The organism is Agaribacillus sp. DX54 (assembly GCF_056858335.1).
Map to the genome: position 1 here is coordinate 1 of NZ_JBXEQE010000011.1, position 115,343 is coordinate 115,343.

Genomic DNA, 115,343 nt, shown 5'->3' on the forward strand with positions numbered 1-115,343 from the left:
GGTCAAAGGAGCCTGTGGAGCTCTTAATCGTTTTTTTCCCTTGCCCGTTACGTTTATTACCCCCCTCGCGCTTCTGCTCATCCAGATGCTCGCTCATCTCCGCTTCAAGGGCTGACTCCAGGAATTGTTTCAACATCGGTGCGAAGGCACCATCTTTACCAAAAAGTGAGTGGCCTGATTTGAATTGCTCTAAAGCTTGCTTCTGTAATTCGTTTAATTCTTCTTGTGTCATTACTCTTCTAAGTTATAAATTTCTAATTATTTTAACTTAGACAGAATTTAATTTACAGTCTCCAGGCACAAAGAACAAACTAAAATTATATTTTAATACCCCAACCTAAAAGGTGTTTTGGCGCCATCATTTGTTAATTTTCTTGGTAACAAAATGATTTTCCCCAGGTTTTTTTCCTACACTTCATCAATCAATATCTTCCAATGCCCGCCCCTATCACCACCTGTTCGCTCTATTACCCCTTTTTCTTTCAATTTCTCTATATGCTTTTGTATTGCCGATTCATTAATTTCCAGACTATCTGCCATTTCCTTCCGGGTTATATCAGGTTTGTCCTGAATAAGATGTAACACTTCAGCCTGCCTGGTAGTTAAGGACACTTTCTGACCACCTTTCTGACCACCTTTCTCCACAGTTTTAACCGCGATCCTCTTGGTATAAAAAGTAATCTTATAAAAATCCAATCCGCCCTCAACTTCAGGTGTATTCTTATAATAACCTTGCCATCCCGAAAACATTTTCTCAAAACCCGATCCGGCGCTCTCTGCCAATTTCAATACCCTGAATGCTCTGGCAATAATTGGATTTCTAGGCTGTGTAAAGTCCTCTTTCATGATAGACGCTAAATCCTTTGGCAATCTCCCTGGATTCATAAATTCAATTCTATCGGTGAAAACCCGTATCCTAGGTTTCATGGAACTGAAATAGTCGGAGTGCATCAACAGATTAACCAATGCCTCCCTGATAGCTACCAGTTGCGGCTGGTTGTCTGTCGCTAGTCCACTGCTGGTCATGGTAAAGGGCAACTCGATCTTTTTAGAAAGCCTGTCCATAATACTGAAAAAATACTGGTACAGGTTTTCTTCTTCACTAATACGGTAAGTGAATCGAACCTCTGCATCAGAATAGGAGGTTCCGGGTATTTCGAAGTAATCTACCCGGAAGTCTATGAGCAGATCCTCAATATTGTCATATTTACCAAAAACCAGCAAACCGCCAATAGTTACCTTTCCACCTTTAATGACTTGCAATTTTTCCAGTAATTCAACATCGCCCAACTTATTGTATCTATGTCCCGGATTAGTGATCCTCAGAAAGGACTTGTAGCTTTCAATGTTGGATTTATGTAAGTCATCAAAGCTATATTTAGTCAGTTCCTTATCCTTGTGCCGAATGCCTGATCCCGGTACATTGAATCTATTTCCGGCTTAGTAGCTCGCTGGTCGCCACTGGCCGTGCGAATGAATGTATTGGCAAGCGCATTGAAATAAACCGGCTTTTTATCAGAAATGGGGATATAAAAAGCGAGTATTGTCCCTTCCGGAAAATCGTATTTCCGGCAATCAGGGGTAATCTTTACGTTGAATTTATCGCTGCGCAGGGTGTTCGTGAAATCTTGTTCAATTTTTTCGGGATTTTTAACACCGTTTATGATAAATCCTTTCCCCTTTTTACTCACACCAAAGACCAGCCAGCCACCAGCAGTATTGGAAAAAGCACTTACCGTCTCCCAAATGCTTTTAGGAACTTCAGAACGAGCCTCTTTTACTTCGAAGTCTTCCCACTCTATGTCATTTAACTTCGCTATGAGTTCTTCTTTTGTCATATTTCCCACTTGGGACCGCAGTTAAAAACTCTCAATCAGTTCTTTTCAGAGATTGATTTCAATAAATCATTTAAACAAGCTTCCAATATTCCAACTGCCTTGCAAAGCACATCTTTAAGAAGGTGTACAATGAAAAAGAGTTTTGTAAAAATATCTTATTTTTTGGGGTGGACATAATTAATCTCATTCCAAAACAGCTATATTCAGAATCATCAATTATGCCTTATGTGGTGGTAAAATGTTCAGAATTTTAATTCGAAAGGTATTTGCAGGATATGGACAAAATCAGGGTACTACCGGACATTCACATTGATTTATTCCAGTCTGTTTTCAAAGGCAGAGAAGATGTTTTTGCCATACATTGGGAAAAGGGTAATAAAAGTGGATACATGACTGCCTATCAATATGACCCGCATATGTATCGTCTTGATAAAATGAAAGGTGGTACCCTTAGAAACTATAAAGACAAGACTTCCCTGACACTAACCGATGAGCAGGTCAACCAACATCTGAATGGTGAACAACTGATTGGTATTTAACTTTTGCGTTGTTTCGCCTTACCTAGTCCTATCTTAAAATCATCCATGTTGCCGTGTATCTTCAGGTTTAGGTAGCGCACTTTCTTATTTGGGTCGAGTTCTATAATCTCATCATCTCGCGTTTGGCCATCTGCGTTTTTTTTATCGCCAAACAGTTTGTAGCGAGCCGCTTGTTTGATAGTCTTCCAGGGGATTCTCAGGAAGTACTCAATATTGTGATCGATATCCTGGGTGCCTGATAATTCCATGTGACCCAGCGTTGACTCAATGGTCATATTAGGTATTGTTATCTGTCCATTAGTGATGTCCAGGTGATTCTTGAGCGTATCAAACCGGATGTTTTTAAGATCCTTATCACCCATATAATCAGATAGCATTAACATAAGCTCGTAATCCTCTAATCTGCCATCCAGCACTTCTACATCCATGTGGACTTCCGACTGATCCAGATCCGGAACTAAGTCGGGATATACCCTAATGTTTCCGGTGATTCGAGTCGAAAGCCGGCCATGCAAGTTCTCAGACACCACATGATCTTGTCCAAAGTTTTCAAATTTGAACATCAACTTATCAATATTCACATCCTTAATAATTAAATCAGGCTTCAAATAGATGTGTTTCGGATCACTACCATTGAAATAGCCCGACATCTTGATGCTACCCCCAGCCGCATTCATATTAAGGGTGTCTATGTAGATGTAATGGTTTTGTGTAGTGCGCAAATGCGCATTGATATGCTGCAGATCGATACGGTGATAAATGAAGTGTTCGACATTCACATCAAATTGCACATCCGTAAAGGGTAGCTTATAGAGGTTAAAAGCTTCAGCGTGTTCCTGCACATCAGCAGTTGTTGTAACAGCTTTTGTTGCTGTTGTTTTAGAAGGAGTCGAAGGGGGCAGATTGAAATTGAAAAGCTGATCGAAATCGATGTAGTTCGCCTTCAGACCAAAATAATTGTCACGCTTTTTAATAGCTTCATCATCCCCAAGATAATAGTTCATGTTTACATCAAAAACCGTTCTACCCATTTTGCCATGAAACTTCTGTATCATGAAATGATCATCCTCATAGTGGAAGTGACCTTCAAAATCCTCAAATTGCATGGGATGTACGTGCATTTTGGCATTGAACTTATCAAGGTCAATATCTATGGAGTGTAATGCCGATTCCTTATAATGCATACTTGAATTCACATGCAAAGCCAGGTTTTCAAACTTCTCGTGGCGATAGTCCTCCGGTACGTAGTTTGCTCCCTGATAGGAAAAGATGTCTTCCAGTCGCAATAAGTCAGATGTGAAAGTAATATCCAGATCCACGTCACCATTAAGATCTTCCTGCATCCAGGATCTGTAATCATGTACCAATCCATTGAAATGAAAATCGGAATCATCGATAAAACCGGTAAAATCTACAATTTTTAAATCCCGATCGTCAATCAGAAAGTCTACATGGAAATCATGCAATTCGTGTGGATAATGTTTAAGTCGGGCATGCAGACTATCAATAAAGAATTCTCCCTCGGGTAGATAACGCGACTCCGTAAAAGCTTTGGCTGAAGATTTAAAGGAGAACCCAACGCTCAAATCCTCAATCCGTTCATTGATGCCGGTACGGTCTTTCTCTGAATAGCCGGTTATTTCTGCGATATCGAATACATCCGACTCAATTCCCAGGTGTGCAACTACCGGTATATTCGTGTGATGCACAATGGCAGGAAGGTCGGATAAGTATCCGGTCATGGATAAATCGGATTTACCCAGTAACATATCAAATTGATCGAGGGTAGCCTGTTTCCCATTCATTATAAGGTGCATATCAAGCTGTTTTAATGGTGTGGGAAGGTGTGCGGAAGACAGGCATAGATTTGTCACTTTCAGCTCACTAAAATACGCCTGGTTAAGGTCATTGAGCGCAAGTTCAGGTTGATCCAGGTCAATAATATCGTGAAACTTCATTTCCAGCGATACATTTCCCGAGGCATTTTCTATGTGGGTGAGATTTAAGAAACCTGCCAGAAATTCCAGGTTAAAGTCTGCATTCAATTGCATATCCACCTCCGGTTCTTCAAAGTTGCTAACGACAACGGAACCCAAAAACTTTCCGGATTCCAGTTTGGCAGTCATGTCGGTCAGCGAGAATTCCATGGTGCGCATATTGCGTTCTTCACCATTGGTGAAGTATCCTTTAAAACCCATGTCATTAATGCGCTTACCCTTATCGGTGTTTTCCAGGAAGGCCTCACTTGCTCCGAACTTCGCGTCAATAAGCGGCATTTGTCCATGGAGTGTAGGGCCTTGAACCACGGCATTGAAATAGATTTTTCCCGCGTTTTTGTAGCGTTCCAGAACTGGTATGAGGTCCTCCGGAGCAAAAGCAATGAGCATATCGAAATTGGGCTTCGTACCCTTCACGGCAAGATCAATGTTCATGTCATTTTTGGTATCCAGCGATCCTTCCAACTCAAATTCACCATGTTCCATTATTATACCGGAAGGTTTAATTGTGAGCAGTCCGGTATTTTCATCAAGTGTAACATCTGTATGAAATTCAAAATGTTTGTGATGGATATAGGTAGTGTCGCCATTATCAATCACATTCAATTCAAATTCAGTATCAATATGGGCCGAAATCAAGCCATTGCCTGTGTTAAATCCACCTTTGGCCCAGTAGATGAAAGTCTCGACATCCGTACCGGTAGCTTCATTCAGCTTGTGAATATCCAACTTACGTAGCGCAATATTCTTGAGATGAATGGCCACTGGTTCTTCCTCACCTGTCTCACCAGAAGCCTCAAGCGCATTTTGAAGATTGGTTGTTCCATGCTCATGCAGCACAATATTAAAGAATCCTTCTTCTATAAGAAGTGTCTGAATATCATAGTTTCCGCCCACAATATCCCATATATCGAAACCGACATAGATATCGGCAACATCGAGGATAACCGATGCATCATCCTCTTTGGTTTCATACACATGTACATCATCCACCTTTATAGAAATGTAGGGGAAGTTCTCAAAGGGTGATAAGTGGGAATTGCCTACCACGATAAGGCCTTTGTGCCGCTTGTTTAACGTAGTAATTTGATCTTGAAGAATATCGTCCTTCTTTACGTATATAAATAGCAACAGGATACCAAAAAACAGTACCGGCAGCAGGATTGTAATGGAAATAAACCACCACCGGAATTTTCGGCTTTTCAAGAATTTGAACTTCATGACCTTTCTTACGCTTAGTGTAGTTAACGTCCAGATATGGCATGTGCCCCTGGAATTTCCTAAATTTCTGCAACTTATCAGATTTGTACTGTAGTTTCAAATGACTATTAGAGTTTTGTACTACATCGTAAGTTAGCGATGAAAAATAAAGTAGTCGATCATGACCTCATACTGAAAAAACGGACTACAAAAAAAGTCGATATCTGATTTAAAAACTACTATTCTGATCGTCCCCGGAACCACTGACTATCAGCCTGGATACTTTCCACCTCTTGCTTAGAGACAGCATTGACGTAAAAAAATTCATATTGGCCAATCGTCTTGCAAACCAATACCCCCATCCATCTCATCAATCTCAAAATCAGTCAGAAGGCACTTGTTCAGGTCAGCAATAATCTTTTCCTTATTCATATCTTGTCCAATAAAGACCAATTCGTTCATTCTGTCACCCCATTTTTTATCCCATTTGGCTTGAATTTGGTCTTGACTTTCCATGTATGACTGACTCATTGCCCGTTGTTTAACGGGTACACTTGCCCACCACCGCCCATACACCTCTGCCTTCAAAGATCCGCCCGCCTGACTCCACAGGATAGCCTTATCAGGCCTTGAAGCAATCCAGAAGATGCCTTTGCTTCGGATGATAGTGGTTGGAAAATCCTGTCCCACATAATCCAGGAATCGTTGAGGGTGGAAGGGTCTGGAATTTTGATAAACAAATGAGCCGATACCGTATTCTTCTGTTTCCGGTCTATGAGAAATGCCCTTTTGTGCTAACTCCAGTTCTTTCTGCCATCCGGCTGACTGCTCTGCAATTTCATAGTTGAACAAGCCTGTATTCAGAATTTCTTTGGGGTTCACTTTGCTGTGGGTGGTTCGAATGATTTTTGCCGTCGGGTTCAGTTTGTGAAGTGTCTCTTCCAACAAGCCTATTTGGTCTCCGGTTACCAGGTCTGACTTATTCAAGATGATCACGTTGGCAAACTCCACCTGATCAGTTAACAGATTAACAATAGAGCGATCGTCTTCCTGATCATCTGTCATTTTACGATCCAGTATAGTTTCTGCGCTTCCAAAATCTTTGAAGAAGTTAAAGGCATCCACCACTGTGACCATCGTGTCCAACCTGCTGATTTGAGTAAGATCATACAGTTCATCTCCGATAGCAAAAGAAAAGGTCTGTGCCACGGGAACAGGCTCAGAAATACCGGTACTTTCAATCAGCAAGTAATCGAACTTATTCATCTTAGCCAATTTTTCTACCGCTATCATGAGGTCTTCACGAAGTGTGCAGCAGATACAGCCGTTACTCATTTCTACCAGCTTTTCATCTGTTCGAGAGAGTTGGGTTCCATTGGCAATTAGCTTTTCGTCAATATTCAATTCACTCATATCATTAACAATAACAGCTACTTTTAAACCTTGTCGGTTATTGAGCACATGATTGAGCAAAGTAGTTTTACCCGCTCCCAGGAAACCACTTAATACGGTTACAGGTAATTTTTTCTCTTTCAAGAAATTCATCTTAGTCATTTATAAGGTCCTCCTAATATTTTGTTCTACTCATTTTATGCTACTCCGGCACATAAATAATCTCACCATTTTCTAACTCATAGGCTATGCCTATTCGCTTGCCTTTATTGCCTTCTCTTTTAGTACTATTGCCGGATTTGTAGCGACTTATCTCGTCGCCTTTCTTGGTAATGATCTCCATGTTGTCTTTGCCCGGGTTTTTCACCATCGTAAAGTCTTCTTGTGTGAACATCTCAGTTATGTTGAAGTGTGCTACCAATGCTACCATCAGTGCCACCGCAAACACCATGGCCACATCGAAGAGATTGGCAACCGATGAAATGGGATCATCGTCTGGCTGATGGTGTAAAAATTTATTTTTTCTCCTGCTCATTTTCTTCTGTAATTAAATCCGCGATGTAATTCAATTGCGAAAGGTCCCTGGCAAACCATCGTTGCTTTACCTCTGTCAAAAGATAGCCGATCGCCCCCACAATCAGCCCTACAACCGTGGTGGAGAAAGCTACTTGCATATTTTCAGCCATCGAGGCAATATTACCGGATGCCAAACTTACCAAAGCCGGCCCCATAGGTATTAAAGTTCCCATCAATCCCAAAACAGGCCCAAGCTTTGACATACTCTTGGTAGTGGCCAACTGACGAGACATAGCTATTTCAAAATCGGCCAGAGTTTTTTCCCTGTTAACGGGTGATTGAATCGCTTTGAGCAGGTGTCCCATATAGATCATTACATCGCCTTTACCTGTGGGAATTCCCTGATTACCCAACCCGCTCTTGGCAACAACGCCGAGGTAGGCATCCAAAGCTTTGGAAGTTTTCAGGCGGGTGATATAGGCTCCATAAAAGGTACCCAAAGCCACAAGTGCCCGAAGAAACAACAAAATCAAAATCACCACTACCGGCAACATCAAACCGGTAGATATCCAATACAATACTTTGTTTAATATTTCCATTTAAATTTTATTCGATTCTTAAAAATTGACCAGCCCCAACCGATCAAAAACATAAGGATAGCGAGGCCAAAAACTACCAACAATGGATTGAATTCTATTTCAGTATCAGTGGGGCGATAAGGCAACACCTGACAAAAAACCGTGATCATCACAGCGCCCAAAATCTGCCCGAAGCATAGAATATAGCGCAATTCCATTCTCAAATGGTTTTCCGGAATAATCCATTTTATTCCTAATGGAAAAAGGAATATGATTACACCAACGCCAACTGAGAAATATAGCCCGAGCGCATCAAATTCCATTTTTGTAAAGGAATAGAAGGTCATCATTTGTGCATAAAGCAACACCACAAACAATATAATACCCGGGAAAAAGCTTGCATACCGCTTGTACTTGCTGACCGGCTTTCCAAAATAGCCTTTCAACATAGCCAGGTCAATGCCGATGAAAATGAGGGCCTCCACCACCTGGATGACCGCCAAATTTTGCATCATGACCACATCACCGAGCCATAGATCCAACTGATCCCTGCTTTGCTCAATCATCCAGGGGTACAACAGGTATGAAATAAAGGACAGCAGCAGTCCGGCTGTTAATCTTGGCAATAGCCTCCAGTGGCTCATTTGAAAAAATGAACTCAAGGATGCCAATACCAACAACAACCGGACTACCAATTCCATTTATTCCTGTCTTCTTCGCTTGATAATCAAAAACACAGACAACAGCATGATCAAACCAATGACCATGTAAACTATCATTGATTTGTTGTCACTCTCTATCTGGCTTTCTTCGCCCGCTGCCATGATGGTTTCTTTCTCAAGTACCATCCCTTCCTCAGAAGCCTCCGGCTCCTTCACTGTTTTTAATGCTGCTTCGTAGTTCACCAATAACTCTTCGGAAAGATTTTCTGAAATAAAATCCTTTAGCTTTGCATTGTCACACACAAAACCGCTGCATCCGGCTTTATGCTCCTTTATTAATTCAGTGTGCAAAGCGGCGAGTTCTTTTATCTGCTTTTCGGAAGCTTTCCAATAACCTTTGCGAATGGTTTCCAACATGACAGCGGTCATCTCTTGTAAGGCATAAGGGTTTTCCCTTTCGAAGAAGTCATGAACATTCAAGCTCAGTTCATCTCTCACATAAACGTCATGCAGATTATTCCAGAGTGCGTCATCTATTTCTGCCGGTTTCATCACATTCCACCCGTATGTATTACGGAACGTTTCGGCAAAGGTCTCCGCAGAAGTAGCTCCACCCTTCATGTATTCTTTAATGTATTTCGGGTTAAGTAAGGTGGTTCTTGCCTCTATCCAAAGCGCTTCTTTCAGCCCTTGAACTTTAGCCTTGGAAGGATTTCTAAAATCGTTGAAATAAGCATCCGGATCATTGCCTGTCACCGATCTAACAGCCATACTCAAACCACCCATGAATTCATATACGTGATCCAGGCTTAAGCCGCCCCAAGTATTGCTTTCGCGAGGTTGGACCACTATTTCAGTATGCTGCAATGCTGCTTCAAATACACCTGCCTTAAATGCCCCCCAATTTTCTCCTTCATCATAGATAGCTCCCATGTTATTAATGTAGGTCTTAGCCACTTCCTCTTCATTTTCCCAACGATCTCCTTTTTCCACCATCTCCATGATCTTGGTTCCATAGTTACCATTCAATCCTCCAAAAACCCGCTGTGTGGACCATGCTCTGGCTTGTTTTGGCGATAGCCCTTTTTCTTTCATAAAGACCTCGGCAGCCAATACACCGGCTTTCACATAGTTATCTTCGGAATCATCAGCTTCAGCCGCCATTTTCACTGCTTTGTTAATCAGGAACATCCTGGATGCTGCCAAATCACGGAACTGACCTGCTGTTTGTAAGACCACATCGATTCTTGGTCTACCCAATGCTTCTATCGGAATGAGCTTAACATCTGTCACCCGGCTGAAAGGATCACGTACCGGCTCAACACCAAGTAAGTTGAAAATCTGGGCAATCATGGCCCCTTCCGTATCTATAAAATCGCCAGGCCATAGTGTGAAACTCACTTTCTTAGGGTAAGCTCCATGTTTTTCGTAATGCGTTAACAGTAAAGTTTTAGCCAATGATTTCCCAACATTCCAAGCCTCAGGGGAAGGTGTCTTTTCAGCGTCAATGGAAAACAAATTGCGTCCGGTAGGGACGGTGGCCGGATTGGTTATCGGATCACCCCCTGAGGAGGGAGTGATATAGCCGCCGTTTAATCCTGTAAGCACCGCTTGTAGCTCGGCCTGCGTGCTGGAGACGAGGTTTGTTCGATATTCACCGACTGACCGAACGGCCCGCTCAATACGCAATACGGCCGTGCCAAATTCTTCTTCTTTTCTTTCCGCAGCTAATAGCGCCAATTCTACTTTATCCACTGCCCCTTTCATATCAGTCTCAAAACTGTCTTCTGACCAATAGGGAGATAATACATCCGGCTGTTGCTGATCAATGAGCTTCCATTGGCTTAGGTACATTTTCAATCGCGACAGGTGTGCCTCGAGCTGGGTACGGGAGGCCGTTTCAATTTTTTTCGGGTCAGTCACTAACTGTAATGAACCGATGTACCCGGGCGCGGTAAGTTGAGCGATGGTTTCTTTTTCCGCGCGCGCGCTTTCCAATGCCACCTGCTCAGACAGGCGCTCATCCTCCAGCAATTCAAAAGTCATTCGCCTCAGCGACTCTTTTTGCATCATTTTGAGTAAGGCAAACACATCCGGTTGCTGGCCTATTTCCAAGGCTTTTGCCATCGCGGGTATGGCTTTAGCCACTTTTTTAGCTTTTTCCAGCGTTTGAGGATCTAAAATTCCCGAACGCTGCTTAAATTGTTTGTCAGACTTCAGATTCTCGATGAAATCAACCCGTTCAGGAAAGGGCGAAATGGCGATGACCAAGCGCTTGAGTTCAGCGATTTCCTGATCCGTGGGTCCACCGGGCTTTTTCTTTCCATGCCCATGGGGACGGCCTTTTTTGGCATTTGCATCTCCCATACCAATGAATCCTCTCACAATATCCGCATCGGACATGCCTCTGGTACGCTTCTTCCAGGCCCTGGCAACCTCCAGTTCGCTTGGGTCTACCAAATCCGCCAAGACATCTTCCGGAGCACTCCCTTTGACCGTCATCCTGGCTATGGCGGTTTTTGCTCGGTTACGGTAATGTCGGTCGAAGTAAACCTGGTTATCCAATTGCTTTTGTGAGACTTTCCCTTTGAGCTTGTCCAGGGAAGCCAGGCTGTAGGCGATCGGGTCGAGTGCCATTAGTGTGGCGGTATTGTCTTTCTGTTCATCCGGGTATGCCTCGCCAATGGTGTAAAGTCCCCCTGTCACCTTGGCATTCCTCACTTCTTCTACATGGTTGGAGAGATTGAAGATGGTCTCATCGTTATAATGGCCTGTACTGTCCAGTTGCAAGTCGGTATGTAAGTCAAGTTGCAAGACCAATTGGCCAATACTCTTTCGGTATTGCTCTCGCACGGCCCCTTTGGCCCCGACAAATGCGGTAAGCTTGTCGCTCAGCTTCTTTAAGTCTCCCGTAACTTCAGATTCCATAAATGGTGGTGTGAGGTAACTCAAAGTTGTCGCGTAGCTTCTTCGCTTGGCGATAATGCCTTCACCAACATTGCTGATTGTGTAGATGTAAAAATGAGGGATAATGCCTATGAGTGCATCTGACCAGTCATAACCGGATAAGGCTACCTGTTTGCCGGGGGTAAACTCTAAACTTCCATGCGTGCCCCAGTGAATGACGGCATCTGCCTGAAACTTGTTACGCGTCCAGAGGTAGGAGGCGATGTAGGGATGAGGTGGCGCAGCTTTGGTACCATGAACGATTTGGAAGGTATTCTCACCCAACCCGGCCAGGGGCTGAGGCAGCAACACTACATTACCAAACTGCAACCGGGCCACTGCGATGTAGTCTTTGCCGTCTTTGCTTGTGGAAAGATACTCCCCCGGTGCATCCCCAAATTTGTCTTTTACCAGTTGATAACTATCCTCTTTAAGGTCTTTCGCCACCCATTGTTCATAAAGCGAGGTCTCCACCAAAGCAGGATTTCCGTTTTGCAGAAAGTCGTCAAAGGCGCCTTTGGCATAGGGACCCAATACCGAACCTTGTATCTTGATCATTTCCCATAGTTCATCGGCAGAAGCCGGAAGATTCTCCACGGTGTACCCTTCCTCTTTCAATTTAACCAATGTGTTGTATATAGAGGGCACTACTTCCATGTTAGCCGCTACCATGGCATTGAGGCCAGGGCCCTTGAAGTAGTAAATGGCCACTTTTTTATCCTTATTGGACTTGGCTTTTAGCGTGAGCCATTTTTCGACCATATCACCGAACTTTTCGAGCCTGTCGAGAATGGTTTGGAAGGATAGATAACCTTGGTCATCTTCGTATTGAGCGATGATAGCATATGGGTTGATCCCACCGTCTATTTCGGGTAGGACCACACTCATGGAGAGCAATGGGCCTGCAAATCCTTGCGGATCATCCACCCAATCATTAAATGGTTGAAATACGCTGAGAGGCGTGAGCAGTGGGATATTCTTTTCTTTGAGCCAGCCAATAGCTTCATTCTCCTGTCCAAGAGTAAGCCTGCCGTGAGGCATTAAGATCACCAGGTCAGGGTTAACCTGCTTTAAAAACTCCAGTCGTTTGGTCGCTGCGCTGATCGTGTAGACATTGAATTGGCGGCTTTCCAACATGCTGATTAAATCGTCAACATGGTCACGATTAGCATTGAACGGACCGGGGACACTGGTTAGCAAAGCTACTTTTGGTTGTCCTGACTTATGAATCCCCTCCACAGTCAAATAGTTATTGTAGGCATCAAAGTCTTCAAAAATGGCGCTCTCTTCCAGGTGAATAAAAACATCTCTGGGTATGGATTTGGGCGCTTCGGGCGTATCGACAAACCAGGTTTTCCCATCCATTTCCTTACGGACATAGGTCAAAAGGTTCGTGTAATTGGCCGTACCTCCGTATCTGAAATAATCAGTGACATTGTCTAAAGTCTCTCCTTTGAGATTAGTCACGTCAACATTAGGATTGGTAGCTGCTTCCACGAAAAGGTTGACTCCCGCATAGCCGGCATGCCGGAGGGTCTGCATTTGTTCAGGTGACATTTGAAAGCCACGACCAAAGATGAAAACCGCAGAATAGTCACGAACTTTATTCAACTGATCCAATTCCAACGCATCAATCTGTATCCAACTGTTTTGGTTGGACTTGCTGATGCGAGAGAGCTGAAACTCACGGTAATTAATGAAGGCGATCTTGGTGGTGCTGACATGTTTGCGGTAAAACCTGGACGATACAACCACCAGGATTATGAATATCAGCATAAATCCAATCCGCTTAAACAATATTTTCCTGGAACGCTTCATGGTCTCGATACAAAGAGATGCACCTCACTACAACGGCAACAAGGTTTGTCAACGATCAATTTTTATTCAGTGATAAGTTCGTATTCGAAAGTAGGGTTACCGTTTTCCGCATTATCACCACCTTTATAGGCCAGAAAACGTACTTTGTAATGGTTTCCATCCTGGTCTTTTACCAAATAGGTGATGAAATCATAAACTTTGTATATTCCCGCGCTGTGCGGTTGAAGGATCTGCAGCCAGGACCGGCCAATGGCATCACCTGCAGTCGAACCGCCAATTGTGCTGAAGTCTTGCAGCGCCAATTCCTCGTAGTTACCGTCCTCGATGGCCTTTTGATTTTTTTCAGCATTTGGATCATCATTTTGCTCCAAATCGTCAAATGGGTCATCTTTTGCTACTTCCACACCACTGTAGTAATTGGTAATGGCAGAAGCTGTCAATCTGTATATATCACAGTTAATACCTGGCTGAGCCCCAGTACCCAATGCTGCACATGGAGCGCCAGTACGTACGGAAACACCCGTTAAGACAAAGTCCCAATTCAGAGGTTCTACTGTTACTGTTTGATTATCAATCAGTGAAAAGAAGGTAAAGTTGCCAGTGTTATGGCTGATGGTATTGGTTACTGCATTGGTGCCATCCAGATTGGCATACTGAATAGTAACATCCGATGAGGTGCTCTCTGTGATCATGATTTTTTTCTTGCCGAGCGCATTGCCATTTTCATCCACACCCAGGTCGACAATGTATGGCGTGTTGGTCTGCCAACCGGCCAAGGCCGCAGCGCTCAGGTCGCCATCTTCAGAATCATAAGCATATACCAGCCCATCATCACCAGTTACATCATCGAAGTTGCTCTCGGTTGGCGTAGCTACGGCAACCCTTTTTGCAGTATTGGTTCGAATAGCATTGCCATTATTTTCAAAAGCCAGTTCCCAGGTATTCACATTTACAGATGTCATGATGCTTTCACTTAGATTTACATACACCTGCTTAGATAGATCGGCACCCATTTCAGCCGTGAGGGTTGCACCTGGCTGCGTACTATCGCCCGGAGCAGGATCGTCATCACTGCAGCCCATAAAGAATAAAGCAGCTAATAAGCTAAAATAGAATCGATTGCGTGTGTTCATATTTATTTGTTTATTGAATAGTTGACTTTTATAAAAAATGCCCGTCCCCAACTAATAGGGTAAAAAGCTTCTCGTCCGGTCTGAAGTACCAAACCTTTACTTCCTTCTCCTGTCAAGCTTATATCGGTAATATCAAAAATATTTTTTGCCCCCACGGTGGTAAATAATCGTCCCTTGAGTAGTGGTTTGGAAACGCTTACGTCAAGCGTGTGATAGTCTTCGAGTGTTAGCACGCCAATGCTTCCATCCTGATTCCTTGAAAATTCCGAGATACGTCCATTGTATTTGTAGAATAAGTTAAACCGGGTATTCAGCTTTTTAAGAAAGTGGCTGGCATTCAGGTTGGCTTCATAGCTATTGTAAAAGCGGTCATCAGCCTCACTCCCCGAGCGAGCCAACATACCAAACCCGGGACTCAGGCGTATTCCGTTTGGCCAGGCGAATTCTGCCGTAAGGTTAAAGCCATAAGATTTGAAATTGGGGATGTTTTCGTAAATACGGGCTACAGGGACATTTTTAGGGACTTCATCGGGTAGGGTTTCTCTATCGATGATTTGCAAAAGGTCAATTTTATTATCGATCCTTGAAAAGAATAATGAGGAGGTAAGTGCGGCAGCAACGCTGCCAATGGCAGGCCTCCAGGTGGTGGAGGCATTGAGATTGTTTCCGACCTCAGGCTGCAATTCCCTGTTCCCTACAATGTAATGGTTTGCATCAATGAATTCATAGTATAGCTCACGTACGGATGGGGTTCGATAACCTTTACCATAAGAAAGGCGAAGATCAAATTTTCTACTATTGGCAAACATGACGTTCAGAGAAGGTAGCAGCGGTAAATCGGCATTCAAAAAATCAATGTCCTTCGTATCGTAGCTGTTGCTATAGGTGTAACGCAACGCCGGTTGTACTTTTATTTTTGAGCCTATTGGTATTTCTATGGCAGTAAACAGGCCGTATTCATTTACATTCCCATCAGCATCAGCGGTAATCCTGCCTCCACTGGCAGAATTGAGTGATGCTTCATACCCGGCAGTCAAATAAATACCCTGATCTTTTCTGGTATCTCCATAGACATAAGTACCTCTGAACGTCCAGGTCTTGAAACTGGTAGTGTCATGATCTTCCGCATCCGAGCTTAACCAACGAATGTCATCGATAACATCTTGTAAATATCTCCGGCTTCCTTGCTCAAACCTGGAAACCCCGTTTACCAGATTGAGATAATGCTTATCAGAAAACTTTCCATCCAATATGAAAGAGCCGTTCAGTCTGTTGGTGTTTATATCACCGTCATTGGCGATTTCAGAGAGCTTGCCTGTCCTGTTGTTAAAGGCGCTGGCGGCATTGCCATGACTGGTCGAATTTTGCCGCAGCATGTCAACAGAGCCGGTAACATTAAGTGCTTCGATCCTGGTTTTCACTTTGGCATTGGCCAGATACTGAGTTCTTGGGATCCAGTTTTCCTTGCGCTCTCCGGTTGAAGAAAAACCGTCAAACCGATTTCTGGCTCCACCTATACTTATTGATGTGTTTTCCCAGCCTTTCGCCCATGAAATATCCAGGTTGTACTGGCCGACCGACTCATAATAAGCGCCGGTATTGACCATAGACTCCCCGGCTCCATAGCTTTTGGTAATGATATTAATAGTACCGGCAAGTGCATTCGTACCGTATTGCACAGACAGTGGCCCTTCTACAATTTCCACACGCTCCACATTATTCATATTGATCTGGCTAAGGTCAAATTCACCTCCCGATCCATTGACCAGCGGAATTCCATCCACCAGCATTTTTACATTAGGCCCTGAAATTCCCTGCATCACCACGCGGGTTCCCAACACATCATCCTGAATGGTTTTCAAATTAAGCTGTGTTTGCAATACATCGGCCAAATTCACCGATCCGCGTGCTTCAATAAAGGAGACATCCAGCTTCTTTACTGTATAAAGCGATCGAGCACTTGTGGTCGGTACGAAAGATCCTGTTACAACCACTTCATCTAATCCAAAAACATCCTCTTTCAAGTAGATTTTAACAGATTCTCCCGGTTTAATTAACTGTTCAACGGTCAAGAATCCAACACTGGCGATTTTTATTAAAGTAGGTACATCAATATTTAAATGCGCTTTGCCTTCGAGATCCGTAACCCAGCCGGCGCTACTTGCGCCGTTTCCAGTCACTTGCAAGGTTGCTCCTATCAATGGAGAGCTGTCAGTTATTGAAAGAACCGTGACCGTAGTTTTTTCCTGACACAACAGTAAGTCTGTACAAAATGACATTAACACAAATAGCCATACATATTTGCTACCCGCATTAATCAATAGATTATTGTAATTCATTTTTCAATGAAAGTGCATTAACATCAGCCAACAGAGAGATGCTTAACCGCTCACAAATTACTTTGGTTATCTATGCTGATTTTCAGTTGTATTGATTTGATATGAACTTATAAGTCAGTGATTCTCCGGTTGACTTATTCATTCTAAATGGCGTGCTCAGCCTACCGATGGAGGAGCTCTCAGGCTTAAGAAGTTCTCAAAAACTAAGTTCAATGACTCTCGATACGGTGGAACATAATCAATAAAAAGGGTGTATTTCGAATTAGCAATACTCACCTCTAAACAAGAGGTCCATTCGTGATATATTTCACAAAGGGAACATTCCGATGCTTCTTGTAAAGAGACTAATTCAACAAAATTCTCTTCACTGCTATTGTGATTATGATCGCAAGAATTATGATGGTTTTGTTGAAATGCATGCCATCCAAAAAGGCCTGGAAGCACAATATAATATGCTGCCAAGCTACCGGCCATTATTTTAGACATACATTTCATCCGCATGAAAATCGGAAAAAGACTTTAAAAACGCAACAATGTTGCATTTAATTTTCTTGTTTTTTCTCAAATATTTGGGGATGGGTTTTAAGAGCAGGTTATGGTTGTAACCCATACGAACCTTTTTTCAGGATTCAATTATCCTGTTTTGATAGTGAAATTATTCCGGAATAACCTTTTTGCCGATCAACTTCAGCGAATCATTGTTAATGGCAAACAGATAAGCTATCTGTCCTCCTTTTCCGAGTTCGATAGACTTGATAGCCCTTACTTCGCCTTTAATCATTAACCCATTTTCACCAGGCGATTGTGCCATAAACCCTCCTGATCCCGAGTTCTCCAATACTAAACCCCAACTCGCATCATTTCTGGGTGTCTCCACCTCAGAACCATACAAATTACCGCCTAACAGCAAGTCAGGAAAACGATCATTATTTACATCGATTATTTCTATAGCATTGACAGATGAAAATTGTGATTTACCCGGAAGTCGGTGCATAACATATTTGCCGGTACCATCATTTTCTATCCAGTAATGGGCAAATGTCTCAGCTTCATAACTCAGCGAATTGTTAAGCTGGTATTCCCCATAAATATCCAAAAGGTCAGCATCAGCAAAAGATTCATAAGTTTTAAACCTACGACTAATGGCAGGCACTTGCTGTGAAGAACATTCTCTTCCCCTAACGGGAAGCTGCTTTCCTTTTTTGGTATAACTGAGTACAATGTCGGATTTACCATTTTCATCAAAATCATTGGCGTATATTCTGAATGGGTCCTTTTCACTTGCCTGATATTTATAGTTGAGTCCCAAATTTCCGGCTATGATATCCTTATCGCCGTCTCCATTTACATCAACTGACTTGAGTGAATACCACCAGCCACTGGTTTCACCCATCCCAATGTTTTTCACTTCTTCAAAAACATCCGGTTTATTTTCAAAAAAACGTATACCCATCCACTCACCGGCAATGATTAGATCCGGTTTACCATCATTATTAAAATCCTCCCATATAGCGCTGGTAACAAGACCTAAATCAATAAAACCGGGGGCAATTGTTTTTGTTACATCCGTGAAACGGAGATCTTCATCCCTTCCTCCGTCATTTCTCAAAATATAACTGGTAGCCGGGTATGGATAACGACCCGGGACTATTCTTCCTCCTATAAACAGGTCTTTATCCCCATCTAAATCAAAATCTGCCGATATTATCACCTGCCCGCTATTTCTTATAGCGGGTAAAACATCAGCGCCTTTTATATACTTTCCCTGTTTATTAATGTATAACCTATCCTGATAATAGGAAGCCGGTTTACTGGCATCATTTCCACCGCTGACAATGTACAAATCCAGGTCGCCGTCATTATCCGGATCGAACAGTAAAGCGCCGGTGTCCTCATACTCAATATCATCCTGCCAGGGGCCGTCTGTTTTCAGAAAGGTCGTGTCCTGCTGCTGTAGGAACATTTCCGCAGCACTCATGGAGGCATTTCCAATAAAAAAATCTTCCAGCCCGTCATTATCGATATCTCCAACTGCTAGTCCCGGTCCCATTTGAGAGTTCTTATGAGGTAACAATGGCTCGTAGGCAAAATCATCATATTGATCCTCATGGTGTTTGAAGTTTATCCCTGTCTTTTGGGTAATATCAAGGAATTGAGGCTTTGCACCGGAGCGACGTTCTGCAATTTCCTGAGAATGATTATTTTCTTTTTTCTCAATCGTTAAATACTGATTACTCTTGACATTTTTCATGGTTTGAACACCACCGTCCGGCCACCTGATCCTGACCTGTTCTATCACGTCATGTTTACCCAGTCCAAAATGAATAACAGGTTCCACACTTGATTGAAAGCCTCTTGACAGGGTAAGTTCCTGCATTTGCACGTGATTGCCATCTTGTATGGTAACCCGTGTACCTATTCCAAATGGATTTTCTTCAGATCCTTTGATTCTCAAGCTTATAAAATTATTCGATCCGTCATTTTTATTTGCAAAAACCAGCGCTTTTGCATCTAAATTGCTAACTACCACATCCAGATCACCATCATTATCCAGATCACCATAGGCAATACCATTAGAATACCCCTCCTTATGAAATCCTGAAAAATCACTTACATCTTTAAATTTGAAATCTCCCAGGTTTTGAAAAATGTAATTGTTTAAAGGTTGACTGGGCACCTCTTCCATTTTTATTGGTTGGGGGGTTAATGAATTTTTGTTGGCGTTAAGTACGTCGTTGTTGTTGATATCCCTCAGAATGCCATTTGTAATTAATAAGTCTTTATGACCGTCATTATCCAGGTCTGCCAATAAAACACCCCAGCTCCAGTCAGTTGTGGCAAGGCCCGATAACCTGGATATCTCACTAAAAACAGGTATACCATTCCTATTCATTCCATTGTTGACTTGCACGCAATTCTGCATATACTGATAATGCCCCCCTAAATCTACCATCTCCCAAAAGCTCTTCGGATCCATGCTGGCCATATTTACTTTGGCTCTTTTATAGTCTTCGGGTGCCATATCTAGCTGGATTAAATCTATCAACCCATCATTTGTGAAATCCGATGCATCTATCCCCATACCGAACATGGAAGTGTGTTGAAAGGAATCCATGAGTACATCAGAGAATGTGCCATCGGTATTGTTCATGTATAAATGGTCAGGCACCTGAAAATCATTTGAAACATAAATATCCTGCCATCCGTCGTTGTTAAAATCAGCGGCTATAACGCCCAGGGTCAATCCAAAATTCTGAACACCCGATTGTTTTGTAACATCGGAAAAGGAACCATCTCCGTTGTTTTTAAACAAATGGCCCGAGGATTCATGTTGATTCATCACCATCTTTTCAAAATAAAACCTGTTCCCCATACTTAAAGGCAAAAGGGGGTAGTTGCCGACAAAAAGGTCCAAATCTCCATCTTTATCATAATCCAAAAAAGTGGCCTGAATAGAGGGGCTTTCATCATTGATACCGAATGTTTCGGCTTTTTCAGAAAATGTCAGGTCTTTATTATTAATGAATAGTTGATTTTCCGAATTAGTTTTGCCGGAAGCACAAACGTATATATCCAGCCAGCCATCGGCATTTATATCCACCATGGTCACACCGGTGTACCATCGGTTATCTCCCTGAGTGCCAGACGCTGTGCTGATGTCTTCAAAAGTCAAATTGCCCTTGTTCAGGTATAATTTATTTTCGACCATGTTTCCGGTAAAGAATATATCTGAAAGCCCATCATTGTTGATATCTCCTATAGCTATGCCCCCACCCATGTAGATGTACGGAAAATTGAAATAATTTAAACTATCGGATTCAATGATGTTATTGGAAAAATGGATTCCCGATGATTGCGGAGATAGTTCAACCAGAGAAATTCCGGACTCACGGGTGCCGCAACTTCCCATGAGTACCCACACACTAAGTGGGGCCAAAAAGAACCGGCATATTTTAACTGTTAGGGGTCTCATACAAATTTTGATAGTTATTCAGTTATTCATATTCATAAAGTTGCAGGGTCGACTGTTCATACAACCGTGAGAACATAATATCAAAAACACCAACCGGAAGAGACGCTGTAAGTATCTGTTGTCAAACCCGGAAATTATATCGACTAAAGGGTGAAGCAACAAAGACACCGCCGTATGCAATGCCTTTGTTTTCTACTATTTACTATAAAGCTGTTTTCTTTTTAATAGCCAGGGTTCTGCTTCAGACTGGGATTACTTAATATTTCATCTATTGGAATGGGTACCCTTGTATGAATTTCTGCAAAAGGAAAGCCATATTCGGGATGTCCTTCTGCCCTTATTTGATCCGTAGAAGGCCCTATATTCCCCACCATATCCGCATTACCATTCATTCGGTCTATGACAACACCCCATCTTTTCAGGTCAAAAAATCTGTCATTTTCAAGAGACAATTCAAGTATTCTCTCTTTTCTGATTTTATCCCTCAGTTCATCTTTGGTGAGCCCGGTGGGGATGTTTGGCATATTCGCCCTCGCCCTTACCCTGTTTATCGAGGCCAGTATATCAGCTTCCGGGCCATCCGCTTCATTGGCCGCCTCGGCATGCATGAGCAGTACATCGGCAAACCTGATCAACTTAAAATTCTGACCTGAGCTAATACCGAGATCACCGTCATCAGGACGATCTTCCGTCAGCATCCCTGTATTCTTTTTCGGATAAACTTTGTTTTGATCCAGAACTGATTCTGAAAACGGTTGATTAAGATAAATTGTTGATTCAGGATGATCCCATGCCAGTGTAGTCAGTGCCCTTTCGTCTACTCCACCGTCAAGATTATTTTCCGAAAGGAATGCATCCAGAATCCAGGGATTAACCTGATCTACCCATTCCCCGCCAAAAGCCTCCGGAGCCCTGAGTTGAAGAAATACGGACGATCTGCTTGAATTAGGTTCGTCTGAGGACCATCCGATTTCAATCTCGGAGGTATGTTGTACCTCAAACACTGACTCAATATTATTATCACCATTTTCAGTAAAGTTATTGGCAAAATCCGGATCCAGATCATAAATACCGGAATCAATTACTTCCTTGAATTCGGCCGCCGCCAAACTCCATTCCTGAGTATACAAATAGGCTTTCCCGAGCAGGGCTGTGGCAGCTCCCCACGTAGCCCGGCCGCTCTCATCTCCAAAGCTGGTTGGCAACAGTCTTTTAGCCTCCCTGGCATCGCTGATTATCTGCTCATATATGGCGGTTGGGTTACTATTTGGCGCGGCAAATTCTTCCGTATTATTACCAACTGCTGCTTGGGTTATCAATGGTATGTTATCCCAGGTATTGACAAGATAAAAATAATACAAGGCCCTCAGAAAGTATGCCTGACCCATTGCATGATTTTTTACAGTCTCATCGAGATCCGGCACACGATCAATGTTGTCGAGGATATCATTCGCCCTGAAGATAAGTCTCCATGCTTCCGGCCATTGGTTAGGCAAAAATATGTCATTCGGATCAATTATAATGCCTCGGATTCTTACATTTTCGAATGACGGCGTGTACTCGTCTGCCCTTCTAAACCACGTAAAAGGAAGGTATCTGCCCCACCCGAAAATTGTACTCATAGGACTGTAAGCCCCGACAACTGCCTGTTGCACATCTTCTTCATCCTGCCAAAAACTATCTGTAGAAAGCGCATTAGGGTTTTGCTGATCAAGCAAATCCCCACATGAGATAGCAGAGCCCATGAATACCAATGCTAAGAAACTAAATTTTATTTTTATGTTTTTCATGGCATAAATCGTTTTAATTGATGGTGAATTGTACTCCTCCCATGATCATAACACTCTGTGGATAGGCGGAAAGATCCACTCCACGGGTCAGCAGGGCAGGACCGGTTGCACTGGGTCTTCCGGAATTTCCGGGAACCCCTAATTCAGGATCATATCCGGAATAACCGGTCAATGTCAATAAGTTTTGACCACTTATAAAAGCTTTTGCATTCGTTGACCCTTTAAACAAGTTTTGAAAGTTGTAGGCAATGCGCAATTGTTTCAATCTCATGTAACTTCCGTCTTCAATGTAAAAATCCGAGACATCAAAGCGCGTGGTTCCCAGGACGGGAAAATCGGTATTCCTATTTGTCTCGGTCCATGCATTCAACACATCGGTAGAATAGTTACTTCGGGATTCAAAAGAAAGATTGTATTTATTGGCATTCAGTATCTCGTTGCCAACTTGTCCCTGAATAAATAAGGTAATCTCGAAGTTCTTGTAGTTTCCGTTAAAATTCATGCCAAATTCAAAGTCGGGATATGGGTTCCCAATATTTACTTTATCGTCATTATTGACTAAGCCATCACCATTTTGATCCACATAAATTAAATCGCCCGGTCTTAATAAGGACTTAGCCGCCGGATTGTTGCTCAGGTTCGGATCATTGTCAATTTCGGCCTGGGATTGATACAATCCTGCTGTTTCAAACCCCCAAAATACACCTAACTGTTCTCCTACATCAGCCCTGGTACCTCTTAGCCCTTCGGATGAGAATATCCCTCCTGCAATGGGTGATTGAAGTGCCCCTAATGAAGTTATTTCGTTACTGGCAGAAGTCAGGTTCAGGTTTATATCATAGGTGAATTCACCTTCAATTTCCTTATAATTCAAATTTAATTCAACACCCTTATTTTCAATTGCTGCGGCGTTAGTAACCACCGGCTGCTGGGAGCCTGATGTTTGTGGGATCGCCAGTGACAGCAAAATGTCATCAGTTTTACGGATGTAATAATCCACAGCAAACTGCAATTTACCATCCAGGAATCCTGCATCGATGCCAAAATTGGTTGTCCTGGATTTTTCCCAAACCAGGTTTTGCAACCTGAACTGCGTTCGCGCAACGCCAAAAAACCTTTGATCACCGAAATCATAATTCGAATTCAGGTTAATTACCGGTGTAAAGGCATAATCTTCCACATTCTGAGAACCCAATTCTCCGTAGCTCACACGCAGTTTCAAATCTGTCAAAAAGTCACTGGCTGGAAAAAAATCTTCATTTGTAAGTCTCCAACCTGCTGATACAGATGGGAAATAACCCGTACGAAATTCCTCTGCAAACCTCGAAGATTTATCTTGCCTCAAAGTCGCCGTCAGCAAATATTTATCATCATAGTCATAAATCACCCTACCATACAGCGATGCAAGTCCGGTAACTATTTCATCTCCTGAAAATAAAACCACCTCCTCTGCGGCAGATACCACCCTGAGATCATTTGAGGGGAATGTACTTGCCGTAAGCGAAGTGCCTCTGGTGACTATCTTTTGAAAAGTACTTCCAAGAACAGCATTAATCGAATGTTTGTTAATTTCGGTGTTAAAACTTAAAATATTGTCAATCAGTCCGTCAAAGCGAGTGGTACGGCTTTCAGTCAGGTCAGCGTCGAGGTTTTGATTGGCCCCCGGATTAGACTCACTCCAAAAGAAAGTCGGCGTAAAAAGATAGTCTACCTCAGACGAATAATTCAGCCCTAAATTCAGTTGGTATTTTAATCCCGGAAGAAATTCAAATTCTCCCCCGATATTTCCAAAAACCTCATCAATCCGGTTCTCATCATCAAGTGTTACGGCCCTGGCATACCTGTTTTGACTGAAGGCCACGCCATGATCAGCATTGCTGGGCGCCACAAAATTACCTGCTTCATCTTTAAAAGGTAGTGTTGGAAAGTTATATCCACTAGCGCCGTAATCATCATTTTGGTTCAGATTTTTCTGAGTTAAACCCAAAGATTGTGACAACCGGAGTTTTTTGTTCGTCGACCAATACTCTGAATTGAGCCTAAGGTTAATCCGGTTATAATCTGAAGAAATCAGGACACCCCGTTCATTGAAATAATTGGCTGAAAAGTAGACAGAAGAATTATTTCCGCCACCGGCAAGACTAAAACCATAATCCTGAATAACCCCGGTCCTCAGGGACAAATCCTGCCAGTCAGTATCTACATTCGGATCAAAGTCTGTTGAATTGACAGGCGACCTCGGTGAATTGCCCGCATCATCAATGGCATTCCGGACATCAGCATATTGCCTTGCATTTAAAAAGTCAATTTTATTGGTCGGGTTAGATATACCCACCGTTGCATGAGCACTCAGTACAAGTCCGCCGTCACTACCTCGTGAAGTGGTGACAATTACGACGCCATTGGCGGCCCTGGAACCATAAATGGCGGCGGCCGATGCGTCTTTAAGGACTTCTACAGATTCAATATCGTTTGGGTTAACAGAACTCAGTGATTCAAGAAATACACCATCAACAACATAGAGTGGGTCGAGGCTGCCGTTAATGGTTCCTGCTCCTCTAATCACTACGCTCACACCTGCCCCCGGCGCTCCGCCATTTGACTGAACATTCACCCCGGCAACACGCCCCTGCAGCGCCATGGTGGGATTGGATATTGTTAAAGCTTTGACTTCTTCGGAAGTTACAGAGGCAACAGCCCCTGTCAAATCGCTTTTCTTTTGCGTACCATAACCTACAACAACGACTTCATGCAAAGCCAAAAGGTCAGGTAGCAAGGAAATATTAATGACACGCTGGTCGCCCACCACGATTTCTTCCTTAATATAGCCTATTGAGCTAAATACCAGTACGGCACCTTCTCCTGGCACTTCGATTTCATAATTTCCATCCGGATCGGTAACTGCGCCCGTAGTAGTTCCTTTTAATATCACATTCACGCCCGGTATTCCCTCCGCTTTTTCATTCGTCACTTTGCCGCTGATGATAATATCCGGTACTTCCGGAACATGAATGCTTTCCCGGACCGCAGGTTCCCTCCGGTCTTTCAATCGAAGGACATGTATGTTTTGATCAATCCTTTTAAACCCAAGTTTGGTTTGTTTGGAAATGGCCCTTAATACATTGGCCAATGATTGGTTTTGGACATCTAATGTAATTTTTCCGGCTTGCAGATCATCGACATAATATGAGAAATAAAAAGGCGTTTTTGCTTCTATGTGGCGCAGCACCTCTTTTAATGATTTTTCTTTTGTTTCCAAAGAAATGGTTATTTCCTCAAGGCTCTTTGTCTGTCCGCTCGAGTTGTTGGCCACCAACGTACCTGCCAGACAGCAGTTGACAAGGATAAGATTAAAAACCGTCCTTGACATCATAATTAATTGTCTTGTAAATTTTGAATTCATATCTTTATCTAAGATTAAATTTAAATAGGTGGTACCCATGTCATTGCGAATTTCCCAAGTCTTTGACAGGGTACTCCTTTCATTTGTATACACGGAACATGTTCCTTATGTGTGAATTGAGGACATTCATCCCGGGTCGAAGTGTTTCATAAATTTTATTTTTTAAAGTTTAGAAAAACAGATTTGTTCTTTATCTCGTAATCAAAGGCTGAGGAGAAGCCAAGGCCTTCAAGCACCAGCGCCAGGGATTTATTTTCAAACCTGCCGCTGTATTTCCTATCAGCCAGCGGCGCCCCGCTGATCTCAAACTCAACGCCATACCATTGTTCGAGCTTTGCAATGATTTCCCGGAAGGGGATTTCATCAAAAATCAACAGGTTATCCCTCCATCCGGTTATCGTTTCGATATCAAAGTCTCTTTTTGAAAGCTTCTCCACGGAAGACTGCACGGTAGTCATTTCAGCGGAGTCAAGCATTATCTCATCTCTTACATTAGCCACCTTTACTTTTCCTTCCACCAGGGCCACACTTACCCGATCCTCGCCCAATTGCGCCTTTACATTGAACGAAGTACCCATAACTGTAGTGGTAACTTCTCCCGTGATCACCTTAAAAAGTCTTTTTTCAAATTTTGCCACTTCAAAAAATGCCTCTCCCTGCAGGTAAACCACTCTTTCACTATTTGTATGATAGTTCGCAGGAATGCTTAGCTTAGTAGAAGCATTCAATTTGATGAAACTTCCATCTGGCAACGAGATGTTGAGCTTTTCACCTTTTGCTGTTTGCTTTTGAATGTATTCCGTCTCAGCGATCATAGGCTCATTTGAATTGCCATCAGACCATCGCTGAAAAAACAGGGTGCCCAGGATTACAGCTAAAACCACAGAAGCAGAAGCCGCTATTTTTTGCCACCGGATTTCAGATGGTTTGCTGTTACCTGACAGGGCTTTTTCAACCTCCGGCCAGGCCGCATTAATATCCAGCGGCAACTCCTTCTTTGCCGGGGTTTTTTGCCACTCCTTAAATAACCATTGTTTTAATGCATCATCTTCATCATTTTGAACCAGCAGATCCCGTACAATAAGGTTTTCTTCCGGAGAGGTATTTCCCTCCAGATACTTTTTTAACAATTTAAAATCCTCTTGCTTCATTAATTTCCGAGAAATAGTGACTACGTTAACTATTAATTCGTAGAAAAACTTGCCTGCCCTTAAAGGGATTAAAAAAAATCAGATGGCTTTGGCTGGGGGTATGATCACTTTTTACCTGGAGCAGGCCGGTAAGGGTATGTGGATGAACTAATTGAAAAAATTGATTACGAGCGCCAGTATCATGGTATTTGAATAATCCCTGAGGTATTTGCGGATTTGTTGAAGGGCAAGCCTTATCTGAGCTTCTACTGTCTTGATCGAAATTTGTAGTTTGGCAGCAATTTCTTTGTGAGAAAGATTTTCGTCCCTGCTCATCTGAAAAATCCGTCTTCTCTTTTCGGGTAATCTGTCAAGGACCTTGAGGTATTCAGCATACAATTCCCGCCCATTTAAGTCGTTGTCAATCGTACAATCTTCAAATAAAGGCGCATCTCCGTAATGAACCGTTCTTACAATGGATTGTTGCTTTCGTATCAAATCGATCGATGTAAATTTCGTTATTTTGTATATCAGGCCGGATATTGATTTATTTGGCTCCAGTTGCTTTCTCATGTGCCAAAGCTTGATAAACACATCCTGGGCTACCTCTCGTGCATCTTCTTCCGAGTGAAGCAGTTTAAACGCATAATTGGCTACTTTATGAAAATAAAGTCCATACAAGCTACGAAAAGCCTTTTCATTTCCTTTCCTTATGGACTTAATTAAATCTTTTTCCTGCATCAGCGATTAATGTGTTCTTTAACATGAGTTGGCATGCCCGATAGTGTTCAAAAAGCTCACAAATAGTCATTGCTATTTAGAAGGGTTTAAATTAGAAATTAAAATACAAAATTAAAATTCCAGCCTTATCAATACCCATTTTATAAACCTGCAGCTCTTTGGCATCCCCACATCGCATCTAACCTACTGGTAAAAAAAATTTGGATATCCGGAAGTAATGGAAAAGATAGTACTTAAAATAAAAGATATCAACTAATATCTCCCAATACCCTCTTTTATCGGGGTCAACCCACTTTAACTTTCCCTCTTTTTTTATTCATCGAGCTTCCATTCCACTCCCCGCCCGGACAAACCCGTTTCTTTTTCCAATTGATTGATGGTCATCTTTGGATGGTCTCGTAACAACGCCATGATTTTCTCCACAACGTGTATTTTTTATGCGTCTTTTAATGGTCATCGTTGATGATCAAACCTCCAAGGTTTTACCTGCCCGGTGGCGCATTGGAAGACCTTGGAGGTTATTAGTTGATAAGGGATGATTAAAACCTAAGCGTCAGGTTGGCCATGAAATTAGTTGGGGCTTGAGGTACCCCTGTGATTGACCAATATTTTTGATCGGTGATATTATTTACTTTCAATCCTATTCTCCATTTCGGTTGATTGTAGAATACAGAGGTATTCAATATTGTGTATGCCGGAATGGTAAATACGTTATCACTAAACTGAAAATTATCACTCACATAGTTTCCTCCGAAACCTATACCCAACCCTTTTAACTTGTTATGAAAAACATACGACGCCCAAAAGTTAACGACATTTTCCGGTGAACCGGTTGCTTTATTACCTTCTATCGATTCATCAGAGGCCTTTATCATTCTATTATCATTGTAAGCATATCCGGCTATCAGGTTTAACCCTTCGACAGGGTTTGTGATTACTTCTATGTCAAAACCTTTACTGACCTGCTTGCCGTCCTGTATGACGAAACCATCCGGATCCCTCCTTATCGCATTATCAATAGTGATGTTATAATAACTTATAGTTGTGCTCAGTTTTTTGTCGAAAGCCTCTATTTTTATCCCTCCTTCTGATTGTACGGCATAGATAGGGTCTAAAATCAGTAGAGAACCATCGGGTTGGGTTGTCGGGGCCTGGTTTTGAAAACCGCTCATATAATTTCCAAATACAGATATTTGATCTTGTATAACCTGATAAACCAAACCTAATTTTGGGGCCAGGGCTGTTTGATGGTATCCTTCCACTGTTCCCGACCTTCCTCTGTTAAAATGATCTATACGTAAGCTTAACATCGTGGATAATCTATCTGTGAATTGAACTACGTCGGTTACATACGCACTTAACGTTTGGTCATCAGCGCTGTGCCAACCGGCCCAATGTCTGGAAACTATATGTGCATCCAATTCATCTTTTCGTAAAACATCGAATTCTGTTGTAACATCGACAGTATCGATAGAACGGGCAGTTCCTGCTTCACTTCTTGCCTTGTGGTATCTGAAGTTAGCACCAATAAGAATTTTATGTTTGATACTTCCGGTGGTCAATTCGCCATTGATGTTTTGTTGTATGTTGGTAAAGTTATTGTAAATCGGCCCCCAATTTCCAATACCTCTGGATGCTGTAGTGGGTGATAGCCACGTGGGGTAATATTGATAACTGCGGTCGACATCTTCTCCCACAAAGGAGAAAAGTGTCGTGGATGTCCAGTTTTTGGAAATTCGATACGTTGCCTGTGTAAACATTTTGGTTGATGAAGATTTCGCGTTGGCATCCTCGTGATATAATGCCTTTCTATAATCTAATTTGATGTCCTCAGGACTTGTGATTCCCGAATTTGCATCGTATCTGGAATACCTGTTTCTGGTGCTGTTGGCATTAAAAACTTCAAAGTCTACCATAAAAGTCAATCTATCTGAAACTTTATAAAGTAAGCTTGGGGCAATCAGAAGCGTATTGTTGAAGCCATAATTTAAAAAGCTTTTTTCTCTGTTCAAGGCAGTGTTTAAACGAAACAATGCCGTTTTTTCTTTGTTCAAAGGTGCATTTATGTCCGTGGTTATGCGGTGTAAATCATAACTTCCGGTCGTGTAGGATATTTCTGTTTTGTTATCTTTAAAAGGTCTCTTTGTCACCAGATTGATAACACCGCCAAATGAAGAAACATTACTGCCGAACAAAGTTCCGGAAGGCCCTTTCAATATTTCAATGCGTTCTACATTGGCGATATCGGAACTCGAACGAAAAGCTGCGGTTTCCATACCATTTCGGGCATTAATTCCTGCGTCAAAGCCCCGGAAGGTAGTACCGAAACCCCCTGAAACATAAACAACCGGTATTGTTCCCGGTGAGTTTCGCAAGGCATCATCAATATCGGTAATTACTTGTTCTTGCATCAATTCTTTAGGTACTATACTGTAAACCTGCGGGTTTTCCAAATTATCCAATGGCATGCGAGCCACATAGCCAGTTTCTTTTTGGGCAAACTTGTTGGTTTTCTCCGATGCATTGACGACAACCGTCTCTAATTTATTGATGCTTTCTTCCAGTATAATATCAGGAATTGTGGTGGTTTCATTTGCTTTTACCACGATCTGTTTTTGGGTATTTTTATAACCGACCATCCTGATCAATAGCACTCTATTTCCTTCAGGCACCTTCTTAATTGTGAAGTTTCCCCTTGAATCTGTAATTGCTCCCTGGCCTGTCGTAAAACTAAGCGTGGCATATTCCACAGACTTTCTTTCCTGGTCCATTAGCCTTCCGGTTACCGTGCCATAGCCTAGCTGTTTTACAACTACCTGATTTCCATTGGGAATGAAATTCAATGCCGTTAAAGTCTCGATCTGTTCGAGTATTTCACTAACAGCAGCGGAAGGATTATTCAACGTTATCTTTGCTTTCACCGAAACCTGTGAGCTGCTGTACACAAAACTCAGACCGGTTTGTTCCTCGATTTGTACAAGTATATTTTTTACCGTACGTGGCGAAGGAGAGATAGCTACTTTTTTATCAAGGCCTGTCTGTGCGAATGTTTTAGTTGATAACAGCCCTGAGCATATAATCAGGGTTAAGTAAAAGATGCCGTTTCTATATGAAATCGTATGTAAAATTTGCATATTTAAAAATGGTTTTAGTTAATTAATTTGTTGGAAAATTGATTGAATTAAAACTTGTATGCCGGATGTGGTGGGCACATCCGGTTTTATTCTTTTAAGGAGTGGGGCCTCTTACTATGTTCATGTGTTCTTTCTTTTCTGATTTAATGCACTATAATGTGCTCTTTATCTTTTTTGAATTGTAAACCTGTACTTAGCCCGATCAGTTGGAGAATTCTGTCTAAGGATTCGTGCTTAAACTTGGCCGTAAACGGAATGTCTGCTTCTTTTTCAATCTTAAACGGTATACCATACCGTTGTTCAAGGGCTTTGAATACTTCCGGCATCGGTGTATCCTCAAACCACAAAATCCCTTTGGTCCAAGCCATGACCCTGTTCGTGTTCACATCATTATTCAACTTAATATCCCTGGTTTCTTTGTTATAGATAAGTTGCTGACCGGGTTGCAGTGTATGTTCTTTTTGGTCAGAAGAAAACCTTATTTTTCCTTCTACAAGAATAATTTCTATTTCTGCCCCCTGGAAATCATTTCTGATATTAAACTTCGTGCCCAGTACCTCTACCTCTACCTTATCCGTGTATATAATAAATGGATGATCCTCATCTTTGGCGACATCAAAAAAAGCTTCTCCTTTCGTCAGTATGACTTCCCTGGTGTTTCCTGCAAAAAATGAGGGATATTGTAAAGTAGCTCCCGAATTGAGATGTACCGTACTCTTGTCATCTAATATGACCTTCCCATATTCACCATTTGTGTACGATATCGTTTTTTGTTCTGCAAAGCGTTGCTCAATTTGTCCGTAAAAAACCAAACCTAAAGCCAGGAGAAGGGCTACACTAGCTACAATACCAAGTGGCCATGCATATAATCTTCTCGACTTAGCCTGCCCGCTACCCATATGTGCAGACAGTTCCTGCCAGGCTCCGGCCAGATGCTCATCTTCTTTTTCTACTTTGCCGAAAGTAGTGTTTGCAGTACCGTTTGTCAGCCATTCTTCTATTTCCCGAGTTTCTTTATCTGTACATTCCCCCCGGTGATATCTGTCTAAAAGTTCTCGCGTAATCTTCATTTTGTTAGGACAGAAGGCGTTTTACCATGCCTTCCTATTTAGTAGTTCCACAGGTTAATTGTATCCCTACCCCGGTGGTGAAGAATTTTAAAAAAAGGAATGGAGCAATTTTAAAACTGGTATTCTTTCAGATTATGTCGTAAAAATTTCAGGGCCTTTGAAAGGTGCTTTTCCACTGCCTTTTCGGAAATGAGTAAGGCCGAAGCTATTTGTTTATTGGTCATGCCTTTTTCACGACTAAGCTCATAGACTTGTTTACACCGGCAGGGAAGTTTATTGATCAATCTATTTACACACTCAGAAAGGTTGTTGTAAAAAACCTGGTTCTCTGTACAATTAATTGGCTCAAATGCTTCTTCAAACACACACTCCAGATGTTTAGCATGGTTCACCCGATCCCGGGTATATTGAAATACTTTGAGTTTAGCTGCCCGCATCAGATAGCTTTCTATATCACTTTCAATGATCAATTTATTTCTTCTTTCCCATACGGATTTAAAAATATCCTGGATCATTTCTTTGGAAATCTCTGCATCCCGGGTATAATAATAGCAAAGCCTGTACATGTGTCTCGAATACGCATGGTACAGGGACTCAAAGTCTTTGGGATCTGCCAGATTAACAGGTGTCTTCTTATTTTTAAGCATTCGCAGCAATTTGGTGGTAAAGCCCTAAGCAGTACCCAGTAAAAATACAAATGATGTCAAATACCACCAATACTTATTTAGAATAAGTTTAAATAAAGATATGGGGAAAATAGCACACCGGGTGTGTCACAAAATTGTAATGAAGGATTATAGCAAAAGGACTGAAATAATAGTCCTATTGAATTTTTCAAATTATTCCTCTATAGAAAATCTATAGCTGCCTGCGGTGAGATTTATTTTATAACCTTCCTCATCTGTTTGGACAACTGCCTGATCATTCAATCTTATATTTTTCCCTTTGAGATATAGGACAGCCGTGCTATTCGAGGGCACCTTGCAATGATATGCTATATGGTTGTCTTTTCTTTCCCAGCCAGAGAAAATCATTCCAAACCTACTTTGATACTCGGCCTCGAAATGGTTCAAATCCTTAACAAAGTTGGGTCTTAAAAAGAAGTTTTTAAACCCGGGCGATTCCTCATCAATCAAAATGCCTCCAAGACCTTTGTAAAACCATGCACTGATGGCGCCAAACATGATATGGTTTCTGGAAAGGTCCGAGGATGCATCTATGTCCCAATTTTCAAATAAAGTGGTAGCGCCATTTTTAATCCACCATCCCCATGAAGGATATGTATCGCGGGAAGCCAATGAAAAAGCGAGATCAGCATATCCGTTTTGGCTCAGCGCACCGAGGATGGTCCGGGTGCCAAGTAAACCTACATCAATCCGGTTACCGGCTTTTCTGACTTCTTCAGCCAGGTTGTCTGCCACCTTCTGCTTCAGCGAATCGGGTACGACGCCCCAGTACAGGGGTGCGCTCAACGCTGTTTGAAAACCCTCCGCGTATATGCCGGTTTGCGCATTTAAATACTTTTTGTTGATAGCATTTTTAATGTTGCCAGCTAACCGTGAATATTCCTGATGATCCTTTTCTTTGCCGAAGTGTTTAGCCGCTTTTGCTAAAATTGTGGCATCAACATAGTAGTAAATGGATGACGTTAATTCTTTGGGGGTTACGGATTTCACCGGCGCCCAATCACCGAGGCCCCAATCGGTAAGCCCGCCGTCATAGCTAATCGAAGTGATATAATCTATATATTTTTTTAAAGGATCATACATTTTTCTCAAGGCGCGATCATCACCGTAAAACTGGTACAGCTCCCAGGGAATGATCGCAATGGTGCTGGTCCAGTCAGGGCCATTTCCCCAATCATAGCCCCACCCTCCCCAAGTGGGGATAATGGATGGCAGCACACCGTTTTCTTGCTGTTCATCGCGGTGGTCATCCATCCATTTTTCATAGACGGTAATAGCATCGAAATTATATAGCCCGGTTTCAATATTGATATGGGCATCACCTGTCCATCCATTCTTTTCTCTTTGGGGGCAATCGGTGGGATAACCGAAGAGATTGGAGAGGTAACTGGCGTTGGTGGCTTCCCAAATCTTGTTAATAAGCGCATTGGAGGTATGGATTCTGCCAACCGGTTTTACATCGCTGTACATAAAATATGCATTGATGTTTTCGAGAGACAGGTCAATGGGTTTATTACCGGAAACTTCCACATACTGAAACCCTTTGTAATTAAACCTGGGCCTGAAGACTTCCTCGGCTTCCCCTTTAAGGGTATAAATGTCTGTTTGAAAAGGATCTAAAGTATCTTTTGGACGGTAATGGACAATGATGTTGGACATATCCAGGTTACCGGCACTGTCCAATTGTTCAGCATGAGTCACCTTAATTCTGGTATCTTTTTCGCCTTTAATTCTCAATTCCGTGACCCCTGAAATATTTCTGCCCAAATCAAAAATATATTGCCGGTCACTTCGCTTATCCATGGCCGCAAATGCCATTTTCTCACCGGTAATCGGAGGCATAGCCTGGGCGGTGATAAGGCCGGATGGAGGCACTGTCTCTAAGGCGGTTTTCCATTCGGATTCATCATAGCCAACCTGACTCCACCCGGGAAGTTCCAGACGCGCATCGTAGTGCTCTGCGGTATAGATGCTGTTGAACACCACGGGACTCAGCGTAGTTTTCCACGATTTATCGGTGCTGATTACTTCGGTAGAACCATCGGCATAGACTACACGTATGTTTAGACAGAAACGGGGCCTTGCCCGCCATCCGGCCTCATGAAAATTCCAGACAGCGGTCGATTGGTGGTTATACCAGCCATTACCCAGCAATACCCCAATGGCAATTTCTTCCTGTTGAAATTCCTTTGTTACATCATGCGTTACATACAGGTTTCTCCTGTCAAAACGCGTATAGACAGGATCGAGCCAATGGTCACCTATGCGCTCCCCGTTGATATAAAGTTCATACAATCCTGCCGCCGTGATATAGGACCTGGCTTTTTCTACTTTTTTCTGTGGCTTGAATTCCTTGCGAAAATAGGGAGCAGGCTTAAGATTTACATCTTGTACATCAGTGATCCATTTTCCCTGCCAGTTAGATGTTTTCATCATTCCGGTTTCAAAAGAGGATAGTGCAATTTTACTCTTTTGGCCATCACTGCTTGTCACCTGAGCACCCCAGAAATATTTGGTATAGGGTTGAAGCGGTTTCCCGCGATATGTAATCAATGCGCTGTCAGATTCATGCTGCACCTCCCAAAAGGCTCCCTTGCCATTGGCAACTTCTGTTGAGTCGGTGTCGACAAAGATGCGATAGGCGCTTTGGATCTCTACCGGGGCATCAGCGTCAATTTTCCAGGAAAACCTTGGCTCCTGCGTATCAATGCCTATTGGGACATTCATGTGTTCGGTTCGTAAATCAATTAAAATGATGGAATTTTTCCGGTTGTTACAGGCCATCAAAAGTATGGTCCAAATCAGAATCAGCCACTTTACTTTATTCATAGATGTAGTTTTAATAAAGTTAAAATTACCCTAACCTACCCATGGCATCATGGTGTTTTTCCATTTCTACAACAGGGCACCCTGGCGATTTCCCGTCATCATCGGTGCCTAAAACTTCAAAAGTGCCGTCAATATAAGTAATTTTAAGCTGAAGCCATCGTGTTAGAACCCATGATAATTTTGGTTCAAGATCATCGACACCCAAAGGTTTTTCTCGATTCTCGCATAGCATTTTATCAATGCTAACCTGTGTAAAAACGCAAGTACTGCACAAGACAAAACCCTTGGGTGATCAACAATCTGATGATATTAATACTTTGCACAAAAAAGCATTTAATTGATTAGATTGAAGTAAATTATCAAAATGTTCCCAACCATATCTATTGCGGGTTCTGCTCTAAATTGTCAATAGTAACTTCTCTTTGGGGAATCGGCAGCAAAAGTTTGTTTTCAGTAACCTGAAAAGCCCCTGCCGGTATAATGTTAGCTCTAAGCCGGATCTCTTCCCGGCCATGGGCATTCATAATGGACACTGCTTCACCGGAACGCAGCAGATCATACCAGCGATGATTTTCAAAAGCAAGCTCCACCCTTCTTTCTTGAAATATGGCATCCCTGAAGTCCTGTTGGTTGGGAGCTTCCGCCGGGGTCAGACCGGCTAGTCCTGCCCGGTTTCGTATTTGGTTCACCAGGTCAAATGCTTCTCCACCTGCTACATACCCCTGTTCATTCAGGCATTCTGCCCGCATCAGGAGTACATCTGCGTATCTGAAAACGGGAAAATTAACATTGGTGCTTCCACTTAATTCAAATCCGAAGTTATATTTACTTACATAGGGTTGGTCAACACCCCCCCCCTCATTATCCGTAAAACCTGGCTGCATTGAAATGTCCATGCGCAAATCTCCGGGCTCATAAGCCCTCATCATGTCCTGGGTTGGGGTATTCCAACCCGATCCACCCCCAAGATTGAGTAATTGTGGGTCGCCGGTTACAATATTCCCAGAATTGTTCGGAGCAAACTGATACATGAAATTGCTTCCCAGCCCTTCTTCGGAACCCAGGTATTGAACGTCAAAAATAATTTCGGAATTTCCTTTGTTGGCAGGGTCAAATACATCGCGATAGCTTGTCGGGCTGCCTGTTAGTAAACTGTATCCTGTGATCGTATTCAGGACATTCAACGCCTCCGCATAGTTTCGTTGCACCATATATACTTTTGCCAGTAAGGTTTTGGCAGCGCCCGATGTTGCCCTGCCATTCTCAAAAGCATCATAGCTGTCCGGAAGCAGGTCAACAGCTTCGAGTAAGTCATCTAAGACGCTTTGGAGAACAGCATCCCTTGAAGCGCGGCCTTCACTGGACGCATCCTCGGGACTTGGAGTAGTACTCAACTCCAAAGGAACCCCACCGAATTGAAGCGCAAGGTTGTAATAATACAAGGCCCTTAAAAATTTCACTTCGCCAACAAATTGATCTCTTTTGGCATCGTCCAAACCCTCAATGTTATCTACGTTTTCAATGACAATATTGCATGTCGCGATGCCATCGTATGATTTATTCCATAATCCCCCCATGGATCTGTCATGGGATGCATCAATCAGGAAATAATCCACCAATCCCCTGTTCTCCTCACCCCTGTCTGCTTCAAAAAATTGAAAGGTTGTATTGTCCGAACGCATCTCCAGAAACACCCAGTATTCGAGATCTGTCAAATTTCTGAGCGACCTGTATGACGCATTCACCGTTTGCTCTATCTGGGTGGGTGTATTAAAAAATGACTGCTCATTCAAAAATGTTTCCGGCTCCAACTCCAGGAAACTATCGCTGCAACTACAAGTTGCTGACAGTAATACGGCAGTCAACACCTTATTAAACATTTTCCAATTGATTTTGTATTTAGTAGCTTCCATCATTTGCTTTTTTAGAATGAAAAATTTACCCCGAGAATATAAGTTTTTGCGAGTGGGTAGGAAGTGAAGTCCAACCCCGGTGACAATGATAAAGAGCCACCCCCACGGTTGAACCTGCTGGTTGCCTGAGGGTTTCCGCCGCTATAATTCGTAATCGTTAGAATATTGTTGGTGGAAGCATAAATTCTGGCCCTTTTGACAAAACCAATTTGGTTGAGTATTTTGCGTGGCAGGGTATAGCCCAAAGTTATGTTGCGAAATCTGAGAAAAGACGAATTCTCTACCCAGCTCGAGTTTACATCCCTGTAGATGACCCGGGCACCGTTTGTGGTTGGGGTCATCCCATCTCCCGGATTCTCGGGCGACCGCCATCTGTTTAAAACATCGGTCGTTACATTGAATATGCCATCTATATTATCGATAAATTGTTTAGCGCCAATTAACAATTCACCGCCATATTGACCATCTATTACCACATTGAGGTCAAAGTCCTTGTAAGTAACGGTGTTGGTCAGCCCAAAAATAAAATCGGGATACGGATTTCCGATAACATCAAAATCGTTGACAGCTTCTATGACACCGTCTCCATTCACATCTCTGTATTTGATAGACCCCACAACAGAAGACGAATGCTTCGGGGAATTGTCAAAATCTTCCTGGTCCATATAAACCCCTTCTATGATGTATCCATAGAATTCTCCGATCGGACGACCTACTCTGGTAATATGAGTAGGACTTCCTTCTCCACTTCTACCTGAGAGGATAAAATCGCTGCCACCCTGAAGCGCCAATACCTCGTTCCTGTTAAAGGCAATATTGAAGTTGGTGGTCCAGTTAAAATCTTCTTTGACAAGATTTCTGGAATTTATGGCAATTTCTAAGCCTTGGTTCAGAATTTCACCACCATTGATTGTAGCAGCATCAAACCCCGATGAAAATGGAATAGGTATATCAATCAGCATATTTTCCGTATTTCTGCGATAGTAATCAATGGTGAGATTTAATCTGTTGTCAAAGACACCGATATCCAGGCCAACATCCAGTTGTCTGGACTCTTCCCAGGTCAGATTAGGATTTCCAAGGGCAGTAGGTCTCCGGCCGTTTGCGATCCTATCACCGAAAACATAATTTGTAGTACCAATTGTAGCTATGTAGGAGTAGTTGCCGATATTAAAATTACCCGAAAGACCATAGCTTGCTCTCAGTTTTAAATTGTCGAAAAATGACTCTCTCAAAAACCATTCTTCATCGATCCTCCATCCCACTCCTATTGAGGGAAATGTGCCATACCTGTTTTCACTACCAAAGCGTGAGGAACCGTCGCTACGTATGGTGGCAGTCAGGAGATATCGGTCTTTAAAGTCGTAGTTGACCCTTGCGAAATATGATACAAGCGCCCATTCCTGTATATCCTCCTCATTTCTGGTGATTCTACCTGCGGCATTTAGTGTTTGGATATCATCATCCGGAAAATCAGTGGCGTTTACTTCTATGACCTGAAGTCTTTCTTTCTGCGATGAAAACCCTGCTGTAAGGTTCAATGAATGATCCTCGTTGATTTCAGTTCTGTAATCAAGCAGTACCTCGGATTGCCAGTTTAAAAAATTCCCCCGGTCCACGGAATATGACGGAACGTTAGGAGGAGGATTGTTTGTTGTACCTAAAAAGCTGGGGTAAAAACGAGAGCGCCTGCCATTGTTGTAGTCGACCGTGAAGCTATATTTGGCGGTAAAACCATCGGTGATCTCCAATTCGGCAAAAGCGCTGGCCAATCCCCTGAATTCATAGATGTCGGTGCCTGCAAACTCCAGCTCGTTCAGAGGGTTGGGGGCGCTGAAAAGGCCAGGCCCTCCAATATGTGGCGTTCTTTCCCCATTTTCATCCGTTACGGGAATTATCGGATTAAACCATTGTGATTTAGCGACGATATCCAAAAAATCCCTTTCAAGGTCATTGGTGATCTGGTTGCTGAAAGTAGGAGCTAAACTAAGACCTACTCTTACTCTATTCCCCAAATCTGCCTCAAGGTTTGTTCTCAGGGTATATCGTTCAAAACCTGTATATCTCACCACACCCTCCTGGTTAAAATACCCAAGCGAAAAAATACCTCTCAGGTTTTCCGAACCTCCGCGAACCGTTAAATTTAAGTTTTGCTGAACAGCGCTTTGCAGCACCGTATCGAACCAGTCGGTACCTTTACCGTATTGTTCGGGATTTTGATACATTTCGGGAATATCGGCATCTTCTGCCGTACCACCCGCTGCAATGGCTGCATCTTCCCTGATTTCCTTTTGGAATTGGGCAAATTCCCTGGCATTGAGCATATCACGTCTGCCCTTTTGGGGAACTTGTTGAAAGCCGGTATAGGTGCTAAGATCGACTTGCAACTTGCCCGAACTCCCTTGCTTTGTCTTAATAATAAGCACTCCGTTAGCGCCTCGGGATCCGTATATGGCGGTCGCGCTTGCGTCTTTCAATACGGATATAGACTCAATGTCATCGGGATTCAGTAAATTCAGCGGATTACTGGTTTGGTCAAAAGTGTTTCCTACCGGAAAACCATCGATTACCACCAAAGGATCTGAATTAGCGCCAATCGACCCGACGCCCCTGATACTTATCCTGGCGGCCCCTCCCGGGGTTCCGGTAACGGTGCTCACCTGAACCCCCGCAACCTGTCCGGCCAGTTTTTGATCTATTGACGCTACGGGTATATCATCTATATCCTCAGAGCTGATAGTGGCTACCGAACCTGTCAAATCTTTTCTTTCCTGGGTTCCATAACCCACTACAACGATCTCTGAAAGGGTTTCGATATCAGGAGTTAGTTGCAGATCAATAACCGCTCTATCCAAAATTTCAATTTCTTCACTTAAGTAACCTACATAAGAAAATACCAAAACAGTAATATCATCAGAAACCTCCAGCACATAATTTCCATTAGCATCTGTAATGGTTCCAAAGTTGGTGCCCTTTGCAAAAACATTTACTCCTGGCAAATCCTCACCATTTTCATCGGTTACTTTTCCAGTAATCGTTTTATTAGCTGAGGGTTGCATTTCAAGTTCCTGAACAGGTCTGTTATTTTTTTCTTTCAGAACTATATGAATATTTTCATCAATTCTTTTAAAGTTAACATCAGCTTTTTTCGCAATTTCTTCCAGTATCAAGCCCAAGGATCTGTTTTGAGCTCTGATGGATATTATTTGATCCTTTGAGAAGAAGTCGGTGTTGTAAGTGAATTTGAATTTTGTTTTTTTCTCAATCTTCTTAAAGGCTTCAATAATTGTTTTGTTAGTCACATTTAAGTTAAGCCTGATATCGTAAATGCTTTTACTTTGTGCTGAAATGTCTTTCGCATTCAACAAAGTGATGAATAAGGTTTGGAGAAAAATTCCGAAGAAGAACAGTTTTGACATGAGAAGAATTTTTCTTGGTATATCATATTTCATATATTTAATAGTTTTTAGTGAGAGAATAATTTTTGCTAAAAACCCCCCTTCAAAGCATACGCTGTCGTCAAACTGAAGTACGCTTTGGCTAAAGGGGCTGTTTTACAGTCAGCCGGAATTCATTAGTTCCGGCTGATCTAACTTGAGTTAAATTGGTTAATCATACTTATTTGTTTTGTTTTGTAATCAATACCTCGTCTGCGTTGATTGTATAGCTAAATTTGGAGGTATAACTAATCCCATCCAGTACCCGCTCCAGGGAAGCATTTTGGTATTCACCGGTATATCTTCCAGTAATTTTCATATCCTTATCGATCCTTATTTTAACCCCATACCATTTTTCAAGAATCGAAAATATTGTCCTGATTTCCAGGTCTTTAAATACTAAAATACCATCTTTCCACCCAAACACACGCTTGCCGTCAAAATTTGTTTTTGTTATGACCTTATTATCTTTATTATACACCCCCATATCTTCCGGAAACAAAATATCAGACTTACCATCTTCATTTTCTATTTCGACTTTTCCCGTCAGCACCGATACACTTATCGTTTTTTCATCTTGATAGGAGCGAACATTAAAGGAGGTTCCCAATACCTTTGTCCTTAGTTGTCCTGATTGAATTACAAATGGCCTTTCTACCTCTTTTGCCACCTCAAAAAAGGCCTCTCCCTCAAATTCAACACTTCTTTGATTTTCACTGAAGGGTTGTTTATATATTAATTTACTACCTGCATTCAGCTTGACAATAGTCCCATCGGGCAAGCCGATTGTCTTTTTTTGCCCTGGCGAGGTTATTTTAGTAATGATTTGAACCGGCAGATCACGATGATCTACCGCATTTGAGCGGTTAAAAAAATGGATACCCGACAGTAGCAGTATTACGAATGAAGCTGCCAAGCCTGCTACCCAATTTGGCGACCAGAAACCTGAGGTTTGGGTTGGTTTGGTGATTCTGTTATGTTCAAGAATATTTTCCAACACCTGATGATAGCGATGGTCTGAAAGTTTATGCTCATGTCCATATTCAATGGCTTGTATAAGTTGTCGGGCTGATTCAATGATTGGTCTTTTTTCAGGATTCAACCGTATCCATTCTCTCCAGAAGTGATCAGACTCTGAGTCAGGTGCTATTACCCAATTAACAAAATATTCATCCTTTAAAAACTGTTCTAATACATATTCCTTATATCCCATGTGAATCAATTGATACTATTTTTTAGAATAGCCCTTATTTCTTTAGCATTCATATACATGTGACAATAAGCTTTGAAATGCCTATAGGTTTAGAAAAATTTTATATTTAAATCATTATTTAAATCGATTTATTGCTGTTTTTTCAAAAATAATATCTAATTATTGCCATATTTACATCAATATGAAGGCAGTTTTTCCCAGTCAGGCGGCTTTCCGAAGCACGCGACAACGATAAGTGCATTTTATGCTTTTGTAAAAGCATAAAATGGAAGTTTAAAGAATGTTACGTATGAAAAAAATGGTTATCAGCTTGTCTTTATGAGATTCTAAAAAATTTGAAAGAGAGGAAATGGCCCTATACACCAAAGCCCTGGTCGACTTTACCTTTCCTGTTTGCATCATATCGGCAATTTGCCGATAGCTCAGCCCTTCATAAAAATACAACAAAAGCGCTTCTCGTTGGAAGGGTGGCAGTTGATTGAGATATTTTTTAATCAGTTTTTTTTGATCTCTGGAGAATTGTTCATTGATAAGCTTAATTTCGTGAGAAACATTTATTAAAAAATCCTGATCACTATCAAAACTTTCTTTAAATGCTAATTTTCGCTGCTTTTTCAATTCTCTGAGTAACATGTACCTCAGTGACTTGAATAAATAAAATTTTATGGACGCAACTTTCCCCAAACTTTTTTTTCTGTTGATTAAATCAATAAAAAGGTCCTGGATACAATCTTCTACAATTTCCCGTTTAGTGGTGAATTGACATCCGTAATTAAAAAGTTTATTAGAATAGGTACGGTAGACGAAGATAATAGCTTGTTCGCTACCATTTCTAAATTGTTCCCAAATTTCCGATTCATTTTTCCATGCAACTAAATAAGGATGCGTACTTTTATCCTCAAAAGAATCTAACTGCCCCCAATTTAAGCCTTTGTCCGGATTTTTATTATCATCGTGAGACATTGTATATAAAGTAAGCGTGCGATGTTAATTTCCCTTAATTTAACCCCTAAAACATCAAGTCTTCAAATCTAAACATCTCAAAAGTATTGCAATAATCAAAATTCATTGCCGGTAATTTTGTAATCCGTCTGATTGCCCCCTGAAAGATCGAGTTTGTGCGGTCAAAGGGTTTTAACGCATCTGAATTAAAGAAAATATGTATAATGGTGGAATAAAATGTAGCACTTTTTAAAGAAAAATGGCATGAGTATTTCAATAATTCATCGATCGAAAAACGCTGTAGCAGTAAGCTTTACCGCCGCTAAAATGACTGTCTTTTTCGAGGACTAAAGAGAATTATCCATTTCACCAGCGTGGTTTCCCAAATCAAGAAATGCCAGCATGGCACAATTGAAGAAAGTAAATTTCTTTTAGCATAGATGAAGCTGTATGAGATAAGAAAGACTTTAAGTATATCAAGGGCTTAAAACTTTATGAGGCAGGATAATCTGCTTGCCAGGCCATTCGCTATTTTGATGATCGTCTCATGTTTTAATGGCGATTGTATTTTAGCTTACCCGGAGAATATCCCGTCTTTTTCTTAAATATATTAGAAAAATAAAATGCCGATTGAAATCCACATTTTTCTGATATCTCTTCTACCGTTAAGTCGGTTGATGACAGCAGCCGCTTGGCATAACTCAATCGCTCGTTAATTAAAAATTGTTGGGGAGAAAACCCTGTCTTTTTTTTAAATAATTTTCGAAAATGACTGTAGCTAAGTCCACAGTTTTCGGCTATTTTTTGAAAGTCTACTCCGTCTTTGATATGCTGTCGTATGATGCTTACGGATTCTTCATAAATGTAGTCTGATTTTTTACCGGCCGATGCCTGATAACTGGGGTAGATTATATAGGCAACAAGTTGGAATACAATACCCGTGATTATCTGGGTAAAACCCGGCGAGTTTTTTCTGGTGATATTTAACGCCTGGTTGAATAGATATATTACTTCATCGTGATGCCCGATATTGCTCACTTCGGATCTATTTTCCGGAAACAAACTTTTTAAAAGAAAATCTTCCAAGGCCGGACCTTCAAAACCAATCCAATACTCTTCCCAACCTACCTTCACATCCGGGCGGTAACGATGCCAGTCTTCCGGATACAATTTGATCACATCACCGGGAAGAATATTTACTTTTGAATTTTCAGTCTCAAATTCTCCCCTACCCGTGGGAATATAAACCAGGTAACACCCCTTTAATTTCCTGCCTTTTCCCCATGTAAGCGCATGACTTTCAGGATGGCCTTCCGAAGGATATTTGTCTCCACTGCTTCCATGGTAATACCCACATGTAATGATTCTTAATCCCCAGGATTTATTATTAAAATACTTAAAGTATTTAAAGTAATTCTCCAATAGTCAAAATTTATATATTATTAAGCAAAATGATTATGGCGAAATATAGTATGAAATAATACATTTGAAAAGATAATTTTCAAAAAAATCATCTTATTGACTTTTACTTTCAAATGAATACTATTTTAACCGAAGATAAAATAAAGTTTTTTCAGGAAAACGGCTTCGTCATTCAGGAAAATTTCCTGAATGACGAAGAATTAACTGAGTGGCGTGAGGCGGTAACCGAGGCCGTCAGTGAAAGAAACGGCCTTAAAATACCAGGTCAAATGATTAAAGCAGAGGAGGATGACGGCAACAATGAAGATCCGGAATATTTCAGTAATGTATTTGATCAATTATTAAATCTTTGGCAAACCAATGACCGCATCCGAAAGCTCATGCTCGATGAAAGACTCGGTAAAATGGCAGCGACGTTAGCAGGTGTAACCGGCATCAGAATCTGGCATGATCAGGCGCTGATTAAAAGGCCGTGGGCCAATCCGACAGCCTGGCACCTGGACACCCCATTTTGGTCTTTCAGCGACAGAAATGCACTCTCCATATGGGTCGCATTGGATGATGCTACGGTAGAAAACGGATGTCTGTATTTTATACCCGGATCACATAAAAAAACCGGTTTTCAAAATCCCGGCATTACAAAAAATATGAACGCTGTTTTCAAATTTTATCCTGAATTTGCCAATATCAATCCTTTCTCTGCAACCATGAAAGCGGGCGCCGCTTCCTTTCATAACGGCTTGTGTATTCACGGCGCCGGGGCCAATATGACGCCGGGCTTTAGAAGGGCCATGACTTGCGCATATATGCCCGATGGAGCTATTTTTAATGGTATACAAAATATACTTACCGAAGAAAAAGTAAGTCAAATGAATGTGGGTGATCTGTTGAATGATGATGAGCAAAACCCGTTGATTTACACCGCAGACCAAATTACATCCTAACCTTTTATGACCAGGTTAATATGTGGCTGTACATGGTGGGGATTAGCGTCTTACGGATTGGATGAAATGCTCAAAAAGATCAGTCGAAGCGGCTATGATGCGGTTGAAATTGGCATTCCAAATTCGGCCAGAGAACAGCACCTGCTACGTTCAGGTCTGGATAAATACAATTTGGATTTGATTGTACATCAATATAGTGCCAGTGGAAATAATTTTCATGAATACTGCAATGCGCTGCAAAAATCTCTTGAACTTGCAGCTTCATTTCAACCGCTTTTGATTAATTCTCATACAGGAAAAGACTACTGGTCTTTTGAAGAAGGATGCCACGTTTTTGAATTGGCGGAAGAAATAAGCCAGAAATACAGTGTAACCATTGCCCATGAAACGCATCGGGGAAGACTTTTATACAGCGCTCCCGTAGCCCGTCAATTTTTTCTTAATTTAGATTTTCTAAAAATCAATGCAGATTTTTCACATTGGGTAAATGTATCGGAAAGTTTGCTTGAAGAACAGGAAAATACTATGCTTATGGCAATCTCGAGGGCGGAACACATCCATGCGAGAATCGGTTATTCACAAGGCCCGCAGGTAAATGATCCACGATCAGGTGAATGGGAAGATGAAATGAAGGCATTTTCAGGTTGGTGGAAAAAAATAATGAAAAGACATATTGATGAACAAAGACCCTATACTACTGTAACACCTGAATTCGGTCCCATACCTTATACAGTAAGCATGCCATTCACACACACCCCGCTGAGTGACCCCTGGGAACTCAATCTATATATGAAGGACTATATTAAACAATTGTTTCAAGAAGTTCTCAATGAGTTATGAATCCTGTTTTAGGAATACTTTTCCATGCAGTGGGAGGTTTAGCTGCCGGCAGTTTTTACCTCCCTTATAAAAAAGTGTCTAAATGGCCATGGGAAGTTTACTGGTTAACAGGAGGGATTTTTGCGTGGTTCATCGTGCCCATATCAGCCATTTGTTTGATCTACAAAAGCCCTTTAAACCTACTGGAAGCAATACCTCCAAATCTGATGAAATGGCCATACTTTTTTGGAATGCTTTGGGGAATTGGGGGGTTATCATTTGGCCTTAGCATTCGATACTTAGGGTTATCGTTGGGCATGGCGGTTGCCTTAAGTTTGACCGCTATATTTGGAACGCTCATTCCCCCTATTGCAGAAGGCATTTTTCTCGATTTGATGTATACCTTATCCGGCCGGGTTATTCTGATGGGCGTAGTGGGCGGTGTTGGCGCTGCTTTTATCATTGGATATGCCGGCATGATGAAAGAAAAAGAATTGGCCCGACAAGCTGCGGGGGGTACCATTGTTGAATTTGATTACACGAAAGGTATGATCGTCGCAACAATATCAGGTATACTTTCCGCATGTTTTGCTTTTGGGTTGGCATCCGGAAAGGAGATTACGGAAATAGTTACCCCTTTATCATCAAACGAACTTTTCGCCAACAGCTTTTTATTTGCCGTCATCATGATCGGAGGATTAACAACCAATTTGATTTGGTGTATTTATCAGATTATACGAAAAAAGTCAATTGATTCATTGTTGTCAGTAACGTGGACCAAATCTGTCCGGAATTTTATGCTCTGCATAGTGGCCGGCACAACCTGGTATTTCCAATTTTTCTTTTACGGTATGGGATCGACTCAATTAGATAAATTTGATTTTGCAAGCTGGAGTTTGCATATCAGCTTTATTATACTGTTCTCAAATATTTGGGGATGGATTTTAAAAGAATGGGATGGCAGTTCTTTAAAAACCAAAAGATTTTTACTATTTGGATTGTTGATGTTGATTTTATCTACAGTAGTCATTGGTTATGGAAATTCCATTGAATAATTTGTTAATTTGAAATACCCGGTCTTAACGCATTGCTCCTCATTGTCATAATGCCGTACAAAATCCTTCTCATCAGCTAAATTTTACCAATAATTTTGACGATTGTTGTTATGATTCGAATGGCAACTAAGCGATGTTTTCAGGCTTTGAGTAATATAGTATTTTCCTGTTTGCCAAATATATGACCCTATAATTCTTGAAAAGGGATTTCAGACGATATCTTTCAATCTTTTTTACCGTGCCTGTTGCTTCATACAGCTTGTAATCAAATAGTATATATTATTAGACAAATTGATTATGGACAATAACAAATTTTATAAATAGTTTTAATGAAATCTAATTACTAAAAATATGAGAAAATCTAAAAGATGAACGAAATAATTACATGATCACTATGCAAAGTCATTGCATAACAAATGGGGTAGAAAGAATCCGTTTATTGCCTTTTTTATTCATTTTTTGTGGGATCAAAGCCCGTTGAATGATCGTCTGCCCCTGAATATTTATGGTAACTACCAGGCAACTCAATCCTTACATATAAGAATTATCCTGCCCGTTCAAAAATCCGGCCATCGAAGGTGGGAGTTAATTCTTGAATAAGGTCTGGCATCCGTTGAAATCCGGTTGTTGAAGCAGCAATCACAATGCTTTAAAAATAAATCTAATGCAAATGTAGACCGTAACTACCAGGCAAAAAAAACAACACGTCATCCACAGACCATTAATTTATTGGGGAACTGTGGCTGCTTAAGCCACAGCTAACCAACCACCAAAATAAAAATCTTTATGAAAACAAACATTTACAATGATTTATCGATCGTACTTAAAATCTGTATTTATGGCATAATTATACTATGCTGTTCGAGTTCCCATATTGTTTTAGCGGACAGGAATGAACAGCCTAAAGGTAACCTTGCTGAGCCTAGCGAACAAATCAATATCAGCGGAAGGGTACTTGACGAAACCGGCCAACCCTTGCCCGGCGCTACGGTGTTGGAAAAAGGTACGGACAATGGAACAATCACAGATTCTGACGGCAGATTTACGTTGTCTGCCGCTGAAGACGCAACGCTTTTAATATCATTTGTGGGTTATCTGCAAAAAGAAGTGAAAGTTAACGGAGCAACTGATTTAATCATCAGGCTAGCGGCTGATCTGACTAGTTTGGATGAAATCGTTGTTATGGGTTATGGCAATCAGCGTAAAAGCGATATTACCTCCGCTGTCTCGGAGGTCGATGTGGATCTGGTTGAGAATATCGGTATTTCTAACGCCTCCAGGTTATTGCAAGGTCAGGCCCCCGGCGTACAGGTTAAACAAACAACGGGCAGCCCTGGTCAGGAGTTTGAAGTAAGAATTCGAGGAATTAGCTCTTTAGGGGCAACTAGCGACCCTCTGTATGTAGTGGACGGATTTCCCTTGGCCAACAACGTAGGTCAATATGTTGATGCAAATGACATAGAATCGATTACAATTTTAAAAGACGCCGCCTCTACCTCAATTTATGGTGCCCGCGGCTCAAATGGCGTTGTCTTGATAACAACCAAGTCAGGAAAAAATGGTGTCTCAAAACTCGATATCAATATAGATCAGGGTTTTCATACTGTTCCTGATTCGAGAAGGGTAGAAGTACTGAACGCTCAACAATTCGTTCAATTTCAGAACGAAAGGGTTACAGATGATTTTAGAAGAATTCAAGGCAGGGATCCGATGCCGGAAGAAATTCCCGAAGCATGGAGATTTCCCGATCAAGTACAGCATTCGACAAACTGGCAGGACGAAATTCTCAGAACGGCCTTGGTGCAAGACCTCAATTTAAGTATGTCAAATGGAAATGAAAAACTAAAATCATACCTGTCATTAGGATATTTAAATCAGGAAGGTGTAATTAGGAAAACGGATTTTCAAGTTTTTAATGGCAGAGTCAACCTTAGCAATAAATTCAATGACTACCTCAAGGTAGACTGGAACTTGTCCGGAAGGTATTCTACACGAAATGACCCAGGAAATACGATAGGTGGAAATTTCACAACGTCTGTTATCAGCGCTGCCTATCTTGCCGATCCCAGGGATCCTGTTTATAATGAGGATGGAAGTTTTAACGACTATATAGGCGGTCGGGACGGCGTTTTTGGCTATCAGAATCCTGTTCAGGTATTACATGAGATTACCAATTATACAGCCGTCTCTTATCTACTCTCGAATGGGTCTATTGAGCTGACTCCGCTCAAGGGGCTATCCCTGAAGACCTCTGTGAATGTATCCATGGAAAATGGGCGTGGTCGTTTTTTTAAACCATCGACCATAGCTGATTGGAATAATCCTCCTCCAACCATAGCAAATTCCGGAGAAAGGGCATACAGAGCCTCAAACTATACTTTTGACAATATCTTATCCTATGTGACTTCATTGGATAAAAATGAATTCGATTTTACCGCTGGTTACGTTGTACAGAAAGCGCGTTTAGATAATTTATCAGGTAATGGGGAGCAATTTCCGGATGACCTAATACCCTATCTTTCTGCTGCCAGTGAGACTTCCTCTTCTTCTAATATCGATGGATGGGGGCTAGTGGCATTTTTGGGAAGAGTCAACTACGCCTATGATAATAAGTATTTACTCTCTGCCTCTTACAGGAGAGAAGGCAGTTCCAGGTTTGGCAAGAACAATAAATGGGGCGATTTTCCTGCTTTTTCATTAGGCTGGAGAGTTTCTGAAGAGGTTTTTTTTCCCAAGAACGCTTTTGTCTCTGACCTCAAGTTAAGAGGTAGTTGGGGTGTAACAGGAAACAACAATATAGGTGATTTCACACACTTGGCTCGCTTATCGGCTAATAATTATGTATTGGGCGGCCAATTGGTAGGAGGAAGAGTAATTTCCAATTTCGGAAACCCCGATTTAAAATGGGAGACATCGAAGCAATTGGATATAGGATTAGATATAGGGCTTTTTGACGACAAAATCATGGTGGTGACGGAGTTTTACCAAAGAACAACCGAAGATATGTTGTTGCCACTGCAGGTTCCCGCCACTACCGGATTCGGTACCGCGCTTTCCAATATTGGAAAAGTAGAAAATAAAGGTTTTGAACTTGGTATCGATTACAGGGAAACCTTCGGTGATTTCAGGGTTAGAACAAATTTTAATATCGCATTCAATAGAAATGAAATTTTAGCCTTGGACGGTGATTTGGAAGAGATCTTTGTAAGTAACGATTTCTACGGCGGAAATAATATTTTCAGGGTTGGACAACCGATAGGTATGCTTTATGGTTTTAAAAAATTGAAAATATTTGAAACAGAAGAAGAAATCTCCAACGCTCCGTCACATCCGGGAAATACGGTAGGCACCTATCAATATGAAGATGTAAATGGTGACGGTCAAATCACTTACGATCGACAGGACTGGACCATTATCGGTAATCCGAATCCGGATTTTACCTGGGGACTCAATATATATCTGGAATACAAAAATTTTGATTTAAGTATGAACTTCACCGGTGCACAAAATTATGATTTATTCAGGAATATAGAACCTTTTACGATGAATGTAGACGGCGTGTTCAATGTGGATTCCAGAATGATAAATAGATGGCGGTCTCCTGATAACCCTGGTATTGGGGAATGGGCCAGTACAGGAAATTTTCAATTTACACGGGAAGCCAGTTCAAGGTTTGTATACGATGCCAGTCACCTGTGGTTTAGGACGCTTACCTTAGGATACAATTTCCCTAAAATCAGCAAAGCATTCGATTTAAGGTTTTACAGTACCATCGATAATTTTCTTTTATTTACCGATTATCCTGGTAACAACCCGGAATCCAATTCCGGTAATCCTTTTAATCCTCAAACAGTTACTATTGGGGTGGACAATGATCACTATCCTGTACCAAGGACATTCTCATTAGGATTAAATATTAACTTTTAAAAAGTGAATGATGAAAAAGTATTTAAGAACATATTTTGTGTTTATGATGTCAATAGTATCCTTTTCATGTACTGAGGATTTTTTGGAAATTGACGATCCGAATAGTGTTATAGTGGGCAACTTTTATAGTAATGAAACGGAAGTTGAACAAGCCTTAAACGGTATCTACGGACAACTACAAGGAATCATTGGAAGTCAGTTTATTTTTAATGAATTGATGACAGATAATACAACGATTCATTTGAATGCGCAGGATAGAGGACAGGTAGACCGTATCGAAGCATTTGAAACATGGACCATTGCTTCAGCAAATGTAAATATTGATCAGATGTATGCCGGATATTATAACAGCCTCCATAACATCAATACAACACTAGCCCGAATTAAGGAGTCCGACTTACAAGGCACGGGTAAGGTTAATCAATATACAGGGGAATTATTATTTTTAAGAGCTTATTATTACTATAATTTAGCACACTATTTCGGCCCTGTTATCTTACTTACCGAACCACTGGAATCCGTTGAAGGTTCTCAAACTTTAACACGATCTGCTGAAGAAGACATTTATAACCAAATCATAGCCGATTTAACAGAAGCCAGTACACTTTTACCTGAAAAACAAGCATATTCAGGCAATGATATCGGAAGGGTTCCCAAGGGGGCAGCATTGACGCTTTTGGGTAAAGTCTTTCTAACGCTAGGGAGATACGGTGAAGCTATCACTGAATTGGATAAAGTTTTGGGGAACTATAGTTTGCTGCCTGATTATGAGGATATTTTTGATCCGGATAATAAAAATCATGCAGAATCTATATTTGAAGTTCAGTTTTTGGGAGGCAATAATTTGGGAGAACATAGTGGTTTTGCCTATACTTTTGCCCCATTATTTTCCAATGGAATTATCACTGGTTTTGCAGCTGTGGGTACTGGCGGGTTTAATATGCCAACCAATGATCTGATCAACGATTACGAACCGGGTGATCTTAGAAAGGATGCTTCTCTTAGAGAAGGATATACCGATAATGGTACATTTGTAAACATCCCTTACATTATAAAGTATACACATGAGCATGCGCTTCCGGGAAGAACAGATGATAATTGGCCTGTTTTAAGATATGCAGATGTTCTATTAATGCTTGCCGAGGCCATTAACGAACAATCCGGGCCCACTGGACAAGCCTATGAATACTTGAATGAAGTAAGAAACAGAGCCGGTCTAAGTAGTTTAAGCGGATTGAATACGGCGTCTTTTAGGGAAGCTGTCTTTCATGAAAGAAGAATTGAACTTGCTTTTGAAAACCATAGATGGTTTGATGTAAGAAGACAATATTCCAATGCCGAGTTGGTAAGTTTATTAAACAGTCACGGTCAAGATGAATTAGATAGCCCTACAATTAATAGATCAGGGGTTCCATTTGGTGGCAATGATTATGATTTTGAGGAATATGAAATTCTGTTCCCAATTCCCGATAGTCAAATTTCATTGCAAAAGGAATCATTGCAGCAAAATCCTGGCTACTAAAACGATCGTTTATTTATTCCACCATTTAACGCTACTTTAATAAAAAAACTGAAATTACTTACTCAATTCATGAAATGTATGAAGACGATTATTTGTACGCTTTTTTCTTTGGTGCTACTTTTTCTCACCAAAGCTTTTCCACAAGAAAAAGTACCTGTTAAAACCTGGAAGTCAGACTTTCAAAATCCCCCCACATCAAGCTGGCCGGGAGTTTATTGGTACTTTATGGACGGCAATATGTCTGCGAAAGGTATGACAGAAGATTTGGAATCAATGAAAAACTCAGGGATATCCAGCGTTATATTTTTGGAAGTAAATGTGGGAGTGCCGAGAGGTAAAGTGGAATTTTTGAGTGAGGAATGGCAAAATCTGTTTGTTCACGCGGTCAATGAATGCAAGAGGCTGGGGATCGAAATGATTCTGGGTGTCGGTCCCGGGTGGACAGGTAGCGGAGGGCCATGGGTACAGACAAAAGAGTCCATGCAACATCTCGTAGCCAGTAGTTTGGAGGTCGATCACACCACCATGTTTCCTTTGCGCCTTCCGGTACCACAACCTAAAAAACCATATTTTGGAGAGCATAGCCTCACCCCGAAGCTGGCAAAGAAAAGATCGGCATATTACAAGGACGTCGCTGTTTTGGCTTTTCCGAAATCTTTGAAGGAAATTGACCCTATAAAAGATATAGACGAGAAGGCACTTTATTACCGGGCACCTTATACTTCCGTACCGGGTACAAGTCAATTCATCCCCTTTAAAAGGAATTTTAAGGAACCCTCCGATAATTCCGTCATTCAATTTGATGAAATAGTAGATTTATCAGATCGACTCAACCAGGAAGGCGTTCTAAACTGGCGTCCTCCGGATGATCGTATATGGACCATCATGCGATTTGGCGCCCGAAACAACGGGGCAATTACAAGACCCGCGCCCGTTCCTGGCTTAGGTTTTGAATCGGACAAATTCGATACTGTTGCCATTAAAAATCATTTGGATAACTATGTAGGAAAATTATTCAAAAAGTTAGGGTTCACTGCAGCCGAAGGAAATGGAGGACTAAAGCGACTCCACATGGATAGCTGGGAGATGGGAGCGCAGAATTGGAGCGGAAGTTTCAGGGAAGAGTTCAGCAATCGCAGAGGATACGATCCGCTGCTTTATTTTCCGGTTTATGCCGGACATGTCGTTGGCAACGAAGAGATGAGTGAACGGTTTTTATGGGATCTTCGCCAGACATCACAAGCGTTAATTTTGGAAAGGCATGCTCAATATATCAAGGATTACGCGCATAGTTACGGTTTAAAGCTTTCAATCGAGCCCTATGATATGAATCCCACAGCGGATTTGGAATTAGGTAACATGGCCGATGTCATCATGGCAGAATTTTGGAGTGATGGCTTTGGATTCAACAGTGCCTTTTCAGTAATAGAAGCAGCTTCGATAGCCCATATAAAAGGGCAAGCTATCTTACCGGCCGAGTCTTTTACTTCGGAAGCGGAAGGATTCAGGCAATTTCCCGGTTCCATGAAAAATCAAACGGATTGGGCCTTTGCGCAAGGAATAAATAAGTTAATGTTTCACACCTTCCAACACCAGTCTTTAAATAACAAGTTAAAGCCAGGCATGACAATGGGTCCGTATGGTGTGCACTGGAACCGGAACCAGACCTGGTGGTCAATGGTCGGCGCCTATCATACCTATGTTTCAAGAATTCAGTATATGTTAAGCAAAGGCCGTACTTCAGCGGATATTTTATATTTAACCCCTGAGGGTTCGCCTCATGTTTTCAAAGCCCCTCCATCTGCTCTCATTGCCGCAAATTCTGTTTTGCCCGATCGCAAAGGTTACAATTTCGATGGTTGTGCGCCGTCACAATTAACTTCAGCACAGGTGAAAGATCATAAAATAGTATTTCCTGGTGGTGCAACCTACCGCGCACTGATATTACCCTATACGCCATCTATGACACCGGCGCTTCTCAACAAAATCTATACGCTCTTACTTAATGGAGCCACCGTCATCGGACTCCCACCGGAAAGATCTCCTTCCCTGACCAACTACCCAAATTGCGATAACGATATTAAGATGTTGGTAAGTAAGATCTGGGGTAACACACCGAATCCTTCCCAAATTGTATCTAAAACCGTAGGAAAAGGAAAAATTATTTGGGGCGGTGAAATCAGAACGCCTGAAAATGATACTATTATGTACCCCGGTTATGACATCACCGGTAACATTCTCAAGAAAATGAACCTCCCGCTCGATTTTGAGGCAGACGGAGATTTGCGGTATACACATAGAACTTCAGAGAATTACGATATTTACTTTGTGTCCAACCGGACGTCAGATAGCCTCTCTGCTAATTGTGTTTTCAGATCCACCAAAGGTAACCCGGAATTATGGGACCCTATCACCGGTGACATTCGGCCGTTGCCTGCATTCCAGAAAAACGAGCACACTACCACTATCCCCATGATATTTGGGCCACATACCAGTTATCTCATAGTGTTTGGCATAAGTTCTTCCATGGATCCACAGGTTTCAAGAAATTTTCCAGTACTATCAGCGTCAGTGAACATAGAAGGCCCCTGGATGGTTTCGTTTGACACTTTATGGGGAGGACCCGATAATATTGAATTTGAAAATCTATTGGATTGGACCAGCAGCTCCGACCCTGGCATAAAATATTACTCAGGAAAGGCTGTCTACAAAAAAACATTCCATATTTCCAAACGACAGTTGGCTAATAAGGAACAGGATTTTTACCTGGACTTGGGAAAACTGGAAAATATGGCCAGGGTATACCTCAATGGCCAGGAAGTTGGCATTGTATGGACGAATCATCTATTAAATATCACACGCTATTTGAAAAAAGGCAAAAATAACCTTGAAATAGAAGTGGCAAATCTTTGGGTAAATAGATTAATAGGTGATGAAAATTATGAAAATGACCAATCTGAAAATGGCGATTGGCCTTCCTGGTTAGAAAATGGTGAAAAAAGACCTACCAAGCGATATACGTTTGTTACCCACAATTTTTATCGAAGGAATGACCCATTGCTGGCGTCGGGGTTAATCGGACCTGTTAGAATACTTATTGGCCGATAAAAAGGATGCGCAAGGTGCCTTAAACAGGTACAAATGTGAGGCAAGTAACCATTTTTGTGGATAATCAAAGATATGTCAACCTGATGGCGCGCGTCCGTGGGTGTTGCGCCACCTCTTTTACGCAAATGCTTTGTGCCTTTGCGCCTTCGTGGCCTAAAATGGGCAACCGCCAAGACACGAAGTTTAGTCATAGTATGACTTCGATTCATACTATGACTGGACATTTTTGGTGTTTCATCAAACAAGGGGGTTGTGCAACACCCACGGACCCGCGTGCCAGGTTGAGAATGAAGTTATATCGTAGTTTTCTAACAGCGTTGCTCCCATCAGCGGAAAATAACAGACCCTTTAGTTATATGAAAGTATGTAAAGTAATGCTCCAATAGTCAAAATTTATATATTATTAGACAAAATGATTATGGACAATAACAAATTTTATAGATAGTTTTATATAAATATAATTACTAGAAATATGAGAAAATCTAAAAGATGAACGAAATAATTACATGATCACTATGCAAAGTCATTGCATAACAAATGGGGTAGAAAGAATCCGTTTATTGCCTTTTTTATTCATTTTTTGTGGGATCAAAGCCCGTTGAATGATCGTCTGCCCCTGAATATTTATGGTAACTACCAGGCAACTCAATCCTTACATATAAGAATTATCCTGCCCGTTCAAAAATCCGGCCATCGAAGGTGGGAGTTAATTCTTGAATAAGGTTTGGCATCCGTTGAAATCCGGTTGTTGAAGCAGCAATCACAATGCTTTAAAAATAAATCCGATGCAAATCAGACCGTAACTACTAGGCAAAAAAAACAACACGTCATCCACAGACCATTAATTTATGGGAGAATTGTGGCTGCTTAAGCCACAGATAACCGATCACCAAAATAAAAATCTTTATGAAAACAAACATTTACAAGGAGTCATCGCTGGTATCTAAAATCTGTATTTATGGCATAATTATGCTATGCTGTTCGGGCCCACGCATTGTTTTAGCGGGTGGAAATGAACAGCCTAAAGATAACCTTGCTGAGCATAGCGAACAAATAAATATCAGCGGAAGAGTGCTTGACGAAACGGACCAACCCTTGCCCGGCGCTACGGTGCTGGAAAAAGGTACGGACAATGGAACAATCACAGATTATGAAGGCAGGTTTACGTTGTCTGTCGCTGACGACGCGACGCTTGTAATATCATTTGTGGGATATGTGCAACAAGAAGTGAAAGTTAACGGAGCAACTGATTTAATCATCAGGCTAGAGGCTGATATGACTAATTTGGAAGAAATCGTTGTGGTGGGTTATGGAACCCAAATCAAACGGGATGTAACGGGTTCTTTGGCACAGATCGATGCACAAGAATTGGCAGAAATACCCGTACCTAGTGTTGCTCAGCAGTTACAGGGAAGATTGGTGGGCGTGCAAATCAATGAGAATAGTGGTGAACCGGGCGCTGCCCTTTCATTCCGTGTAAGAGGTGCTGCGTCAATAAATGCGGGAAACTCACCCTTGATAGTCATTGACGGATTTCCAACCACCAGCGGACTCGAGACATTGAGTCCTAACGAAATCGAATCAATATCGGTATTGAAAGATGCTTCGGCTTCCTCCTTATATGGCTCGAGGGCTGCTAATGGGGTTATTCTTGTTACCACCAAACAGGCTAAGCCAGGTCAAAAATCAATTGAATTTAACGCATACACAGGGATACAGGTGGTGCCTGAAAGAGGCAGACCCGATTTAATGAATGCACGGGAATTTGCGCAATTTAAAAAAGAATATTATGAAGATGCTGCGATTTACGAAGGTTATACCGGTGGCGTACCACAAGAATATGCCAATCCCGAACAATATGGACCAAATGACGGCACAGATTGGTTTGACATTCTTCTAAGGGATGCCTTGACCCAGAGATATGATTTAACCATATATACCGGGACAAAGGATTTAAAATCGGTTATAAACCTGGGCTACAACAATGAGGAAGGTGTAGTATTAAATTCATATTCAAACAGATTCAATGCAAGAGCCAATAATATTTATAATGCTTCGGACAAGTTAACGTTAGGGGTTAATCTTTCGATTTCTCACATTAGAAGTCAGGTAATACCAGGTATCGGTAATGGGCGCAATATTTTGGCTAATGCCTTTAATATGGACCCTACGATCGAATATCGAAATGAGGATGGTACATACCCCATTTCGTTCTCCAGACCGGGTATGTTTCCTAATCCAAACTATTATCTGGTGGTAACGCAAAGAAAAAATCCACGAAAAGAAACTGCGTTGCTGGCTAATCTATTCGGGCAATATGAGATTACGGACGGCCTTAAATACAAACTCAGTATCAATGCCAATACGGGCAATACAATAACCAGGTCGTTCACCCCATCCACAGCCCGGGGAGGCCTGGGCAACCCACCACCTCAGCCTCCGATAGGTAGCTATGGAACGGGTAATTTTCAGAATTGGTTGGTCGAAAATACGTTGAACTACAATAAGACCTTCAATGAGAAACACAATGTTGAGGCGTTGATTGGTTATACCTCACAATATTTTTCCAATGAATACAGCGGAATAAATGCAAGTGAGTTCCCTGATGATGAAATTGAATGGATCAATGTAGCGACCATTAGGATTGGTGAAACCACTGGCCCGGACGGAGTACCACTATTTAGCGAATCATCCTTATTATCGTATCTCGGTCGTCTAAATTATAATTATGATGGTAAATATTTACTCTCTTTGGCGTTTCGAAGAGATGGTTCATCAAGGTTCGGATCCGATACCAAATGGGGGAACTTTCCTTCCGTATCCCTGGGGTGGGTGTTGTCTGATGAGGGTTTTATGAGTGGTATCGAAAATATTGATCTTCTCAAGCTCAGGGCTAGCTATGGAAAGGTGGGTAACAATAACATTGGTGATTATACCTACCTGGCATCTCTCAGTACCGATAATTATGTATTTGGCGGACAGGTAGTGGCGGGCAGGTCGCTAAATGGCATAGGTAATGCCAATTTGACCTGGGAAACAACAACCAGTTACAACCTGGGATTAGACCTCGACCTTTTTGGTGGCAGAGTGTCATTCACCTATGATTACTATTGGAAAAAGACAGACGGACTTTTATATGGAGTCGATATACCGATTCAGTCAGGTTTTAACAACATTACCTCAAATATCGGTGAATTCAATTTTTGGGGGCATGAGTTCTCGGTGTTCTCCAGAAATTTAACTGGCAAATTAAAGTGGAATACAAACTTTAATATTTCTTTTGATAGAAACAAAGTCATAAAACTTGGTACAAATGATGCGCCTATCGGTGGTTATAGTTTGTTCTGGGATGATAATAGAACTGCGGTAGGAAACCCTATCGGCCTGTTTTACGGCTTTATAAATACAGGTGTTTATATGACGCAGGAAGAGTTCGATACGCAGCCGGTTGGCGCCACTTCAATGGTTGGAACGGCAAGATTTGCCGATATCAGTGGCCCGGATGGAGTACCCGATGGTATCATCGATGCCCATGACAGAACTTTTATAGGCGATCCGAATCCCGATTTTATTTATGGAATAACCAACAATTTTAGTTTCGGAGATATAGATTTAAGTATTGTAATGGCTGGAACCGTCGGGAATGATATTTCGGATAACCATTTTCAGTCGTCCGAAAACTTTGACGGTGTATTTAATATTAGAAGAGGATACGCGGATAGATGGAGGTCTCTTGAAAATCCAGGAAGCGGTCATTATCCAAGAACGCGAGCTGGTACTACAGCCGATTATCGCAATTTTACCGACAGGCAGGTTTTTAAAGGTACTTACCTTGCAGTAAAAAACATTACCCTTGCCTACAATATCCCACTACAGGGGCATAAGTTTATAAAAACAGCCAGGGTAAACATTAGCACCCGGAACCCATTTATATTCACTAAATATCCGGGCATGAACCCGGAAGTTGGAATTGCCGGTTTAAATGGCTTGAACCAGGGTCGTGATTTTACATCTTATCCTATTGCAAGGATTTACACATTGGGATTAAATGTGGGTTTCTAATAAATCTATGTTAAAAATTAAAAAAATAATATAATGAAAAATAGGTTTACATACATATTCTTGGTTTTGATGACCTTAGGCGCCTGTAGTGATGACTTTTTGGAGTTGGTTCCGGAAACCACCATAAGTTCGGCTTCGTTTTTTGAAAACGAAGATCAGTTTAATCAAGCGCTCATTGGAGCCTATTCCAACTTGCGTGGGGTTGCTTTCATGGGCATTTACATGGATGAAATGCGGTCTGACAATACTTTTTTTACGAGATATGCAGCCGATAGGGGTTCTGAATTAAGTATTGAGGCCATGGCTTCATTTTTAGATGATAGTTTTACAAGTTCGCGATCAAATAACCCTGGAAACAGATATGGTAATGCCTATCAGGGAATTGCAAAAACCAATACAATTCTCAGCCGGTTGCAAACTAATGATGCAGAAATTAGTCAAGAATCTATCGACGCCATAACAGGGGAGGCCTCATTTCTTAGGGCTTTTTATTATTTTGACTTAGTACAACATTTTGGAGGCGTCCCCCTGCAACTCGAGGAGATAAGATCCGAGGAGGATGCTTTTCTTCTAAAAAGTTCTGTAGATGAGGTTTACGCCCAGATTATATCGGACTTAGGAAATGCCATACCCAAACTTTCAGTTCCAACATCATTTCCACAATCTGGTCGGGCAACAAGGGGGGCAGCAAAAATGCTTTTAGCATATGCGTATATGTCCAAACCTTCACCGGATTATGCCAATGCTGAAGCCGAGCTTATTGATATAACGAATATGAATTACGCGCTGCTAGATGATTATGCTGATGTATTTGATCCGGCCATGAAAAACAATCAGGAATCTATTTTTGAGGTACAATATCAGTCGGGAAACGAAGGCCAACAGAGTGATTTCATTTGGAGGTTTATTCCAAAGACTACCAATACAGAAGCCATACTGGGGTTAAGAGGTACTAATTTGAGGGGAGGTATTACTAGTGGAGGATGGAATGTGCCCACCCAGGAATTGGTAGATTCCTATGAAGCGGGTGATCTTAGGCTGCCAGCCTCCATAGCGATTGCAGAAGGAACCCAGGAAGGTGAGAATTTTACAACTGAAAGGGTTGTTAATCCAGTGGGATATACGCCGGATCCTGACAAAACTTATTATTATTTTATCAATAAATATCTTCATCCACCTTATACCGTAGAATGGAATACAGATGACAACTGGCCAGTCTACCGGTATTCGGGCGCCTTACTTTTATTAGCTGAATGCCTGGTACAGCAAGGCAAGCATGGGGCAGCCCTTCCATATATAAATCAGGTGCGGGCAAGAGCGGGTCTGTCTTCTCTTTCCAGCGTAACATTGGAGGACGTTGCTTCGGAAATGCGCCATGAATTAGCTTTCGAGAATCATCGTTGGATGGATTTGATACGATATGGCACGGCTGTAGAAACAATGAATGCGGAAGGTAACAGATTAAAAAAACTATATGGATGGTTATTACCTGCGTCTTTTAATGTCACGGAGAACAGACTGATCTATGCCATACCCGATCGCGAGATTCTGATCAATAACAATTTGGTACAGAACGCTGGTTATTAGTTGAAATTTTAAGCACAGACTAATGTACAAAATCACAACGTCATTTATTGTATTACTTGTTTTTTCCGGTAACCTGTTGGCTCAACCCGATAGTAAGAAAGACTGGAAAGCAAATTGGATTACGTACGATAAGACTAATAATAAGGGCAATAGCTGGACCATTTATCGAAAGTCTTTTTACCTCAGTAAAGCACCCGAGCTTTCTGTGATGGCCAATATTGCAACCGATAGTAAATACTGGCTTTACATCAATGATCAACTGGTGGTCTTTGAGGGAGGGCTCAAACGTGGCCCTACCCCAAAAGATACCTATTATGATGAAGTTGAAATTTCCGGGCACCTCCAACAAGGCAAAAATACCATCGCCCTATTAGTTTGGTTCTGGAATCGCGATGGATTCTGCCATAAAAACAGCGGTAAATCAGGTTTGTTATTTGAAGCTCATCCTGATCATGGGCCCATTTTAAGCGATGAAAGCTGGAAAGTGGCAGAACACACGGCTTTTGGAGAAACGAAAGAACCTTTTCCAAATTACCGCTTGCCCGAATATAATATTCATTTTGATGCCCGGCAAGATATCTTCGGTTGGTACAAAAATGATTTTGACGATGCGAAATTTGAAAGCGCAACAGTTTGTGGAAAAGCCGGTGACCCACCCTGGAATGCACTATGGAAAAGACCGATACCGCTCTGGAGAGATAGTGGCATTATCGCCTATGAGAATGATAAGGATTGGCCCAATGAAGGGGTCGGCGAAATAGTCGCTATGAAATTGCCCAAGAACATCACCATAACACCCTACATGGAAATCGATGCTCCTGCCGGTCTGTCGATAGATATTCGAACCGATAATTATAAAGGGGGAAGCGAGTACAACGTCCGCACGGAATATATCACTAAAGATGGGGTTCAAAGTTTTGAAACCCCTGGTTATCTGAATGGGCATGAGGTGCACTACCGTATACCTGAAGGGGTTAAAATCCTTGATTTGAAATACCGTGAAACACGATATGACAGCGATTACAATGGCTTTTTTGAATCTGATCATGAAGATTTAAATACACTATGGGTCAAATCAAGCAATACAATGAACATTAACCTGCGGGATGCGATACAAGACCCTGACCGTGAAAGGTCACAATGGTGGGGGGATGCGGTAATCATATTGGGAGAAATTATGTACAGTGCTGATGACAAGGGGATGAAAATCATTAAAAAAGCCATGAGTAACCTCGTTGAATGGCAAAAACCGGATGGTGTTTTATTTTCACCGATTCCGGCCGGAAAATGGGAAAAAGAGTTGCCTTCTCAAATGTTGGCGGCGGTCGGTAAGTATGGTTTTTATAAATACTTCGAATATACAAACGACAGTGCGTTCGTCAAGTATGTATATCCGCACGTACGCCGTTATATGCGCCTTTGGAGCATGGATCAAAACCATCTGGTGGTTCATCGCAAAGGTGGATGGGACTGGTACGATTGGGGCCATAAAATAGATACTGCCTTATTGGACAACGCCTGGTACTATATGGCATTAGACGGCGCAGCGAAAATGGCCGATGTAGCTGGGTTTGAAAAAGAAGCCGGGGCTTATCGCCATAAAATGAAATTGTTGAAAGCTGCGTTTACCGATCATTTTTGGAAAGGGAATTTTTTCAGGAGTGATGCCTACCGATTTGCGGCTGATGACAGAGGAAATGGTTTAGCGGTAGTGGCCGGGCTTGTCAACCCGGAACAGTGGAAAAAAATGCGTCCAATTTTAGACAAGACATTTAACAGTGGGCCGTATTTAGAGAAATATGTTTTGGAAGCTTATTTTATAATGAACGATGGCAAGCCGGGAATAGCAAGAATGCTGCATAGATACGATCATATGATCGAGAGTCCTCTGACCACCTTATGGGAAGGTTGGGAAATTAATAGTCATACGTATGGTGGTGGAAGCTACAATCACGGATGGAGCGGGGGGCCACTGACGTTGATGAGCCAATATATAGCAGGACTTTCACCGGGTGAGGCGGGCTTCCAAAGTGTGCATGTTTTCCCGCAACCCTCCGGGTTGAAGCGCGCTTCCATGGGAACTGAAACCATTGCCGGCTATATGGAGACCTCATTTTACAAAAAAGAAGACATGTTTACGTTGACTATTGCGGTGCCCAAAGACAGTGATGTAAAGGTTGGCATCCCAAAGTTTGGAAAAGTCTATCAAAAAATACTACTCGATGGCACATTGATATGGGATAGGGGAAAACCTGTTAGTTCACCTATCGCCCATTATAACAATGAAAATACCCGATATATTATATTCAATGTTGCCAGCGGTAATTTAAAATTTGAAGCGATATTTTGATTGATTGCGATGATGATAAAACTAGTAAAAGTTTCTCATCTTGAATCAAGATTAAGTGCTTTCAAAAACGAAAAAGTCCGGAATGTTAACGGATTTTTCAGTTTAAGTGAATTGAGTTAGTTTTCTATTTGGGCGGAACTGAGCAGTTCACCCATTTAGTTTCGACTTACTGCTAAAAATTTAAAGTGGAATGCTCAGAAGATTTAAATATAAAGTTCATACCAAATGTTATTGGTTACCTGATCCGGAGCTATTTTTATAAAACAGATGTATAACCGATTAAATCCCCATGAAAAGAAGAGAATTTGTTAAAAATGGCTTACTAGCTACCTCGGGCGCAGTAATGATCCATTCAGTTTCCGGATGTGTCAACACTGAAAAACCGCTATCAGGTCTCGAGGAAATATACCGTAAATTCCAAAACCCTCCCGTTGATTCCCATGTGTACGTGCGATGGTGGTGGAACGGAAACCGGCTTGCCAAAGAGGAAATTTTAAGGGAGCTCGATGTGATGAAAACTGCCGGGATCGGAGGTGTGGAAATTAATCCCATTGCATTTCCGGGAGATACCGATCCTGTTGGCTATAAGGCATTGACCATTTTTGAAGATGATTGGTTGGAGATGTTGGAAACGGCGCTAAATGGCGCCAAGAGCCGTGGTTTGGTCTGTGATATGATTGTTGGGTCAGGTTGGCCTTTTGGGGGTGAGTTTCTGAAAAAAGAGGAGCAATCGCAAATGGTAACAATTGAGACGATAGATTTACAGGGAGGTAAGCAGTATCAATTTAAAATAGATGAATTGTTAAACCGGGTGGATCCCGATCTCCATTCCAAACATAAAAATGTCTACAAAGATTTGGTCATGGTGCGACTCCTTCCAAAAAATTCCAATGAATTTACGGAAGGAAAAGATTTAATGGGCAATATACACGACGGCCTTCTGAAAGTGGATGTCTCCGAAGATGATGTTGTATTACATTATGTGGTAAAACTTACGGGTTACATGGCGGTTATTAATGGTGCTCCGGGAGCTGCAGGCCCTGTATTGAATCATTACAGCAAACCGGCGACAGAAGCGTATCTCAATAGGATCTCCGGACTTATTACCGGCAAAATTGGGAATATGGGTGATCATATAAGAGCCATGTTCTGTGATAGCATGGAACTGGAAGGTGCCAATTGGAACGATGATTTGCCCGATGAATTTGAAAAAAGAAGGGGTTATTCATTATTGCCGTACCTTCCATTTGTGCTGAAAAAAGTGGGACATATGGGAAACCCATTGGATGAAGCTTATGGAACCGTATTTCCCGATGATGTTGTGGATGTGCTAAAACGTGTTGAACTCGATTTTTATCTGACCCGTATAGAACTGTTTAAAGAGCGTTTTATAGACACTTTCAACCATTGGTGCCATCAAAATGGGGTAAAATCAAGAATGCAGGCCTATGGCCGTGGTATGCATCCTTTGGAGGCGAGTAGGGAGATTGATATTCCCGAGTGCGAAACCTGGTTGTTCAAAGATGTCGGAAGGGAATATCCCGACACGGGATTAAAAGGCCGGGCGCCTAGAATGTGTAATAAATATGTTTCATCGGGAGCGGTACTTGCAGGAAAAAAAATAGTGAGTTGTGAAGAAATTACCAATACCGCAATGGCGTTTATGGCAACCCTTGAAAATATTAAGGTAGCCGGTGATCAAAGTAATATTTCAGGGGTCAATCACTCGATATTGCATGGTTTTAACTATTCACCTCCCGAAGCTAATTTTCCGGGTTGGATCCGTTACGGCGCCTATTTTAATGAACGGAATACCTGGTGGCCCTATTTCAAAAAGTGGACGGACTATAAGGCCCGTATTTCTTTTCTTTTGCAGAACGCTACGCCCCAAGCCAATATCGCTATACTTCAACCACTCACCGATTTGTGGTTAAAAATGGGGCCACAGCGCGATCCTTTTCCACAAAAGTGGTATCCCGATTATCAGAACAACCTTTGGGAAGCCATCAATCAAAATGGCGGTGGATGCGATTATGTGAGTGAAAATATAATTAAGAAATCGACCTTCGAAGATGGTAAAATGAATTTTGGTAAACGCTCATATTCCACGCTTCTTTTGCCGGAAATTGAAACTTTGGATGTGGAAACGGCCAAAGCTTTGGTCGCTTTTGCGGACGCAGGAGGAAAAATTGTATTTATTGGGAAAGTACCCTTTAAATCAGCTTCCTATCATGATGCAAAAAGCGAGGATGAAAAGGTCGATCAATTAACTAAGAAACTATTGAACAGCCAAAAAGGGAGTGTATTGAAATACCCCGTTCCAAATGGCGATGTGATCGGATGGTTTGGAAAGCTGCAAGATGATTTAGGGCTCAAACCCTATGTGAGGTTTGACAAAACACATAAATATTTGAGTCAAGCCAGTTATCTGGTACAGGGTCATCGGGTTTTTTTCATAGCCAATAGCAGCTTATCGGAACATATATCCGTGGAGGCTGAATTTGAAGCGGACGCCAATCTTTATCCTTGGGTCTGGCACCTTGAATCGGGAGAAAGAATGCGTTATCCCCACAGCAAAAATAAACGAAGCATTCGTTTGGAGCTTCCCAGAGCCACCTCAATCATGATTGTATTCGAAAAAGACGCCAGGGGAAATGTGTTCCAAACCTTCGACTTTCGTAAAAATGGTAAAGCAATAACAGGGCAGTGGGAATTGCAGTTATTTCATATGAATGGAGATGAGCGAAGGCTGAAATTGGAAACGCTAACTGATTTAATCGAAATGGATGAGACGAAAAATTTCGCAGGTGATGTGATCTATGAAAAGACAATCATCCTTGACGATGATAACTATCGGCACCTCGATCTGGGTGATGTTCAGGGAATTTCCGAGCTATCCGTTAACGGTGAATCGATGGGAACACGTTGGTATGGGGCCCACATTTATGACATAGGCGGTTCTTTAAAGAAAGGTGAAAACAAATTGACGGTTAAATTGACCACTGTTGTCGGGAATTATCTTAAAGGTTTGAAAGACAACCGGGTTGCCCAAAATTGGACCAGACACCAGGATTATTATCCTATGGGTATTTTAGGGCCTGTCAGACTGGTTTGATGACGGGGTATGCAAAGGTTTTATGGCTTCATTGGGAGATAAATAAGTAAATGGCTTCTTGTAGTTGGTTTCTACCGGTGGAATTACCCCCGTATTGCTATCGTCTACTTCCGAAGAGGTAGTTTTGCCACGGAGCATATCCCATATCTTCCGGTCTCTGTTGGCGACCATTTTATGGAGCTTTTCAAACTCAGGGGGAAATGATACTACGCCAAATGGTTTTTTCCGTTCACCATAAATATGCACACCGTTGACAGCACGAAATTCATGAAGGAATTGATAGGATTTTTCATTTACCACACTTCGTAGTACCTCATAATCTACATGGCTTTCCGGTTGTTTCCCAAACAATGAATATTGAATGAGATTTGAGAGTTCTCTATAGCCCTTATCATTCAGATGGCAACCATTGATGGTGTAAGGTCCTCCTGCTTTTCTGAACAACTCAAGCGTAGGATCAAACAGGTTGACGAATAAAATTCCAGCCTGTGTTGCTACTTCATTCATTTTAGCAGTATAAAGCGCGAGGTTTTTGTTTTCTTTTATGCCGTCAGGCAACATATGATGATCTGACAAGTTTTCGAAAGCAATTGGGGAGAACAACACGATCTTACCGGCATTAACAGATAATTCAGGGTTATTGATCAGGCTGTCGCTGATAAATACACGTAGGGACTCACCAAACTTATCAATACCCTTTGGTCCATCAAACGATTCATTGTAGCCAAAAAACAGCAACAAGAATGTTGGGTTTTCATCTTTTAAGGCTTTCCCCGGATTCCGCCCCTGGCTCCTGGGCCTCAAATCCGGTGTATCCCCTGGCCAGCACATGTTGCGCACGGTCAGTTGCCTGTCAGGATATTGTAGATGCAGCCGCGTTTCGAAATGTCCAAAATATTGCATCCTGGATCCCAGGGTATTGCCCAACATCACAATTTTCTCTTTAGGGCCAAGCTTGAGGTCAACTGGCTTGATTCCATAGTTCCCGGACCCGCAGGACCACAACCCTATGGTTAACAAAAGAACCGTAACAAAGTGTGTATATCTCATCCGTATTAAATTTCTGTCAAGTTTATTAATGGATATCAATCAGAAAGATTCCGGTTTTCTTCCTTTCTTAAACTTCTGCCCGAAACCTGAGTTATTAGGATTGTATGCATCCACAAAATCCACATTAACTCCCTTCTTTGGAATTTTCTTTTCCATACCCAACGCCCAGTAGATACCATTCAAGGCAAGCTTCCGCATGGATTCGTCTTTGAAATCATAAGGGTGGCCTAGCGTAGTAAAGAACACCCTGGCTGCTTTCCCCGAAGAACCGGTATAAGTTCTTGTCCATGCCACGGGATTGGTTAATGGGAATATGTCCAAATCTCCGTTTTGTTCGTGATTTGATCGCAAGGACCTTCCGGTAAGTAAATGGTTACTGTCAGCGGGTAGGGCATGTTCACCTCCGTGTACATGATATAGCCAGGAATAGGCTTTAAAAGGCGCTACTCCCCTTAATATCTTATGGTTTTGTTTTCCATCAATGATGGTTACATCTGTCAAAAAGCCATGCCCATCGCTGAAGTGCCCATGATGCGTGATCCATTTCTGTCCAAAAACTTTAATCGGCCATTCATCATTCCTGTATTCTCTTTCCGGATCGCCTTCATACTTGAATGCATGCGTGGCTGTTCTGAAGCCTGCCATAGGCTTGCCCGACTCAGCAAAATCCAGGATATATCCGGCCTGTTCGTCCGGCAAAGCCCTAAAGCGGGTAAAAATCACCATCATATCGGCCTCTTCCAGTACTTCCAACCCGGGTATATTGGTGGTATTGTTGGGGTCTATATATCCATTGTCATCCAGTGCATAGCGCACGGTTACCTTACATCCCAATTCCCGCTTTAAGATTTTTGCCAGCATGGGCATGGATTCTTCCGAACGGTATTCTTCGTCTCCGGTTACGAAAACAACGTGTACTTGCTTACCGGATTGAGCAGGGGTTGTCCGGATGGAAATTCCAAGCAGAAACCATGCGGCTGTGAATAGTTTTAAGTGTTTCATAGATACTTGAGTTTTAGTTTTTTTCCCATTTTATTTTTGCCGGGTAAGGATCTTTTTTGTCCCATCCGGTATCAGAAAGAAACAACTATAGTCCAGGCTGTCCAAGCTATTCCAATGCATTTCTCTATACTTTTATGTTTCATACCTTGCTAAATAATTACCCAAACTATTCTTGATCGTCTTAAACTTTAAAGCTAACTTTCAAGCGAATGAGATAAAGTGTCAAGTCCCATCAATTTTGTGTACATTTTAACATGCTTTTTTATAAAGTTATCAACTTTATAGTCATCGACTTTTGTAATTTTTATGGCAATCGTGCTTCTTTAAAATCTTAAATTATATGATAAAGCACATATTCGAGGCTAATCAGATTATAGAGTGGTGATAATTGTTCTCCCATTTTAGGCATTTATCTGATAAGGGGAGGGACCAAACATGTGTATATTATGAAAGCCATCTTGACAGTTAATGATCCGGAACTCTCTGTTTCACGCTATCCGAAAAAGTAGAAGTACAAGCTGAAGCCCTCTCAATCATAGTAATAAAAAGGGCCGGATCTTCCGAAACGGCCCTTATTCGGGCTTTTCTGGGAAAAGCGCTAATTTAAAACTATCGACGATACCAATACTACCGCGACCAAAAAGTAAACTCACTTAGGTTGGCAACCGTTTCGTTTCCGTCAATAGGGCGAGTCGGTACTATTCTAATGTACCTGTAATTGGCGGTATTGGCTTTATTAAATTCCACTTCGATGGTTTTATCATCGGCATTGTTGGTTACCTGTTGTAGTTTCACCCAGCCTTTCGCTACAGCATCCGCTTCCCACTCAGCGATGGTTCCATCTTTGATATTAGCAGTTATAGCTGTCATAATCGCTCCATTGAATCCCCAAATTTGCAAATCGGCAGGTTGTCTGCCCGTATAACACCCTGGTCTTCCATCCAACCTGAATTTTCCGGGTCTGGCATTGTCCGCATCAAAAAAGGCGCTTGAGAGGTCTTCGTATTTTTTATCTTGATCCCAAGGCCCCTCCAATGTTTTGAAACCTCCCGAAGCCTGTTGTATATATACGGTACCCGACTGTCCGTGGGCACCACCAATATAAAAATCCTCTAATTTATCTCAATTGACATCTCCCACACTTATCCCTGGACCGAATTGTGAATATTTATGAGGTAACAATATCTGTGACTCATAATCATCATATTCATTTTCCCGATGTCGAAAATCAATGGTCAAACCATGATGAAAGCTTGTAAAAATGGGTTTATCATTATTATCCCTGGATTCCAGGAACACGGCCTGATTGTAATTAAGTTCTATTTGTTGGTTGCAATTTAGACCGGTCAAGATTTGTTGCCTGCCGTCAAACCAGGTCACAATAAGGTTATCTATAATCTGACTTTCACCCAGACCAAAATGAATTTGTTCCATTGAAGATTGAAAACCTCTGGTAACATAATATTCTATGAATTGTTTTTTACCATCATATCTTAATTCAATGCTCGAACCAATACCATTTCGATTTTCTTTTGGACCACTAAGTTCTATTTTCAAATAATTTTGATGTTGTCTTTCCAGATTATTTCGGTAAAGAAAGGGAGGCTGATCTACATTATTAATCACAAGATCCAAGTCTCCATCATTGTCAAAATCGGCATAGGCACAGGCATTGGAGAATGAAGGTTGTGAAAGTCCCCATTCTGTGGTTACTTTTTCAAAAGTTAACAACCCATTATTTCGAAACATGTAATTTGGTATTTGCTTAACTGGCATCCTTTCTATGAGTTCTTTCATGAGATAGGGAATATTTTCCCTATCACTCGAGTTTGGCTATTTACTAGATAAAATTACTGATAAATAAAAAATAGTGATAATACTGGGATTATTGCTATTTTTTTAGGATTTTTATATCTAGTTATATAACTAGATTTTACAATTATGGGATACCCTACTAAAATTCAACTGATCAAAAGAGCTAAAAGCGAACAATGGTACATCAATTTCCCGGCTGCTATTGCACAGGCCATGGAGTTTCAGCGCGGAGAGGTGGTCGAATGGTTCATTGAAGACAATCAAAAAATGGTCCTTAAAAGAAGTGATCAAGCGGTGGCTTCTCTGAAAAAAAAACTCAAGAGCAAACCCTCTGCAAAGAATTCGACAGACTCTTAGCCCTTGGCGCGGGGGCCTTCAAGCAGACAAGAATAGCGGCAAGGGCCAGGCAACTGGCTTATGGTGCACTTACTTGTTTGGGCAGACATACTTTAACGGGAATGCTGACCGCCAGTGGGCGTCAATTTGTGGATTGGTCAGCAGCCTATAGACTATTTGCCAACCAGCGCGTTGACATCGGGGAGCTATTCAAAGTAGCTTGTGGCGAGGTTTTACAACAATTATCCCCCCAGCAAATGATCATCGCCCATATGGATGACACCTTAGTGAAAAAGACCGGTAAGCAGGTAGCCGGTACAGCCTGGCGCAGAGATCCCCTGGGCCCTCCTTTTCACACTAACTTGCTTTGGGGACAGCGATTCCTACAAATATCTATGGCCCTTGCTGACCAGCCGGGCCCCTGCCAGTCCAGGGCCATTCCTATAGACTTCCACCACTGTCCTTCGGTCAAAAAACCTGGCAAGTCAGCCACTGAACAGGATTGGGCCTGCTACAAGCAAGCACAAAAACAAGTCAATTTGAGTAAACAGGCCACTGCGCGTATGCAAGTACTCAGGGCAAGGCTTAATGAGCAAGGCGCAGCAGCCAAACAAATCCTGCTAAGTGTAGATGGGAGCTACACCAATACAACGATCTTAAAATCTTTACCTGCAAGGACCACCTTAATCGGCCGTATCAGAAAAGATACTGCCCTTTATCAGTTGCCCGATCCCAACACCCGGCCAGGCAGAAAGCGCCTTTACGGACAACCACTCCCCAGCCCCGAGCAAATCAGGCAATCCGATGAATATCCCAGCCAAAAAGTGCAGGCCTGGGCTGCCGGAAAGGTACATGGCTTTAATGTTAAACGACTAGGGCCGGTAAGGTGGCGAAAAGCCGGAGGTCAGCATGATTTACAGTTAGTGATTATAAAACCCCTGGGTTACAGGCTTACCAAAAAATCCAGAGTGCTCTATCGAAGGCCTGCCTATCTGATCTGCACCGATACTGAACTTGCTATTGATAAACTCCTGCAGGCTTACCTGTACCGCTGGGAAATAGAAGGCAACTTTCGCGATGAAAAAACTTTACTTGGATGTGGGCAGGCACAGGTCAGAACGCCCCAGGCTGTGGAAAAAGTACCTGCCTTCATCGTTGCCCTCTATGCCCTGCTAAAGATGGCTGCCCACAACACTTACAGAAAACAAACCAAAAGGGTATTGACCAGGCCCCGATGGTACCCAAATAAAAAAACAAAACGCCTGACCAGTAGTGAAATTATTAATCTATTACGTACCGAAATGTGGGCTAAAGCACTAGGAGGCAATTTCTCCGGCTTCGTGAAACAGCAACAACGGCTCAAAAGCCACAGAAACACCGCTAATCCACTACCTGCCGCTCTTTTTTATGTGAGAAAATAGCCAAACTCGAGTAGCAGGGAAAAGGGCATGCCCTTTTCCTTGCTAAACTGTGCATTCCTTGTTGCCAATTTCTGTGCACGCTTAATTGCCAAAAACGGTGCAGTTTTATTTACCGATTAGACCCCCCTGGTGTAAAATGTAACCTTATAAAAACTCAATCCGCCTTCAACTTCAGGCATGCTCTTGTAATGACTTTGCCATCCTGAAAACATTTTTTCAAAACCCGAACCAGCAAGCACGCTCCGCCGGTTTCAATACCCTGAATGGCCTGGCAATAATCGGATTTCCCGGCTGTGTAAAGTCTTCTTTCATGAGGGACTCTGATCCTTTGGCAACCTGCCAGGGTTCATACATTCGATTCTGTCAGTGACTACTCGTTGGCTGGGTTTCGAGAAATCTCCCTGCAAGGTTTATGTGCGTTATTCTTCGATATTTTAACCTGATAACTTTAATGTCTTATCGAACTTTTTAACGAATAGGAGGAATCCATTAATTTTGAGTCCAAGCTATACGATCAATAGCAGCAGCCAAACGTTTGTATGGCCCGATTGTTCAATTATCTGTTTGTTTCGCTAAATAGAAAAAAGATTTATTATGCAACATGCTACAATAACTGAGTTCTTACAATACTACGCTAAGGTTAAAGGCAGAACCAAGAAAGTGGTTTCCCTGATTACGGAAAACAATATCGATTACTCCCTTAATGATAAGCAGTTCTCTATCGGTGATCTCGCAAGGCACATCCCCTTGGTGGAACTTTATTTTTACTTACCGATTATAAAAGGTCTTGAACCAAACTATTCCGGCTGTGATTCTTCATTTGCTCCTGATAGAGCATCCATTTTGGCGCTTTATGAACAAGCTGAGTTAGCATTGAGACATATACTAAAAGATAAGCCTCCGGAGTTTCTAAGAGAAAAGATAAGGATGCCGAAAGGAGAAATTAGCCTGCATAAGTGGCTAAGAATCATCTTAGAGCACGAAATACATCACCGTGGACAAATCTATCAGCTATTATCTGCGCGTGGCGTCAGCGTGCCTGACATTTTTGGCATGAGTAATGAAGAGCTGATCAGCCTTTCTGCTAAAAACAAAAATTGACGATACCCTAAGCTCTTCCTGCAATTTTGAGTATTTTTGATGTTTCATCGACCTCTTACTGATACATGTACCCCATTTGTGCCACCATCATCATAACTCACTGATAATCAAAATATAAAATATTCTGTATCTGGAAGTGATTTTGAGAAATTAATCACATTCAATAGACGAAAGCATAATACTTTCCTTACGAATTTTAATTTTATTACCTTGTTTGATATCTTCTTTGGCCTTGCAAAAGGTAGTAAGATTGACTATCCCTATCCTTGTCTCAAATTTTTCGACCTCTGATTTGAAGGCTTCAAGCGACTCTTCCAACTGCTGTTTTGAATATCCATCATCCTTAATAATAATATAGCTCTTTTTCGATTCTTTAAAGACATAGAGGTTTGAGAGGCCTTGCAATGGTTCATAAGCTTCCCATAATTCCTGTACATTAATCTTTGGTCTTCCAATTTGACAAACCCAATTCGGTTGTTTATTTGCTATCCTTACACTGTCATTTCTTTTCTTTTGTTCTATGACCTTTTTCACCTCCCCTGCTACTGCCATTCCAGTCTCCACATATATTTCTTCCTTGCTTTTCTCATAACTAATGGGAACTTCCTCTTCAACATTTTCCTCTCTTTCAAAGGATGGAAAATAGTTGAAAGAAAAAGGAATTATAACTATGATTATCAAAATTATGTAAAATAGTTTATCAAGTTTTTTTTGGCTGATCTTTGAAAAATATCTTTTGATAATTTGCTTTATTGATTGCTGAAAGATCAGGCTAACAGTAAAGAGAATTGCAGATATTGCCAATCCTAAAAATCCATTTATTTCCATTTTCCAATATTAAAAATGTAATTTAACTGACGCTGGTTGCCAGAATGTACAATATTGATCCCGGAAGACAAAATAAAAAATTAATACTTGACAGTTTTCTTACCTATCTAAGAATATGGACAATTAGCAATTACCGATCACCAAAATATTAATTGACCTAGGGTAACTTCAGGTAAATATTCTTATCTTTAAATTAAAGTAAAACATCAAAAAATGCCGACAGTTATTGTCATCAAAGGTTATAGATTTTTCTTTTATAGTAATGACCATGATCCGATACACATACATGTTGAAAAAGATGCAAAGACTGCTAAAGTTAACTTAATACCCATTGAGTTTGTGCGGTCAAAAGGTCTTAACGCATCTGAATTGAAGAAAATACGTATAATGGTGGAAGAAAATGTAGAACTTTTTATAGAAAAATGGCATGAGTATTTCAATAATTAATAAATCGAAAAACGCGATCGAAGTAACCTTTACCACTGCTAAAATGACTGTCTTTTTCGAAGATGGAAGGGAATTATCCATTCCACTGGAGTGGTTTCCCAAATTAAGAAATGCCAGCATAGCGCAATTGAAGAAATGGCGGTTTATTGGTAATGGGGAAGGAATTCATTGGGAGGAGTTGGATGAAGATATATCCTTTGAAAAATTATTGGAATAAGTTTTTCGGTGACTTGGAAAATTACATAGGATAACTAAGTCCAAATTTTCTTTGGTTTGATTTTTTCTGTTATTGGTTGTAGATAGGTTTATTTTCTTAGAATAATACAATTTGTTTTTTCGATTGCGCTCATTTTTCTTCATAAGATGTTGATTGTCAATAATTTTGTATAGAAAAGGGCATACCTCTCCCTTTGGTTCAACGTGTAAGTATCGTCAGTTATAGGCAGCCAGCCTGGTGCTGATCTGCTTGGCATTGGCAGCCATAATGCCCACATAAACCACCAATAGCTGAGTTTGAGGACTTCTCACCCTGATCCTGCCCAGTTTGTAATGGTTTTTGTGGTTACCAAAGGCGCCCTTTGCCCCTGACAATGGGCCGCAGGTGTGGTTGGCTGAAGGATACAATGCGGTTGTTCAAACAATGGAATAATTATTTTGTATCTGGATTATGCTCTTATTTCTATAATACAAGCTGCTTGCCAGATCATGAAGAAAAAGCATGATCGGGAGATCACCAATAAGTGATAAGTTGAAGGTAATCGTCATTTTTTGCCACTAACAAACCAATTTTCTTGTTGGCCAACTTTATTTCTTCCATTTTTCTTACTTCCCCTCTGATGATCAATCCGCTTTCGTAAGGCATTTGGGCTTTAAACGCTCCTTTGCCGTTACCGGTCATAAACAACCCATAGGATGCATCATTTCTCGGGGTTTCTATCTCAGAACCATACAAGTTGCCTGCCAGCACAATATCCTGGTTTCCGTCCCCATCAATATCGTCAGCATATATTGCATTGACCGAACTGATCTGGGCCATGTCTGCTAACCTGTGTATCAAAAAATTGTTTCCCTTGTTTTCAAAATAACTTGTTGAAAAATTAACCGCCTGGTAGCGCGTCGATTCTTTCAGTGACTGTGTCGAGTACACATCTGCCAGGGTTGCTTTTGCAAAGGAATTGTAATCCTTAAATTTCATGGAAATGGCTGGGATTTGTTGTGACGAACATTGTTTTCCTCTGAGAGGATATTCCTCCCCTTCCTGCATATAGGCAAGCACTATATCCATTTTATCATTCTTGTCATAATCGTTTATATATAGACTAAAAGGTTCTTCTTCGGTAGCTTTGTATTTATAATTTTCACCCAGGTTACCTGCTATCAAATCGATGTCTCCATCACTATCAAAATCCCTGGCCATAATGCTACCCCACCAACCAGTCTGGTTTCCAATTCCCCAGGAATCAGTTGAATTGACAAATTGTCCGCTTTGATTAATGAAAATAGTCACCGGCATCCATTCACCTGTCAGTATAAGATCTATCTGTTCGTCATGATTAATATCCATGAAAACAGCATCGGTTACCATTCCTATGGTTGATAATTCTTTTGCTGTTTCGTTGGTAACATCGGTGAATTTCACTTCGTCCTGCGTACTTTCATTTTTAAGCAGAAAGGACTTACCCGACTTAGGGTAATTTCTTGGTAAAAACCTGCTACCTACGAACAGATCCTGGTCCCCATCCTTATCGTAATCGGCGACCCTGACAACCGATCCGCTTTCAAAAATATCCGGCAAAGCGTTGTCTGTTTTCTCAAATTGGCCTTTACCTAAATTAAGATAAAGGCGATCCTGATAGAATCTATCCCCTGCTTTTGCTTCATTGCCTCCACTTACTACATACAGATCCTTAAATCCATCATTATTGGCGTCAAAAAAAATGGCATCTACATCTTCATGGATCTTATCCTCGATAAACTGGTCAACCACCGGGCTGTCAAACTTGCCTGTTTCATGCTGGATGTAAATTTTACCAGGTTGATTTTTGGCTCCTCCTACAAAAAAATCATCGAGACCATCGTTGTTTACATCGCCCACCGCTAAGGCCGGGCCATATTGAGATAATTTGTGTGGCATCAATACCTGGTAGCTGAAGTCATCAAAACTGTTTTCCGTATGTCTATAAGATAACCCAAGCTCACCAGTAATATTTTTAAATACTTTTTGAGGTGGCGTGGCAGCAACAGTATGTGGATTAGCTGAAGCATTTTTGTAATCTATAACCAGTTTTTGATTGGTTTTTACATGCTCCAGGATCTGTTGCCTATTGTCCGGCCATTGAACAATAACCTTTTCAACCAGATGCTGATCTCCAACGCCAAAATGTAGAATAGGCTCAACGGACGACTGAAAACCTCTTGTCAAGGTAAGCTCCTGAAACTGCTTTTGTGGTCCCCGGATCAAAGTTACCTTTACACCCAGGCCAAATTTATTTCCCGATGGGCCCTTCATTTCCAGTCGTAAGTAATTGCTTTTTTCTTTTCTTACAGCGTTATTTTCATATACCGCGGTATAATCGTCAATATTATTGACAACCAGGTCCAGGTCACCATCATTGTCCAGGTCTGCATAAGCGGCTCCATTGGACCAGCCGTTCAAATTTAGTCCCCAATCCCCTGCTACCTTCTCAAACTTCAGGCCGCCAAAGTTTTTTAGTGCATAATTTTCAACTTTTGCTTCAGGCATCTTATTAACCCAATCGACATAATGTGATGCCATTTGCTTGTCTTTGTTCATTTCAACAAAAAAATCTTTGTTGTTAATCTCGCGCCTGGTGCCGTTGGTCACAAAAAGATCTTTCCAGCCATCGTTGTCAAAATCTGCAATCAACGGAGCCCAGCTCCAGTCAGTAAGGGAAATATTGGCCAATTGAGAGATCTCTCCGAACAGCGGTACACCATTATCGTTTAGCCCCATATTTATTTGCAGGGAGTTTATCATATATTGATAATGCATCCCGTTGTTTACCATAGCCCGGAATGCATCAGTGTCCATACTGGCCATATTGGCTTTAGACCTGAAATTATCCTCCGGGGACATGTCGACCTGCAGTATGTCTAACAAGCCGTTATTGGTGACATCTGCAGCGTCAATGCCCATGCCAAAAAAACTTGTATGGTTGGTCGCTTCTTCGATCTTGTTGGTAAAAGTCCCGTCTCCATTGTTAAAGAAAAAATAATCCGGCGTGGCAAAATCATTGGACACATAAAAATCCGGCCAGCCATCACCATCGAAATCTGCGACTGATACTCCTAATGACAAGCCGAATCGCATGACACCGGCTTTTACCGTAACATCCTTAAATTTCCCGTCTTCGAACTCGTATAAGTGATTGCTTACACCCGGATGGACAAATCGCATTAATTCACTGTAATTCATAATGCCTGTTTTAATATCTACGATAGGATAATTTGCCACATACAAATCCAGGTCATTATCCAAATCATAATCAAAAAATACCGCTTGCTTACTATTTCCCGGATCGGCAATACCATAAATCCCGGCTGATTCCGTAAATGTTGGTTGATCACCTGGTTTTCCGTCATTGATGTATAATAAATTTCTTCTGGTGGCCCATGGCCATGGACCAGCTGCACAAACATAAATATCCAGCCACCCGTCCTGATTAATATCGGCCATCGTGACACCTGTTATCCAGCGATTGTCACCGCCTACCCGCGCCTGACTGGTAATATCTGTAAACTTTAAGTCTCCATTGTTGAGATAAAGCTTATTTTCCACCATGTTACCGGTCAGGTAAATATCCTGAAGCCCATCATTGTTAACATCGCCGATAGCGACACCTCCGCCCATATAAAAGCCTTGATATAAAAAGTAGTTCGCCGAGTCAGTTTCTGTGAGGTCATTAGAAAACTTCACGCCGCTTTGAGAAGGAGTAAGCAGGGTAAATAGTTTTTTACCCTTATCTAACTCACAACTTGTTATTAAAAGCTGAAAAAATACAAGTATTATTATGTTTTCTTTAATTAATCTCATCTCGTGTCATTTTTGCAGGATGCACAAAAATAGGCTTTCCATTGTTTACAGCTATTATTACCAGGGTTCTCCCATCCGCAAGTTCGAGTTTTGCCATATGCCTGGCTTCTCCTTCAATGCACAAACCTGTTTCATACATTGGCTTGGGATGAAAATTTCCATGCCCGTCGCCTTGTAGAAACAGGCCTATCCCGGCGTCATTTCTGGGTGTTTCTACCTCGGCGCCATAAAGATTACCTGCCAACACAAGATCTAAATTACCATCCTGATCAAAGTCGTCTACAACTATAGCATTCACTGAGGTGATCTGAGCCAGGTTTGGCAATATGCGTGATTGAAAAGAGCCGTTACCTTGGTTCTCAAAATAAGTGGAAGCGAAGGTATGAGCGCTGTATTGTATCGCATTACCCAGTTTGTCTTCCCCATACACATCTTCGAGTGTCGCTTTTGCAAATGCATCGTAGGTGGGAAACTTCTTTTTGATAAAAGGCATCTGCTCCGATGAACATTGTCGGCCTCTTAATGGATAAAGATCAATCCCTTCATAATATCCCAGAACTATATCAAATGTCCCGGTTTGATCGAAATCTGTTCCGTAAACCTTAAATGGTTTTTCATAGGATGCTTTGTATTTATAATTTAAGCCCAGATTGCCTGCTACTAAATCCAGGTCCCCATCGGAATCGAAATCTGCGGCGCTTATGACATTCCACCATCCTGAAGTATTCGAAAATCCAGCTTCCTCCGTCATTTCCCGGAAACCGCCATCAGCATTATAAAAAATACGAGGCTGCATCCATTCACCTACCAGTACCAAATCCTGTTTATTGTCCTGATTGAGATCAACACAAATGGCATCTGTAACCATGCCCATTTCATGGAGCTGTGGCAGGGCTTGGGCCGTAATATCTGTAAACCGGATTTTATTCTTCTCACTGTCATTTCGCAGGAGATAGCTACTGACTGGTGTAGGATACCTTCCCGGGTGCTGTCTTCCTCCAACAAACAGGTCAAGGTCACCGTCGTCATCAAAATCAAAAGTGAGAACACAAGAACCACTTACTTTGAAAGATGGTAAGAAGTCCGGGTCGTATATGAATTTGCCATTATTATTTTCATAAATCCTATCCTGATAATAGGGCGAACCATGTATTTCTTCGTTTCCGCCACTGACTACATACAGATCCAGATCACCGTCTGTATCCGCATCAAAAAATACGGCATCGACATCTTCATATTTTTTACTATCTTCGAAACCTTCCTGAACCACAACCTCGAAAGCACTGTTAGCTTTTTGTTTATACAACACAGGTTTTTGATTTTTTGCACCACCCAGGAAGAAGTCCTCCAATCCATCACCATCAAAATCGCCTATGGCCAATGCCGGCCCGAAAGCAGACATCTTATGAGGTAAAAGACTTTCTCTTTCAAAATCATTAAAAAAGTTTTCTTCGTGACGCCAATCTACGCCGGTTTCAGTGGCAGTTATTGTGGCAAAAAGCGGCTTTCGCTCTTCTTTCCTCTCCGGGTTGACTATGGCCGCCTTATCATAACTTAAAGTTATGGCCTGATTGGCCGCAGTATTGGTTAATTGCTGCTGCTTACCATCGGGCCAGGTGACTATGATCGTGTCGACCTTATTGATTTTTCCAAGTCCAAAATGAAGCCCTGTACCCATGGAAGATTGAAACCCCCTGGTAAGGTAGTGTTCCTGTATTTGTTGGTTATCACCATACCTGACTTTTATCCTGGCGCCAATACCAAATATATTTTTTTCAGGGCCTGAGAAGTCAAACCGTAAATAATTGCCTAACCCCAATTCGATAGTATTATTCTTATAGATCATCGAAACGTCATCCGAGTTATTGACGATGATCTCCAGGTCTCCGTCATTATCCAGATCGGCGTAAGCTGCCCCATTAGAACTGGTTTGGATATCTAAAACCCATTTACCGGTTTTGCTCTCAAATGACAGATCTCCATTATTTTTGAAAAAGTAGTTGAGCTTTTTTCTCGTGGGCATTTCATGAAGCACACTATTGATAAACGAATCCCTGTCTTCTCTGTCTTCCAGTTTTGCAGTATCAGTCATTATTTTTCGCCTTATCGCAAAGTCATTGTTCCTGAAATCTTTTTTGATGCCGTTGGGGACAAAAATATCCTTAAAACCATCGTTGTTCATGTCAAAAAAGAGCGGCCCCCAGCTCCAGTCAGTGCTGGCTACTCCGGCAATTTGTGCCACATCCGAAAATTTAGGGATTCCTTTTGGGTCAGGCCCATTGTTTATTTGAAGGGCGTTGTACATGTATTGGTGATGAAGGCCCCTGTCCACAACGCCGAAAAACTTAGCCGGATCCATGCCACTCATGCTGGTTTTCATGGTGTAGTTATCCTCTGCCATCATGTCCAGGGACATAATATCGATCCAACCATCATTATTGACATCCGCCATGTCCGTGCCCATGGAATAAAAAGAGGTATGTCCCATAGCTTCATTCGATACTTCCCGAAAAGTGCCATCTCCATTATTCAGGTATAAGTAATCTTTTCCTTCATAATCGTTGCTTACATAAACATCGGGCCATCGATCGTTATTCAAATCGCCTACGGAAATACCCAAGCCGTAACTCAATCTGGAGGTATTGGTAATGCCTGAGCTTGTAGTGACATCCACAAATTTACCGTGTCTGTTTTCGTAAAGCCTGTCCCCTGTCAGTATTCCTTTCTTTTTGCTTAGTTTATCCATTTCCCGGTAATCAAAAGGAGCGGTATAATGGTTGATAAGGAACATGTCAAGGTCGCCATCCAGGTCATAATCAAAAAATACTGCCTGTGTTGAACACATCTCAATGTCTAGGTTATGTCCGGATGCCTGCTCTTTGAAAACCGGGATCCCGTGCTCGTTCAATCCCTGATTTATCCATAGTTCATTTTTCCTCCTGGAAGGATCGTCATACCTGCCGGACTTGGAAATGTAATAATCCATCCAACCATCATTATTAATATCCACATTAGTAACTCCGGTTCGAAAACCTGTGGACTGGGCCAGGCCTGACGGTATGGTTATATTTGTAAACTTTAGCCCACCCTGGTTAAGGTAAAGATGATTCTCCCTCAGACTGGAGATAAACAGAATGTCCTGCAAGCCATCATTATTAATATCGGAAATTGAAACTCCTGCGCCATTATAATAGTATTCATAAAAAAAGCCGTTCATGTCGGGAGTCTCTGTCAAATGATTGATAAATTTGATTCCTGTGCGAAGCGGGCTCATCATTGAAAACAAAATATCTTCCGTCTCTTTATAAGACATTGATGCACCGGATGGCAGCGATTCATCAGGAAGGGTTTCAATACTGGTCTTTTCCTGGCAGGAAAGACAAAATGTAAGTATTAGTATCGCAATTAGCCTTTTATTCATATCAACATAAGAAATATAGCAAAGCAATAACCTTGCTATAATTTCAATTATTTGAATAAATTAAACTATCAAAAATCAGTAGCCCGGATTCTGTTCGAGTGCATTGTTGCTCGCTTTCACTTCTCTATCAGGGATCGGTAGCCAGTATAATCTATCATCCCAAGCCCTTAATTCGGTAGCCTGGGCAATTTTGGTTCCATAACTATAGACAATATCCCCTGTACTCAATTTTTCAACATTGATACCATACATCGGTTTACCCATGACTTCTCCGGCAATTTTCCACCTTCTTATATCAAAAAAACGATGTCCTTCCAACGATAATTCTATCGCTCTCTCCCTGCGATATGCTTCAATAAGGTCGTTTCCGGATGCAGTAACAGGCGGCATATTGACACTTGCCCTTGCCCTAACGGCATTAATAGCCTCTCTGGCAGCTTGCTCATTGCCCAAGGCAATCTGTGTTTCGGCATAGTTTAAATAAAATTCCGTTTTCCTGAATTTTATGTCGGGAGTAAATTCTTCCGTAGGCGCTCCACTTAAGGCCGGAAGTTCAGTAGGATCTGTAAATTTTCGGAAGCCATAATTGGTGAAAGAAGGCTCCCAAAAATAAATGGGTGACAAATGGGTATCCAGCCCTCCCGCTACTTCTATACGATCTACGGGATTACCGTCACCGTCATCTTCATATTCAATCCAGTACTGAACATCCCTGTCTTTAAACATCACACCATTGTACAATACAATATCGGATAATCTCGGATCCCTGTTTACATACGGATTTTGAGGATCGTATCCCGATGCCGGATTAACAGTAACACCGTCAGATAAATAGGGCGTTTCCCCATTGGTCATTTCAAATAAATCTACAAATTTCTGAGTAGGGCTAACAGAATGCCAACCTTGGTACCCATTAGGCCAGAACATGGTGTTGGCCCCTGACCAGGTACCCTGGTTTACTTCCAGGTTGTATTCTCTCGTAAAGATCACCTCGTCTGCTATCGATGGCCTACTTAAAAAGATGCTGCGATAATCAGCCGTCATTGGATAAGTCTCCAAATCCATCACCGCTTTATTGGCTTCCGCTGCTGCTGTCCATCTGGACATATCTCCCGAAGGATTAAAAAGCTCGCTCGCCGCATAAAGAAGTACCCTCCCTTTAAGTGCCATGGCAGCGGCTTTACCAGCTCTTGCCTTAGGCGCACTTTCATCAAGAAGCGGTATAGCTATATCCAATTCTGACACGATAAAGTCTACAACTTCTTCAATTGAGTTCCTGGGGACATCAAAATTTTCCTCATTGATCTCAAATCTTTTGGTAATGATAGGAATGCCACCGTAGTAGGACAATAATTCAAAATGAAAATAAGCACGTAAAAAATGCATCTGACCTGTCATAGGGTCAAGATCATTTTGTGCAATAGCGCTATTTTCAATACCGGAAAAATAAGAATTAATATGTCTTATGCCAGCATAGTTTGTGCTCCATGAATTCCTGGTTACTCCTTCAACATTTAAAGCGTCGACCCTGTTCTCCCCATATTCAGGCACACCCTCACCCCGGTCATTTTTCAAATAAGCAAGATCTGCGAGAGGCTCCGTACCCATACGCTGATTCCCGCTAAAATTGTTAGGTATACTGGCATAGGTAGCATCCACATATGCTTGTAATAAGTTAACATCATTGAAGACATCCACTTGGGATATGGCATCTAATGGCTTGAGGTCCAGTGCATCTTCTGAACAAGATGTAAACAACACCAGTATGCCGATAATAAAATTTAGTTTTACAATTTTCTTCATGATACCTTTTTTAGAATGATACATTTACTCCAAAATTGACGGTTTTCAAAGTGGGATAGTCCCTGGCTAATGCGTTTAATTGTTCCGGGTCTGTAAAACCAATATCGGATAATACTTTACTGAATGTCAGCAAGTTAAATCCACTAGTGTATACCCTGACACTCCTTAAACCCACAGAACTCACCAGGTCTTCGGGAAGGGTATAACCTATTTCTAAAGTTTTTAACCGTAAATAGTTAGCTTTAACCCTGTAGAAATCGGTATCTGCTCCCTGATTCGGTGCCGGCCATCTACCGTCAGGGTTATCCGGCCCCCACGATTCATTAGCTATATAGGCCAATCCGTTATTTCCCGGAGAAAAAAATGGATTTATTCTTTTTAGTCCTCCGGAAGCTCCCTGCCAAAGCATGCTCATATCGAAGTTTTTGAATGACACCTGCGTAGTGATACCATAGTAGAAGTCATGGACTCCCGGATTTGTTCGGACCCTGTCAGCCAAAGTAATTTCGCCATCTCCGTTTGCATCCTGAATAATCACCATGCCCAATCTGTCTCCCGGCCGGGTTGGAAGGTTATCTAATTGATCTTGTGTTCTGAATATCCCTATGGCATGGTATTCAAGCGGAGATCCCCAGGGTCTGCCCGTTTGACTTTGATAGTCTTCATCAAAAGGAGGTTCATCAAAGAATTTTACTTCATTAAGCGTATAGGATGCATTACCTCCGATAGTGAAGTTAAATTCTCCTATTTGTTGTCTGTACGAGGTTGCGACCTCGATTCCCCTGTTCTGGTGTTGACCAATATTTTGTCGGGGAGGTTCAATCCCTGTATATTCCGGTAGTGTTAATTGCGGTGATGTTAATATCCCTTTGGTCTGCATGTCAAATACATCCACCTCCAAAGTTAACCTGTTACCGAAAAACGCTGCTTCGAGTCCCAGGTTGATAGTTTCGGTAGTTTCCCAAGTCACGTCAGGATTGGCGCTGCCGGTTTCTACGATCCCGGGTACGGTAATTCCATCTACTACCGTATTTCCGCCAATGACAAACCTTGACAAATAATTAAAAGCGCCAATCCTGTCATTACCCAATTGCCCCCACGAGGCCCTTAATTTCAAATTACTAACCAATTCACTATTATTCAGAAAACCCTCATCCGATATCAACCAGGCCAATGATGCCCCGGGGAAAAAACCAAAACGCTGTCCTTTGGCGAAGCGCTCAGACCCATCGTACCTAAACAAAAATTGAGCAATATATTTTCCTTCGTAATTATAATTTAGTCTTCCCGAATATCCAATCCGGGCAAGTTCGGATGCTGCGCCATTAACATATGAATCTTCACGGGCATTACTTCCCGAACCCAGGAAATCGGAAGCTGTAGACAAAAAATTATCATTTCCCGCGCTGAACCAATCGGTTCTTATTTCCTGTTTTTCTACCTGTAGCAAAGCATCCAGATTATGCTTTTCGCCTATAGTTTTATTGTAAGTGGTACGAAAGTTAGAAGTTAAAATTCTGGTTCTGTCATGACGTTGATCTAATTGTGTGATCCCCGCTGTACGGGCTTCCGGAATATCATTGGGATCTGAATTATTTTCTACATAATATGTCCAGGGTACCAGAAAATTTTTTCGCATATCGGTATCCAAACCGACGGAAAAAAATCCTCCAATAGCCAAACCTTCTACTTTGGGGATCTCGTAATTGAATTTGAGCATTGCACTTTGATTTCTTCTTTCGTTCCTTTCATATCCTCCGGCCCGGAACATGGCCGTTGGGTTTTGAAAAGCTCTACCTTGCGCCGGATACCGGGTATCTCCATTTACAAATCTCTCTAATAATGGGCTGGTTAACAGGGCATTTACTAAAACGCCTGGTCCACGGGCCGCAGAATTTTCAACATCCTGCTGCCGTAACGCTATATTCAATCCTATGTCCAGCCCTTTGCCAAATGTGAAATCAGTATTACTCCTTATGTTATATTGTTTATTTTCTCCATTGTTATCACCGACAAATATGGTGCCTTGCTGGAAATACCTGGCCGACAAGAAGTACCTGATATTTTCACTTCCTCCTCTCACAGAAAAATTATGAGAGGATTGTGAAAAAAAATCTTTGTAAGAAGACTCAACCCACTCTGTTGTAGGAGTTGTACCGTTTCTAATGTTTTCTATTTCTGCATCGCTAAATAAAGGCGTATAATCAGTATCCCAACCAGAATTAAAAAATGCCTGCCGGTTGAGAAATGTGGCATACTCTAATCCATTAGATGGTCTAACCAGGCTCACAGGGGAATTGAACCCTGCATTGAAACTATAGTTAAAACGGGGTTTTCCAGTTTCTCCCCTTTTTGTGGTAACCAGGATTACACCACTGGCAGCTTGCGCTCCATAAATCGCTGCTGAAGCATCTTTCAGAACCGTTACACTTTCAATATCATTAGGGTCCAGCCTGTCCAGGCCATCTACATTGGCTACCCCGTCGATTACAACCAAAGCCCCATTCGGGTTAATCCCATCATCCTCGTCAATATCTATGGTACCTAACCCCCGAACAAGAATGGCGGAGCTTTCCCTTCCAGGCTCAGAAGACTGCTGGTCTATGGTAAGGCCTGGCAAACGCCCGGTAAGTGAATTAGTTAATGTGGAAATGGGCGCCTGGGTCAAATCCTTACCATCTACCTGGGCTACCGCTCCTGACACCTCTTTTCTCTTTTGCGTACCATATCCTATTACAACCACTTCAGAAAGTGTCTCGATGTCGGGAGTAAGTACAAAATCAACGGTTGTTCTGCCAGCTATATCGACTTCTTCAGTTATATAACCAACATAGGAGAAAACCAACATAGTGGCACCATCAGGTACATTTAAAGAATAATTCCCCTCCAGATCTGTGATGGTTCCAATGCTTGTGTCTTTAACCAGTACATTTACGCCTGGCAATTCATTGCCCGAATCGTCTGTTACCTTTCCGGTGATTGTCCTTTCTTCAACAACCGGATCTTCCAAGACTGCCAGGATTCCCTTTCTCTCTCTTTTGTTTACGTAAATGATCTCATTTACCCGCTTAAATCCCAAATTAGCTTCTTTTGAAATATTCCGGAGCAGCTCAGCAAGTGAAGTATGTCGCTTATCAAACTTCAGCCTTTGTCCGGGATCGACAATTCTTTGTTTATAGGCAAATTCAAACCCTGTTAACCACTCTAATTTTTCAAAGGCTTCCGTTATACTGAAGTTATCCAGTTCAACGGTAATGTAGATGTCTTCAATACTCTTTTTTTGTGCTTTGCTGGAATTGGCAAAAACAAAAGCGTAAAGTATGCATTGTATCAATATGCCAAAAATTACGTATTTGGACATAATCAAAATTTTTTTTAGTAATTTTAATGCCATAGTTAAAATGTTTTTGGTAAGAATTAATTATCAGAAACATGTACCTCATGCACACTTGCAGGACATTCCCCAATGAACTTGAAGGCGCATGGGGTACTTTGTTTAAATTCCGATGGGATTGGTTAGCTTGTATTATTGTATCTCATAGACCATTAATTTAGCGTGACAACTTTATCATTTATTTCAAATTCAAAGTCGAATGTAAAGCTTAGCCCTTCAAGTATTTCCTGAAGTGGTTTATTCTCATAGGTGATGGTAAAATCTTTTTCCTGATTCAGCGGGCGATTTACGACAAAAGTGACCCCATACCATCTTTCAAGTGTCCTGATAATTTCGGTGATACCCGCAGCTTTGAAATGAATAATCCCTTTTGTCCATGCAAAGACCTGATCAGGGTCAAACGCCTGTTTTACTGCCAATTGACTGTCGATGTAGAAAGATGTCATTTGATTTCGGGTAATGGTATGTTGGAAAGGGGTCGGCAGGGCATTTTCATTTTCTACCTTCACCATACCTTCCATTACCGCCACATCGATTTTACTTTCATCGGGATAGGCTTTGACAATGAATGTGGTTCCCAATACGGTAGTTTTAACTTTTCCTGTTTTGACGATAAAAGGCCTGAGCGTGTCTCTTGTCACCTCAAAATATGCTTCGCCTTTCAGGTAAACCACACGAGCCGAATCCGAAAATTTTTCATGATAGCCAATACCTGACCCTGCATTGAGATGAACTTTGGTTCCATCATCCAGCCAGGTTATAATTTTCTGCCCAACCGGACTTGTCTTATTAACCAAAACTGGTAAGTAAGCTTGTTCATTACCAATCTGCTGAAGTCTGATTACCATAAAAACCGACCCAAGAACAATGGCGACGACAGCAGCCACTTTAAGGGGCCATGATAAAATCGATAAATTAGGTGGTTGTTTCTCCTGAGAATTCGGGCGACCTTTTTTAAGTATACCTTCAAACATCTCCAGGTAATCGTCCTTGGTAAGCTCAGGATCATATTTATATCCAAAATCAGCAATAATATTTCTGGCGTGCATGATATCTTCCCTTTTGCCGGGGTGCTTCGCAAGCCACATCTTCCAGAATTTTTCCGATTGCTCATCCGGATCCTTCACCCAACGGATAAAATATTCATCCTGGATGAAATCTATCATGTCATAGTCCTCATACTTCATCGTATCTCTTAAGGGTATGTTTAATTTGATTCGACCCTCTGTTAATAAAGAGGGAAGCTAAAATCAAATCATCCCATTTTCATTTTTTTAAAAAAGAAAAGGTGGTAAAATAAGAGATGAAAAGTTATGACAGGACTTCAGCCGATAATATTAAATAATGGCAATAACGAAATAATAATATTTCGACGAATAGAATCCAGTCCTCTGCGGACAAGCTTGGTCACTGAATTCCGGTTTTTCAGGTTCATAATTTCCGCAATTTCTTCTTGCGAAAACCCGTCATAATAAAAAAGTAAAATAGCTTGTTTCTGCTTCCCGGACAAATGTTTTAATTGCTCGTTTAATTGGGTGACTTTGAAACGATAGGTCTCCTCATCGATGATTCTCGACTCGCTTGAAATCTCAATTTCAAAGCCCTCGAAATTATCAAATACGGGATGGTCCAACAAATACTTGCGCTCTCTTTTTATTTTTTCGAGGATGGCCCGGTAGAGTGATTTATAAAGATAGGATTTGATGGAATTGAGCTTATTTACCTGTATGTTGCGTCGTAGTAATGTAACAAAAACATCCTGAATGCAGTCCTTCACTATCTCCTTATCGCGTGAAATCTGGCTTCCGAACCTAAAAAGGTCATGAACATATTGATTATAAACAATACCTAATACCGACTCATCGCCTAGCTCGAGGGCACTCACAATTTCCTCATGAGACAATTCCTTCGAAAGTCCGGCAGCCTTTTTTAACGCTCCTTTAACAGGAGCAACTGATTTCGAAAATGCCTTCATCGTAGTTTTGTGACTATTGCTTATGTATAATCCGACCTGCACAAATCTGGTTAAGGGCCAGAAGGAAACAGCAAAGAACCAGATGATTATTCTTCCTGAATTTTTAAAATGAAAATCAAATTAACCATTTTTTACAAATATCACGCGAGAAAGATCGATAATTTGTCTTCTACAGGACTTAGAATTTCTGTCAATTTGAGCATACAGGGACGGAAACATTAACCATTTTCCGCCACAAAGCATCCTTGGTCAAGCGTTGACCAAATGTCAAATAAAAATAACTAATTCCCTACAGCGAGAGTGGCTGTTGCACAACGCAAACATTTGCCTGTATTTTTATTTTATCAGCGAAAACCTCTGTGTCTCTTTGTGTCTTGGTGCCTTTGTGGTTAACCATTTTTCAACACGGAGGCACCAAGACACAAAGAATTTTGGCGAAAACGTTGTGCAACGGCCACGGAGCGCTTGCGCTATTTAAGGCACAAAAAGTTTCAGTTTTCACTAATTAATAGGTCACAATCAGTATGATACAGACCTCAGCGATTATCTAACTTCCAAGTCGTCTTTTGATGGCAGCTCAGGGAACTTGGCATGTGGTTCCATCATGAGTTAAAGGCCCTGCCGGGATTTACACAGATCGCAAGAGAATTCAGATGTGCGTATTCACCCCATCCCATACCAAAAAAATCACCCAAAGGTACTTCTACGGAAGGTTCTGTCTCGTCGTCCCAATAAAAACGCAAAATATAAAAACGCCAGTTACCGGTAGGTGTCATCCAGATATGCTGAATACTTCCCGGTCCTTCGATTTCTGCCAGGGTAAAAGTTTCACCGGGCTGAATGTTAATGTAAGGGCTTACTTTCCAGCCTTGCCCCAAATCACGGGCTTCTTCCGAAGCCGCACCTTCCCCAAGCTTGGCCATTCCTCCTTTACCCTTTTCCCCGGTGAAATTTTCGGGGCTGATTGACTTCGTTTTTGCCTTAGAAGTGCGAAACAAGTTTCCCAGGTTACTATTTAATCCAGTGAAAGGGGTTTCCTGAGCTTTAACTTGAAAGCCACAAATTACCATGCTGATAACAAATACAATATTTTTCATTTTGTCAGATTTTAAATTATATTAACTATATTCATCTAGTTGCAGGAGATCTTAATTGAATGCTTTTTCTGTCGAACCAATGGAAAACTTTAAAACCCCTTCTGCTATTGGGTTCAAAGTGGTTTCTTCACCTTCAAAATGACAGGTGATTTGGATATGCGTACCGCCTTCCCCCTTTATGTAGTCCGGTACTCCTCCCCGAGTAACAACCAGGATGGCGCTAATCAAGGAATTAAATGGCAAAGATCAAAGTTTGCATGAACAGTTCTGAATTGTCTAAAATAACAAAGCTAGCCTTTAAGTGAGTGAGATAAAATGTCAGGTCTAGCCAATTTTGTGTATATTTTTGACATCTTGTTTATGAACTCACGTACTTTACAATCATCAGTTTTGATAGTTTCCCGAATGAAGCTGTGTTTTGCCTGCGCCATGGCACTCAGCAATGATATATAGGGTCTTTTGGCCCGTAGCCAAAGATTAGATAAATTTCTGAATTCCGCTGGTTTGCGGTACTTATGATAGAAAGCTTATCAGGTCTTCGGGTTAAACCCCTTAAAAGTATTGGTATAATCAAAATCCATTGTCGGCAAATTCGCGAAAACCTTTGGCAGGTATTTTTAGTTAATTCCCATTTTTTATCGATCTTTAAAGATATCAAGGTTACAAATCCGCGATTTATTCAATGACCCCCACAAATAGAATACTCGATGGACTCAGTGAGAGACAGCAGGAAGCTGTTTTAACAGACGATAAAAGGGTGTTAGTGCTGGCCGGAGCCGGTGCAGGCAAGACTTCCACCATTATTAAAAAGATAATTTATTTCGTTTTTGAAAAGCATGTTAAGCCAAGTAAAATTCTGGCAGTTACTTTCACCAAGGATGCCGCGAATGAAATGATCGACAGACTGATTTTGGAAGCTGATGGGCCTAAAGGGAATGCTGACGGTTCTGTTTTTGTATGGATGGCTGATAGCTCCTGTGCAGCATAACCATCAGCCATCGCCTGGAGTCGGGCTGCTTGTTTGGCCTGCGGGCTGTGGTCTGCCATGTTTTGTAACGCACTTGCCCGGAGGGTTTTCGAATGGTTACCCACAAACGACCAGTTAGCCAGTGTGTTGTTGCGACTTCCGGTACTGCCTGCTACCGGTTTATAACGGGTGGTTTGTGCATGTATTTGCATATGCTACCTGGTCACAAAATCGATTTTTTAAATCTTCTCCCTCAGAATTTAATTTATTCCGATAATATTTTACAGGCTGTAAGTACTGAATTTTCGGGTCAACGCTACTCTGTGATCAATGCCATTAAGTCCCCCGTTTATTCTTCTGGTCAACTTTTTTATCGTTTGCCTGGAAAAACCCTCTTCACAAATACGCCAAAGGTTGTTTTTATCAAAAAAGAACTTTGCACTGGTAAAGGCATATTTTTCAGCGACAATTGCAGGGTTATCCAATACCTCCGGGTCATTAACAGCCCGTGCAAATGCGCTGTAATTATCTTTCCCGGTAAGTTGGAGTGCCCCGCGGCCGCGGAATCTCCAGCCATCGCCTGATTCCGGGCTACCGTTGCCCATCCGGTTGGCATATACCCGGTTAGCGATCATTTCAGGCCGGCGAGCATATTTTTCGGCAGTTTCGGCATCAGGGAAGTACTTACCAAAGGTCTTGCGCAGCGCTTGCGCTGAATAATTAAGATTTTCTGTAAAAGTTCGAAAATTGCCGGTTTCATGGCCTACCTGGGCAAAAAAGTGTACGCCATGGGTATGTTCCGTTATGCCAAGATAGGCAGAACCGGCTTTGAATGTTTGTTCACCAAATAAACCATCGGGTGCGATGCCAGATAATTCCTGTAATTTTTTGATACTCATGGGTTTTAATTTCTAATTATTTAGTTTAAATATGCGATCGACATTTATTGTTCATGTCTGTTACTACGGAATTGTATAGGGATAAATCCACGGATTATAAGGAACTCCGTACAAGCTTGCCACAGACATCACTTCATGGAAACGGTGCGTACCTGAGTGATTCAAATGGAGTCCCTGGTTGAAAAAAGAAAAAACACCCCATGCCAGTGCTTGCATTTCAAGAGGATCTGCTATATAAAACCTTCCAAGTGTCATAACCAGCGCAGTACTCGCGGAAGGTCCAGAGCCTAAGGGCACAAAATTACTTCTGGCTTGCTTCGTCCATTCCCTGGATTCGTTAGGATTCCAATGATTCAACCGGGCTTCTCTTAGATTATCCGGAAATTCTACACGCCAAAAAGGATCTCCTGTCGCCCAATGTCGTGCATAACGTGCATAATCTAATAAAAAAGCAATTCTTGCATTCAGATTCAGGGGAGGATCCCTGAGTACCTGACTTATTGTTTTGCCCCGATTCAAACCGAATGCCAATCGACTTGTTCCATAGTAAATCCTGTAGTGCCCACGGTAAGTATCAGCACCCGCTCTTGCCTCGTCTGTAAAAAAATTACTATGCAACCTTATTACTCTATCCAGGAATCCTCCGATTCTATCATTAATCTCCTGACTGTTCTGAACCATACCTGCCAAACTTGTTTCATGTGCCAGATTATATTGACTCCTAAGCGCTCCCGGCAATCCCCGCTGCCAGTTCTTGCCAGTTCGCGTATTTCCTGTCTTCTGAAACGACATTTTCACGGATTCCGTATATTGGGGCATGTATCCATCTGCGGAGAATCTTGTAGGCTTGGAGCTTTTGGTCGAAATCTAAAACTCGAATGGGTTCAAGATGCACTATTTGATCCCAGACCGGCTCTGCCTGTTGGCGTGCCTGACCTGCTACCTCTAACTTTCTCTGCAAAATACCCTTATCACCACTTAATTGAAAGGGTGCTTCTTTTGTAGTATTATTGAAATTTCCAAGATGATCGCCGGATGTTCCGGCTTTACGCTGAAATTGTTCCGCCCTGGCCCCCATCACATCCGCCTCTTTCTCCAAAGCTGCGTCATCGTTGATATCGACCCCCTTCATCTGCATGGTAGGCTTCACCCTCCCCTTCCGCTGTTGCACGACATGCCAGGCTTCATGGGGAATATGTTTTTCCTGGCCGGGTGCTACATGTATACTATTCCCCTGTGTGAGGGCATGGGCGTTGAAGCCGGCGGGTATGGAAGAGTTTAAATTTAACGCCACATTGTGCAGGGAATGACCGGATAACGCCCGAATACCCGCTACCAGGTTTTCAGAAAGCCGGTTGTTAGCCGGTTGTGATCCGGTAAATGACGGCTGTTTTGTCTGAGTGACTGGCTGTTGTTGTTCAGTGTAAGTATTAGCCATGCGCTGTAGCCGGGCCGCTCGACTGACCTGTGGACTGTTATTTGTTATGGTTTGCATTGCCATTAAATCCTGCATCCGGGCACTATTATCGGCCAGTGTTTGTGACGCTTTCGCATCAATAGCTTCGGGGCGGTTATCGACCCAATGGTAAGTTGGTGGCCGGTCATTCCGGCTTTTATGATTTCGGGCGGTTCCTGAACTTCGGTTTGTCAGGTAATGGCTTGTGTATTTGCTCATAGCCTGTTGCTTTCCTTTCACGATGTCCTCCCTTCCTTCATCAATTCTCTCCTGATACCCTTTTCCAGGTCTGCCAGCAGGATTTTGCTGGCATGGCGTTTTAGCGCTTCTAAGGAGCAGTAGCGGACCACGTTGATGAGTGCACCTCCGGCAAGGGCGTAGGCCTCCGCGACACGGGCCAGGTCGATGTCCTCACTAAGTGTGCAATGTTTGGAAAAACTTTTTTCCCATAGCAGCCGCCTTTCCTCCGGGCCAGGCATAGGAAATTGAATAATGGCCTGGAAACGGCGGTTAAAAGCCTTATCGAGGTTGCCGAGCAGGTTGCTGGCGAGCACCACCACGCCCGGGAAGTCTTCGATACGCTGTAACAGGTAGGCCACCTCCTGGTTAGCATGCCGGTCGTTGGCGTTGTTTACCTGAGTGCGTTTGCCAAAAAGTGCATCGGCTTCATCGAAAAACAGGATCCAGTCTTTGTTTCCGGCTTCATCAAATACCCTGGCCAGGTTTTTCTCTGTTTCACCAATATACTTAGAGGTAATCTTGTCCAGGTCTATCCGGTACACTTCCTTGCCGGTGGTTTTGCCTAGCAACGTGGCAGTGAGTGTCTTTCCGGTTCCCGGCGGGCCGTGAAATATTACCCGGCAGCCAGGTTTGATGCGCGTCCTCAATTCCCACGCATGGAGCAAGGTTTCGCCATGTTCCATCCAGGTCAGGATCTCCATCACCTCTTCTTTCGTGTGAGCGGGGAGTACAAGGTCTTCCCAGTTCAAGCCCGTAGAAATCGGATGGGCAGGAAAATCTACATGATAATGATGAGCCGGTCTCGGTAAGCCGGTAAACCGGTCCAGATAGCGTTCGTTGAGCTGAAGCAGACCGCTGAAATAAGGTGCCCGGGTATTGGTATGGGTCAGACTTAAAATATTTTTGGTGGCAAACAAGTGGTTTTTACCAAACAGGTAACCGCACGCGAGGCGTTTGTGGATGTCTTTCCCGGCCAACAAAAAAAGGGCTGTCTCGCCGGTTGGTAAAAAACCTTTGTGCGGCGCTTCCAGCACACCTCCGAATTCAGTGAATTCCCTGTCATAATTGGTGTTTTTTACAAGAAAAAAGTCCAATAACTGTGGTCGTAAATGAGGTACGAGGCTTAACACCAGCAGCAATCGCTCTTCAAAGTTGAGGGAATGCTGTTTTAAAAATTCCGCATAGGGTGATGTTCCTTCAGGTAAGGCAGGCGGTAAATGGGTAATGTCCTGATAAACACATTCCTGCCCGAGATAAAGTTTTAACCGCATCAAAACAATATCCGCACACCACTCCAGGTCTGATGCCAAAAGATCGGCAAAACTGTCTGTGGTATGGTCATTTGGCTTTTTTTGGCGTGGTATAGCTACTTCTGTGCTCATGATGATTGGTTCAATTTGTTTTCCATGCTACATGGATCATTTGCTTCATCCAGGGCAGGTGTACCAACCCAATACCCCATGGCAGGCTATCCAGCAGAATATCCCAGGTTTGATACTCAATTTCCAGCAGCCAGCCATTGTCCCTTTCAAACGCATGGCCGGGACGCTTAAAATAAGCTTCCCTGATACTGGTTATATCTGTGTCACCCACGGCAGGCCAGTTTTTAATCAATGCCCGGATCAAACCGTCGGAGAATTCTTTTTCATAGTCAGTAAGGTGTATTGTTATTGGTAAAGGCTCGTCTGCCGGTATGCCGCACAATAACTTATACATCACCAATTCATATTCTTCTGCCTTGTCATAGGCAGTAGCCAGGTAGTGCAGCAGGTGGGTGGCTTTTATCCTGGCGTTCTCATCCTGAAAACTGCCGTTTACGGTAAGTGCTAATTTTTCAAAAAATCCTTCCAAAAATGGCCAGGTCAAAAGAATGCCGGCGTTTTGGACAAGTATTGATTCGGGTAATGAGGCGTGGGCCTCAACAGGGTCGACACCTTCCAAAAAATCTTCATACCGGGAGGGTTCATCCTCTATCTGAGCCGGGACAGAAGATGCTGCCCGGCTGTTGTCTTTAGCCGGGGGGGTAACAATGTTTGTTTTTTGCCCCTCCGGATTCATCGCACGCACCAGCTTATCCGATTCACTGGGGGTCACTGCTTTCTTTACCACTTCCAAAAGCTCATCAACCGGTATTTCCCATCGTTTTGCCAATGTATCCAGGGTATTCCATACGGCTATGGAGGGGTTCGGGCTGGTATCGGTGGCAAACAGTTGCGTTAATACCACCTCTCCCACCACAGTGTCATCAGCTATATGCCTGCCTCCCGAACCGAGCAGCCTGGGGATGATCAATAAAACCTCCACCACACGGGCCATTTCCGGGCCTGAGCAATGCGATACGAGTCGAGCCAGTTGAAAACGGGAAAGGTGATGAGCCAACCTTTTACGGGGCTTTCGCTTTCGTACCAATGGTTGAACAAGTTGTGTAAATTCCTTCAAATGGTTGTCAAGCAATTCATCCACCAATGTTGTGATCCGGACAGACTGTCTGACCGATGCAGGGAGCGCGCCGGTTTGTAAAAAAAACCGGATGATCCCGAAAGCATCCGGAGGCACCTCGTAATAGCTCACGTTTGTGGAAACAGGGCCGTCAGTAGCCTCCGAGGATGCGTTTTGTCCGGCAGGAACGGTTGCTGCATTCCCGGTGCCGGCGGGTAGTGTGCCTATTTGCGCCTCAAATTCCTGTAGCAAAGCCCGGGTCAGTTTTTCCTGAAAAGTGTCAGGCAACTCCTCGATATGAATTGGTCCCAGGTCGACCATGACCCTCTCCAGAACGACTTTACGATGCATTAAATCATAGCCTGCACAAATACGGTCTACCACGGGGGGTACCACCTCGCGACCGAGGTCATACAATTTTTTTGGCGTTTCCAAGCCCAGTGATAGGGAGGAAAACGAGGGTTTTATAATCAATCTTCCGATGATGTGATCAGTTGAAATCATCACTTTTACTTTTCGTTTTTGGGTTGCCCGGGTTGGGTATTTGCTGTCAAACCACCGGTACCCTTCAAAGGTATGATCAGGTTTTCTTCATGGTCGATTAGCCGCATACGCATGAACCTTGTATGGTTGCTGTAGCGCGTGTACAGGCCAAACAGGGTATTGACAATGCTATCTTCTCGAACATTCAGCAAAAATTCACTACCCAATGTATTCGGGCTGCTTTGGCTAAGCCGGATTCTGCCCCTGTTTTTGTCCAATCTAAAACCAATGGACTGCCCCTTAAGGTCTGCAATGGGGTTTTCTATAACGATTTGCGCTTTGCCTTTTATCACATGAGCTACCACCACGGTACGGTGAAAGTTTCGATAGAACAGCAACCAATAGTCCTCACGGGAAACCCACAAAAATACCAGGCCCGCTTCACTGTACAGATGATTATCCGCGGTCAGCATCATCTCCAGGACTTCCGACTGTTTATCCAAGGGCTGATGATATAATGCCACGGTACCTTCTCCAACACTGGCCATGTTGCAATGACCTGCATAACCATTTTGAAGGATCGTATTGTCTTTATAGATGATCCAGCAATGATCATCGATGTCCAGCGCAGGCACCTCCCAGTCCGGATGGACTCCGAGGTGGGCGTACCGATCTGCGTCCTTAATGGGGTTTACAGGTGTGGCCACAGTTTGCTGCCGGTACATCGTGTTCAAAACATCGATCAGGGTATTGCGTGTATCACCAAGCTGCTCCGGGCTCGCAGCCGGATCTGCCAGTGCCCGGACCCAGGCTTCATAGGCTGCTTCAAAAATGGCCATTCTGCTCGTGTCTAACCAGAAGAAACGAACACTGATGTGGGCGGGGCTCTCCAGCTGGGCGGCCCGTTCAAAATAACTGCGAAATGGCTGTTTGGTAAAGCGTCCAATCCAGTCGGGCAGAACCAACGTGACAATTGCCGAATAAGGGTCTTCCTCCCAGGGAATGTCCGGACACCTCCCATCTGTAAATACCTCAGGGAATAATAAAGGTAAAGGTTGATTCTGTCGCCCCAACCGGTGCCGTGGCGCCAGCAATATATGCTCCAGCAGATGGAAACCTTCATGCTTCTGTTCTTTGCTTAAGTTGGCAAGACTCCTTCGCTTACAGTGCTCTATACCCAGAAAAGCGCACAAACGCTTTTTATAACCAGACACATTTTCAGTATCCCAAACTGCCTTATTATCTGTATAATTATAAGCAGTGGCCCGGTTGGCATTCATCGAAGACCCCTGTCCCAGGATGTGGAATTTATCTTTGAGCTTATCTTCTTCATTCTTGTCTCCGTGCATGCCGCTGGTTAACATGACATGATCCTCTACCTCCAGCCCCAGCCGGGCCAGCAAGTGATTGACAAAACGGTTTTTTCTCCTGTAATACACCCGGGAGTCTTCTTGCATCTGCCCCTCTATATCGTCTTTATCGTAGAGGTCTGCCATACCTGGCACCTGATCGAGTAATTGATAGAAAAGGCTTTTTCCACTCCCCTCACCCATGCGCAGCAGTTCCTTCACATGTTCCAGTTGGCTGAGAAAGTTAGCCATCAGTTGTTCGAAAAAAATCAGATAGGCTTTCAACTGATTGGCCTGGGCCTTGCGCAGCGTGGTAGCACCGGATGGCAGTCCTTCATATCCAATGCCGTAGTTTAACGGGAAATCGTTTTGCAGGGTGGCATAAGCTGAAAGTGATCTCTTCCGGCCTTCGGGGTAGGGAATAGTCGTGGCTTCCTCTGTAGAATGTGCCCACTTACGATGGGCAGCCCGGCGTGCCAGGTAGGTCGACCCGATGCTTTCCAGTGGTATGGTAAAAGGAAAGCCATTTTTGTAGAAATTCACACGGCATTTGTCCCGGGAGAGCCTGGGGATGTAGTGCTCGTCAACGTTGAGCCGCACACACCAACGGTTTCCACCACTTACCAGGGCTCCATGGCGATAGTTGGCCATGACAAGGCGCTTAACCGCCTTCACCCCTTCGCATTCCATAATGATGTGTATGATGTCCGAAATATAGATCGCTTCACGGTGGACAGGCAAATCCCGGTCAAGTAAAACCCCATGTTTTAAAAAAGGGCCCTGGAATATCCGGTCAATGGGCATGCCTTGCTCAAGCAAATCAAGGGCTTTGTGAAATACCACCGGTGGTGAAAGAAAACGGTCGACTTGATAGAAGATCTCTCCCAGCAAAGCCTGCATATTCGTCTCACCGCTAACCTCTATGTCGACTGACAGTCCGATTTCTTCAATCCGGACGGCTTCGATCGCTGCGAAGTCTTCACAAAGACTTCTGCAGGCATGCAGCTTCTCAGCTACCTTACGCCTGATTTTGTGGCATTTTATGACTTTTTCCTGATAAGCGGCCACCATCGTCAGACCATTCTCCTTTTCCGTTAAAATCGAATCACGGTACAATACGGGAATTTCTTCCCATGTTTTGTGTGTTTTAGCATCCTCTTCCAGGTAAATAGTCGCTGCATCGATGTGGGTCAGGATGCTTTGGCCGTCTGTCCAATCTACAGCAGCGTTGTCCCAATGCGGAAATTCAACTTCTATTGTCAGGTTTTCCCGGATCTTCCTGGTGATTTTATTGTCATTGAGATCCCCCAATTCCTTATCACTTTCCATTCCAAGTAAGACTTTGTAGCGTCCACGGATGGATAACCTGTCTTGCTCACGGTCTTCATGGTGTGGGGGGGTGTGAGTTAGCGTATTCCGCTTACGGTTTATGTAGATATGGGGCGCTACGCTGTTTGCGGGAACTACCAATACATTTTTGACTTCTTCGATATCCAACACCACTTTGCGCAGGTCACTTCCGGTGACAGGGTTACAATGCAGCGCCTCGCCAGGCGATGGTAACTTACCGAGAGGATCGGTAGTGACATCTTCAACCGGAAGGGTCGTCCGGTAGTTGAGGTCAACCAGACTGAAACAAAGATACTCCAGGATGGTGATACCGGGATCGTGTGTATTGTAATCGGTCCATAACTGGCCGGCCAAACGTTCCAGGTGTTGGATACCTTGCTGCCTCAGGTAGTTGAAATCCAGCGTATTTGGGTTGATCGATGTACCGATAGGTTTTTCTTTCTCAGACATGATAACGTTTAATAAAAGCGTGTAATCATTCGGTGTAGCAGGCCTCTGGCTCTACCAGTGTATGAGCAGTCTCACTATGAAGGTAATTTCATAATGTATGCCAAAACAAGGTAGGGCGGACGGTTTTCATGGTGTTGATCGCCCAGGCCATCCGCGGCTCCGTTACCTACATTTCCCGAAAAATCACGGTTACCGTGAGTATGGGAAGACGACCCACTGTTGACAGATCGCACATCCGTATGAGCAGTGCGCATCATCCTTATACCATCTCCTCTTCTTTTGGTTCGTTTGTTCTTTTCATACGAATGCCTATGGGCTCCGCTGCTTCCTATTTGAATGGATGCCCCATTATTTTTCATGCTACGGGCAGCATGATGGTGTCTGGGTAATTCAGCTTTAGTGAGTCGATGGGTATTGCTTCCCCCTGTGTTGCCCAAGTTTCCATAGTTTTCTTGTTTGTTCTCAGCACTTACGGGTTTTTTAGCCTTGCCAGGGTCATAACCTACCACAAACCTCCCTCTTAAATCAGGTGTGCCATTGTTGCCATCGCAAAGCGCCCATTGCTTCATTCGTTTATCTTCTTTCCCTTTACCGGTTTCATCGAACAGCTTTAAATCACCGCTCCACATTAAGATTACCCCTGAGGGGATCAGCTCGTCAGGCATATTAATAATGTTGTTCCAATCTACCTTGCCTTTAAATGCTTCCGCTTTAATGTTGCCCGTTACTTCCAGCTTTTCTTTGGGATTAGGGGTGCCTATACCCACGTACTTTTCCTGCCCGGATTCATCCTCGATAACCTTAACATAGATCTCGTCATCGACAATGTTAAGATGGGAATCCATGATGTCGGCAAAATTTCGCGCAGTAGGTGTTTTACCTGATCCGAAATATTCTTTGAGTGTAACTCTTGATTTTCTAGCCATGCTATTATGTTTAATTTATGTGAATACTGTTCCAAAAATCATATTGCTTGCCCTGTTTGTAGTAGTTTGTCTGTTTAAGCCCGGTCATATGTTTCCATAATCTATCGCCGTACCCCATATTTACTCGATGTGCATGAAGGTTTTTCCAATAATCATAGAGCCGATGCCATCGCCACAAACCGTCGCTTGATCCGGCGCTACTCTAATGTCATGTGATTGAGCCGATACAAGCACCGATACCGGTGTGGTAGTGGCAGCTTCTTCTACATTGAGCCTGAGGTTGCCCTGGGCATCGGCATGGTTCATGGCAAAATAAGTGACAAAGTCCACATAAGGTTGTTGTACAACAAAGTTCAACAGGGAGGATTTGTAGATGGTGCCTCCAAAAACAATGGCTTTGTCTTCTGCAAATGCCCAGGGCGAAAGATAGCGCTGGATGTCCTTATTGAGTTTTTGCTGATAATACCCGGAGTTGGCTTTCTCCCTGAACCTTACCAGGAAGCTTACCCGGATCTCTTCGAACACGGGATTCTTCACCGCGATGTCCACATAAGGCGGGCATAGCTCCTTAAGATAGCGCTTCACGCGGTCCAGCACGTCCAAACTGGTAGTGGGCTTGAAAGGGTGACGCCGGGTATGGCTGCGAATATCGGCGATGACCACCATCAGGATGCTACCCGGCGCATAGGCTGCTTCCTGGTTGCTGTGTTTAAAACATTTCGCCTCGTAGAGTTCGGGGAAGGCTTCTAATACCAACCGCTCATAATCCCACAAAGTAACCGCCCGTTCTTTGTGCCTTAACCGTTCGCAAACCCTCAGGTAAAAGTGCTTGTCTTCCTCCCGTTGCTTGCCATCAAATGAAGGATAGGGTTGGTTGACAGATTTGACCTGCACATCGGCTTGAGTCATTCCTGTGATGCGATGGGCACGGGGGCCTGAAACATTACCGGTATTGGTAAAGACCAGCGTAGCTGCCTGGGTGCGAATATCCAGTATCTCACAGGCTCCGTTCGCGTGGGCTAACGTTTTAGCTTGAATCCAGTATAAGTCAGGTGGAAAGATTCCAGTGGTTTCAGGCATTATGTCAGGTAGCCTCAAAGTCACCACTCCCGACCGGTTGAACCGGTTGGTCGAATCATTTAAAATCTCAGTATCTTTGAAAGGCACCCATTCATTACCATAAAGATAAGACCATTCGATCTCTGGCAAAGGCACATTCGGGTAAGCGCTACCTTCAACAATTTGGAAAAGAATGCTCAACGCCTGAGGCACCTTCACATCTTTTAATCCGAGGTACAGCATGCCTTCTCCTTTGTACTGAGGCAGCAGGTAGAAACTGTCGCTGAAATACTTGTAGGGGGTCCATCCGAAAGGGTGGATATGCAGAATTCGGTCGATGGTCTCACTGGTGTATATCACGTGTTCCGATTTATACCCTAAACGGATGCCGGCAAGGGTCGGTGTATAAGGTTCATGGGGCAGTGTGGATAACTCGCCACCTTCTTGATTGTTTTTTGACATGGCGGCGCTTTGTAACCTCGGGAATGTTTTGTGTCCAAAGTCGCTGCCATTCAAAACAAGTTTGATGAATCCGTTTTGGGAAGTAATATTGAAGTCTTCTATTTTTTACAGATCAATGTCCCTTTTTTGCTTCAGATGACTGGTTTCGATCGTGGCTGTTTTATGATTAATTTCGTTTTTAACGGGTGAATGCGTAATGATGGTTTTTCTGGTCGTGGTGGCATCGGTGTTGAAGAGGCCAACGCCCTCCCCAATGGGGGTAAGTGGTTTCCAGATACCTTCATGCAACAGGTGGATGGCAGTGGTGAACTGCCCGTTGCCCTCCCCTGCCGCCGGAGAATCTTCTCTGAAGATTTCCGGATATTGCCTGTAATGGGCATTCAAATCAGAGGCGGGCAGGTTATGCCAATCCAAATCTATGGACAGTTTTTCAAGCGGCTTTTGAAAGACCTCAGCGTTGCCGATATAAAAGTTGGCGCCTTTAAAAGCCTCCCTTCAGAAAGGCGTGAAAGGTCGATTGGGCGCAAGGGCTGCCTGGTCGTTATGCAAGACCAGTTCTCTAATGCCCTCCACCTTCAATTTCAGGCTTACGGATTTTAACCTGATCTGCTTTAGCACCGTGTACGGAAAATCCGGTTGATCCTGGTTTAGAATGAATTTTACCATGGGCCATGGGCTGGAAAATTCCGCTTCCTCAAACACGCAGATGGCTGGCGCAGTAAGCGGAATCGTGCAACGAAAGCCAAGTTCGATATCCTGATTTCCCATGCCGCCATTAACCGCAACTTTATCGGGGTCAATGTCAGCCTCCAGCCAGCCATTTTCGGTGCTGAATGCCAGTTTAAAACTATCTGCCGACAATGAGAAATCTGTTAACAGGGCATCTTCACCGGTGTAATCGCCAATGATGGTAAAGTCAATATTACGTACACCTTCTTTTAAGATCAGCATAGGCGATGAGATGGCCCAGCCAATTTCCACCGCAGGCAGACCGGGGTGGCCAAAAGGATTCCAGGGGGTCTTCTGTGTCAAATCTTCGCTGGCGTTATCACTCACGGTTTTCCCACTGAACCTTTTTACTACTTCGAGCTGCACAGTTTCGCTACGGTTAGTGTTCGATTTGCGAAAGCTCCCGGTATCACTTTGAAGATAAAGTTGCTTGAGGGCTACCAATTTGGCCTGGTTAAAAACAGTATCGTGCAACAATTCATATTCCAGCGCCCGGCCTGTGGCATCCTGGCCCGCATAGAACCGCGTACCTTTCAGCAAATTGTGTTTTTCAATGTTTTTTGCCAATCCTAACACCACATGTACCTTGTCAGCTATTTCAGGTTCTTTATCAAACCGCAGCACTTTTTGGTAAAAGAAGTCAAGGTGCCGTTTGGTAAATGTATTAAGGTTGTCTATGCTCAATTGGAACAATTCCAAAAAAGCCAGAAACAAAGCGTAATGCGGCTGGTGTGCCTGGCCTTTTCCCAATTCACCTGAAAAGAAATCTTTCCAGGTCTGATCTCCGGCTTTATTGTTAGGATCATCGAAGCGAATGCCTTGGGCCATCTTTCTCGCCAGGTCGAGGAAATCGGCTGGCTTGCGATCGTCGATTTTCACCAAACCAGGATCCAGGAAAGTCAATGGCCGGTTGTGCCGGTTGGTGCCGGTCCGGTTGATTGGCACCTGTTTGTTATAACCTGAACTCATAGCGTAATGTTGGTTCCTTCATTAATGTAAAACGGATAAACATAGTTGTACCTGGTGTTTGTGGACACTACGGTGTACTCAATGGATATTTCCATCAGGCCCTGACCGGGTTTAGCCGTTATGAAAATATCATCGAGTTCGATGCGGGGTTCATGAAAGATGATCGCATCATTGATCAAATCTTTGATATAGGCTTCAGAGGCATTGAGTGCCTCAAAAGCAAAGTTACCCAAAGCGCATCCGAATCCGGGCTGCAAATAGCGCTCGCCAATATGGGTGTTTAATAAAATTTCCAGGCTTTTTTCTATGTCCTCTTCGTTACTGGTCATGACAACACCCCTGATTTCCTTGTCAAATGTCGGGGGGAATGACCACCCTCTGCCTAAAAACGATTTATCTTTTTCCATTTTCAAATAATTTGCCATGCCTGTTTCCCGGCAATAGCCGGGCTGATTCAAGCAGATTTACATTTTTAATTGGGCGGTGGTATTATGGTTACCGAACCTCCCGTAAGCGCCACGGAGGCATTACCGTTCATCATGACGTTTGAGGCCTGACAATTGAAGTCGGCACCTGTAATCTGAACACTCGGAGCTTTAATGCTCAAACTACCCGCGCAATTGATATCCAGATTACCTGTGGCGTTGAGCTTCATACCTTCTTTGGCCATAATCAGTTGATTGTTGTTTTCATCTTTGATAATCACCTGGCCTTCCAGGTCATTAATAGCCATCGATTTGCCGCCGGGCGACTCGATATTCACACTTTTGCGCTGCTCGTCAAAGAGTATTTTCATCCCCGCCCTCGTGATAATGCCTTTTTGCTCATTTTGCCCATTGGCATCCGAAATAGGAGCCGTACGCTTGCTGCTATGTAACCTTCCAAGAATAATTGCCTGCCTCGGATCGCCCTGCAAGAAACCCAGTATCACCTCATTGCCTATTTCCGGCCGGAAGACCATACCTCGTTCACTACCCGCATATTCCACGGCGAGCCTTGCCCATATGCCCTCTTTTTCTCCATCGAGCACTGGCACCCGGACCTGAATTCTTTGCTCAGCCAAGGGATCGCCGGTCAGTCCGGTTACCACACCGATATGCAACCCTTCAATGGGGGGGATTAACCGATAACCCCGGTTGGATGTGTCAGATGGTCTGATCTGGCTGATCCACTCTTCTGACATACCGATCTGAATATCCGTTTCCCAATTACTTTGGTCGATGGTATGCCTGATGCCGGATACAAAGGCCTTTCCATCAAAGCGCTTACTGATTTTCTCCAGTTTAACCATATCACTTGGCTTGACCTGAAAGGTGCCCTGGTGCCTGATCCTTCCGCGAATTTTAGATAAACGGCTTTGAAGCATCCGGGCGGTAGTTATCGCTTTAAGCTCGGCTGACGGGTAATTACCCGATAATCGCATGACCTCACCATGCTGCTTGCCAAGCGCAGCTAATTTCATGGATGTGATGTTTCCACCTTCATCTTTTTCCCTTTTTCGATCCTCTCCTTTTTGATCTTCTCCCGGTTGCGCGGTTGCGGGGACCTGCGCCCCGGCCTCCACCAACTGTTGCTCTCCCGGATCCCAAAAGGTGCCAGAGGACCGAGGAAGTTGATACCGGCTTTCCAGTGCTGCTTCAAATTCAATCATGTTGTGATCAGGCCGTAAGGTCAGCTTTTCTTTTGCACGGGTATCCGGTGAGGCCACCACCAGTGTCCCATCATCCGTATAAAGGTATTTACCACTACACATGGCCCTGTTCAAGGCAAATTCCCAGTCACTCACCTGATATTGTACCAGCACTTTGTGTGCTAATTCGGTTTCTGAGGCCCGTACGCCCAGGTCGTAATCTTTCGCCAATCGACTAATCAGATCACTGTCGGTCTGATTGTAGAATATGGCATTTTTAGACTCCAGGGTCATCCGGTAGGCTGCATCCCGGCAATCTACTATCAGCGATGGCGCACCTCTTTGTAAGTTTTTCAGAACACATTTCACCACCAGCCCTTCAAAGATCACTTTATTCTGAACTCCATAGCCTGCTTCTATTTTGATTTTTGCCCCTGGAATAAAATCGTCGGTCTCACTGACTTTGGTATCGCTTAAAATGATCCGGGCCGCTGCAAGACGGTTGACGGCCTTGTCCACTTCTATGGAGTAGATGTTGTAATTAATCTCCTTATCATTACAAAAGACCGTAATAGTGGCCGACTTCGTATGGTCTAACGGTTTTGTCATCGGTTATTCTATGGGTGGAAAAAGAAGTTTCATGCCAGGTTCCAGACCGCGCAAACTATCCAGGTCGTTGGTCCGGGCTACCAGAATTAAAGGTTGTATGGACTCATAAATCCGATAGGTCATGCTTACCAGGTTTTCCCCTTCTCCGATTACCCGCTGGTGGGTCAGGTCGGGTGAAGAAGTTTTGTCCCTGGCTGCCCGGAATTTGTCAGAGATGTTTTCCAGAAACGTCGCCTTAATCGTAGCACGAAGTGGTGAACCATCAGGCCTGAACATCGCATAGTTGATGTCGACCTTTTGAACCACGCATTTGAACAACTCGGTCCCCCAACTCAATTTCACCCACTTGGGTTGGTGCACTTCTCCTTCATATTTGTATACCGTTTCAATAAACCTGGAAATTTCCTTGTCCACAGCTACCTTTTCCCCCAAAGCCCCCGACCCATCGATCATAAATTCAAAGCTGAGTGCCTGGGGTTTCATACCGGCAAAATCGAGTTTGTGGCCTGATTTACCCCTGCCCTTTCTGGGCGATGACATTTCTTAGCTTTTCCAGCCTCCCCAGGTTAGTGCCAATCATTACCATTCATTTTTTTGTCTCAAAACCTCCACCTTCGCGGTACATTCTTCAATGATTTGGTCGATCTCTTCCTGTGAAACCACCTGCTCATGGTGGTCCATGATATGGGTTTGGATGACCATTTCTTTGATTTCTACCGACATGTTTATAATCTGTATACTGTAAAATATTTGTAGGCCAGTTCGATCGTTTCAATAGCCAGTTCGCTTTTCTCTGCATTAAAGCCAGCCGTATTCCATTTGACAGGATAGGCATCGGTGATGCTCCAGGTGATCGTTGGAATATGTTTGCCATTCAGCAGGCTGATCATGATAAATGCCGGATCAAAATCATAATTTTCAATAGCATTTGTGCACCACCTGATCAAAAAAGAACCCGTCACCAACCCCCGCTTCAGTACCAGATTTGAATAATTAGACAACTGAGGCAATTGATGTTTATACCTGTTTTCCCCACCTTCGACAAATTCCTTCGTAGCAATATCCACATTTAAGCCTGAGACCTCCTGAAAATGGAGGTCCGGAAAGGGGATACCCTTCACCACGATGACCACCGAGAAATGAAATCCCGTAGGTAACAAAAACAGGTTGGGCAGGTTCAGATCAGACATGTTGGATGGTTATTCCTTCGTGAGCAAGTTCAATGGTCTCTATGGCCACCTCATTGCCATCAGCTTTCAAATCTCCCGGATCCACTTTCAGCGGCCAGGCATTTTTCACACTCCAGGTTACCATGGCCTGGTGCTTGCCATTGAGCAGGCTGATGGTAATGTCTCTCCGTTCTATATCATTGAGCTCAGCGGCGTTCCACCATTCAAAAAATTCGTTATCATCCTTGAAGGTGCCTCTTTTCAGGGTAATGTTGCCATATTTTTTCATTCCAGGCATTTTCACTTTTGTATACTCGGCGCTGGCCCCGTGCCGGTATTCGATCATTTCCTGCTCTACGGCCAGGCCGGATACCTCTGTGAAGCCTATATTTTTTCCACCCCATGCTACCATAAAGTGAAACTTGGTTATTGGATATTCTGCCATTTTGTTATCTTTTTATCGATGAATTGGTTTTAAGCCTCTTGTAACTTGTGGGAAAACTTGAGAATGACAAACTCGGCAGGCCGGGAAGTAGCTAAGCCGATCTCTACATTCATCCTTCCTTCAAGAATGTCTTGGCTTGTCATAGTGGTACCCAAACCAACGCTAACATAAAATGCCTGCTGTGTATTAGCGCCTACCAAGGCACCCTGTCTCCACAGGCCGGTTAAATAGTTCTCAATCATCGCCCTCACCCTAACCCATGTGTTGGGCTTGGGTTCGAACACTACCCAGCTAATGGATTTTTTGACGGAGTCTTCTACCATGTTATAGAACCTGCGCACGCTGATATACCGCCATTCATTGTCGTTACCTGCCAGGGTACGGGCGCCCCAAACCAAGGTGCCTTTGCCAAAAAACGAACGGATCGCATTCACGGATTTTCCTGTGTCAGGCTCTACGTTCATGCTTTCCTGCATGTCGCTGGTAACCTTTACCGTCGGGCCGTTCACAGCATTCAAGCTAATATTTGCCGGCGCCTTCCAAACGCCCCTTTCGCGGTCTACTGTTGCATAAACGCCGGCGATGGCGCTGCTTGGAGGGAGCGTTACTTTGAGCCGATCTATTTCTTCCCGAATATTTTTGAGGAAAGCGCTGGTGAGCGCCCGGGCCGGTGTCATCTTAGCTTCATCATTCTCTTTTGTTTTGGAAGAAGTTCTGCCAGTGGTTTCCTTGGGTTTGTTCTTCTTCAATAATTCTTCTAAAGTGCCTGTCAACACTTTATCGGCGTCTTTAGGTGCCTCAAACCTAATCTTGCTGTTCGTTTGGTGGTAGTTCAGGTTGGTTTTGATCCAGGGATAATAAGCGGCGCCATATTTCAAGTTCCTTACACCTATTCCGTTTCTTAATTCCTCAATGGCTTCCATTTTGTCATTGACAGTATCTAAAACAGTAAACCGGTCTTGCAATTTGTTGCATTGTTCCAAGGCTTTTGTGTACACTTCATAGGTATCTGCTTCTTTGTTCAGATAAACAGCTTCGGGCAACACAATCAAAGTGGGCTCATCTTCAGCCTCCAGCGCATCCAGGCCTTTCATCAGGTCATCTTTTTTCACCTCATTCCCGGAATTGTAGACACCTACGGATAGGATATGACAAGCGCCTCCACCATTGGCATAAAACATCTTCAGCGCGTAATAAAGTTTAAATAGACTCATTTTTTCAATTTTAGCCCCGGTAACCGCATGCTCCTTGTCTACTGTGATCACAATATCTTCTGCAGGTGGCCCGCCGAATACTGTTTTAAAATCCAGTAAGGAATTAATCCTCACGGATTTTACAGGTCGACCGGGATCGGCTTCCGGGTCTGATGCGTGGGTCGGTGTTTTTTCAGTATATCCGATAAACGCCGGAATTGCCGTTGCTACCTGTGCTACAGAAGCAGGTAATTTCTGGATTTCCTGGACATAAACACCTGGGGAATTGAATGTTACTGCCATAATTATAGTTTATAAATAGATGAAAATTTCCGGATTTAAACTTTTGACAGAGGGGCTGGGCAAATGGTTAATCAATGTATTCACATCCACGGATGTCCCCTTATCATTATTTGTTTTGAAAATACATAATAACCATCGAGATAAATTTGAGCGCTTCTTCGTAACTCGAAAAGTGCGCCACCACCATCACTATCAGGTTAAGGTGAATGGCTGGGTTGGTCATAAAAACTTTGTTGTCATCCGTTCTTTTGTAATTGACCGGCTGTTTAAGGGTGTATTCCTCGTCGAAATTTATCAGGCTCATGCCCAGCGAATTATTATCTAATTCAAGATGGCCATCCTGGTTAACAACTGGCTTTAAAACCACCTGGCCGAATGTTGCTGATCCGGTCTTTCGTTTGATGTAGCTATTGATTTGATCTGCTAAAAGTTTCAGCGTTTTATCGATCATAAACGGCACTTTTTTATTGTCGCTTAATCAAATTTGCGCTGAATTTAGCGTATGGCTTTTTTATAAAAACCAGATCTTTGCCAATACCTTCGGCAAACTTTACGAAAGACTATCTTTTCTTCACAAACACGTTGAACTATGCGCTGATTAGGTTTGTGTATCAGATAATTATGCCTGCTTTTCCCAGGTATGGAAAGACTTTTTCAAAACAGTTTTTATACTTGGCGCCTAAGGGGATCAATTTTCCGTCGATATGTATGTAGTTCGTTTCAAAAGCATCGATTTTGTGTAAATTGATGATATATGACCGGTGTACCCGTACCAGATAAGGAATCTCGACCCGTTTTTGAAAAGCGCTCAGATTAATGCATAACAGCAATGCTTTTTTGGTGGTGTTCAGTTGGCAATAAGCTCCGTGAGCTTCCACCCATAATATTTCCGAAAGCTTTACCTTTTCATAGGTACAGTCATTTTTAACAAAAATCGTTTCTTTAAACAGTGTACAAACGTCCTTTTCCTTACTGGCAAAGGGTCGCCGGCAGCATACGAGTGCAGTCCGGAAAGGTAATAGTTCACCCCGAAAGAGGTCATGATAATGGAGAAAAAGGCTACAACACTGACCAGGTTGAAAGTATACACTCCTCTGAGTGCCGGTATCAACGCTAGATGTAACACACAGGCATAAACAATGATAGATATCAAGGCCCACGTTTCTTTTGGGTCCCAGCCCCAATATCGACCCCAGGATTCATTGGCCCATACGCCACCTAAAAAAGTGCCGATGGCCAACATAAAAAGGCCGATCGTCATAGAAAGTTCATTGATACAGGTCAGCTCAGTAATGGTTGTTTTAAAACTTTCATTCCTGAAAATCATCAATATAAGGCTCATTAAGCCCAGCAAAGCGGATAAAGCCAATGGCGCATAACTACTTACAATGATGGCCACATGAATTTTAAGCCAATAAGATTTCAGCACGGGCACCAGATTGGTAATTTCAGGGTTAAGCCAGTCCAGGTAAGACACAAATAACAGGGTACCCCCGAATAAAGCAACCAGTGGAAGAATAAAATCGCTTTTTCGGCAAAAAACAAATCCAAAAAGAAATAAGTCCCAGGATACCAGAATGATCATTTCATAGCCATTGCTCCATGGCGGATACCCACCGGCATACCAGCGGAGAATCATGTTAGCTGTTTGTGAAATGAAAGCCAAAGCGGTAAGGATGATCCCAAAGAGATACAGGGCTTTTAACCAGGTTTTATGAAAAAAAACTCGGAGCAATGCCAGTGTGAGGAGAAAAATTCCCAGCAACCAATATACCGGGAAGAGCCTGTTGAATAGGTTGAGTTCATTATAAAGCAATTCTGCACGCACCCGGCTCCGGTCTGGAATAAGGTCACTTCCCATCGTTTCCTGGAATGTTTTGAGATACAATAGTTTATCCCGGGGTTGCGTCCACTTTCCGGTCGATTGCGCAGATTTAATGTCCTGATAATAAACCGGAAGAATATTTCTGACAAATAAGGAGTCTTCCTCCGGAAAACCAGCATTGTTGAAATGGCTGTTGAACCAACTCTTGTCAGTAGCTGTAGGTTGAGGGAAAATCTTCAGGTAATTGCCGGTAAGTGCCTGAAAAAAAATATTGAATCGCTCATCCACTTTTATGATCTCATTGTCCGGCTCAGAACGCTCCGCCGGTTTCTTTCGCTGCGCAGCCTCTACCATCATGCGCAGCCGATAATCTCCATGGTCATCCAGTAAGTCTTGAAAGGTAAGCATGGTTTTACCTTCCAATCCCAGATTCCTGAGAATCATTTTTCCTTTTCTGACATCCACCTTGATAATGGGCATATATTGCCAGGCCACCGGATCGGCATGGATTGAAAGGAAAACCTGGTCACAGTCGAGCCGGTAGGTATTTCCATTTTCCTCTAAAACATAAGTGGTTTTTCCGGTAAGTTTTCTGAGGAATTCCGATGCCAGGGTATTAATCGGCTTAATTCTCCCGTCCATATCCTGCACCATCAATCTGCCAAAGGCTTGGGCGTGATCGGGGTCGATATACTTTTCAGCGGCGCTTACCGATTCTTTATGCTTGTCCGAAGGATAAGCGGTAAGCAAGCCGGGGAAAGGCCAAGGAAGAGGCATAAAGCAGGCGTTTTCAACTTCAGTTGACTTAGTTTTTTGCTAACCTGCCGAAACCGGGAGTTTTTTCCAAATAAAGTCAGCATCATGCCAAGGCCCATCAGGAAATAGCCCAGGTAGGTAACCTGGGTGCCCCAGAAATCTTTATTAACCGATAACACTGTTCCCAACTCATCTAAATCGTAAGAGGCCTGAAAAAACCGATAGCCTTTATGATCAAGCACATTATTCATCGATAGGCTAACCGAGAAAGAACCCTCCCGGTCTTCTATAATCAGTTCACTTGCATAGGATGAAGGACTGGTAGAGCCCGGATATCTTTCCAACTGAAAATCGGTCAGGCGCACTGAGAAGGGAAGAGGAACCGGTTTTGGCCCGTAAGAGAGGCTTATAGCGTATTCATCCAAACTTATTTCCTGCATGGGACTGAATACACCGTCTAGTGCTGCAAGAATAATTTGTTTTTCATCATTCGCGTGATTTAGCTTCACAAATAGCAGATCAGCCGCATTGGCCGCCATCTCCTTACGATCTGCAGTTTGATAGTCCAGGGTCTTTCCTGTGTGAATCGTACTAACCACAAAATTCAAGTGATCTGATTGATACAGGGCCCTGATCCTGAGTGTGTCTGTTTTACCCTTGGGAAGGGTTCCCGACTGCTGACTTGCCATAACGAAATAGTTAAAATCCTCTGGCGAATGGACCAAATAGGTTCCACCGTTACCCCGGATATTGATGGCATTTTCTTTTTGATTGTTAAAAGTGACCTCATGGCCGTTCAAAAATATACTACCCCCCGATCCCAGATAAAAACTGCTCCGCCCTTCCCCGAGGGCTGCTACCAGTTCAATCACCTCATCCGCTTCAATGCCATCTACTAACCCTTGAACCGCATCAGGCACAAACCGGTCAACCTGTATGCTTAATGGGTCGCTTTCATTGCCGAGTTCCCTGACCAAAGACGGTTGTTTAAACCGGGTCAGGTTCAGTCTTTCTTCGAAATGCCAGCGTTGATCATTCCATTTTACATCGACTTTGAGGTAACGATCTTGTGAGATGATATGATTTGTACTTTGCCCTTCCCTGATACGAACCAACCCTTCATAACCCGTATACCGGGTCACAAAAGCCCCGGTCAGAATGACAACAAAGGCCAGATGAAAGAGCAAAATGCTCAATTTTTCTTTGCGAAGCAGCCGATATCTAAAAATATTGCCTATAAAATTGACCGTTAAAATCAACATGAGCAACTCAAACCACCAGGCTTCATAGACGGATTGCCTTGCCACCGGGGTACCAAAATCATTTTCCAGAAACGTAGCATAGCCCATAGCGGTTGCAAAGCTTAAGAGTACGATTAATGTAAGCTTATTGGAGAAGAGTAAAGAGCCTATTCTTTTCATAGCATGAAGCTTAAACCAAAATTTTCACAACTTAAACCGGTCTTTCTGCGGTAATATTTAGTTGAAAGAGGCAGGTCTTACTTCCATCCCGGATTCTCTCTTTTTAGCTTCTTCAAGCCATTTAGGGATGATATTTTCTTTAAAAACTGCTTTCTCCTCTTCCAGTTTTTTCATGTCCAATCCCACAAACTGCTGCGCTTTGGCCTTGGTAGAGATGTCCGGATAAGCCACTTCTTCTGTAAATCCGAGATCGGCCAATAGTCGGGCCAGCTTTACTCTCGCTTCCTGGGCGATTTCGGTAGCTGAGGATACGATTCTGCTTACTTCCACCGGTGCGTGAAAAGAGCCGCCGTGGGAAGCCACCGAATAGTCCCAACGCCATTGAGCATGTCGGATATCTTGGAGAATGGGTTTCATCTGAGCTTCGGAAGCCCCCTAATCCCATGCTTTTTTTGCTTCCAGATGAGCTCTTACTATGATCTTTTCAAGATTGCTCTGAATCTTTTTGATTTTGGTTCGCCTTTCATAGACATCTGCTATGAGGTCTTCTTTTTCCTGCCTGTGACAAACCTGGCAAGAGTTGGCTACATTAGATAGTGGCGATCGTATGTGGTGGTCTGTAAATTTTTGCCCTCCTTCTGCCTTATAAGGCATATGGCAGTCTGCGCAAGATACGCCCCTTTTGGCATGAACACCCGTTGAATAAAGTTCATATCCGGGATGTTGGGCTTTTAGCATCGGCGCCTTGCTGACCGCATGGGTCCAGTCCGCAAACGCAATGTTATCGTAATAGGCTTCCATATCTTCTACGGTCATACCGTCCTTCCAGGGTAAAGTCAAATACGGTACACCTTACTTACCAGGCAAATCTTTGTTGAAATAGTATTCCACATGGCATTGAGCACATACCAGTGAACGCATTTCCTGGTGTGTTGCCTGATCAATGTCTTTACCCATACTTTGAAAAGCCTCGATTAACGCTGGCCTGGAGATCTGAAGAGACATGGTTTGGGGGTTATGGCAATCTGCACAACCGGTGGGATTCACTACCTCCGGGCCTTTGTCAGCCCATTTCCCTGCATAGAATTCTTTAATCCCAATTTCATTCATCAGCCGGGGTACATCAGGACTTTTACAAGTCCAGCAAGTGTTGGGCATGGGCCCTGTTCCGGGACCAGTTGGGCCTCCGGTACGAAGTGTATTATGAATATCTTCAATGGCATACGTATGTCCCCTGGGTTGATTGTAATCTTTGGCGAAACCGTAACCAGCCCAGAGCACCACCAACGCAGGGTTTTCTTCCAGGGCATCACGCAATTTGGAGCCATTCAGGTAGCTGG

General features: G+C 42.6%; 78 protein-coding genes and 1 pseudogene (1 of these 79 running past the window's edge). 17 read left to right on the forward strand and 62 right to left on the reverse strand.

The annotated features are described in order from the left end of the window. The 3 genes from AC04NP_RS13435 to AC04NP_RS13445 form a co-directional block, all read right to left on the reverse strand. Positions 1-232, reverse strand: a 232-nt coding sequence (locus AC04NP_RS13435) for a transposase (RefSeq protein WP_482860278.1), incomplete at its 3' end; no start/stop codon positions are given. Positions 233-408: 176 nt separating this feature from the next. Next, entirely contained in the window at positions 409-1,290 is an 882-nt protein-coding gene (locus AC04NP_RS13440; RefSeq protein ID WP_482860279.1) for an ATP-binding protein, read from the reverse strand. Positions 1,291-1,382: 92 nt separating this feature from the next. Continuing rightward, positions 1,383-1,838, reverse strand: coding sequence for an AlbA family DNA-binding domain-containing protein (locus AC04NP_RS13445; protein ID WP_482860280.1), 456 nt, complete (start codon positions 1,836-1,838; stop codon positions 1,383-1,385). A gap of 275 nt (positions 1,839-2,113) precedes the next feature. Here AC04NP_RS13445 and AC04NP_RS13450 point away from each other — a divergent pair, with 275 nt between their 5' ends. After that, positions 2,114-2,377: a TOTE conflict system archaeo-eukaryotic primase domain-containing protein gene (locus tag AC04NP_RS13450; RefSeq protein WP_482860281.1), complete on the forward strand. Its 264-nt coding sequence runs from the start codon at positions 2,114-2,116 to the stop codon at positions 2,375-2,377. Here AC04NP_RS13450 and AC04NP_RS13455 read toward each other — a convergent pair. The 23 genes from AC04NP_RS13455 to AC04NP_RS13565 all read right to left on the reverse strand — a co-directional run bounded on the left by AC04NP_RS13455 (position 2,374) and on the right by AC04NP_RS13565 (position 44,641). Next, a complete protein-coding gene (locus AC04NP_RS13455) occupies positions 2,374-5,595 on the reverse strand; it encodes a hypothetical protein (protein WP_482860282.1) in 3,222 nt (1,073 codons plus the stop codon). The genes AC04NP_RS13450 and AC04NP_RS13455 overlap by 4 nt on opposite strands. A gap of 303 nt (positions 5,596-5,898) precedes the next feature. Further along, the gene (locus tag AC04NP_RS13460; RefSeq protein ID WP_482860283.1) at positions 5,899-7,119 is read right to left on the reverse strand and encodes a GTP-binding protein; all 1,221 of its coding nucleotides are present in this window, start codon (positions 7,117-7,119) and stop codon (positions 5,899-5,901) included. Between the two features lie 49 nt (positions 7,120-7,168). Further along, a complete protein-coding gene (locus tag AC04NP_RS13465) occupies positions 7,169-7,501 on the reverse strand; it encodes a DUF2149 domain-containing protein (RefSeq protein WP_482860284.1) in 333 nt (110 codons plus the stop codon). Continuing rightward, positions 7,482-8,081, reverse strand: a complete 600-nt coding sequence (locus AC04NP_RS13470; RefSeq protein WP_482860285.1) for a MotA/TolQ/ExbB proton channel family protein — start codon at positions 8,079-8,081, stop codon at positions 7,482-7,484. Before AC04NP_RS13470 ends, AC04NP_RS13465 begins: the two co-directional genes overlap by 20 nt. Further along, positions 8,069-8,761, reverse strand: a complete 693-nt coding sequence (locus AC04NP_RS13475) for a hypothetical protein (protein ID WP_482860286.1) — start codon at positions 8,759-8,761, stop codon at positions 8,069-8,071. The genes AC04NP_RS13470 and AC04NP_RS13475 overlap by 13 nt, the downstream gene beginning before the upstream one ends. After that, positions 8,762-13,444: a cobaltochelatase subunit CobN gene (locus tag AC04NP_RS13480; protein WP_482860287.1), complete on the reverse strand. Its 4,683-nt coding sequence runs from the start codon at positions 13,442-13,444 to the stop codon at positions 8,762-8,764. A gap of 104 nt (positions 13,445-13,548) precedes the next feature. Then, entirely contained in the window at positions 13,549-14,619 is a 1,071-nt protein-coding gene (locus tag AC04NP_RS13485) for an HmuY family protein (RefSeq protein ID WP_482860288.1), read from the reverse strand. A 2-nt stretch (positions 14,620-14,621) separates the two neighbouring features. Further along, the gene (locus AC04NP_RS13490; protein ID WP_482860289.1) at positions 14,622-16,958 is read right to left on the reverse strand and encodes a TonB-dependent receptor; all 2,337 of its coding nucleotides are present in this window, start codon (positions 16,956-16,958) and stop codon (positions 14,622-14,624) included. A 655-nt stretch (positions 16,959-17,613) separates the two neighbouring features. Further along, positions 17,614-20,931 (reverse strand): VCBS repeat-containing protein, encoded by a 3,318-nt coding sequence (locus AC04NP_RS13495; protein WP_482860290.1) that lies wholly within the window; start codon positions 20,929-20,931, stop codon positions 17,614-17,616. Positions 20,932-21,152: 221 nt separating this feature from the next. Next, positions 21,153-22,721 carry a RagB/SusD family nutrient uptake outer membrane protein gene (locus AC04NP_RS13500; RefSeq protein WP_482860291.1) on the reverse strand — a complete coding sequence of 523 codons (1,569 nt, stop codon included), beginning with the start codon at positions 22,719-22,721 and terminating at the stop codon, positions 21,153-21,155. 13 nt (positions 22,722-22,734) lie between these two features. Then, a complete protein-coding gene (locus AC04NP_RS13505) occupies positions 22,735-26,094 on the reverse strand; it encodes a SusC/RagA family TonB-linked outer membrane protein (RefSeq protein ID WP_482860292.1) in 3,360 nt (1,119 codons plus the stop codon). 185 nt (positions 26,095-26,279) lie between these two features. Continuing rightward, positions 26,280-27,275 carry a FecR family protein gene (locus AC04NP_RS13510; protein ID WP_482860293.1) on the reverse strand — a complete coding sequence of 332 codons (996 nt, stop codon included), beginning with the start codon at positions 27,273-27,275 and terminating at the stop codon, positions 26,280-26,282. Positions 27,276-27,422: 147 nt separating this feature from the next. Continuing rightward, positions 27,423-27,995: an RNA polymerase sigma-70 factor gene (locus tag AC04NP_RS13515; protein ID WP_482860294.1), complete on the reverse strand. Its 573-nt coding sequence runs from the start codon at positions 27,993-27,995 to the stop codon at positions 27,423-27,425. A gap of 539 nt (positions 27,996-28,534) precedes the next feature. Continuing rightward, the gene (locus tag AC04NP_RS13520; RefSeq protein ID WP_482860295.1) at positions 28,535-31,129 is read right to left on the reverse strand and encodes a TonB-dependent siderophore receptor; all 2,595 of its coding nucleotides are present in this window, start codon (positions 31,127-31,129) and stop codon (positions 28,535-28,537) included. 143 nt (positions 31,130-31,272) lie between these two features. After that, complete coding sequence (locus AC04NP_RS13525; protein ID WP_482860296.1) at positions 31,273-32,199, reverse strand: FecR family protein; 927 nt, start codon at positions 32,197-32,199, stop codon at positions 31,273-31,275. Between the two features lie 110 nt (positions 32,200-32,309). After that, complete coding sequence (locus tag AC04NP_RS13530; RefSeq protein ID WP_482860297.1) at positions 32,310-32,846, reverse strand: RNA polymerase sigma-70 factor; 537 nt, start codon at positions 32,844-32,846, stop codon at positions 32,310-32,312. A gap of 192 nt (positions 32,847-33,038) precedes the next feature. After that, complete coding sequence (locus AC04NP_RS13535) at positions 33,039-35,714, reverse strand: alpha-L-rhamnosidase (RefSeq protein WP_482860298.1); 2,676 nt, start codon at positions 35,712-35,714, stop codon at positions 33,039-33,041. 25 nt (positions 35,715-35,739) lie between these two features. After that, on the reverse strand, positions 35,740-35,946 hold the full coding sequence (locus tag AC04NP_RS13540; protein WP_482860299.1) for a hypothetical protein: 207 nt from the start codon (positions 35,944-35,946) through the stop codon (positions 35,740-35,742). Positions 35,947-36,094: 148 nt separating this feature from the next. After that, positions 36,095-37,594, reverse strand: a complete 1,500-nt coding sequence (locus tag AC04NP_RS13545; RefSeq protein WP_482860300.1) for a RagB/SusD family nutrient uptake outer membrane protein — start codon at positions 37,592-37,594, stop codon at positions 36,095-36,097. Positions 37,595-37,638: 44 nt separating this feature from the next. Further along, entirely contained in the window at positions 37,639-41,079 is a 3,441-nt protein-coding gene (locus AC04NP_RS13550) for a SusC/RagA family TonB-linked outer membrane protein (RefSeq protein WP_482860301.1), read from the reverse strand. A gap of 166 nt (positions 41,080-41,245) precedes the next feature. Then, entirely contained in the window at positions 41,246-42,277 is a 1,032-nt protein-coding gene (locus AC04NP_RS13555; RefSeq protein ID WP_482860302.1) for a FecR family protein, read from the reverse strand. A 273-nt stretch (positions 42,278-42,550) separates the two neighbouring features. After that, entirely contained in the window at positions 42,551-43,240 is a 690-nt protein-coding gene (locus AC04NP_RS13560) for an RNA polymerase sigma factor (RefSeq protein WP_482860303.1), read from the reverse strand. Positions 43,241-43,771: 531 nt separating this feature from the next. Further along, the gene (locus AC04NP_RS13565; protein WP_482860304.1) at positions 43,772-44,641 is read right to left on the reverse strand and encodes an AraC family transcriptional regulator; all 870 of its coding nucleotides are present in this window, start codon (positions 44,639-44,641) and stop codon (positions 43,772-43,774) included. A 113-nt stretch (positions 44,642-44,754) separates the two neighbouring features. Here AC04NP_RS13565 and AC04NP_RS13570 point away from each other — a divergent pair, with 113 nt between their 5' ends. From AC04NP_RS13570 to AC04NP_RS13615, 10 genes are all read left to right on the forward strand, one after another. Beyond that, positions 44,755-45,585: a phytanoyl-CoA dioxygenase family protein gene (locus tag AC04NP_RS13570; RefSeq protein WP_482860305.1), complete on the forward strand. Its 831-nt coding sequence runs from the start codon at positions 44,755-44,757 to the stop codon at positions 45,583-45,585. 6 nt (positions 45,586-45,591) lie between these two features. Next, positions 45,592-46,425 (forward strand): sugar phosphate isomerase/epimerase family protein, encoded by an 834-nt coding sequence (locus AC04NP_RS13575; RefSeq protein WP_482860306.1) that lies wholly within the window; start codon positions 45,592-45,594, stop codon positions 46,423-46,425. Beyond that, positions 46,422-47,459 carry an L-rhamnose/proton symporter RhaT gene (locus tag AC04NP_RS13580; protein WP_482860307.1) on the forward strand — a complete coding sequence of 346 codons (1,038 nt, stop codon included), beginning with the start codon at positions 46,422-46,424 and terminating at the stop codon, positions 47,457-47,459. Before AC04NP_RS13575 ends, AC04NP_RS13580 begins: the two co-directional genes overlap by 4 nt. Positions 47,460-48,245: 786 nt before the next feature. After that, positions 48,246-51,386 (forward strand): SusC/RagA family TonB-linked outer membrane protein, encoded by a 3,141-nt coding sequence (locus tag AC04NP_RS13585; RefSeq protein WP_482860308.1) that lies wholly within the window; start codon positions 48,246-48,248, stop codon positions 51,384-51,386. A gap of 43 nt (positions 51,387-51,429) precedes the next feature. Further along, positions 51,430-52,908: a RagB/SusD family nutrient uptake outer membrane protein gene (locus AC04NP_RS13590; protein ID WP_482860309.1), complete on the forward strand. Its 1,479-nt coding sequence runs from the start codon at positions 51,430-51,432 to the stop codon at positions 52,906-52,908. A 78-nt stretch (positions 52,909-52,986) separates the two neighbouring features. Next, complete coding sequence (locus AC04NP_RS13595; protein ID WP_482860310.1) at positions 52,987-56,016, forward strand: glycosyl hydrolase; 3,030 nt, start codon at positions 52,987-52,989, stop codon at positions 56,014-56,016. Positions 56,017-56,922: 906 nt separating this feature from the next. After that, positions 56,923-60,078, forward strand: coding sequence for a SusC/RagA family TonB-linked outer membrane protein (locus AC04NP_RS13600; protein WP_482860311.1), 3,156 nt, complete (start codon positions 56,923-56,925; stop codon positions 60,076-60,078). Positions 60,079-60,111: 33 nt separating this feature from the next. Beyond that, positions 60,112-61,665, forward strand: coding sequence for a RagB/SusD family nutrient uptake outer membrane protein (locus tag AC04NP_RS13605; protein ID WP_482860312.1), 1,554 nt, complete (start codon positions 60,112-60,114; stop codon positions 61,663-61,665). A 22-nt stretch (positions 61,666-61,687) separates the two neighbouring features. Then, positions 61,688-64,015 (forward strand): alpha-L-rhamnosidase-related protein, encoded by a 2,328-nt coding sequence (locus tag AC04NP_RS13610; RefSeq protein WP_482860313.1) that lies wholly within the window; start codon positions 61,688-61,690, stop codon positions 64,013-64,015. 289 nt (positions 64,016-64,304) lie between these two features. Further along, positions 64,305-67,130, forward strand: coding sequence for a glycosyl hydrolase (locus tag AC04NP_RS13615; RefSeq protein WP_482860314.1), 2,826 nt, complete (start codon positions 64,305-64,307; stop codon positions 67,128-67,130). Here AC04NP_RS13615 and AC04NP_RS13620 read toward each other — a convergent pair. The 4 genes from AC04NP_RS13620 to AC04NP_RS13635 form a co-directional block, all read right to left on the reverse strand. Continuing rightward, positions 67,107-68,180 (reverse strand): SGNH/GDSL hydrolase family protein, encoded by a 1,074-nt coding sequence (locus tag AC04NP_RS13620; RefSeq protein WP_482860315.1) that lies wholly within the window; start codon positions 68,178-68,180, stop codon positions 67,107-67,109. The two genes, AC04NP_RS13615 and AC04NP_RS13620, sit on opposite strands and share 24 nt — an antisense overlap. A 39-nt stretch (positions 68,181-68,219) precedes the next feature. Then, entirely contained in the window at positions 68,220-69,182 is a 963-nt protein-coding gene (locus tag AC04NP_RS13625; RefSeq protein WP_482860316.1) for a ThuA domain-containing protein, read from the reverse strand. A 627-nt stretch (positions 69,183-69,809) separates the two neighbouring features. After that, a complete protein-coding gene (locus AC04NP_RS13630) occupies positions 69,810-70,217 on the reverse strand; it encodes a discoidin/SUN/FTP domain-containing protein (RefSeq protein ID WP_482860317.1) in 408 nt (135 codons plus the stop codon). Positions 70,218-70,304: 87 nt separating this feature from the next. Then, entirely contained in the window at positions 70,305-70,979 is a 675-nt protein-coding gene (locus tag AC04NP_RS13635) for a CRTAC1 family protein (RefSeq protein WP_482860318.1), read from the reverse strand. A gap of 144 nt (positions 70,980-71,123) precedes the next feature. Between AC04NP_RS13635 and AC04NP_RS13640 the strand changes: the two genes are divergently transcribed. From AC04NP_RS13640 to AC04NP_RS13650, 3 genes are all read left to right on the forward strand, one after another. Further along, a complete protein-coding gene (locus tag AC04NP_RS13640; RefSeq protein ID WP_482860319.1) occupies positions 71,124-71,354 on the forward strand; it encodes a hypothetical protein in 231 nt (76 codons plus the stop codon). 32 nt (positions 71,355-71,386) lie between these two features. Continuing rightward, a complete protein-coding gene (locus AC04NP_RS13645) occupies positions 71,387-72,754 on the forward strand; it encodes an IS701 family transposase (RefSeq protein WP_482860405.1) in 1,368 nt (455 codons plus the stop codon). Positions 72,755-73,348: 594 nt separating this feature from the next. Then, the gene (locus tag AC04NP_RS13650) at positions 73,349-73,855 is read left to right on the forward strand and encodes a DinB family protein (protein ID WP_482860320.1); all 507 of its coding nucleotides are present in this window, start codon (positions 73,349-73,351) and stop codon (positions 73,853-73,855) included. 150 nt (positions 73,856-74,005) lie between these two features. Here the strand turns inward: AC04NP_RS13650 and AC04NP_RS13655 are convergent, their stop codons facing one another. Continuing rightward, positions 74,006-74,683: a hypothetical protein gene (locus AC04NP_RS13655; RefSeq protein WP_482860321.1), complete on the reverse strand. Its 678-nt coding sequence runs from the start codon at positions 74,681-74,683 to the stop codon at positions 74,006-74,008. A 213-nt stretch (positions 74,684-74,896) separates the two neighbouring features. Here AC04NP_RS13655 and AC04NP_RS13660 point away from each other — a divergent pair, with 213 nt between their 5' ends. Both AC04NP_RS13660 and AC04NP_RS13665 read left to right on the forward strand, forming a co-directional pair. Further along, positions 74,897-75,130 carry a DUF4160 domain-containing protein gene (locus AC04NP_RS13660; RefSeq protein ID WP_482860322.1) on the forward strand — a complete coding sequence of 78 codons (234 nt, stop codon included), beginning with the start codon at positions 74,897-74,899 and terminating at the stop codon, positions 75,128-75,130. Next, positions 75,111-75,347 carry a DUF2442 domain-containing protein gene (locus AC04NP_RS13665; RefSeq protein WP_482860323.1) on the forward strand — a complete coding sequence of 79 codons (237 nt, stop codon included), beginning with the start codon at positions 75,111-75,113 and terminating at the stop codon, positions 75,345-75,347. Before AC04NP_RS13660 ends, AC04NP_RS13665 begins: the two co-directional genes overlap by 20 nt. A gap of 215 nt (positions 75,348-75,562) precedes the next feature. On the opposite strand, the gene AC04NP_RS13670 is transcribed toward AC04NP_RS13665, so the two are convergent. From AC04NP_RS13670 to AC04NP_RS13710, 9 genes are all read right to left on the reverse strand, one after another. Continuing rightward, a complete protein-coding gene (locus AC04NP_RS13670; RefSeq protein ID WP_482860324.1) occupies positions 75,563-75,721 on the reverse strand; it encodes a hypothetical protein in 159 nt (52 codons plus the stop codon). Positions 75,722-75,860: 139 nt separating this feature from the next. Then, positions 75,861-79,184, reverse strand: coding sequence for a VCBS repeat-containing protein (locus AC04NP_RS13675; RefSeq protein ID WP_482860325.1), 3,324 nt, complete (start codon positions 79,182-79,184; stop codon positions 75,861-75,863). Beyond that, positions 79,171-82,605, reverse strand: coding sequence for a VCBS repeat-containing protein (locus AC04NP_RS13680; RefSeq protein ID WP_482860326.1), 3,435 nt, complete (start codon positions 82,603-82,605; stop codon positions 79,171-79,173). The genes AC04NP_RS13675 and AC04NP_RS13680 overlap by 14 nt, the downstream gene beginning before the upstream one ends. A gap of 75 nt (positions 82,606-82,680) precedes the next feature. After that, positions 82,681-84,408 carry a RagB/SusD family nutrient uptake outer membrane protein gene (locus AC04NP_RS13685; protein WP_482860327.1) on the reverse strand — a complete coding sequence of 576 codons (1,728 nt, stop codon included), beginning with the start codon at positions 84,406-84,408 and terminating at the stop codon, positions 82,681-82,683. Between the two features lie 10 nt (positions 84,409-84,418). Next, positions 84,419-87,769, reverse strand: coding sequence for a SusC/RagA family TonB-linked outer membrane protein (locus AC04NP_RS13690; protein WP_482860328.1), 3,351 nt, complete (start codon positions 87,767-87,769; stop codon positions 84,419-84,421). A 185-nt stretch (positions 87,770-87,954) separates the two neighbouring features. After that, complete coding sequence (locus AC04NP_RS13695) at positions 87,955-88,989, reverse strand: FecR family protein (protein WP_482860329.1); 1,035 nt, start codon at positions 88,987-88,989, stop codon at positions 87,955-87,957. A 137-nt stretch (positions 88,990-89,126) separates the two neighbouring features. Beyond that, positions 89,127-89,777, reverse strand: a complete 651-nt coding sequence (locus AC04NP_RS13700) for an RNA polymerase sigma factor (RefSeq protein WP_482860330.1) — start codon at positions 89,775-89,777, stop codon at positions 89,127-89,129. 602 nt (positions 89,778-90,379) lie between these two features. Continuing rightward, complete coding sequence (locus tag AC04NP_RS13705; protein WP_482860331.1) at positions 90,380-90,874, reverse strand: DUF2961 domain-containing protein; 495 nt, start codon at positions 90,872-90,874, stop codon at positions 90,380-90,382. 51 nt (positions 90,875-90,925) lie between these two features. Beyond that, positions 90,926-91,117 (reverse strand): hypothetical protein, encoded by a 192-nt coding sequence (locus AC04NP_RS13710; RefSeq protein WP_482860332.1) that lies wholly within the window; start codon positions 91,115-91,117, stop codon positions 90,926-90,928. Positions 91,118-91,556: 439 nt separating this feature from the next. Between AC04NP_RS13710 and AC04NP_RS13715 the strand changes: the two genes are divergently transcribed. Further along, a complete protein-coding gene (locus AC04NP_RS13715; RefSeq protein WP_482860333.1) occupies positions 91,557-91,862 on the forward strand; it encodes a UvrD-helicase domain-containing protein in 306 nt (101 codons plus the stop codon). 260 nt (positions 91,863-92,122) lie between these two features. On the opposite strand, the gene AC04NP_RS13720 is transcribed toward AC04NP_RS13715, so the two are convergent. From AC04NP_RS13720 to nrfA, 22 genes and pseudogenes are all read right to left on the reverse strand, one after another. After that, positions 92,123-92,740: a glycoside hydrolase family 19 protein gene (locus AC04NP_RS13720; protein ID WP_482860334.1), complete on the reverse strand. Its 618-nt coding sequence runs from the start codon at positions 92,738-92,740 to the stop codon at positions 92,123-92,125. A 63-nt stretch (positions 92,741-92,803) separates the two neighbouring features. Beyond that, positions 92,804-93,532 (reverse strand): hypothetical protein, encoded by a 729-nt coding sequence (locus tag AC04NP_RS13725; protein WP_482860408.1) that lies wholly within the window; start codon positions 93,530-93,532, stop codon positions 92,804-92,806. Beyond that, positions 93,462-94,415, reverse strand: coding sequence for an eCIS core domain-containing protein (locus AC04NP_RS13730; protein ID WP_482860335.1), 954 nt, complete (start codon positions 94,413-94,415; stop codon positions 93,462-93,464). The genes AC04NP_RS13725 and AC04NP_RS13730 overlap by 71 nt, the downstream gene beginning before the upstream one ends. A gap of 17 nt (positions 94,416-94,432) precedes the next feature. Then, positions 94,433-95,818 carry an ATP-binding protein gene (locus tag AC04NP_RS13735; protein ID WP_482860336.1) on the reverse strand — a complete coding sequence of 462 codons (1,386 nt, stop codon included), beginning with the start codon at positions 95,816-95,818 and terminating at the stop codon, positions 94,433-94,435. Between the two features lie 10 nt (positions 95,819-95,828). Beyond that, positions 95,829-97,379: a contractile injection system tape measure protein gene (locus AC04NP_RS13740; protein ID WP_482860406.1), complete on the reverse strand. Its 1,551-nt coding sequence runs from the start codon at positions 97,377-97,379 to the stop codon at positions 95,829-95,831. A gap of 5 nt (positions 97,380-97,384) precedes the next feature. After that, positions 97,385-100,507: a hypothetical protein gene (locus tag AC04NP_RS13745; RefSeq protein WP_482860337.1), complete on the reverse strand. Its 3,123-nt coding sequence runs from the start codon at positions 100,505-100,507 to the stop codon at positions 97,385-97,387. A gap of 74 nt (positions 100,508-100,581) precedes the next feature. Further along, the gene (locus AC04NP_RS13750; RefSeq protein WP_482860338.1) at positions 100,582-101,433 is read right to left on the reverse strand and encodes a hypothetical protein; all 852 of its coding nucleotides are present in this window, start codon (positions 101,431-101,433) and stop codon (positions 100,582-100,584) included. A gap of 120 nt (positions 101,434-101,553) precedes the next feature. Beyond that, on the reverse strand, positions 101,554-102,954 hold the full coding sequence (locus AC04NP_RS13755) for a hypothetical protein (RefSeq protein WP_482860339.1): 1,401 nt from the start codon (positions 102,952-102,954) through the stop codon (positions 101,554-101,556). Between the two features lie 105 nt (positions 102,955-103,059). Next, positions 103,060-103,368, reverse strand: coding sequence for a hypothetical protein (locus tag AC04NP_RS13760; RefSeq protein ID WP_482860340.1), 309 nt, complete (start codon positions 103,366-103,368; stop codon positions 103,060-103,062). A gap of 81 nt (positions 103,369-103,449) precedes the next feature. After that, positions 103,450-104,652: a hypothetical protein gene (locus tag AC04NP_RS13765; protein ID WP_482860341.1), complete on the reverse strand. Its 1,203-nt coding sequence runs from the start codon at positions 104,650-104,652 to the stop codon at positions 103,450-103,452. Beyond that, positions 104,649-105,059 (reverse strand): GPW/gp25 family protein, encoded by a 411-nt coding sequence (locus AC04NP_RS13770; RefSeq protein WP_482860342.1) that lies wholly within the window; start codon positions 105,057-105,059, stop codon positions 104,649-104,651. Before AC04NP_RS13770 ends, AC04NP_RS13765 begins: the two co-directional genes overlap by 4 nt. 65 nt (positions 105,060-105,124) lie before the next feature. Beyond that, entirely contained in the window at positions 105,125-106,891 is a 1,767-nt protein-coding gene (gene vgrG / locus AC04NP_RS13775) for a type VI secretion system tip protein VgrG (RefSeq protein WP_482860343.1), read from the reverse strand. A gap of 3 nt (positions 106,892-106,894) precedes the next feature. Then, the gene (locus tag AC04NP_RS13780; RefSeq protein WP_482860344.1) at positions 106,895-107,431 is read right to left on the reverse strand and encodes a CIS tube protein; all 537 of its coding nucleotides are present in this window, start codon (positions 107,429-107,431) and stop codon (positions 106,895-106,897) included. 39 nt (positions 107,432-107,470) lie between these two features. Continuing rightward, positions 107,471-107,614, reverse strand: coding sequence for a hypothetical protein (locus AC04NP_RS13785; RefSeq protein WP_482860345.1), 144 nt, complete (start codon positions 107,612-107,614; stop codon positions 107,471-107,473). Positions 107,615-107,616: 2 nt separating this feature from the next. Beyond that, positions 107,617-108,081 (reverse strand): phage tail protein, encoded by a 465-nt coding sequence (locus tag AC04NP_RS13790; RefSeq protein ID WP_482860346.1) that lies wholly within the window; start codon positions 108,079-108,081, stop codon positions 107,617-107,619. Next, complete coding sequence (locus AC04NP_RS13795; RefSeq protein ID WP_482860347.1) at positions 108,074-108,505, reverse strand: phage tail protein; 432 nt, start codon at positions 108,503-108,505, stop codon at positions 108,074-108,076. Before AC04NP_RS13795 ends, AC04NP_RS13790 begins: the two co-directional genes overlap by 8 nt. A 29-nt stretch (positions 108,506-108,534) precedes the next feature. Continuing rightward, positions 108,535-110,001 (reverse strand): phage tail sheath family protein, encoded by a 1,467-nt coding sequence (locus AC04NP_RS13800; protein ID WP_482860348.1) that lies wholly within the window; start codon positions 109,999-110,001, stop codon positions 108,535-108,537. Positions 110,002-110,107: 106 nt separating this feature from the next. Beyond that, on the reverse strand, positions 110,108-110,452 hold the full coding sequence (locus AC04NP_RS13805; RefSeq protein WP_482860349.1) for a Pvc16 family protein: 345 nt from the start codon (positions 110,450-110,452) through the stop codon (positions 110,108-110,110). Between the two features lie 160 nt (positions 110,453-110,612). Next, positions 110,613-110,879: a LytTR family transcriptional regulator DNA-binding domain-containing protein gene (locus tag AC04NP_RS13810; RefSeq protein WP_482860350.1), complete on the reverse strand. Its 267-nt coding sequence runs from the start codon at positions 110,877-110,879 to the stop codon at positions 110,613-110,615. A gap of 20 nt (positions 110,880-110,899) precedes the next feature. Further along, a complete protein-coding gene (locus tag AC04NP_RS13815; protein WP_482860351.1) occupies positions 110,900-112,603 on the reverse strand; it encodes a cytochrome c biogenesis protein in 1,704 nt (567 codons plus the stop codon). Beyond that, positions 112,534-114,003: a cytochrome c biogenesis ResB family protein gene (locus tag AC04NP_RS13820; protein WP_482860352.1), complete on the reverse strand. Its 1,470-nt coding sequence runs from the start codon at positions 114,001-114,003 to the stop codon at positions 112,534-112,536. Before AC04NP_RS13820 ends, AC04NP_RS13815 begins: the two co-directional genes overlap by 70 nt. A 57-nt stretch (positions 114,004-114,060) precedes the next feature. Beyond that, positions 114,061-115,343 (reverse strand): annotated as a pseudogene (gene nrfA, locus AC04NP_RS13825) (ammonia-forming cytochrome c nitrite reductase) (it continues 223 nt past the right edge of the window).

Bases quoted from the DNA above. Each gene is read 5' to 3' on its own strand.
- AC04NP_RS13595 (WP_482860310.1), top strand. From the start codon at position 52,987: ATGAAGACGATTATTTGTACGCTTTTTTCTTTGGTGCTACTTTTTCTC.
- AC04NP_RS13685 (WP_482860327.1), bottom strand. From the start codon at position 84,408: ATGAAGAAAATTGTAAAACTAAATTTTATTATCGGCATACTGGTGTTG.
- AC04NP_RS13455 (WP_482860282.1), bottom strand. From the start codon at position 5,595: ATGAAGTTCAAATTCTTGAAAAGCCGAAAATTCCGGTGGTGGTTTATT.
- AC04NP_RS13535 (WP_482860298.1), bottom strand. From the start codon at position 35,714: ATGAATAAAGTAAAGTGGCTGATTCTGATTTGGACCATACTTTTGATG.
- AC04NP_RS13545 (WP_482860300.1), bottom strand. From the start codon at position 37,594: ATGTTTAATAAGGTGTTGACTGCCGTATTACTGTCAGCAACTTGTAGT.
- AC04NP_RS13470 (WP_482860285.1), bottom strand. From the start codon at position 8,081: ATGGAAATATTAAACAAAGTATTGTATTGGATATCTACCGGTTTGATG.
- AC04NP_RS13615 (WP_482860314.1), top strand. From the start codon at position 64,305: ATGAAAAGAAGAGAATTTGTTAAAAATGGCTTACTAGCTACCTCGGGC.
- AC04NP_RS13485 (WP_482860288.1), bottom strand. From the start codon at position 14,619: ATGAACACACGCAATCGATTCTATTTTAGCTTATTAGCTGCTTTATTC.
- AC04NP_RS13815 (WP_482860351.1), bottom strand. From the start codon at position 112,603: ATGCCTCTTCCTTGGCCTTTCCCCGGCTTGCTTACCGCTTATCCTTCG.
- AC04NP_RS13735 (WP_482860336.1), bottom strand. From the start codon at position 95,818: ATGAGCACAGAAGTAGCTATACCACGCCAAAAAAAGCCAAATGACCAT.
- AC04NP_RS13600 (WP_482860311.1), top strand. From the start codon at position 56,923: ATGAAAACAAACATTTACAAGGAGTCATCGCTGGTATCTAAAATCTGT.
- AC04NP_RS13610 (WP_482860313.1), top strand. From the start codon at position 61,688: ATGTACAAAATCACAACGTCATTTATTGTATTACTTGTTTTTTCCGGT.
- AC04NP_RS13480 (WP_482860287.1), bottom strand. From the start codon at position 13,444: ATGCTGATATTCATAATCCTGGTGGTTGTATCGTCCAGGTTTTACCGC.
- AC04NP_RS13745 (WP_482860337.1), bottom strand. From the start codon at position 100,507: ATGTCTGAGAAAGAAAAACCTATCGGTACATCGATCAACCCAAATACG.
- AC04NP_RS13490 (WP_482860289.1), bottom strand. From the start codon at position 16,958: ATGAATTACAATAATCTATTGATTAATGCGGGTAGCAAATATGTATGG.
- AC04NP_RS13505 (WP_482860292.1), bottom strand. From the start codon at position 26,094: ATGATGTCAAGGACGGTTTTTAATCTTATCCTTGTCAACTGCTGTCTG.
- AC04NP_RS13770 (WP_482860342.1), bottom strand. From the start codon at position 105,059: ATGGAAAAAGATAAATCGTTTTTAGGCAGAGGGTGGTCATTCCCCCCG.
- AC04NP_RS13560 (WP_482860303.1), bottom strand. From the start codon at position 43,240: ATGTCTCACGATGATAATAAAAATCCGGACAAAGGCTTAAATTGGGGG.
- AC04NP_RS13530 (WP_482860297.1), bottom strand. From the start codon at position 32,846: ATGCTTAAAAATAAGAAGACACCTGTTAATCTGGCAGATCCCAAAGAC.
- AC04NP_RS13465 (WP_482860284.1), bottom strand. From the start codon at position 7,501: ATGAGCAGGAGAAAAAATAAATTTTTACACCATCAGCCAGACGATGAT.
- AC04NP_RS13705 (WP_482860331.1), bottom strand. From the start codon at position 90,874: ATGAAAAATATTGTATTTGTTATCAGCATGGTAATTTGTGGCTTTCAA.
- AC04NP_RS13655 (WP_482860321.1), bottom strand. From the start codon at position 74,683: ATGGAAATAAATGGATTTTTAGGATTGGCAATATCTGCAATTCTCTTT.
- AC04NP_RS13510 (WP_482860293.1), bottom strand. From the start codon at position 27,275: ATGAAGCAAGAGGATTTTAAATTGTTAAAAAAGTATCTGGAGGGAAAT.
- AC04NP_RS13765 (WP_482860341.1), bottom strand. From the start codon at position 104,652: ATGAGTTCAGGTTATAACAAACAGGTGCCAATCAACCGGACCGGCACC.
- AC04NP_RS13690 (WP_482860328.1), bottom strand. From the start codon at position 87,769: ATGTCCAAATACGTAATTTTTGGCATATTGATACAATGCATACTTTAC.
- AC04NP_RS13590 (WP_482860309.1), top strand. From the start codon at position 51,430: ATGATGTCAATAGTATCCTTTTCATGTACTGAGGATTTTTTGGAAATT.
- AC04NP_RS13660 (WP_482860322.1), top strand. From the start codon at position 74,897: ATGCCGACAGTTATTGTCATCAAAGGTTATAGATTTTTCTTTTATAGT.
- AC04NP_RS13460 (WP_482860283.1), bottom strand. From the start codon at position 7,119: ATGAATTTCTTGAAAGAGAAAAAATTACCTGTAACCGTATTAAGTGGT.
- AC04NP_RS13680 (WP_482860326.1), bottom strand. From the start codon at position 82,605: ATGAATAAAAGGCTAATTGCGATACTAATACTTACATTTTGTCTTTCC.
- AC04NP_RS13495 (WP_482860290.1), bottom strand. From the start codon at position 20,931: ATGAGACCCCTAACAGTTAAAATATGCCGGTTCTTTTTGGCCCCACTT.
- AC04NP_RS13580 (WP_482860307.1), top strand. From the start codon at position 46,422: ATGAATCCTGTTTTAGGAATACTTTTCCATGCAGTGGGAGGTTTAGCT.
- AC04NP_RS13675 (WP_482860325.1), bottom strand. From the start codon at position 79,184: ATGAGATTAATTAAAGAAAACATAATAATACTTGTATTTTTTCAGCTT.
- AC04NP_RS13605 (WP_482860312.1), top strand. From the start codon at position 60,112: ATGAAAAATAGGTTTACATACATATTCTTGGTTTTGATGACCTTAGGC.
- AC04NP_RS13805 (WP_482860349.1), bottom strand. From the start codon at position 110,452: ATGATCGATAAAACGCTGAAACTTTTAGCAGATCAAATCAATAGCTAC.
- AC04NP_RS13570 (WP_482860305.1), top strand. From the start codon at position 44,755: ATGAATACTATTTTAACCGAAGATAAAATAAAGTTTTTTCAGGAAAAC.
- vgrG (WP_482860343.1), bottom strand. From the start codon at position 106,891: ATGACAAAACCGTTAGACCATACGAAGTCGGCCACTATTACGGTCTTT.
- AC04NP_RS13730 (WP_482860335.1), bottom strand. From the start codon at position 94,415: ATGAGCAAATACACAAGCCATTACCTGACAAACCGAAGTTCAGGAACC.
- AC04NP_RS13700 (WP_482860330.1), bottom strand. From the start codon at position 89,777: ATGAAGGCATTTTCGAAATCAGTTGCTCCTGTTAAAGGAGCGTTAAAA.
- AC04NP_RS13635 (WP_482860318.1), bottom strand. From the start codon at position 70,979: ATGAAAGAACTCATAGAAAGGATGCCAGTTAAGCAAATACCAAATTAC.
- AC04NP_RS13755 (WP_482860339.1), bottom strand. From the start codon at position 102,954: ATGTCAAAAAACAATCAAGAAGGTGGCGAGTTATCCACACTGCCCCAT.
- AC04NP_RS13555 (WP_482860302.1), bottom strand. From the start codon at position 42,277: ATGGGATATAAGGAATATGTATTAGAACAGTTTTTAAAGGATGAATAT.
- AC04NP_RS13550 (WP_482860301.1), bottom strand. From the start codon at position 41,079: ATGAAATATGATATACCAAGAAAAATTCTTCTCATGTCAAAACTGTTC.
- AC04NP_RS13650 (WP_482860320.1), top strand. From the start codon at position 73,349: ATGCAACATGCTACAATAACTGAGTTCTTACAATACTACGCTAAGGTT.
- AC04NP_RS13800 (WP_482860348.1), bottom strand. From the start codon at position 110,001: ATGGCAGTAACATTCAATTCCCCAGGTGTTTATGTCCAGGAAATCCAG.
- AC04NP_RS13665 (WP_482860323.1), top strand. From the start codon at position 75,111: ATGAGTATTTCAATAATTAATAAATCGAAAAACGCGATCGAAGTAACC.
- AC04NP_RS13620 (WP_482860315.1), bottom strand. From the start codon at position 68,180: ATGAGATATACACACTTTGTTACGGTTCTTTTGTTAACCATAGGGTTG.
- AC04NP_RS13475 (WP_482860286.1), bottom strand. From the start codon at position 8,761: ATGGAATTGGTAGTCCGGTTGTTGTTGGTATTGGCATCCTTGAGTTCA.
- AC04NP_RS13540 (WP_482860299.1), bottom strand. From the start codon at position 35,946: ATGCTATGCGAGAATCGAGAAAAACCTTTGGGTGTCGATGATCTTGAA.
- AC04NP_RS13585 (WP_482860308.1), top strand. From the start codon at position 48,246: ATGAAAACAAACATTTACAATGATTTATCGATCGTACTTAAAATCTGT.
- AC04NP_RS13790 (WP_482860346.1), bottom strand. From the start codon at position 108,081: ATGTCTGATCTGAACCTGCCCAACCTGTTTTTGTTACCTACGGGATTT.
- AC04NP_RS13750 (WP_482860338.1), bottom strand. From the start codon at position 101,433: ATGGCTAGAAAATCAAGAGTTACACTCAAAGAATATTTCGGATCAGGT.
- AC04NP_RS13820 (WP_482860352.1), bottom strand. From the start codon at position 114,003: ATGAAAAGAATAGGCTCTTTACTCTTCTCCAATAAGCTTACATTAATC.
- AC04NP_RS13525 (WP_482860296.1), bottom strand. From the start codon at position 32,199: ATGAAGATTACGCGAGAACTTTTAGACAGATATCACCGGGGGGAATGT.
- AC04NP_RS13720 (WP_482860334.1), bottom strand. From the start codon at position 92,740: ATGAGTATCAAAAAATTACAGGAATTATCTGGCATCGCACCCGATGGT.
- AC04NP_RS13515 (WP_482860294.1), bottom strand. From the start codon at position 27,995: ATGCAGGAAAAAGATTTAATTAAGTCCATAAGGAAAGGAAATGAAAAG.
- AC04NP_RS13785 (WP_482860345.1), bottom strand. From the start codon at position 107,614: ATGTCGGTAGAAATCAAAGAAATGGTCATCCAAACCCATATCATGGAC.
- AC04NP_RS13740 (WP_482860406.1), bottom strand. From the start codon at position 97,379: ATGATTTCAACTGATCACATCATCGGAAGATTGATTATAAAACCCTCG.
- AC04NP_RS13695 (WP_482860329.1), bottom strand. From the start codon at position 88,989: ATGAAGTATGAGGACTATGACATGATAGATTTCATCCAGGATGAATAT.
- AC04NP_RS13625 (WP_482860316.1), bottom strand. From the start codon at position 69,182: ATGAAACACTTAAAACTATTCACAGCCGCATGGTTTCTGCTTGGAATT.
- AC04NP_RS13450 (WP_482860281.1), top strand. From the start codon at position 2,114: ATGGACAAAATCAGGGTACTACCGGACATTCACATTGATTTATTCCAG.
- AC04NP_RS13725 (WP_482860408.1), bottom strand. From the start codon at position 93,532: ATGTCGTTTCAGAAGACAGGAAATACGCGAACTGGCAAGAACTGGCAG.
- AC04NP_RS13795 (WP_482860347.1), bottom strand. From the start codon at position 108,505: ATGGCAGAATATCCAATAACCAAGTTTCACTTTATGGTAGCATGGGGT.
- AC04NP_RS13500 (WP_482860291.1), bottom strand. From the start codon at position 22,721: ATGAAAAACATAAAAATAAAATTTAGTTTCTTAGCATTGGTATTCATG.
- AC04NP_RS13445 (WP_482860280.1), bottom strand. From the start codon at position 1,838: ATGACAAAAGAAGAACTCATAGCGAAGTTAAATGACATAGAGTGGGAA.
- AC04NP_RS13780 (WP_482860344.1), bottom strand. From the start codon at position 107,431: ATGTCATCGCCCAGAAAGGGCAGGGGTAAATCAGGCCACAAACTCGAT.
- AC04NP_RS13520 (WP_482860295.1), bottom strand. From the start codon at position 31,129: ATGCAAATTTTACATACGATTTCATATAGAAACGGCATCTTTTACTTA.
- AC04NP_RS13715 (WP_482860333.1), top strand. From the start codon at position 91,557: ATGACCCCCACAAATAGAATACTCGATGGACTCAGTGAGAGACAGCAG.
- AC04NP_RS13640 (WP_482860319.1), top strand. From the start codon at position 71,124: ATGGGATACCCTACTAAAATTCAACTGATCAAAAGAGCTAAAAGCGAA.
- AC04NP_RS13575 (WP_482860306.1), top strand. From the start codon at position 45,592: ATGACCAGGTTAATATGTGGCTGTACATGGTGGGGATTAGCGTCTTAC.